Origin of the sequence: Marinobacter sp. F4216, assembly GCF_019931195.1 — a bacterium.
Classification (GTDB): domain Bacteria; phylum Pseudomonadota; class Gammaproteobacteria; order Pseudomonadales; family Oleiphilaceae; genus Marinobacter; species Marinobacter suaedae.
On record NZ_JAIOUO010000003.1, the window covers coordinates 57,672 to 173,014 of the forward strand.

101 protein-coding genes (2 of these 101 cut by a window edge) are annotated in these 115,343 nt (G+C 57.3%); 40 read left to right on the forward strand and 61 right to left on the reverse strand.

Annotated features, from left to right (window positions below; genetic code table 11):
- Positions 1–87 carry the 5' portion of a WS/DGAT/MGAT family O-acyltransferase gene (locus K8I84_RS05755; protein ID WP_223793786.1) on the reverse strand. It extends 1,275 nt beyond the left edge of the window, so only the first 87 of its 1,362 coding nucleotides appear in the window; it begins with the start codon at positions 85–87; the stop codon falls past the left edge of the window.
- 400 nt (positions 88–487) lie between these two features.
- Positions 488–874: a DUF302 domain-containing protein gene (locus K8I84_RS05760; protein WP_223793787.1), complete on the reverse strand. Its 387-nt coding sequence runs from the start codon at positions 872–874 to the stop codon at positions 488–490.
- A 134-nt stretch (positions 875–1,008) separates the two neighbouring features.
- Between K8I84_RS05760 and K8I84_RS05765 the strand changes: the two genes are divergently transcribed.
- From K8I84_RS05765 to K8I84_RS05775, 3 genes are all read left to right on the forward strand, one after another.
- On the forward strand, positions 1,009–2,289 hold the full coding sequence (locus K8I84_RS05765; RefSeq protein WP_223793788.1) for an MFS transporter: 1,281 nt from the start codon (positions 1,009–1,011) through the stop codon (positions 2,287–2,289).
- Between the two features lie 113 nt (positions 2,290–2,402).
- Positions 2,403–4,112, forward strand: coding sequence for a DUF3592 domain-containing protein (locus K8I84_RS05770; protein WP_223793789.1), 1,710 nt, complete (start codon positions 2,403–2,405; stop codon positions 4,110–4,112).
- A gap of 37 nt (positions 4,113–4,149) precedes the next feature.
- Entirely contained in the window at positions 4,150–5,430 is a 1,281-nt protein-coding gene (locus K8I84_RS05775) for a glycerophosphodiester phosphodiesterase family protein (RefSeq protein ID WP_223793790.1), read from the forward strand.
- A 51-nt stretch (positions 5,431–5,481) separates the two neighbouring features.
- On the opposite strand, the gene K8I84_RS05780 is transcribed toward K8I84_RS05775, so the two are convergent.
- The 4 genes from K8I84_RS05780 to K8I84_RS05795 form a co-directional block, all read right to left on the reverse strand.
- On the reverse strand, positions 5,482–5,919 hold the full coding sequence (locus K8I84_RS05780) for an OsmC family protein (RefSeq protein WP_223793791.1): 438 nt from the start codon (positions 5,917–5,919) through the stop codon (positions 5,482–5,484).
- A 29-nt stretch (positions 5,920–5,948) separates the two neighbouring features.
- The gene (locus K8I84_RS05785) at positions 5,949–6,692 is read right to left on the reverse strand and encodes an ElyC/SanA/YdcF family protein (protein ID WP_223793792.1); all 744 of its coding nucleotides are present in this window, start codon (positions 6,690–6,692) and stop codon (positions 5,949–5,951) included.
- Between the two features lie 121 nt (positions 6,693–6,813).
- Entirely contained in the window at positions 6,814–9,813 is a 3,000-nt protein-coding gene (locus K8I84_RS05790) for an ATP-binding protein (protein WP_223793793.1), read from the reverse strand.
- Positions 9,814–9,830: 17 nt separating this feature from the next.
- Positions 9,831–10,079, reverse strand: a complete 249-nt coding sequence (locus tag K8I84_RS05795; RefSeq protein WP_223793794.1) for a nickel-binding protein — start codon at positions 10,077–10,079, stop codon at positions 9,831–9,833.
- Between the two features lie 229 nt (positions 10,080–10,308).
- Here K8I84_RS05795 and K8I84_RS05800 point away from each other — a divergent pair, with 229 nt between their 5' ends.
- From K8I84_RS05800 to phaC, 5 genes are all read left to right on the forward strand, one after another.
- Positions 10,309–10,680 (forward strand): DsrE family protein, encoded by a 372-nt coding sequence (locus K8I84_RS05800; RefSeq protein ID WP_223793795.1) that lies wholly within the window; start codon positions 10,309–10,311, stop codon positions 10,678–10,680.
- Between the two features lie 78 nt (positions 10,681–10,758).
- Positions 10,759–11,931 carry a cysteine desulfurase family protein gene (locus K8I84_RS05805; RefSeq protein ID WP_223793796.1) on the forward strand — a complete coding sequence of 391 codons (1,173 nt, stop codon included), beginning with the start codon at positions 10,759–10,761 and terminating at the stop codon, positions 11,929–11,931.
- Positions 11,932–12,106: 175 nt separating this feature from the next.
- Positions 12,107–12,865, forward strand: a complete 759-nt coding sequence (gene phbB, locus K8I84_RS05810; RefSeq protein ID WP_223793797.1) for an acetoacetyl-CoA reductase — start codon at positions 12,107–12,109, stop codon at positions 12,863–12,865.
- A 73-nt stretch (positions 12,866–12,938) separates the two neighbouring features.
- Positions 12,939–13,328, forward strand: coding sequence for a phasin family protein (locus tag K8I84_RS05815; protein WP_223793798.1), 390 nt, complete (start codon positions 12,939–12,941; stop codon positions 13,326–13,328).
- A 74-nt stretch (positions 13,329–13,402) separates the two neighbouring features.
- Positions 13,403–15,178 (forward strand): class I poly(R)-hydroxyalkanoic acid synthase, encoded by a 1,776-nt coding sequence (gene phaC / locus K8I84_RS05820; protein WP_223793799.1) that lies wholly within the window; start codon positions 13,403–13,405, stop codon positions 15,176–15,178.
- A 63-nt stretch (positions 15,179–15,241) separates the two neighbouring features.
- Here the strand turns inward: phaC and K8I84_RS05825 are convergent, their stop codons facing one another.
- Entirely contained in the window at positions 15,242–16,258 is a 1,017-nt protein-coding gene (locus K8I84_RS05825; RefSeq protein ID WP_223793800.1) for a GlxA family transcriptional regulator, read from the reverse strand.
- A 121-nt stretch (positions 16,259–16,379) separates the two neighbouring features.
- Between K8I84_RS05825 and K8I84_RS05830 the strand changes: the two genes are divergently transcribed.
- Positions 16,380–17,279 (forward strand): alpha/beta fold hydrolase, encoded by a 900-nt coding sequence (locus K8I84_RS05830; protein WP_223793801.1) that lies wholly within the window; start codon positions 16,380–16,382, stop codon positions 17,277–17,279.
- 63 nt (positions 17,280–17,342) lie between these two features.
- Here K8I84_RS05830 and K8I84_RS05835 read toward each other — a convergent pair whose 3' ends face one another.
- Both K8I84_RS05835 and K8I84_RS16990 read right to left on the reverse strand, forming a co-directional pair.
- A complete protein-coding gene (locus tag K8I84_RS05835; protein ID WP_223793802.1) occupies positions 17,343–18,407 on the reverse strand; it encodes an NAD-dependent epimerase/dehydratase family protein in 1,065 nt (354 codons plus the stop codon).
- Between the two features lie 107 nt (positions 18,408–18,514).
- The gene (locus tag K8I84_RS16990; protein ID WP_223793803.1) at positions 18,515–19,333 is read right to left on the reverse strand and encodes a helix-turn-helix domain-containing protein; all 819 of its coding nucleotides are present in this window, start codon (positions 19,331–19,333) and stop codon (positions 18,515–18,517) included.
- Positions 19,334–19,685: 352 nt separating this feature from the next.
- On the opposite strand from K8I84_RS16990, the gene K8I84_RS05845 reads away from it, so the two are divergent.
- Together K8I84_RS05845 and K8I84_RS05850 are read left to right on the forward strand one after the other, a co-directional pair.
- A complete protein-coding gene (locus K8I84_RS05845; protein WP_223793804.1) occupies positions 19,686–20,648 on the forward strand; it encodes a lipase family alpha/beta hydrolase in 963 nt (320 codons plus the stop codon).
- A gap of 51 nt (positions 20,649–20,699) precedes the next feature.
- A complete protein-coding gene (locus tag K8I84_RS05850) occupies positions 20,700–21,725 on the forward strand; it encodes a lipase secretion chaperone (RefSeq protein WP_223793805.1) in 1,026 nt (341 codons plus the stop codon).
- A gap of 26 nt (positions 21,726–21,751) precedes the next feature.
- Here the strand turns inward: K8I84_RS05850 and K8I84_RS05855 are convergent, their stop codons facing one another.
- Entirely contained in the window at positions 21,752–23,785 is a 2,034-nt protein-coding gene (locus tag K8I84_RS05855) for an alkyl/aryl-sulfatase (RefSeq protein ID WP_223793806.1), read from the reverse strand.
- A gap of 178 nt (positions 23,786–23,963) precedes the next feature.
- Between K8I84_RS05855 and K8I84_RS05860 the strand changes: the two genes are divergently transcribed.
- Positions 23,964–24,707: a class I SAM-dependent DNA methyltransferase gene (locus K8I84_RS05860; protein WP_223793807.1), complete on the forward strand. Its 744-nt coding sequence runs from the start codon at positions 23,964–23,966 to the stop codon at positions 24,705–24,707.
- 54 nt (positions 24,708–24,761) lie between these two features.
- On the opposite strand, the gene K8I84_RS05865 is transcribed toward K8I84_RS05860, so the two are convergent.
- Positions 24,762–25,118 (reverse strand): alpha/beta fold hydrolase, encoded by a 357-nt coding sequence (locus tag K8I84_RS05865; protein WP_223793808.1) that lies wholly within the window; start codon positions 25,116–25,118, stop codon positions 24,762–24,764.
- Between the two features lie 590 nt (positions 25,119–25,708).
- On the opposite strand from K8I84_RS05865, the gene K8I84_RS05870 reads away from it, so the two are divergent.
- Complete coding sequence (locus K8I84_RS05870) at positions 25,709–27,697, forward strand: PA domain-containing protein (RefSeq protein WP_223793809.1); 1,989 nt, start codon at positions 25,709–25,711, stop codon at positions 27,695–27,697.
- A gap of 71 nt (positions 27,698–27,768) precedes the next feature.
- Here the strand turns inward: K8I84_RS05870 and K8I84_RS05875 are convergent, their stop codons facing one another.
- The 7 genes from K8I84_RS05875 to K8I84_RS05905 all read right to left on the reverse strand — a co-directional run bounded on the left by K8I84_RS05875 (position 27,769) and on the right by K8I84_RS05905 (position 35,783).
- Positions 27,769–28,359, reverse strand: a complete 591-nt coding sequence (locus tag K8I84_RS05875) for an AAA family ATPase (RefSeq protein WP_223793810.1) — start codon at positions 28,357–28,359, stop codon at positions 27,769–27,771.
- Positions 28,337–28,741 (reverse strand): ParD-like family protein, encoded by a 405-nt coding sequence (locus K8I84_RS05880; RefSeq protein ID WP_223793811.1) that lies wholly within the window; start codon positions 28,739–28,741, stop codon positions 28,337–28,339. The genes K8I84_RS05875 and K8I84_RS05880 overlap by 23 nt, the downstream gene beginning before the upstream one ends.
- 75 nt (positions 28,742–28,816) lie before the next feature.
- Positions 28,817–29,443 carry a condensin complex protein MksE gene (locus tag K8I84_RS05885; RefSeq protein ID WP_223793812.1) on the reverse strand — a complete coding sequence of 209 codons (627 nt, stop codon included), beginning with the start codon at positions 29,441–29,443 and terminating at the stop codon, positions 28,817–28,819.
- A complete protein-coding gene (locus K8I84_RS05890) occupies positions 29,436–30,878 on the reverse strand; it encodes a hypothetical protein (protein ID WP_223793813.1) in 1,443 nt (480 codons plus the stop codon). Before K8I84_RS05890 ends, K8I84_RS05885 begins: the two co-directional genes overlap by 8 nt.
- Entirely contained in the window at positions 30,871–33,813 is a 2,943-nt protein-coding gene (locus K8I84_RS05895) for a hypothetical protein (protein WP_223793814.1), read from the reverse strand. The genes K8I84_RS05890 and K8I84_RS05895 overlap by 8 nt, the downstream gene beginning before the upstream one ends.
- 260 nt (positions 33,814–34,073) lie before the next feature.
- Positions 34,074–35,396, reverse strand: a complete 1,323-nt coding sequence (locus K8I84_RS05900) for an NADH:flavin oxidoreductase/NADH oxidase family protein (RefSeq protein WP_223793815.1) — start codon at positions 35,394–35,396, stop codon at positions 34,074–34,076.
- Positions 35,397–35,492: 96 nt separating this feature from the next.
- Entirely contained in the window at positions 35,493–35,783 is a 291-nt protein-coding gene (locus tag K8I84_RS05905; RefSeq protein ID WP_223794494.1) for a DUF3427 domain-containing protein, read from the reverse strand.
- A 342-nt stretch (positions 35,784–36,125) separates the two neighbouring features.
- On the opposite strand from K8I84_RS05905, the gene dcm reads away from it, so the two are divergent.
- Together dcm and K8I84_RS05915 are read left to right on the forward strand one after the other, a co-directional pair.
- Entirely contained in the window at positions 36,126–37,475 is a 1,350-nt protein-coding gene (gene dcm / locus K8I84_RS05910) for a DNA (cytosine-5-)-methyltransferase (RefSeq protein WP_317848204.1), read from the forward strand.
- 2 nt (positions 37,476–37,477) lie between these two features.
- On the forward strand, positions 37,478–39,196 hold the full coding sequence (locus K8I84_RS05915) for a type II restriction endonuclease (RefSeq protein WP_223793816.1): 1,719 nt from the start codon (positions 37,478–37,480) through the stop codon (positions 39,194–39,196).
- Positions 39,197–39,363: 167 nt separating this feature from the next.
- Here K8I84_RS05915 and K8I84_RS05920 read toward each other — a convergent pair whose 3' ends face one another.
- The 5 genes from K8I84_RS05920 to K8I84_RS05940 are packed head-to-tail and all read right to left on the reverse strand — an operon-like array spanning position 39,364 to position 43,048.
- A complete protein-coding gene (locus tag K8I84_RS05920) occupies positions 39,364–40,086 on the reverse strand; it encodes a hypothetical protein (RefSeq protein ID WP_223793817.1) in 723 nt (240 codons plus the stop codon).
- On the reverse strand, positions 40,077–40,835 hold the full coding sequence (locus K8I84_RS05925) for a hypothetical protein (protein ID WP_223793818.1): 759 nt from the start codon (positions 40,833–40,835) through the stop codon (positions 40,077–40,079). The genes K8I84_RS05920 and K8I84_RS05925 overlap by 10 nt, the downstream gene beginning before the upstream one ends.
- On the reverse strand, positions 40,822–41,928 hold the full coding sequence (locus K8I84_RS05930; RefSeq protein WP_223793819.1) for a hypothetical protein: 1,107 nt from the start codon (positions 41,926–41,928) through the stop codon (positions 40,822–40,824). Before K8I84_RS05930 ends, K8I84_RS05925 begins: the two co-directional genes overlap by 14 nt.
- Positions 41,925–42,773 (reverse strand): hypothetical protein, encoded by an 849-nt coding sequence (locus tag K8I84_RS05935; RefSeq protein ID WP_223793820.1) that lies wholly within the window; start codon positions 42,771–42,773, stop codon positions 41,925–41,927. Before K8I84_RS05935 ends, K8I84_RS05930 begins: the two co-directional genes overlap by 4 nt.
- 47 nt (positions 42,774–42,820) lie before the next feature.
- A complete protein-coding gene (locus K8I84_RS05940; protein WP_223793821.1) occupies positions 42,821–43,048 on the reverse strand; it encodes a hypothetical protein in 228 nt (75 codons plus the stop codon).
- Between the two features lie 537 nt (positions 43,049–43,585).
- On the opposite strand from K8I84_RS05940, the gene dusA reads away from it, so the two are divergent.
- From dusA to K8I84_RS05965, 5 genes are all read left to right on the forward strand, one after another.
- Positions 43,586–44,644, forward strand: coding sequence for a tRNA dihydrouridine(20/20a) synthase DusA (gene dusA / locus K8I84_RS05945; protein ID WP_223793822.1), 1,059 nt, complete (start codon positions 43,586–43,588; stop codon positions 44,642–44,644).
- A 115-nt stretch (positions 44,645–44,759) separates the two neighbouring features.
- A complete protein-coding gene (tal, locus tag K8I84_RS05950) occupies positions 44,760–45,722 on the forward strand; it encodes a transaldolase (protein ID WP_223793823.1) in 963 nt (320 codons plus the stop codon).
- 31 nt (positions 45,723–45,753) lie between these two features.
- A complete protein-coding gene (locus K8I84_RS05955; RefSeq protein WP_223793824.1) occupies positions 45,754–46,212 on the forward strand; it encodes a TerB family tellurite resistance protein in 459 nt (152 codons plus the stop codon).
- 14 nt (positions 46,213–46,226) lie between these two features.
- On the forward strand, positions 46,227–47,357 hold the full coding sequence (locus K8I84_RS05960; RefSeq protein WP_223793825.1) for a 3-deoxy-7-phosphoheptulonate synthase: 1,131 nt from the start codon (positions 46,227–46,229) through the stop codon (positions 47,355–47,357).
- Entirely contained in the window at positions 47,354–48,148 is a 795-nt protein-coding gene (locus K8I84_RS05965; RefSeq protein WP_223793826.1) for a glycerophosphodiester phosphodiesterase, read from the forward strand. The genes K8I84_RS05960 and K8I84_RS05965 overlap by 4 nt, the downstream gene beginning before the upstream one ends.
- Before the next feature lie 6 nt (positions 48,149–48,154).
- On the opposite strand, the gene sthA is transcribed toward K8I84_RS05965, so the two are convergent.
- The 10 genes from sthA to K8I84_RS06015 all read right to left on the reverse strand — a co-directional run bounded on the left by sthA (position 48,155) and on the right by K8I84_RS06015 (position 58,578).
- On the reverse strand, positions 48,155–49,546 hold the full coding sequence (gene sthA / locus K8I84_RS05970; RefSeq protein ID WP_223793827.1) for a Si-specific NAD(P)(+) transhydrogenase: 1,392 nt from the start codon (positions 49,544–49,546) through the stop codon (positions 48,155–48,157).
- A 55-nt stretch (positions 49,547–49,601) separates the two neighbouring features.
- On the reverse strand, positions 49,602–49,850 hold the full coding sequence (gene nqrM, locus K8I84_RS05975) for a (Na+)-NQR maturation NqrM (RefSeq protein ID WP_223793828.1): 249 nt from the start codon (positions 49,848–49,850) through the stop codon (positions 49,602–49,604).
- Between the two features lie 11 nt (positions 49,851–49,861).
- Positions 49,862–50,911 (reverse strand): FAD:protein FMN transferase, encoded by a 1,050-nt coding sequence (locus tag K8I84_RS05980; protein WP_223793829.1) that lies wholly within the window; start codon positions 50,909–50,911, stop codon positions 49,862–49,864.
- Positions 50,912–50,920: 9 nt separating this feature from the next.
- A complete protein-coding gene (nqrF, locus tag K8I84_RS05985; protein WP_223793830.1) occupies positions 50,921–52,147 on the reverse strand; it encodes an NADH:ubiquinone reductase (Na(+)-transporting) subunit F in 1,227 nt (408 codons plus the stop codon).
- 37 nt (positions 52,148–52,184) lie between these two features.
- Positions 52,185–52,793 carry an NADH:ubiquinone reductase (Na(+)-transporting) subunit E gene (gene nqrE / locus K8I84_RS05990; RefSeq protein ID WP_223793831.1) on the reverse strand — a complete coding sequence of 203 codons (609 nt, stop codon included), beginning with the start codon at positions 52,791–52,793 and terminating at the stop codon, positions 52,185–52,187.
- Positions 52,793–53,458, reverse strand: coding sequence for an NADH:ubiquinone reductase (Na(+)-transporting) subunit D (locus K8I84_RS05995; RefSeq protein WP_223793832.1), 666 nt, complete (start codon positions 53,456–53,458; stop codon positions 52,793–52,795). Before K8I84_RS05995 ends, nqrE begins: the two co-directional genes overlap by 1 nt.
- Before the next feature lie 2 nt (positions 53,459–53,460).
- Positions 53,461–54,264 carry a Na(+)-translocating NADH-quinone reductase subunit C gene (locus K8I84_RS06000; RefSeq protein ID WP_223793833.1) on the reverse strand — a complete coding sequence of 268 codons (804 nt, stop codon included), beginning with the start codon at positions 54,262–54,264 and terminating at the stop codon, positions 53,461–53,463.
- Entirely contained in the window at positions 54,257–55,465 is a 1,209-nt protein-coding gene (locus K8I84_RS06005; protein WP_223793834.1) for an NADH:ubiquinone reductase (Na(+)-transporting) subunit B, read from the reverse strand. Before K8I84_RS06005 ends, K8I84_RS06000 begins: the two co-directional genes overlap by 8 nt.
- A gap of 4 nt (positions 55,466–55,469) precedes the next feature.
- Positions 55,470–56,816, reverse strand: a complete 1,347-nt coding sequence (locus tag K8I84_RS06010) for a Na(+)-translocating NADH-quinone reductase subunit A (RefSeq protein ID WP_223793835.1) — start codon at positions 56,814–56,816, stop codon at positions 55,470–55,472.
- Positions 56,817–57,168: 352 nt separating this feature from the next.
- Positions 57,169–58,578 (reverse strand): glyceraldehyde-3-phosphate dehydrogenase, encoded by a 1,410-nt coding sequence (locus K8I84_RS06015; RefSeq protein WP_411722663.1) that lies wholly within the window; start codon positions 58,576–58,578, stop codon positions 57,169–57,171.
- A gap of 308 nt (positions 58,579–58,886) precedes the next feature.
- On the opposite strand from K8I84_RS06015, the gene mfd reads away from it, so the two are divergent.
- Entirely contained in the window at positions 58,887–62,402 is a 3,516-nt protein-coding gene (gene mfd / locus K8I84_RS06020) for a transcription-repair coupling factor (protein ID WP_223793837.1), read from the forward strand.
- Positions 62,403–62,430: 28 nt separating this feature from the next.
- On the forward strand, positions 62,431–63,294 hold the full coding sequence (locus K8I84_RS06025) for a CsiV family protein (RefSeq protein WP_223793838.1): 864 nt from the start codon (positions 62,431–62,433) through the stop codon (positions 63,292–63,294).
- On the opposite strand, the gene K8I84_RS06030 is transcribed toward K8I84_RS06025, so the two are convergent.
- The 4 genes from K8I84_RS06030 to K8I84_RS06045 are packed head-to-tail and all read right to left on the reverse strand — an operon-like array spanning position 63,269 to position 66,524.
- Positions 63,269–64,057, reverse strand: a complete 789-nt coding sequence (locus K8I84_RS06030) for an S-methyl-5'-thioinosine phosphorylase (RefSeq protein WP_223793839.1) — start codon at positions 64,055–64,057, stop codon at positions 63,269–63,271. The two genes, K8I84_RS06025 and K8I84_RS06030, sit on opposite strands and share 26 nt — an antisense overlap.
- A gap of 17 nt (positions 64,058–64,074) precedes the next feature.
- Complete coding sequence (locus K8I84_RS06035; RefSeq protein ID WP_223793840.1) at positions 64,075–65,265, reverse strand: mechanosensitive ion channel family protein; 1,191 nt, start codon at positions 65,263–65,265, stop codon at positions 64,075–64,077.
- Positions 65,266–65,288: 23 nt separating this feature from the next.
- Entirely contained in the window at positions 65,289–65,786 is a 498-nt protein-coding gene (locus K8I84_RS06040; protein WP_223793841.1) for a L,D-transpeptidase, read from the reverse strand.
- Between the two features lie 60 nt (positions 65,787–65,846).
- On the reverse strand, positions 65,847–66,524 hold the full coding sequence (locus tag K8I84_RS06045; RefSeq protein ID WP_223793842.1) for a TetR/AcrR family transcriptional regulator: 678 nt from the start codon (positions 66,522–66,524) through the stop codon (positions 65,847–65,849).
- A 311-nt stretch (positions 66,525–66,835) separates the two neighbouring features.
- Between K8I84_RS06045 and K8I84_RS06050 the strand changes: the two genes are divergently transcribed.
- Positions 66,836–67,456 (forward strand): riboflavin synthase subunit alpha, encoded by a 621-nt coding sequence (locus K8I84_RS06050; protein ID WP_223793843.1) that lies wholly within the window; start codon positions 66,836–66,838, stop codon positions 67,454–67,456.
- A gap of 3 nt (positions 67,457–67,459) precedes the next feature.
- Here the strand turns inward: K8I84_RS06050 and K8I84_RS06055 are convergent, their stop codons facing one another.
- On the reverse strand, positions 67,460–68,599 hold the full coding sequence (locus K8I84_RS06055; RefSeq protein WP_223793844.1) for a class I SAM-dependent methyltransferase: 1,140 nt from the start codon (positions 68,597–68,599) through the stop codon (positions 67,460–67,462).
- Between the two features lie 317 nt (positions 68,600–68,916).
- Between K8I84_RS06055 and K8I84_RS06060 the strand changes: the two genes are divergently transcribed.
- Positions 68,917–70,221, forward strand: coding sequence for a ferric reductase-like transmembrane domain-containing protein (locus tag K8I84_RS06060; protein ID WP_223793845.1), 1,305 nt, complete (start codon positions 68,917–68,919; stop codon positions 70,219–70,221).
- A gap of 196 nt (positions 70,222–70,417) precedes the next feature.
- Here the strand turns inward: K8I84_RS06060 and K8I84_RS06065 are convergent, their stop codons facing one another.
- From K8I84_RS06065 to K8I84_RS06075, 3 genes are all read right to left on the reverse strand, one after another.
- Positions 70,418–71,344, reverse strand: coding sequence for a M14 family metallocarboxypeptidase (locus tag K8I84_RS06065; RefSeq protein ID WP_223793846.1), 927 nt, complete (start codon positions 71,342–71,344; stop codon positions 70,418–70,420).
- A 118-nt stretch (positions 71,345–71,462) separates the two neighbouring features.
- The gene (locus K8I84_RS06070; protein ID WP_223793847.1) at positions 71,463–72,512 is read right to left on the reverse strand and encodes a class I SAM-dependent methyltransferase; all 1,050 of its coding nucleotides are present in this window, start codon (positions 72,510–72,512) and stop codon (positions 71,463–71,465) included.
- 275 nt (positions 72,513–72,787) lie between these two features.
- Entirely contained in the window at positions 72,788–77,674 is a 4,887-nt protein-coding gene (locus K8I84_RS06075; protein ID WP_223793848.1) for an NAD-glutamate dehydrogenase, read from the reverse strand.
- 165 nt (positions 77,675–77,839) lie between these two features.
- On the opposite strand from K8I84_RS06075, the gene K8I84_RS06080 reads away from it, so the two are divergent.
- Genes K8I84_RS06080 through K8I84_RS06105 form a run of 6 tightly spaced genes read left to right on the forward strand, consistent with a single transcriptional unit; the run spans position 77,840 to position 84,810 of the window.
- On the forward strand, positions 77,840–78,802 hold the full coding sequence (locus K8I84_RS06080; RefSeq protein ID WP_223793849.1) for an AAA family ATPase: 963 nt from the start codon (positions 77,840–77,842) through the stop codon (positions 78,800–78,802).
- A gap of 34 nt (positions 78,803–78,836) precedes the next feature.
- Positions 78,837–79,781 carry a DUF58 domain-containing protein gene (locus K8I84_RS06085; protein WP_223793850.1) on the forward strand — a complete coding sequence of 315 codons (945 nt, stop codon included), beginning with the start codon at positions 78,837–78,839 and terminating at the stop codon, positions 79,779–79,781.
- Positions 79,778–80,245, forward strand: coding sequence for a DUF4381 domain-containing protein (locus tag K8I84_RS06090; protein ID WP_223793851.1), 468 nt, complete (start codon positions 79,778–79,780; stop codon positions 80,243–80,245). Before K8I84_RS06085 ends, K8I84_RS06090 begins: the two co-directional genes overlap by 4 nt.
- Entirely contained in the window at positions 80,242–81,267 is a 1,026-nt protein-coding gene (locus tag K8I84_RS06095) for a VWA domain-containing protein (RefSeq protein ID WP_223793852.1), read from the forward strand. The genes K8I84_RS06090 and K8I84_RS06095 overlap by 4 nt, the downstream gene beginning before the upstream one ends.
- Positions 81,260–83,080, forward strand: coding sequence for a VWA domain-containing protein (locus tag K8I84_RS06100; RefSeq protein ID WP_223793853.1), 1,821 nt, complete (start codon positions 81,260–81,262; stop codon positions 83,078–83,080). The genes K8I84_RS06095 and K8I84_RS06100 overlap by 8 nt, the downstream gene beginning before the upstream one ends.
- The gene (locus K8I84_RS06105) at positions 83,074–84,810 is read left to right on the forward strand and encodes a BatD family protein (RefSeq protein WP_223793854.1); all 1,737 of its coding nucleotides are present in this window, start codon (positions 83,074–83,076) and stop codon (positions 84,808–84,810) included. The genes K8I84_RS06100 and K8I84_RS06105 overlap by 7 nt, the downstream gene beginning before the upstream one ends.
- Before the next feature lie 76 nt (positions 84,811–84,886).
- On the opposite strand, the gene ccmI is transcribed toward K8I84_RS06105, so the two are convergent.
- The 10 genes from ccmI to K8I84_RS06155 form a co-directional block, all read right to left on the reverse strand.
- Positions 84,887–86,155: a c-type cytochrome biogenesis protein CcmI gene (gene ccmI, locus K8I84_RS06110; protein ID WP_223793855.1), complete on the reverse strand. Its 1,269-nt coding sequence runs from the start codon at positions 86,153–86,155 to the stop codon at positions 84,887–84,889.
- 49 nt (positions 86,156–86,204) lie between these two features.
- Positions 86,205–86,681 carry a cytochrome c-type biogenesis protein gene (locus K8I84_RS06115; RefSeq protein ID WP_223793856.1) on the reverse strand — a complete coding sequence of 159 codons (477 nt, stop codon included), beginning with the start codon at positions 86,679–86,681 and terminating at the stop codon, positions 86,205–86,207.
- The gene (locus K8I84_RS06120) at positions 86,681–87,217 is read right to left on the reverse strand and encodes a DsbE family thiol:disulfide interchange protein (protein WP_223793857.1); all 537 of its coding nucleotides are present in this window, start codon (positions 87,215–87,217) and stop codon (positions 86,681–86,683) included. The genes K8I84_RS06115 and K8I84_RS06120 overlap by 1 nt, the downstream gene beginning before the upstream one ends.
- Positions 87,214–89,214 carry a heme lyase CcmF/NrfE family subunit gene (locus K8I84_RS06125; protein WP_223793858.1) on the reverse strand — a complete coding sequence of 667 codons (2,001 nt, stop codon included), beginning with the start codon at positions 89,212–89,214 and terminating at the stop codon, positions 87,214–87,216. Before K8I84_RS06125 ends, K8I84_RS06120 begins: the two co-directional genes overlap by 4 nt.
- 32 nt (positions 89,215–89,246) lie before the next feature.
- Entirely contained in the window at positions 89,247–89,717 is a 471-nt protein-coding gene (gene ccmE / locus K8I84_RS06130; RefSeq protein ID WP_223793859.1) for a cytochrome c maturation protein CcmE, read from the reverse strand.
- Between the two features lie 11 nt (positions 89,718–89,728).
- Positions 89,729–89,965, reverse strand: a complete 237-nt coding sequence (ccmD, locus tag K8I84_RS06135) for a heme exporter protein CcmD (RefSeq protein ID WP_223793860.1) — start codon at positions 89,963–89,965, stop codon at positions 89,729–89,731.
- A 1-nt stretch (position 89,966) separates the two neighbouring features.
- Complete coding sequence (gene ccmC, locus K8I84_RS06140) at positions 89,967–90,710, reverse strand: heme ABC transporter permease CcmC (RefSeq protein ID WP_223793861.1); 744 nt, start codon at positions 90,708–90,710, stop codon at positions 89,967–89,969.
- A 34-nt stretch (positions 90,711–90,744) separates the two neighbouring features.
- Positions 90,745–91,470 carry a heme exporter protein CcmB gene (gene ccmB, locus K8I84_RS06145; RefSeq protein WP_223793862.1) on the reverse strand — a complete coding sequence of 242 codons (726 nt, stop codon included), beginning with the start codon at positions 91,468–91,470 and terminating at the stop codon, positions 90,745–90,747.
- The gene (ccmA, locus tag K8I84_RS06150; protein ID WP_223793863.1) at positions 91,470–92,096 is read right to left on the reverse strand and encodes a cytochrome c biogenesis heme-transporting ATPase CcmA; all 627 of its coding nucleotides are present in this window, start codon (positions 92,094–92,096) and stop codon (positions 91,470–91,472) included. Before ccmA ends, ccmB begins: the two co-directional genes overlap by 1 nt.
- 337 nt (positions 92,097–92,433) lie before the next feature.
- A complete protein-coding gene (locus K8I84_RS06155) occupies positions 92,434–93,246 on the reverse strand; it encodes a MinD/ParA family protein (RefSeq protein ID WP_223793864.1) in 813 nt (270 codons plus the stop codon).
- Positions 93,247–93,740: 494 nt separating this feature from the next.
- On the opposite strand from K8I84_RS06155, the gene upp reads away from it, so the two are divergent.
- From upp to K8I84_RS06170, 3 genes are read left to right on the forward strand one after another with little or no spacing between them, the layout of a single operon-like run.
- Positions 93,741–94,379, forward strand: coding sequence for a uracil phosphoribosyltransferase (upp, locus tag K8I84_RS06160; RefSeq protein ID WP_223793865.1), 639 nt, complete (start codon positions 93,741–93,743; stop codon positions 94,377–94,379).
- Between the two features lie 3 nt (positions 94,380–94,382).
- Entirely contained in the window at positions 94,383–95,639 is a 1,257-nt protein-coding gene (locus tag K8I84_RS06165; RefSeq protein WP_223793866.1) for a uracil-xanthine permease family protein, read from the forward strand.
- On the forward strand, positions 95,620–96,471 hold the full coding sequence (locus tag K8I84_RS06170; RefSeq protein WP_223793867.1) for a class I SAM-dependent methyltransferase: 852 nt from the start codon (positions 95,620–95,622) through the stop codon (positions 96,469–96,471). Before K8I84_RS06165 ends, K8I84_RS06170 begins: the two co-directional genes overlap by 20 nt.
- Positions 96,472–96,484: 13 nt before the next feature.
- On the opposite strand, the gene K8I84_RS06175 is transcribed toward K8I84_RS06170, so the two are convergent.
- From K8I84_RS06175 to K8I84_RS06200, 6 genes are all read right to left on the reverse strand, one after another.
- Positions 96,485–96,835, reverse strand: a complete 351-nt coding sequence (locus K8I84_RS06175; protein ID WP_223793868.1) for an Hpt domain-containing protein — start codon at positions 96,833–96,835, stop codon at positions 96,485–96,487.
- A gap of 24 nt (positions 96,836–96,859) precedes the next feature.
- Positions 96,860–98,641 carry a SpoIIE family protein phosphatase gene (locus tag K8I84_RS06180; RefSeq protein ID WP_223793869.1) on the reverse strand — a complete coding sequence of 594 codons (1,782 nt, stop codon included), beginning with the start codon at positions 98,639–98,641 and terminating at the stop codon, positions 96,860–96,862.
- A gap of 22 nt (positions 98,642–98,663) precedes the next feature.
- Positions 98,664–98,969, reverse strand: coding sequence for an STAS domain-containing protein (locus K8I84_RS06185; protein ID WP_223793870.1), 306 nt, complete (start codon positions 98,967–98,969; stop codon positions 98,664–98,666).
- A 497-nt stretch (positions 98,970–99,466) separates the two neighbouring features.
- Positions 99,467–100,921: a sigma-54 dependent transcriptional regulator gene (locus K8I84_RS06190; protein WP_223793871.1), complete on the reverse strand. Its 1,455-nt coding sequence runs from the start codon at positions 100,919–100,921 to the stop codon at positions 99,467–99,469.
- A 71-nt stretch (positions 100,922–100,992) separates the two neighbouring features.
- Positions 100,993–101,322 carry an SOS cell division inhibitor gene (locus K8I84_RS06195; RefSeq protein WP_223793872.1) on the reverse strand — a complete coding sequence of 110 codons (330 nt, stop codon included), beginning with the start codon at positions 101,320–101,322 and terminating at the stop codon, positions 100,993–100,995.
- 97 nt (positions 101,323–101,419) lie between these two features.
- Positions 101,420–102,778, reverse strand: coding sequence for a DUF1329 domain-containing protein (locus tag K8I84_RS06200; protein ID WP_223793873.1), 1,359 nt, complete (start codon positions 102,776–102,778; stop codon positions 101,420–101,422).
- A gap of 247 nt (positions 102,779–103,025) precedes the next feature.
- On the opposite strand from K8I84_RS06200, the gene K8I84_RS06205 reads away from it, so the two are divergent.
- Together K8I84_RS06205 and K8I84_RS06210 are read left to right on the forward strand one after the other, a co-directional pair.
- The gene (locus K8I84_RS06205) at positions 103,026–103,538 is read left to right on the forward strand and encodes a DUF6586 family protein (RefSeq protein WP_223793874.1); all 513 of its coding nucleotides are present in this window, start codon (positions 103,026–103,028) and stop codon (positions 103,536–103,538) included.
- Positions 103,539–103,579: 41 nt separating this feature from the next.
- On the forward strand, positions 103,580–103,840 hold the full coding sequence (locus K8I84_RS06210) for a hypothetical protein (protein WP_223793875.1): 261 nt from the start codon (positions 103,580–103,582) through the stop codon (positions 103,838–103,840).
- An 80-nt stretch (positions 103,841–103,920) separates the two neighbouring features.
- Here the strand turns inward: K8I84_RS06210 and K8I84_RS06215 are convergent, their stop codons facing one another.
- Together K8I84_RS06215 and lexA are read right to left on the reverse strand one after the other, a co-directional pair.
- Complete coding sequence (locus K8I84_RS06215; protein ID WP_223793876.1) at positions 103,921–104,412, reverse strand: cell division inhibitor SulA; 492 nt, start codon at positions 104,410–104,412, stop codon at positions 103,921–103,923.
- A gap of 40 nt (positions 104,413–104,452) precedes the next feature.
- Positions 104,453–105,064 carry a transcriptional repressor LexA gene (gene lexA / locus K8I84_RS06220; protein ID WP_223793877.1) on the reverse strand — a complete coding sequence of 204 codons (612 nt, stop codon included), beginning with the start codon at positions 105,062–105,064 and terminating at the stop codon, positions 104,453–104,455.
- 204 nt (positions 105,065–105,268) lie between these two features.
- Between lexA and K8I84_RS06225 the strand changes: the two genes are divergently transcribed.
- Genes K8I84_RS06225 through K8I84_RS06235 form a run of 3 tightly spaced genes read left to right on the forward strand, consistent with a single transcriptional unit; the run spans position 105,269 to position 107,707 of the window.
- On the forward strand, positions 105,269–106,270 hold the full coding sequence (locus tag K8I84_RS06225; protein WP_223793878.1) for an amidoligase family protein: 1,002 nt from the start codon (positions 105,269–105,271) through the stop codon (positions 106,268–106,270).
- Complete coding sequence (locus K8I84_RS06230) at positions 106,263–107,027, forward strand: gamma-glutamyl-gamma-aminobutyrate hydrolase family protein (RefSeq protein WP_223793879.1); 765 nt, start codon at positions 106,263–106,265, stop codon at positions 107,025–107,027. Before K8I84_RS06225 ends, K8I84_RS06230 begins: the two co-directional genes overlap by 8 nt.
- Complete coding sequence (locus K8I84_RS06235) at positions 107,024–107,707, forward strand: SIMPL domain-containing protein (protein WP_223793880.1); 684 nt, start codon at positions 107,024–107,026, stop codon at positions 107,705–107,707. Before K8I84_RS06230 ends, K8I84_RS06235 begins: the two co-directional genes overlap by 4 nt.
- Positions 107,708–107,709: 2 nt before the next feature.
- Here K8I84_RS06235 and K8I84_RS06240 read toward each other — a convergent pair whose 3' ends face one another.
- Positions 107,710–111,459 (reverse strand): translocation/assembly module TamB domain-containing protein, encoded by a 3,750-nt coding sequence (locus K8I84_RS06240; RefSeq protein WP_223793881.1) that lies wholly within the window; start codon positions 111,457–111,459, stop codon positions 107,710–107,712.
- Positions 111,460–111,473: 14 nt separating this feature from the next.
- Positions 111,474–113,243: an autotransporter assembly complex protein TamA gene (locus K8I84_RS06245; protein ID WP_223793882.1), complete on the reverse strand. Its 1,770-nt coding sequence runs from the start codon at positions 113,241–113,243 to the stop codon at positions 111,474–111,476.
- A 162-nt stretch (positions 113,244–113,405) separates the two neighbouring features.
- Here K8I84_RS06245 and K8I84_RS06250 point away from each other — a divergent pair, with 162 nt between their 5' ends.
- Together K8I84_RS06250 and K8I84_RS06255 are read left to right on the forward strand one after the other, a co-directional pair.
- A complete protein-coding gene (locus tag K8I84_RS06250; RefSeq protein ID WP_223793883.1) occupies positions 113,406–114,413 on the forward strand; it encodes a hypothetical protein in 1,008 nt (335 codons plus the stop codon).
- 38 nt (positions 114,414–114,451) lie between these two features.
- Positions 114,452–115,343, forward strand: the 5' portion of a protein-coding gene (locus K8I84_RS06255; RefSeq protein ID WP_223793884.1) for an amidase. Its footprint extends 584 nt past the window's final position; the window shows 892 of its 1,476 coding nt (coding positions 1–892); it begins with the start codon at positions 114,452–114,454; the stop codon falls past the right edge of the window.

A 115,343-nucleotide genomic window follows, 5' to 3' on the forward strand; every position in this document is an offset into this window, starting at 1 on the left:
CATCAACGCCGCAACATGCATCGGGGTTCGAGGGGTCTCAAGCTGAATGAATGCCGAGTCCATCGGGGAAAGTTTGGAAGAGTTCATATCCCTGTATCTCCAGTGCAGCTTGGCTCGCCCATCAGCTCGCGAATAAATACGATGATGTCTTCCCGTGCCTGTCTGGCCTCAGGAAACCAATCTTCCAGTAACGGAAAGGCATGGGGTAATTCAGTCCAGAGCATGAGCTCCTTTACCACTTCTGCCCTGGTAAGGCGTCGCGGCGGCTACAACCGCGGGCGCCATTATGGGTACCAATACGACATATTGTAGCTCTCTCTGTCAGGTTTTTTTGAAGTTACCCAATGTCCGCTTTTCCACGCGTGATTTCTTGCTCGTACAAGGCGCTCTTGACTCTGACGGTTGAGATAAGCGCCGGTAAGCTGGGCGGTGTACCTGATTCGCAAACTCACACCAAATTAAACGACAAGCAGTGGGCCATAGTGCCTCAAACCGCTTTCACCACCTCCGACAGCATATCCCGCACCTGTCCCGCGATTTCCTTTAGCTCGTCGTTGTCGATGGCACTCATGGAAGACACCGGATCTATCGCACTTACCTCAATGCCTTCCGTTACCTCACGAAGAATCACGTTGCAGGGCAGCATGGCCCCTACCCTGGGCTCCACACCGATGGCTTCCCACGCCATGTTGGGGTTACAGGCCCCGAGAATCCGGTAAGCGTCCATGTCCTTGTCGAGCTTCTTCTTCATCGTGGCTTTGACGTCAATTTCCGTCAGCACACCGAAGCCGCGGTCAGCCAGTGCCTTGCGGGTACGTTCATCGACTTGGTCAAATCCGGCGCCCTGAATGAGTCGGTTGATGGTGTAAGACATAGAGGCTCCTTATTCAATTGCGATTGAGATTGCTATAGGTTTAGCACCTCAAGCGAGGTTTTGTCGGTATTATCGAGTTGGCCAGTAGATTGGCAGGACAGCAAGCCCCCCGTAAACCAACGGCAATAGACACGATGGATCGCCCACACTCCGCCTACCCACTACCCATGACGCTCGTCACCCTGAGCGCACTGTATCTGGCGCAGGGTTTGCCTTCGGGACTGTTTGCCCATGCCCTGCCCGTGTTCTGGCGGGAAGCCGGTGTGAGCCTGGCGTGGATCGGGGCACTGAAGCTGCTTGCCCTGCCCTGGGTGCTCAAAGCACTGTGGGCGCCGAAAATCGATCAGAGCCTGCAACGGGGCATTCCGCCAGCGCGTTGGCTGACACGCCTGCAATTACCCGCCGCCATGCTCCTTTTTGCTCTGGGTTGGATTGGACTCGCGCCGGGAGGTTCCACCCTCGCACTTGTCACAGCGTTGGTGCTGGCCATCAATCTGCTGATGGCGACCCAGGACATTGTGACCGATGGACTATCTGTTCGCTGGATTCCCGCCCGGTGGCGTGGTCACGTCAATACCATTCAGGTTGCCGGGTACAAAGTGGGCATGCTGGCTGGTGGCGCATTGCTACTGATGCTTGCCCAGCATATGCCGCACGTCGCGGCGATTGGCATTCCCGCCGGTTTGCTGGTCGTTCTGTACCTGTTTGTACGCACCTACGCGCCAATGCGGGCGCCTCTGGCTGAAGAGGCCATTGATCCCAATCATGTTCGCGCCACCGGGGAAGAAAGCCACCAGCCATTTAGGGAGGGTTTGATTGGCTTTCTGAAACGCCCGGGTATGGCCTTCTGGGTTGCCATACTCGCCTGCTACAAGATCGCGGATGCCATGGGCTCTGGCATGATTCGCCCGATGTTGACGGATGGCGGCTGGACCTCTGGCGACATAGGCACTTTCACACTGATCACCACGGTGGCAGGTCTGCTCGGGGCCGCACTCGGCGGCTGGCTGTATCAGAAACTGGGTAGCCGCCGAAGCCTGATATACGCGGGCTTGGCCCAGGCTTCAACGATGGCCGCCTGGGCACTGGTGGCCCTGCAAGGCATTAATACGACTCTGGTATACACGATCGGTCTGTTGGAGCAACTGGCCGACGGCTGTTCAACCGTTGCCCTGTTCGCGGTGATGATGAGCCTGTGCCGGAAAGACTGGGCGGGTACCGACTTTACCCTGCAGGCGTCAATTCAGGTTGTTACGGCCGGTTTGTTCGGGCTGGTGGGCGGAGTCATCGCACAGGTGACCAGCTACGCCTTTATGCTCCTGTTCGCCGGTGGACTCGGCGTCCTTGTTCTTCTGGTGTTCGCGCTGAGGACACGCAAACATCATAATCACCTGTTTCGCGGACAGCCAACCTGATCGTCTAATAATCAGTACGTTGCATAGTCGCCGCCTTTTGCTGAGGCCTTTTCGGTGTATTATTTAGCGACACGTCCAGCATTCGCCGATACGGCAGGGAACAGGAGTTTGTCGTGACCACCCTCGTACAGAACAAAAAATCAGGGCTTGGTGTTAACCTCTTTGGGCTTATCTTTCTCCTGGTGGGTCTTGGAGTCTTTATCGGAGGGCCGGTTCATACCGTCTATGAGCATATCGGCACCGGTGACTGGCGGCAGGTACCCGCCAACCTCGACTCCATTGAAGTCAAAACCCACCGGGGCTCTGACTCCACTACCTACTCCATTCGAGCGTCTTACCGTTACGAATACAACGGGAGAACCTTCTCCGCGTCCCGGGTCGGCTACGATCGGGGCAGCGATAACCTCAGCGACTACCACTATGAGGTTGTGAGCCGGCTCAGGCACATCAGCAATCGGGGAGGTTTAACGGCGTGGATTAATCCGGAAGCCCCTTCAGAAAGTTACCTTGTACGGGAGTTACGCTGGGAAAAGCTGGCGTTCGGTTCCATTTTCGGCATCGTCTTTGCCGGAGGGGGATTGTTTGTCATGTTCCTGGCTCGCCGGCAAACAGCTTCAGGTGTGCCAGGCACAAACGGTCAGCTTATTTACTCATCCGAGAAACAGGGTTTCTGGATGTTTGCCTTCATGTCCTTCCTATTTATTGGCGTCAGCCTGCCGGTTACCCTCAAATTACCGGAGGAAATCGGCAAAGGTAATTGGGCAATTTTGCTGGCACTGGCGTTTCCCGCTATCGGAATCTGGCTGGGTTTTAAAGCCAGGGAAGCGCGCAAAAACTGGCGCTTTTACGGCCCGACTCCGTTGATGCTTAATCCGACTCCGGGGCAGGTGGGAGGCGATATTGGAGGATCAATCGCCCTCCCCGGCCGACTGCCACCGGGAACCTGGAAAGTGACGTTGCAATGCGTGCGAGTCAGGATCAGCGGAGGCAAAAACAGCCGTCGAAGTGAATCGGTGGCGTGGCAAGAAGATCAGGTACCTGAGATCTCCCGGGAGTCATCGGGTTCCGTCGCCCGTTTTGTCTTCACCCCGCCGACCAGCCTGCCCGAGACGGACAATCAGGGAAATCGCATGGTGAAATGGCGGGTTTTGCTGGATGGCCCAAAAGAACCGGTACCGATGGAACGCACCTTCGAGATCCCGGTCATGAAGGGCACCCAGACCTCTTCCATCAAAATCACCGAGGCACACCTCGAAAAGACCGAGCGTCAGACCCAAACACAGTCCATCGCCTCTGCTGCCGAGCAGATTGACGTTGCCCCCTCCGGCTCGGGCTGGCTGATTACCAGCCGACATGGCCGGCATACCGGGATGACTCTGGGCGTTATGTTCGTCGGCCTGCTCTTCAGCGCAGCGAGCATTGGACTGGGCTATATGGCCGCGAAAGAGGGCTTCATGCTCTACGTGATGGCCGGCGCCTTCGGCCTGTTCGGTTTCCCGATGCTCATTGGTGGCCTGTTCATGGCCGGTAGAAGCCTGAAAGCACACATCAGTGGCCCCCAGGTGGAAGTCGTCCGCTACTGGTTTGGCAAGGCTTTGTGGAAACGACAGGGCACCCTGACCAGTACCCACCAACTCACGCTAAAATCCAGTGGCAGCATGAGTTCCGGTCGGAAAACAACGGAATTCTTCTCGCTGGCCTTCAAGGATGCCAGGGACGGCAAGGACATTCGCATCGCCGAGGGCATCGCCGAGGGCATTTCCGGTCGCAGGCCCGCCGAAGCGTTGCAGGAGCAGCTATCGAAACTGATCGGACTAAAATAGTGAGGGTTCCGGCCTGCCGATTCAGAAGGAGCCGAAGATGAATCTCACCAAAGGCATTAAAGCATCCGTTGTCCTGACCACGTTGTTGGCATCCCATGCCTTTGCCGGAAGTGACGACGGTCATAACAGGGATGATCACGCCAGGACATCCGTTGAGCTGGGCCCCAGACCTTTCTATCTGGTGGACAACATGGAAGACAGCCCGCTCAAACACCAACTGCAGTCCTGCGAAACCAGAGTTTTCAAACCCAGCGATTTCTCCATTGGTCACCGGGGAGCCCCCCTGCAGTTCCCCGAACACACCCGGGAATCGTACATGGCCGCTGCTGCCATGGGTGCCGGCATTCTCGAGTGCGACGTGGCGTTCACCAGGGACCGACAGCTGGTATGCCGCCACGCCCAGAACGACCTGCACAGCACCACCAACATCGTGACCGTGCCGGAACTGAACGCCAAATGCACCCAGCCGTTCGTTCCCGCGGACCCGTCATCGGGTAAACCGGCCCAGGCAGAATGCCGCACCAGTGACATCACACTCACCGAGTTCAAAACCCTCCGGGGCAAAATGGATGGCTACAATCCCGATGCCACCACGCCCGAAGAGTACCTCGACGGCACCGCCGAGTGGCGAACCGACCTTTACGCCACCAGTGGCACCCTGCTGAGCCACCGCGAAAGCATCGAACTGTTCAAGAAACTGGGCGTCAAGTTTACCCCGGAGCTGAAACGTCCCGTGGTGGAAATGCCGTATGAGGGCGACTACAGCCAGCAGGATTACGCCCGCCAGATGATCAACGACTACGTCCACGCAGGCGTTGCGCCTGAGGACGTGTGGCCACAGTCGTTTTATCCCGATGATGTGCTGTTCTGGATTAATGAGATGCCCGCATTCGGTCGGCAGGCAGTCTTTCTCGATCAGGACGCCATAACGCCTGACAACAGTTCGCCGGCCTACATGAAGAGTCTCAAAGCTCAGGGGTTAAACATCATAGGGCCTGCACTCTGGAAGATGCTGACGCTGGATGCCCGTGGTGACATCGTCGCGTCCGACTACGCAAAAAATGCCCGCGCCGCCGGGCTGGACATGGTTGCCTGGACCGTCGAGCGCAGCGGCCCTCTGGCAAACGGGGGTGGCTGGTACCACCAGACCATCTCGGAGGCCATCGACCGGGATGGCGACACCTTCGAAGTGATTGATGCCCTGGCCCGCAAAGTTGGCGTGATCGGCATATTTTCCGACTGGCCTGCGACCACCACCTACTACGCCAACTGCATGACCCTGATCCCCAGCCACACCTCTTACGATCGACGCCACTGATGCCCTGCCCCGTCCAAAGGCCGGGGTTTACTGCTACCTCACCGGCTACCCTCAGGAAGCAAAGGCTACGGAAACCTCAAGACGCTTTTCAGCCGATAATGAATTGGTGATCAGGCAATTATGCTCGGCCTTCTCGAGCATCCGCCTGGCCTTGGCTTCATCGACCCCCTCTGGGACCGTCAAGCTGGCGCGAACCACAAACTGAGTGAATCTGGTTACCCGCTCCACACGTTCCAGCGTGCCTTCCACGTCGCAGGTGAGCGACGTCCAATCGAGCTTCGAAGCACGAGCGATGGCCCGAAACGTCAAAATGAAACAGTCGGCGACAGAGGCTACCAACAAACTCTCTGGCGACCATTTGTCGCCGGGGCCGCCAAACTCGGGTGGCGGTGCGGATGGAATATCCTGCACGCCATCGCTGGACAGGTTCACATCGCCTTCTGGCTGTGCCACTGCAGCAGCCCGGTAGTGATGAGGCAATTCTTGCATCGGATCGTCTCTCCTGATTCGGTAATCTATTAACCTAGTATCGCCACCAGCCGCTGCCAAAGCATTCCCAACACCTCGTAGAACGCTCGTTCCGACTTCAGCTGGTTGCTCGCCTGCACGCTCAGATCCGGCGTCTCGCTACCCAATCGGATGGCGGGCGCAGGAATTGGTTCCAGCCCTTGCCGCTCAAAAAACCATACAGCCCTGACGAGGTGCGAGGCTTCCGTGACCAGGGCGAAGCGCCTGTCCATCAGCCAGGGTTTCATATGCTCGGCCTCCTCACCGGTATCCTTCGGTTCCGGGAATCGGCGAATCCGGCCCTCATCAACGCCCATGTTCCGGGCAATTGACGCCATCATGTCGGCGTGGGGGACCGGGTCATGCCGGGCATACCCAGAGACAAACAGCTGAGCCTCGGGGTTGGCACCCAGTATCCGCAGACCTTCCACCAGCCGGTAAAGCGACGACGAGCACAGCTGCGCTGCAGGTGGAACCCTGTCATCACTGCTGTGGCAACCGCCCAACACCACAACCACATCCACCGGCCGGGACAGATCAAAAGCCGCATAGTCGCTCTCGACCATGCTCACCAACCGATTGGAGACCGGCGCCCAACTGGTCAGGAACAGCAGTAAGGCGCCGCTCACCAGTGCCACCCTCGCCATGCGCGGCCAGACCCTGAGCATCAGAATCCCGGCCATTAATAGCATCAGGGTAAGAGGAATCGGCATCAGCATCTGGCCGATGAATTTCTTAAGTTCAAACGCAAACATTCTTATCGTCTTTCATGGGGAGGCATCATCCGCAAATCAGGGCGGCATTATGCCAACAATTGATGATTTTTATCGCATCTACAAGGGGTTGTGGAAAGAAACGAGTATCAGGCCGGCAGGATTACGCGGACGCTACGCTCTCGCAGTCTGATGCAACCTGTGCCCATTGGCTCGCGTACCAGGACCGGTGCGTAGCTGACTCCGCCCCGGGAGCATCACCGTCCTCCCGAGCATCTGCGCCATCCTTCTGAGCGCACATCCGAAGAATATGGTTGGCAATGGCGATCTCGGATTCGCGGCCAATGGCCATGGCACAGTCCAGGGCCTCTTGTGCGGAACTGGCGGCAGCCGGCCACAGCCCCTGCTTCCACTGATGGCCCGCCAGCCGGCTGAGCAGATACGCAACGTGATATTTGTCATCAAGCGCCCGCAACGCCTCGAGTCCTGACTTGAACGCGTCGAGCGCCCCCTCTTCGCCGTTCATATACCGAACCAGGGCCGAAAGCGTTTCGCTCACCGGGAGCTCCACGCCAGCCCTTACCCGCTGCCCCAGATCCAGCAACTGATCGATCAACACATCGCACGCTGACAGATTGCCCCGATCCACATGCAGCATGATCAGTTGTTCGGTGGCGGCAAATTCCTCAAGCCTTTCTCCGGCCTCCAGGGCGGTATCAATGGCCTTCTGGAATGCCCTTTCAGCATCCTTGTAATGGCCCCGGTAACCCGCCAGCATGCCTTCCGCGAGATAAGCGGTGCTGATGGGACCGATGCCATGATTGAACAGGCTCTTTACCTCCAGGATAAAGGCCTCGGCCTGGTTGAGATTGCGCTCCAGCAACAGGAAACACTTGGCCGCCTGTGCCAGCGCCTCCGCTCTCTCTTCCGGTTTCTCACGGCGGCTGATCCGCTCGGCCTGCAGGATATTGGAATGGGCTGACGCCATGGAGGCATTTTCCCAGCGCAGGAAGGACAGCATCTGGAAACCGAGACGGGCCTCGTGGGTCAGACCTGCGGCCAAGGCCTGTTCAGCCAGATCCCGCAACTGGATACTGGCGGTTTCGGTGTCCGGCTTCTGGGCTGAATACAGAATATGGAGCAGCTTCAGCATCCACCCGATCCGCTCATTCCCCTGCAACTGTTCTGCCATTTGCAGCCCCTGCCGGGCCAGAGACTCCGCCACGCCATTGGCGAACACCCGCAATGCCTGTTCGCCGGCGAGCACGCAGGCTCGGGCGCCTTCCAGCGCTTCACCGGCCCGTTCGGCGTGGTAGGCGATTTCGGTAGCCACCTCCAGATTGTCGATTTCCGGTAACAGCAACTCGACCACCTTCTTGTGCATCAGGCGTCGCCTTGGCAGGGACAGATCGCTGTATACCGCCTGACGAACCACATCATGACTGAACCGATAGCGCTGGGAGGAGTGGGTGGCATCGATCTGGAACAGCGCATGGGTTTCCAGGCATTCCAGTCCTTCCACCAGGACCTCCGGCTCAAGGGAACACAGCCGTTCCAGCCGAGGGATGCTGATGGAACGGCCCAGTACCGCACCCCACCGAACCAGATCAATGGCCTGCTCCGGCAGGTGTTCGATGCGATCACGTACCAGATTCACCAGCGGGCGGTACGGGTCACTCAGTTCCGGATGGCGCGCCATCTCGATGGCGTAGAGAGGATTCCCGGAACTGGCCCGGTATATCCGATTGGCATCCACCGATCCCTGGCCCGACAGGAGCTGGCCGATATCACTCTCGCCCAATGGCGCCAGATCAAACACCCTTGCACCGAAGTCCTGTTGCAGGCTGAGAATGACTCGCTGTGCCGGTGCGTTATCACGCAGCTCCCCCGCACGAGCAAAAAGCCCGAACATCAATGGACAGGAGCGAAAACTCCGTGCCACATAATGCAGCAACTGCAACGAGGCCCGATCAAACCACTGGAGATCGTCCAGAATCAGCAGCAGCCCTTTACCGCGGGCCTGCTGCTGAAGCTCGTCGCGGACCAGAGAGAACCATCGTTCCTGATCAATTTCGCTGTCAGCCTGGTCGGGTTGAACGAGATCCGACAGGGCCAGCCCGAGCGCATCCAGCCAGGGTTTGTAAGGGCTTTTCTGTTCCACCTCGTACGCCCTTCCGGCTCTGACAGCAAAGCCGGCGCTTTCAGCCTTGCTCATCAGCCGCTCCGCCAGTCGGCTCTTACCAATCCCCGGTTCCCCCTGAAACAGAAAAGCGCTCACGGCTTCCCCGGCTGCCAGCCGGCCCATTTCATCCTCAATAAACATCAGTTCCTTCGACCGCCCGATAAACGGCAACGCAGCGCCCATGCCGGCCGGCGGCGATACCGTTCTGGCCGCGGCGTTCGGTGCAGGCATGGCCTGACGGGACTGCTCCCGGCACACGATCCAGGCACGATGCAGCTCGGTTTCACCGGCAGCTCCCAGGTCCTTGAACAGGCGGCGGGAATGTTCATATCGCTTCTGGGCTTCGTCCCTGCGCCCCAGCTTGAATAACAACTCAAACAACGTGGATAGGTTGGTTACATCAAACGGGTCCAGCTCTGAAAGCCTGACAGCGTAGCCAAGGGCGAGATCCGGCTCTCCCATCTGACGATCGCGCAGCGCTGTCAGCAACTGACACCAAAGACCCCGGAAACGCTCACGCTGGCCGACACACCAGGCGTTGAACTGGAAAATATCCTGCAGTTCCAGCTCCTCCAGAAAGCTTCCTCTCGGCACATCCGCCAGCGCGACTAAAGCCTCCAAAGGCAGCGACTCAAATCCCTGGCCTTCCAGTGCAGCCAGCTCCCAGGCGTCCACAAACGCCCCCGCCCGGTCGAACGAAAGCTCCTGTCGGCTGGCGTGCAGGCGCTCCCTGTCCCACTGAATTTCGCGCCGCAACCGAGACAGGCTCCAGCGCAGGGAACCCTTGGGGTCTTCGGTGATGTCCCAGAACAGCTCACCGAGCTTGTCCCGGCGCAGAGACCGGTCCGACATGATGAGATAGGCAAGCAGAGCGCGGGTTTTCTTGGAGCGAGGCAAATTCAGCGGATGACCATCAGCCTCGATACTCATTGGCCCAAGCAGATTGATCCGCAGGGAGGGAGCACTAGCAGAACGGTTCACATGAAAGCACTCTGGCGTCAGAACGCGTGCCCGGCTACCCAGAGATGCTGGTAATCCATGCCGGCGGAATCCAGAGAACGTTTGACGGCCTGTAAATCCCTGGCCTCGAAAATACACACGAAGCGTTTGCCATCAGACGAGACATAGGTGCCCTTTCGGGTGACGTCGTTCACCTCAAAGCAGGCTTCCGCCTTGGCTCGCATGGCGTTGAGGTATTCCTCGGTGGCCGGTTCTTCTTGTTGGCGCTCCAAAACAATCGTTTCCATGTTTCTTCCCCGTGCTGAAGGATGCCAATCGCACATCGGCCGAGCGTGAGAACGCTAACTTATTGTTATTTATGTATTCAGAAGATCTGCAAGATCGAAACAAAAAGATTGTGCGTTTTTTGATCAAATTTCAACGCTTATTCACACGTTTCTGCACATGGTGCTTCGCGATACTGAACTCGCAAACAAACAACGCCCCACCGGGGCACTCGCACGAAGGAGCACTATCATGAACACCACAACCCCAAAACTGGTTATCGTCAATTCCCGCGGCCTGGACGACGAGCGCGCCACCGTGGCCTTCACCATCGCCAATGCCGGCATTGCATCCGGTCAGGAAGTCACCATGTTCCTGGTCAGTTCAGGCGTCGACCTGGTGAGAAAAGGCGCCGTGGATTTTGTTCGCATGAACCCGCTGGATCCCCCGCTGAAAGAGCTGATGGAAGATTTCATGTCCCGTGGCGGCCAGATCTGGGCTTGTCCTCCCTGTGCCAAGGTACGGGGCTATGATCCGGACAGCCTGATTGATGGTGTTGAGATCACCGGTTCACCGTCATTGCACGCCAAGATTCTGGAGGGGGCCAACACCCTTTGCTTCTGATCCCGGCCTGGCTATCAGGGTGGTGTCCCTTGGCCGCCACCCTGAGCCTCCGGAAACCAACGAACGAGGAGAGTCACCATGCTCGATAACCTGGTCTATCTCGATTACAACGCCTCAACTCCGGTGGATGAACGGGTGCTGCAAGGCATGATGCCTTTTTTTACCCAGCGGTATGGTAATGCCTCCAGCAAATCCCATTGCATGGGCTGGGACGCCAGTTCGGCGGTTGAACAGGCACGCCTGCAGGTGCTGACACTCATTGGTGCCAAAAGCCCGGACGAAATCATCTTTACCTCCGGCGCCACGGAGTCCAACAACCTCGCTATTCGAGGTGTATTGGAGGCGGTCAATGGAAAGCATGTGATCACCTCCGCCATTGAGCACCCCTGCGTTCTGAATTTGTGCCAGTCCCTCAAGCCTATGGGTGTGCAGCACACATCCATCCGACCGGACAAAAGCGGCGTTATCTCACCGGCGGCGGTCGAAGCGGCAATACGGCCCGATACGGCGCTGATCTCGGTCATGGCCGTGAACCATGAAATCGGCACCATCCAACCCATCCGAGAAATCGCCGAGGTTGCCAAACGTCACGGCATTCTCTTTCACGTGGATGCAGCACAAGGGGCAGGAAAAGTTCCCCTGAACGTCCATAAAGACGGAATCGACCTGTTGTCGATCTCCGCCCACAAAATCTATGGACCCAAAGGTGTCGGCGCACTGTACCGCCGGAAAACACCGAAAGAGACGCCCATCAATCCGCAAATGATTGGCGGTGGCCAGGAACGCGGGATTCGTTCCGGGACACTGAATGTTCCAGGCATCGTCGGGCTTGGTCTGGCCTGCCACTACGCAGGCGCCGAGATGGCGCACAACCAGGCCATCATTCACGGGCTTCGTGAGCGATTCCTGAACAGGGTCCGTACAGAAACAGACCAGTTTCATATTCATGGCAGCATGGAGCGCCGTGTAGCGGGCAATCTGAACATAGCCTTTGGCGAAGTCCCCGCAGAGAAACTGATCAACGCACTGAAAACCATTGCCGTTTCCGGCGGTTCTGCCTGCTCATCCGGCCAGAGCCAAGGATCCCCTGTCCTAAGAGCCATGGGTTACGACCAAACCGAGGCAACCCGGGCCGTACGCATGAGCTTCAGCCACCTGACCACCGAAAAAGAAGTCGATATCGCCAGCCGCATCATATTGGACAATGCCTTCCGGCTGGGACTTGAGCAATCGCGTGCACACTGTGCGTGAGGGACAAGGGCCTTCGCCATGACCGTTGCACCTCCCCGCTAAATTGACCTAGCTCAACTCAAGTGAAGACTTTACGGGAAAGCCTCCTTTCCCGTTACCCAATGTGACTTGTGACAATTTTTAACATTTATGTTTGGCGTTCAATAACCGGCGATAAAAACAAGGAGGCAACATCATGACGAACAAGGACACCTCACGCGTCGCGCTTGTTACCGGAGGGACCCGGGGTATTGGCGAAGCTATTTGCATGGTTCTTCGGGAAGCCGGCTATCAGGTCGTAACCACCTATCGGAATCCGGAACGCAAACCTCAGGCGCAGGAGTGGCAGCAGAGACAGGCCGCCGCTGGCATCGAGATTGACCTGATCCAGATGGATGTTTCCAGCCCGAAAAGTTGTGAACAGGGCGCCCGGGAACTTCTTGAGCGCTATGGCCGGCTGGACGTTCTGGTCAATAACGCCGGAATTACCCGCGATGCCGTCATGAAGAAAATGTCGCTGGACGCCTGGCAGGATGTCATCCACACCAACCTGGACAGTGTTTTCAACGTCACCCGCTGTTTCCTGGAAACCTTGCTGGACCAGAAGTACGGACGCATCGTGAACATCTCGTCCATCAACGGCCAGAAGGGACAATTCGGTCAGGTGAACTATTCCGCCGCCAAGGCCGGTGTGCATGGATTCACTATGGCGCTGGCCCAGGAAACTGCACGCAAGGGCATCACGGTGAATACGGTCTCCCCGGGCTATGTGAATACCGACATGGTCATGGCCATCGACGAAGGCGTCCGGGAAAAACTACAGGCCCAGATTCCGGTCGGTCGATTCGGTGAGCCCCGGGAAATTGCCCGACTGGTCGAATTCCTGGCGGATGAACAGTCGTCGTTTATCACCGGCGCCAACTTTCCCATTAACGGTGGCATGTTCATGCACTGAACGAACCCCGCCGGTTATGAATGGAACCCGGCCAGCCCGGGTTCCCGATCCCCCCAACAGAAGGACTTGAATTATGTTTGCCGACACATTCAAATTTTCCGCCGAGCCGGTCACTCGCCTGAACAAGCTGGTGATGGATACCTGTGAAAACCTGGTCGATGCCCAGATTGCCAGCCTGCGCGGCTACATGGGGTTGATGGAGGACCAGGCCAGATCCGCCACGGCGATCCGCGACTTTGACGGCGTAAAGGGCTTCGTTGAAGAGCAGCCCCAGCGTTTCAGCCAGCTGGTAGAACGGCTGACTGAAGACTTCAAACAGCTGTCCGTGGTCGCTGAAGACTTCCGCAAAGAAGCAGGCCAGTTGTTCCAGCCTGACGAGAAACCTGAAGCCGGCGGCACGCCCGCCACCCCGGCCAAGCAGGCGCCCGCCAGCACAAAGAAATCTGCGGCTTCCGGCCACTGATGTGATTCTCCGGGTCTGACCGGTGGCCAACGGACTGCCGCCGGTCGGACGGAACCCGAATACTGAGGACAACCATGGAATTCCTGATCCGGTTCGCGAAAGACTACGTGAGGCACGCCTCCGCTCTGATGAAACAGTCACAGGAGATGGTCGCCAGGGGACTCAACCCGGCGAAGACGCTCACCCCGGACAATTCGTTTGTGATGGACGTGACCTCCAGCCTGACCGCAGCCTTTCGCGAAGCCGTCATTGACCCCAGCAAAGTGATGCAGGACAACAGCCAGCTGGCATTTCGCTACTGGCAACTGACGCAAAATGTCGCTCTGAATCTGCTGCGCCAACCGGTTGATCCGGTGATTGCGCCAGAGCGCAGCGACCATCGTTTTGATGACGAAGCCTGGACCCGTAACCCCCTGTATTACGCCATTGCCCAGATGTATCTGGTCAATTCCGAATACCTGGAAAAACTGACAGACGATCTGGACGGCCTGACCGACGACAACCGTCGGCAACTCAACTTCATGATGCGGCAGTTCATCAACGCGTTGGCCCCCACCAACTTTTTCATCACCAACCCGGAGGCGGTGCGAAAGTGCCGGGAGACCTGGGGCCTGAGTGTGGTGAAAGGCCTTGAGAACTTCTATCGGGATATCATGCGAAGCCGGCAGTTGCTGAACGTTTCCATGACCGACGACCAGGCGTTCGAAGTGGGCACTAACATCGCCACGACACCAGGCGACGTGGTGTATGAGAACCGGCTGTTCCAGTTGATCCAGTATCAGCCGACCACGGAGAAGGTGCACCAGACACCCTTGCTGATCGTGCCGCCATTCATCAACAAGTACTACATTCTGGATCTGACGCCCGAGAATTCGCTGGTACGCTGGCTGGTAAGCCAGGGCCACACGGTATTCATCATGTCCTGGGTAAACCCGGACGAAAGCTATCGGGAAACCACCTTCGAGGACTATGTTCAGGAAGGTGTTCTGGACGCCATGGGCGCCGTGAAAGCGGCGACCGGAGAGCGCGAACTGAACACCATTGGCTACTGCGTGGGTGGCACCTTGCTGGCCACCGCTCTTGCCCACCTGAAAAAAACCGGCGACAACCGGGTCAAATCCTCTACCTTCTTCGCCACCCTGCTGGATTTCGAAGACCCGGGCGAAATCGGTGTTTACCTGAACAGCGCGACCGTAAAGGCGCTGGAGAACTACATTGAAAAGATCGGCTACTACGATGGCCGGTTTATCGCGCTCAGTTTCTCCTCCCTCAAGGAAAACAACCTGATCTGGTCGTACTTCGTGAACAACTACCTGAAGGGAGAGCCTCCACTGCCCTTCGACCTGCTGTACTGGAATTCCGATTCCACCAACCTCCCCGCAGCCATGTACAAGTACTACCTGCGGGAAATGTACGTGAATAACAAACTCCGGGAACCCAACGCGCTGACCATTGCGGATACGCCGATTGATCTGTCCAGTATCGACACGCCGGCCATGTTTATCTCAGCGCAGCAGGATCACATCGCACTCTGGAAATCCACCTATGCCGGCTACCAATTGTTTTCCGGTGAGAAGCGGTTCCTGCTCGGCCAGTCCGGGCACATTGCAGGCATCGTCAACCCGCCGGAGCCGGGCAAGTACGGTTACTACATGAATGACACCGAGGCGGACACCCCGGAGAACTGGTTTAACGGAACCAGCCACCACGAAGGCTCCTGGTGGCCAAACTGGCAGGACTGGGTAAGTAAATTCCAGGGCAAGGAAGTGGAGGCGAGAATTCCCGGTGACCAGGAACTGGATGTGATTGAATCCGCACCCGGGCGCTATGTGAAAAAGCGCATCTTCTGACCCGCAATGGATTGTCACAACAGAGCCCGATTCACACATGCGCAGTGAATCGGGCTCTTTCGGTCAGGCTCGGGCCTGGATGCCCTCCGACGCCACATAGCCAAAACGTTTTCGATACTGCTCCATCGTGCATCCGGCCGTACGTTTGAACAGCCGCCGAAAGGAGCTGGCATCTTCGTAGCCAACCTGCCAGATAATCTGAGACGTCTGTTCGCGACTGGATTCGAGCAGGTGTTTCGCTGCCTCAACCCGAAGATGCTGCAGATAGTTCAGCGGCGTTTCCCCCGTCGCCTCCTTGAAGCGGCGCTTGAACGTCCGCGCACCCAGTGCAGCGACCTCAGCGACATGGTCGATCACGACCGGCTCGGCATAATGCTCCTCAAGCCAGTGCTGTGCCTTCACAACCGCCGGATCATTGTGTGCCTTGCTGCCGTAGAAACTCATATAAGGCGTTTGTTCGATCCGGCGGCCGTCGAGCACCAGCAGCTTGCTGCAGGCCAGTGCAATGGCTGGCGACGCCAGGCGCTCCACCAGGTAGAGGCACAGATCGATAAAGGCCGATGCACCACCGGCACACACCACCTGACCGTTATCGACCAGTATCTGTTCCTCTTCCAGCCGTAGATCGGGATAACGCGCTCTGAACACGGGCGCCACTCGCCAGTGGGTCGTGGCCACCTGACCATCCAGCAAACCCGCTTCTGCCAGAACAAAGCTGCCGGTACAGACACTGGCCAGCAAGGCGCCACGCTCTGCAGCCCCCCTGAGCCAGGAATTCAACGGGCGGACTGTCTCCAGATAGCTGTCAATCCGGGCTGATGCGCCAATAGCCTCAACTCCCGAGCCAATGACGACGACATCCGGCTCGAACGATTCCCGATCCATGGTGGGCACCACCAAAGCACCATTAAAGCCGCGCACTGGCTTGTCATCCAGAGTGACGATCTGGCAGTCAAACAGAGGGTCACCACCGGCCCGAAAGGATCCATCACAGAAACTCGCGGTGGCAAAAAAATCCATCACGCCATGAATCCCGGACGCATGGCAGCGAGGCAGTGCAACAACGGCAACTTTCTTCATGGCCATGTCCTTTTTCGCACCTTATATGTCAAATATGACACTACTGAATCCCTGCGGCAAGGAATAATCTGATTCTGTCATCTCAGACGGCCACACGGCCTAATTGACGGAGGCTACAACCATGACCATTCAAATCAGCAACCAGCCGGACGTGACTACCAGAGCCGCCCGGCACTCCCCCAAATCACGGGGTTTCCAGCACGACGCGTTGGCCCTCGGGCTTCAGTTGTACGCCAAAATCTCCACGCAGGGCGCGGAGCACCTCATCGACAGCATGGCATTTACGCCACATCGCCTGCCGCTGCCCATCCGATACGAGGACCTGTTGGATCAGGCAGACAGCCACACACAGCTGCACCATGGCACCAACATCCTGCCCATATACAGCTGGGGAGACGGACCGACAATCCTCGGCGTGCACGGCTGGTCCGGTTCTGGCATCCAATTTGGCGCCTATGTAGAACCGTTGGTTCAAGCGGGCTACCGCGTTGTGCTGTATGACGCCCCGGCACATGGCCGGGCTCAGGGCGAGCGGACAGACGTGTACGAAATGACCGAGGTATTGACTAAAGTAGGCCACCATTTTGGCCCTGTTTCAGGCATCATCGCCCACTCGATAGGCTGCCTTGCCACTGGTCGGGCTCTGGCCGATGGCCTGGAGGCTGAGCGAGTGGTGATGCTTGCGCCACCCGCCACACTTTCCGAGGTTGTGGATCAGTTTGGCGCCCAGATGGGCCTGACAGACAGCGCCCTTGCCAGTCACCGTCGGCGCATGGAAATGAGATTTGGCGACGATGTGTGGAGCAGGCTGGCACTGGAGGATCTGGCAGCCGACCTGGAACAACCCGGACTGGTGGTTATCGACGAAGACGACCAGTCAGTGCCCGCATCCCAGAGTCACAGGGTTCACCAAAACTGGGAGGGGGCCGAACTTCTGAAAACCAACGGGCTGGGCCACAACGATCTGCTATGGAACCCGAACGTGGTAGAGGCGGTGACCAGTCACCTGACCAGGCAATGACGGCGCAGGCCGGAAACGATCACCAACCCCTTGCCGCGGCCAAAAACCGCGGCTTTTTTTGTATCAGCCCTTACGCAACTGGCCGCTGTCTATCATCTGCTGGAACATTTCTTCCATAGATTCCTTCATGGAGCGGTAAGACAACCCCAGTTCACGAACGCCCTTGCTGTTATCTGCTTTCCAGGGTAAATCCACGTTACGGGAAATCATCCGCCGGCTGGTGCCTTTGGTAACCAGCGGGCCAACCAGCCAGACCAGCCACTTGGGCAGGGCCTTGCGGGGGATTGGATAACGGTCACCGTATTTCTCCAGCAGAGTGCTGGCCAACTCCACCAGATCGGTGTTGTGGCCCGATACGATATACCGCCCGCAGGCTTCTGGGGTGAAGCCTGCCAGGAAGTGAGCTTCGGCCACATCTCTTACGTCAACGACGCCCAAGCCAAGGCGCGGTGCCCCCGGCTTGGTAGAGCCATCGCCCATCTGTTTCACGATATTGAAGCTCTCTGAGGTCGCCCGGGGGTTAATGCCCGGACCAATGACCAAAGCAGGGTTGATGGTGACAAGGTCCCAGCGATCCTGCCCCTCGGCAATACGCCAGGCTTCTTTCTCGGCAACGGTTTTCGAATAGGCGTAGGGCTGGTGGTTCACCGACGAGCTGGTGTTCCAGACCGATTCGGTCAGTATTCCTCCAGGCAACGACTGCAAATCCGAGTTATCCCCGAAGATGGCGACAACGCTGCTGGTAACGATCACGCGTTTCACACTGTCGACTCGATTCGCTTCCTCCAGCACATTGCGGGTTCCCTGCAGAGCCGGATCCACCAGATCCTTTTGTGGGTCCTTCACATCCAGGGTAAATGGCGATGCGGTGTGGTACACCAGCTCACAGCCCTGCATGGCTTCCGCGTAGCTGCCCTCTTCCAACAGATCGGCCTTGAAATACCGGATGGTTCCCGGAGCCTCCTCCGCCAGCTGGTTCAGATACTGGAGTTTGTCCGAAGCACCGGGATCACGCACCGCCGCGTGAACAGTTAAGCCTTCGTCAAGCAGACGCTTTACCAGCCAACCGGCCACATAGCCTGTGGCGCCGGTAACCAGGACGGGAGCACTTCGGTCAATCGTTGTCATTCTTGTGTTCCTTTCATAGACGTTGAGCAAATGATTGCAGTGTACCGGATGCAGCGACAGAAAATCCCTTCGGGTCACCGTTTTAACATTCTGCCACCCTGCCCTTTTTACTCAGCAATCGCCTGACCGGTTGCCCTGTTCAGAGCATTCGGAACCACCATTCGGGTGTTGACCAGTGCACCGAGAACGTCCGACGGGCGAAGCCCGAGTGTCGTCCGAAACGTGTGAGAGAAATGAGCGGAGTCAGTAAATCCGGCCTGGATTGCCGCCTCGGTGAGAGAACAACCGCCAGCGACATTGATGGCCGTGACAAATAACCGATGCCACTGACGATACCGCCGAATCGGTACCCCAACCTGTTGACGGAACAGCTGCACCAAGCGGGGCACCGACAGGTTAACGGCCTGGGCAAGCTCCTCCACCGACCGATTTTCAGCGACGGATTCACGAATCAAGTCGACGACGATGGCCACACGGGAATCCACTTCCGGATAGTTCTCATCCTTGAGGTTGATCACAGACTCAAGTCGTTGATAACTAATGACCTCATCCGGTTCCTCCTCCAGCATGCGGATCAGAAGCTCGCGAAGCTGCCGCTCCCTGCGGAAACCACAATAGTAGCCCGACTGGCATGCCGTCATCTGCGGTAACAAAAGGCCATAATCCTGACCCAGCGCATCCAGGTAGCAGGTACCAACCCGACCATCCCCCGGGTCTATATCGGCTGTTTCGCCGGGGCGAAGAAGCAGGCTGGTGCACTCAACCACAGACGCCATATCGGGTTTACTGATACGAAAGGGACTATCAAGGCTGACCATCAGGGACGCGGACGCCTGACTGAACTGAACCGGCTGTTCCAGCCGCCCAACATGGACTGTTCGGCGGGGCCAGAGATACAACACAGCTTTTGGTACTGTTTTTTCCACGGAGCGCCCCGGTCATACAAAACCCGGATCACGCCAAGAAGTGGAGCATCAGGTGGCGGTATGTCCAGACCTGGACAGCGGCCGGGCATTTTTGTTGTTTTGATCAGGGTGATCGATTCTACGGAAAGATGGCCTGATCGCCACCTGCCACCAAGGCCATTTCGTGTCCCGGAGCGCGTTTTGGGACAAAGGTATCAATTCTTACAAGTCCCCGGAAAAGACCTCCCCTAAGGTATGGCCTGAAGATGGATTCTGGGCCTTCCCAACCCCGCTGTAGCCATCCTGCATTAATAAGAACAATCGCAGTAAGTTGCATCAGCAGCCATAACAACATCAATAACAAGGGAAAGATATGAGAACGCTCTTCGTCGCGGCCCTGGCGGCCGTCTGTCTCTGTACCACCGTGCCGGCGCAGGCCGGTTTCTTCAGTTCATGGTTCGACCGGAACGAGGCGAAAACCAAGCACCCCATCGTTCTGATCCCCGGTATTTTCGCTTTCGACACCATTGCCGGTATTGATTACTGGTATCGGATTCCCGCCGTTCTTGAATCCGAAGGTGCCACGGTATTCGTGCCCAAGGTTAACGCCTTCGACAGTTCCGCCATGCGGGGTGAAAGCCTGATTGAACAGCTTGACGAAATCCGTGCGGCATCGGGCGGACGCATCAGCAAGTTCAACCTGATAGGCCACAGTCAGGGCGGCGTGACTGCACGTTATGTGATGAATGTGAGGCCGGATCTGGTTGCCTCAGTAACCACTCTGCACTCCCCCCACAAGGGCTCTCCCGTTGCTGACCTGGTCACCGGTGTCGTGCCCGAGAGCACCCTCCGCGGTGTGGCGTTTGAGGTGTTTGCCAATGCGGTGGGGGACCTCGTCAATCTGTTGTCCAACAACAAACGGGACGACTCAGACATCTACGCCATGCTGGGCGAATTCAACAAGGCAGGGTCGGCTGCATTCAACCGCCAATTCCCCGCCGGTGTTCCCACCACCGAATGCGGCGAAGGCCCCTCCCGAGTCACGATCAATGGTCGGACCATCCGCCTGTATTCATGGAGCGGAACCTCGCCGTTCACCACCGGAATTGACCTGTCCGATGCACTGTTCACCACCACCAGCCTGGCGGTTCCCGGACCCAGTGACGGCATTACTCCCCGATGCTCAAGCCACTTCGGTAAGGTCATCAAGGACAATTACCGCATGAACCATATCGACGTGAACAACCACCTGTTTGGTATCGTGCCCCTGTTTGAAACGCGCCCTGAAGCACTGTTCAAAAATCACGCAAAACGACTCAAGAAAGCCGGTCTTTAAGGTTATTGACCCCGTGCGTTCGTTCAGAACGCGCGGGGCAGAGGTTTAACCATGAACAAACAGATTGCTCCGCTCGTATCGCTGTTTGCCCTGACCCTGTTCATTGTCGGCTGGCTGGCCCTGCCGACAGCCACAGCGGACAATGAGCTGACAAACCCCGAACAGCAAAGCCCTGAAGGGCACGACACCGTGTCCACGGCCCCGATTGCTGCGCCAGAAATACCTTCTCGGGAGCCGACTTCATTACCGGCCGAATTGGCAGAAACCCTGAGTTTCGTCAACCTGGTCGTTGATAGTGATGGCAACCTGGTACCCAACCCGGATGTTCGACAGGTTTTCGACATGTACCTGTCCGCTTTGAGCGAGCACCCCCAAGAACAAGTGCTGGGTTGGCTGGAGCAGGCACTGTCCACTCAATTGGCAGGCAATGGGCGAGCGCTGGAGCAGGCTCGCGACCTGCTGGATCGATATATTCAATATCGGCTTGCCGTCGGTGAACTGGCTGAAAACAGTCAGCCGTCGCTGACTCAGGCAGGCTTTAACCTGGAAGTCCTGCGTTACCGGCAACAACAGCTTCTGGCATTGAGAAACAACCACTTTGAGCCGGCTGAATCCGAGGCATTCTTCAAGCTGGAAGAAGTCCAGGACCAATACACGCTCGAATACCTGTCGGTTTCCCAAAACGAGAGCCTCAGTCATGAAGCAAAACAGCAAGCACTCGCTGCTCTCGATCAAACATTACCGGAAGAAATACGGGAACTCCGCCAGCGCACCACCAGGCATGCAGAAGTGTACGAGCAGGTGAAATCACTGCGACAGGAAGGAGCGAGCGCGGCAGAAGTCTATCAGGCACGGGCACAGGCGCTGGGTGATGACGCCGCTGCCAACCTGGCGGAACTGGATAAGCAACGAGCAGACTGGAAAAGACGCTTGCAAGAATTCTCCGAAGAAAAGGCACAAATCCTGAATCGGGGACTGCCGGAAAAAGCTGAGGCGAGAGCCATCGCCCAGATTATCGAGCGAGACTTTTCCAGCACTGAACGACTTCGTATCCAGGCACTGGCTCCCGAGCTGTAGCAAACGGGCACAGTGCCTCTAATGGTTCACGGTGTGACGATATTGAATCGTCCCTCCGGCTTGTCCAGCAGGCTAAAGAACCGCATCAGGTCCAATTTGCTTCCCTCAAAATTGATCTCATCGCTGAATAACAGCTCCTTCAGTCCTGCGTTGCCAACCAGTATGTCGACAAACATCGGTCGCGTGACGCTCAAACCGGCATCCGCCGGTGTGCTGGAATCCACTGGTTGGTTGTGCAACACCGAATTCTGGAGGGTTAGCAAGTAGCTCTCCTCTAGATCGGTGAAGGTCACCTTGATCGTTAAATGTTCACCTTCCGCCGCTTCTGCATTCAGGTTCACAGCCATGCTTTCAAAGAAATTGGACACCGGGGTGTGAATCAGGACTTCCCTCATCATCGCCGGTTTAATACCTTCTTCGGGAGCACCATGGCGCAGCTCGAAAGCTCCAGAGAGATAAAAGTCCCGCCAGGGCGCGGACTCAGCCTGATAGCCTAACTGGTCATACACCTTCGCCAGGAGCTCCCTGGCCTCACCGTTATCCGGAGCAGCAAACACCAGGTGATTGAGCAGCTCCGCCAGCCAGCGGTATGTGTCCCGGCCGTCGGCCGCGTCCAGCTCAGCCGCTGAAGCAAACTGTTGCTTGGATTTTTTCAGAACAGCCTCAGCCCCGCCCATCATTTCGATGTAACGCCTGGCCACATCTGGCTCGGGCAATGGATTGAGACGGGCCGGGTTGGCGGTGAACCAGCCCATGTAGTTCTGGTACACCGCTTTTGCGTTGTGGGACACCGTGCCGTAGTAGCCCTGGTTGTGGAAGTCCTTATTCAACGAGGTAGGTAAACGCAGTTGTTCGGCAATCTCGTTGGGCGTCTTGCCCTGATTCATCAACCGGACCGTCTGATCATGAATGAATTTGTAGGTATCCCGCTGCGTAATCAGGAAATCGTCAATTTTTTCTGAACCCCAAAGTGGCCAGTGGTGGCTGCCAAAGTACACTTCCGCCCCGGAAAACCGGGTTCGGGCATCCTCGATAAACCCACTCCAGATCCGGGCATCCCGAACCTTGGCGCCTCGCAGGGTATACAGGTTGTGCATATTCCGACTGACCAGCTCGGCACCACAAAAGGCCTTCTGTTCAGGCAGGTAGAACGTAAATTCAGCAGGCGCCTCGGAGCCGGAAACCACCTGGAACTCCATGGGGACACCATCAACGGTCAGCTCCGTACCCGTCTCCCGAATCAAGTCCGTCGGTGCGGCGAATCCGAAAGTACCAAATGCCGGAGACTTGCCCAGCCCTGTGCCAACATGACCACGCTCACCACGCTCAAGACGTTTACCATACATGAACATGGCGCGGCGGCTCATGGATGGTCCCGCGATGATGTTCTCGCTGGTCGCTTCCTCTTCAAACCCGGCAGGCGCAATGATCCTGAGCTTAGCTAACTCATCTTCCGACAGATGCTGGAGAATGCCCTGAACGCCACCAAAGTGGTCAATGTGGCTGTGTGTGAACAGAATGGCACGAACCGGCTTTTCGCCCAGGTGCTCACGGACGAATCGAAAGGCTCTGTCGGCGGTTTCTTTTGCAGTTAACGGGTCTACCAGAATCCAGCCAGTCTCACCCTCAATAACGGACATATTGGCCAGGTCGTATCCCCGGATCTGATAAATCCCGTCAGTGACCTCAAAGAGCCCATGAATGTTGTTCAATGCCGCCTGGCGCCAAAGGCTTGGATTCACCGAAGCGGGCGCGTTCTCACCGTCACTATCCACAAAGGCATAGTCGGACATGTTCCAGACTTCACCACCATTCTGGTGGCGAATCAGAAGCTCTGGCTCCTGCGCGATTAAACCCCGGCGGGCATTCTCAAAATCATCGCGATTACCAAATGGGCGCAGGTCAAGAACCTGCTCGTTTGCCTTGCGAGTCGAAGCTGTAGGCGGAGTGTGCCCTGATGCGCTGACTTCGGTGGCGTTATCAGGGCTGGAATCGCAACCTGATATTGCCAATGTGATGCTTAAAACAGGGATGACGAAAAAACGGTGAAATTGGCGCATGGAAGTTCCAACTCGCTTGTTTTTATTAGCAATAAGCCGAACAGTCTACCGATCCTCACGGGGCGGCGAAAGGCGATGAAACAGATAGCAGAATTGCGTATGCCAGCTTCCCGCGACCGATCCGTTGCTATACGATACGCCACCTTCACAATTTGCCCGCTTGTCGCGCCAGGTACCCATGTCTACGAATGCCTTATACACCGACTTGTCGGGCTACTACGACCTGATGTGTGCGGATATCGATTACCAGGCGCAAAGCATCAGCGTAAACAGACTCAACAAGCTGTTCGGTAACGCAGGCACCCGCCACCTTGATCTTGCCTGCGGAACTGGCCCTCATATTCGCCGCTTTATCGATTTGGGCTATACCTGTCATGGATTGGACATCAACCAGCCCATGCTGGATCTGGCCCTTCAGCGCTGTCCGGAAGCCCTGTTTGCCCGACAGGACATGAGCAACTTTCACTTCGATCAGCCGTTCGACCTGATTACCTGTTTCCTGTACTCGGTCCATTACAGTGATGGATTGGAAGGGCTAAAAGCCTGTATTCGAAGCGTCCAGAACGCGCTGAGCCGAGACGGTGTTTTCTGCTTCAATGCGGTCGACAAAACCAGGATCGACAACACCCGCTTTGTCGGCCACAGCACCACCCATGACAACAGCACATTTGTCTTCCGGTCTGGTTGGCATTACGAGGGCTCAGGCGACCGGCAATCGCTGAAACTCAGTATCCAAAAAACGACAGGCGGAGTGACTCAATCGTGGCAGGACGAACACGCCATGGTTGCCTTGAGTTTCGGGGATTTCAGAGAGCTGCTGGCTCCCTACTTCGAGGTGCATGTCTTCGAACATGACTATGAGCGGATCGTTCCGTGGGATGGGAATTCTGGCAATGCGCTGTTTGTTTGCGTGAAAACCTGAGTGGATGCTCTTTCAAGTTCCGACGACCAATAAGGCCGCCGGCCGACATCCGAATCAGTCCAAAAATCCCTTAATAATGGCCGTCGTCCGCAACGGCTGTTTTTCAGGGAAGAAATGGCCGGCCAGCGGTACAACTTTGAGGCTGGCGCCAGGGATCGCGTTCATGACATCCAACGTGTGGGCAAAACTGATGATCTCGTTCTCTCCCACAACAACAAGCGTAGGCGAATTGATGCTGCCAAGCGGTTCCAGGCAGTTCTCTGGATTCATGCTTACCAGATAGCAAGGCGTGGTCCACAGGTCGTACATTTTGTCCTGAAAGACTGTCCATTGAGGTTCTGGATTTTTAGCCTCGTATGGAGCCCGGTAGGTCAGATCAATGAAATCCTTAAACAGATGCTCGCTGTTCAACAGAGACTGAACGCACTCGCCAGCATAGCGACTATTAAAACAACCATTCTGAGCTTGTGTTGTTGCTTCACGTCTGTATTTCCCCTTCGTTGAACGATTTATTTTTTATTGATTATCCGAACACAACGTTAATACCCGCCAACCGCCAGACTCTGGAACAGGTATCAGAGATCGAATGTCAGAAGGCCGAAAAAGCGGGGCTTTCCGATTAATGCAAGGGATAAAGAGATACTGCGGAATAAAGGAATCAACGCCAGGGCCAATTCCCTTATCTCTAGAAAAGCAGCATGGCCGGGGAATGCAACAGAGAAACCTGAAAACTGGTGACTGTTCGGCATAAAACGATGGAATGCCAGAGCCATCGAGAAGCCTTTTGAGCCCCCGTTCACGGCCCGGCTATTCCAGCCTCTCCAAGCACTTATTTAATTATTGCGTGCTGGCATCCCTGCTATCTTTATCTCAGGTATTGAAGTCAGGAGTAATACCGAATGCTTGGCCAAACAATTACAACAACGGAACTGTCATTGCACTGATTCCAAAGAAGGCTGCACTAAGTCAGGGATGACAGCTCCAACAAAAGGAATTGCTACATGCTTAAAACGTATGTCTGGCGCTCACTACCTGTGATCGCCCTATCCGCAACATTAACGACCCATGCGCTAGCCGACGAGCAGCACGTTGCCGACGGTGATAAAGCAGACAATAAGCACTTGCTTCACGATACCCCCCTGCCCGACGGGCATGTGCCTGCCAACGTCAATTACGGTTTCACCGTAATCGGCCGCGACACACTCGCCGGGATTTCCAGCGGGCTTTATACCGATGTCTGGGCCCATGACGGATACGCTTACGTCGGTACATTCGAGGAGCCGACGTGCGACCGTTCCGGCGTGTTTATTTCAGACATCCGCAATCCGTCCAACCCGGTGAAGATCGGCATGATCAAGTCACCACCACAAACCCGGGTGAACGACGTCAAAGTCACGCCAGTGGGCGACCGGGATGTGCTGATCTTTACCCTCGAGCCCTGCGGCCCTCTCAACGGCAACAGCAGCAAACAACTAGGCCAGTCGGGCATCTCTCTCTGGGATGTCACCGACCCAACCAACCCCCACGCTCTCAAGCAGAATTTTCTGGATTTTCCGGTTCACAACACCTTCCCGTGGACCACAGCCAACGGCGAGACCTACCTGCTGGTTGTTGACGATGTCAACGTAAACGACCTGCATATCGTTGACATGACCAAGCCCCAGTCGCCCAAGCTGATCACCACTACCGGCATCGGGACCTGGCTCGCCACCAATCCGGAAGTTGCCGCCGATGGACAGTTATTCATGGGCACTTTCGCCGCGCCACTGCTCCACGATGTCTGGGTCAACGACATGGACCCGGGCCCCGGCGAAAACTGGCAGGCGGTGCTGCCATACTGGGATGCGGGTTTTATCACACTGGACGTAAATGACCCTTACAACCCGGTATTTCTCGGCGATTCCACCTATCCCGACCCTGATCCCGTGCACGGAATCTCGCCACCGGAGGGAAATGCTCATGCGGCCGTCTTTGGTGGCCCGAACTTTGACAAGATTTTTGCCGGCGACGAAGACTTTGATTCACTTTTCACCGCAGTCATTACCGGTTCTGACTCATACCCAGCCAGCCAGGGCAGCGATGTACCGCAGATCGGCCCTGGTGCCGACATTGAGGTTCTGGAAGCTCAGACAGCATTTGTAGGCCAGGCCTGTGGTGGGTCGCTGACACCCGCTGCGGACGTGGGTGCGGGCATTGCTCTCGTTGAACGGGGCGGATGTACCTTTAGCCTGAAAGCCCAAACCGCAGAGGCTGCGGGATACGACGCAGTCGTCGTCTTTAACTCTGACGCGCCCGGCAACTGTGACGCCTCAGTTTCTATGCTGGTTGAAGCCGGCATCCCTGCGTTGTTCGTGCCACGCTCCTCGGGCTTTGCGATCCTTGGCATCGACGGTTACGATCCTGAACAGTGCCCCGGAGGCACGAATCCGGATCTGCCGGCCGCCGATACGCTGGGTCAGTTCGCCACTCTGGGCGCCGTGTTTGATGGCTGGGGTTATCTCCATACCCTGAATAACACCTCAACCCAGGTGACAGTACCCCTCGGCATGGGCGGCGACACGGTGACCGTGGATTACCTGGGGGAAATGGGCTACTACGCTCCGGCGGAAGTCACCAACCCGGCACTGGCTACCGGCGCTGGCGACTTGACCATGCACAACCTGGAGATTGACCCAACCAACCCGGATCGTACGTTCATCAGCTGGTACTCCCTGGGCATGCGCGCGGTCGAATGGCGCCCGGGCCACCTGCACAGCAACAGCAATGGCGAAGGCGTGGTTTCCTGGAACATGCATGAAGTCGGACGTTTCATCGCTGGCGAGGAATACGGCGAGGCCGCGGGCTCCAACTTCTGGGGTATTCACGTAACCGAGATTGATGGTGAGCAGTACATCCTCGGCACTGACCGCAATACCGGGCTTTGGATCTTCCAGTGGTCCTGTGAAGACGCCACCGATGTCCTCTACTGCAATGGGCCAGTAACGCCTTAAATTGTGACGATACCCGGGTAGCGAATGCTGCCCGGGTTATTCCCACCTGACAGCAACCCTCACTCTCGGCCCTATTCCTGGCTCTCGATAATTGGCCTCGCCCACGCCGGCACCGCCGACACCTCCCGATCCCAACGATGCTCCCGATACGCCGCCACCAACTGATAGGGGCGTTCAGCGCTGGAGTTGTCGAACAGGAAAAGCTCGTCGCACAAGGGGACGACTTTCTGAATATGACTAAGCGTGCGGGGAATGCGGGTACGAACCTTATCTTCGGGAACCGAATGGCCCCCTTCGCGGATTCGCTGGCTGATGCGGGCCAGGTTCAGTTCGGTGCCCGAAACATGGAAGGCAAACACTTTGATCATGTAGCCAAGGGCTTTTGCCCTGGCGATGAAGTCGATCTTCGAGGGATGGGAGAACACGGTTTCGTAGCAGAAGGACTGGCCACTGGCGAGCACCCGATCCCGTTCCCGCGCAGCGAGCAAGGCCGCCTGATAGCTGTTCGCCTCCGGACTGTCCGGGAAGAAATGGGCAGCAATCAGATCAGCATTGATCAGAGGGAGGCCGTGCTTGGCGAGAAACGATCGGTAGAACGTGGACTTACCCGAGCCATTCCCGCCAACCAGCACCCAGAGTTCAGGCGGCGTCGTCCTTTGCAACAAAGACTCCATTCTCAAAGTAGCCAACGACTACGTGCCCATTGGGTTGCACCTGCTCCAGATAGCCGGGATGGCTGGCAGAAGCCTGGTAAACAGGGCCCGAAGCCGTCAGTTGCCGGGTCAGCGCACCGGATTCGCTAAGCTGTGCCACATCCGCCAGCACCGTATCGGTGGACGGTGGCTGAACGTCCTTGCGCTCCAGCTTCACCGTCAGCAAGCCCTGACTGAGGGCTACCAGATCTTCCTGGGACAGCGAATCAGCCACCATCTGCCCGATTTCCGCCCAATACTGGATTTGCTGCGGCGTGGACCGGCGCGCCACTTTGCCAACGGCTGCTGCATCCTGCAAAAGCTTCGGGTCGAGTCGGATGGGAGAGGACATGGCCGATACCTCAGTTTATGGGAACATCATCCAGTGTAGTAAATTGCATCAAATGTAGCAAAATGCAGCAACCAACTACCCCTTCTCATACTCCCGCACCAGTTCATTCAAGAAATACAGCCCTGCGGAACTGAGGAACCAGCGGTTCGGGCCGGAACGGAACAGCAGGTTGCGCTTGTCCAGGTAGTCCAGGGCTTCCGATAGGCCTTTTTCGAAACGGGCAGCCCTGAGAATGTCCTGGTACTCCTCATCACCGGCCATGACGTTGAAGTCCTGTTCGTTCAGCCCCGCATCAGAGCGCCCCAGATAATCCAGATCCCGGCCACTGCGGGCGAAGTAGCGGCCGATCAACAGCAACACCACCTGAACACGGAAGGCGTTCTCATCGTGCTCCTCCCCTTCCTCGTCGCTGCTTTCTTTGAGGAAGAAGAAATTGCCGGCTTCGTTAAACACCAGCTCGCTTCCAAGGTGCTCGTAAAAGGTTCGGAAGTGCGATAAGTGGTTAAACAGCATGTTGTAGAGCGGATTGGCCCTCAGCTCGGAACGATTCTTGTCCCACACATCTCTCACGATCACACGGCCCGCCTGAAACTCCCGGTAAATGGCGGCGCTTTGGGCCGGAAGGATCTGGTCGAAGTGGCTGTCGGGCCCGGTGTTTTGAACGGCTTCGTTGGTTTCCGTCACGTCAGAAAAATCAGGCATGGCGTTTCTCTTGTTCTAAATCCGAATGTTCAGCATCCCGGGTATCGTTTTCCAGGCGGCGTTTGCGATACACAAACTGTTCATTGCTCTCGGGCTGTTCCAAAGCTCTGAAGCGGTTGCTGGTCATCACCCGCATCCCCTCCGGTGGTGAATTGACCAGCCGGTTCAGGGCGGAGAGCAGATCCGGGAATCGATAGCCCGGAATAAATCCATCCAGGCGACCATGCAGTTCCCGAACCAGATCGTTGGTAGGCCGGAGATCCAGGGAGTCCAGCCACTGATAAAGCTGGTTGATGCGCTTCACATCGATACGGGCGTGGCGGCCACTGCCCTCCACTTCCTGCAATACCGGTGCTTCGGACTTGCGGCGAAGGTCGCTCAGGCGCAATTCCAGTTCGCTGAAGATCAGCTGGTAGTAGCTGGACGAGTTGCCAAAAGCATAATTCTTGGGCCGCTGCTGGGCGCGCAGACCCACCAGAAATCCGGTGCTGCGGGCAAACTCTCCACCTTCCAGCCACTTGCGGCGCAGGCTGAGGGTTTCGGTTTCTCCTTTGAGTTCCCGTAGTTTGCCGTAGAAATGCTCCATGGCGTTGTACTGGGCCATGCCCCGGCGGGTTTTGCGAAGGAAATGTTCGACTTCCTGGGCCACCGCCTGAATGGGTTTGTACAGGGCGTTCAGGCTGATGGCCGAGCGGAACAGTTGATCTGCCAGCCCGTGGTCGTCGTGGCTTTCCAGCAGCCGCACCATGGCCTCCAGGGTTTCGAACAGGTTGCTGCCATCCGGCAGGCGTGTGTCCGGGTTCAGGAACACCAGAGTCGGTTTGATATGGCGTTCGTACAGGGTGACGATCTGCTCAAACAGGTTGTGCCGGAACTCCAGGTATTTCTCGGGTTCCCGGCTGGCATCGCCGGACAGGTCCGCTAGCTGGGCACTGATGGTCTGCATGCGCAGCACATTCTGGCGCAACAGGCCGATAAGCTGACTAACCCGCTCGTTCAGGTCGTCCCTCAGTTCGGTGTAGTCCAGATCAACATCACTGAAGCTGCTGACTTCCAGCCGATCCCGAACGTCTCGAAGGGTGACCAAGTGGCCCCGCAGGCGGGCATCGGTCAGTTCCTGGTACAGCGAGGCATTACAGGCCCTCATCAGGTTGATCAGGGCGTCCTGAAACACCAGCCGACGCTCGCCTTCGGCCTTGATGATGTCGATAATCAGGCCGCTGCGGAACAGGTTCTCGGTATTCATGGCCAGCCGCACCCGATCCCGGTCGGCCTTGCCGAGGCTTCGGGTGTAGTCCATTACCTCGGCAACCAGATCGCTTTCAAGAATGTATCTGGCCTCATTGCGGTCCATGCGCTCGATCAGCCGAAACAGCATCTTCGGGTGATCGAACAGCAGGCGCGTGGTGTCCAGCGTACTGAAGCGCTTACTCATCCACCGGCTCCAGCAGGCTGTTCTGAGTCTGGTCTGCCCAGTGGCTCAGGGGTTCGCCGCTGGTAAAGCCTTCCGCACCTCCCCAGAACACCAGGGTACGTTGCGGGCTGTAGGGACGACCGGTGCGCATCTGCCCCACCTCAAGGTGGCGACCGATCAGGTAAATCACTTCCGCACTGGCACTGTGGGTGGCCGCAGAGAACAGATTGAAGCCCTGTTTTCCCAAACGCTCCAACAACGATGGCATCTGGCTGATATCCACGCTGGCCAGTTCGTCCAGCACCATGGGGAAGGACAGCTCCACGCCCGGGTACAACACCCGCTTGAGCAGCCGGTACACCAGCTCCAGGTTAATCAGTGCGGTGGTGGAGGTGGACTGGCCTTTCTTGTCCAGGCTGGTGGCGCTGGCCTTGCGGGTGCGGTAGGAAATACCGGTGATCACCTTATCCATGGTCAGGCGTTTGCTGCCCCCCTGTTCGCCAAAGAAATCCGCCACGAACACCCGCAGGCGATCGTAGAACGCGTCCGACTGAAGCTGGTTGCCATAGGGATCAATATTGTTGGCTTCTTCCACCAGATTGCGGAATTTCGGGTCGGTGTGAATGTCCACCCGGATCTCGACGAGGTCGTTGATCTGAACGCCGTCCAGCTCCCGATTGAGCTGTGCCTCAAAACGGGCGATGTGTTCGTGGTTCGATTTCAGGGCCTGTCGGTAACTGGCTACGGTTTCGTTGTGGATGGCAATCTGCTCCTCCAGCACCCGCCAGCGCTCAGCCATGCCGGCGAACAGATCTGACAGGCTTTTGAAGGATTCACGGATGACCGACGGCGCCGGGCTGTCTTTCTGCAGCTCGCCCTCGGCATCTTCGTGAACGCCCAGATACACGAACTGACGCAGGTGATCGAGGATGTTGCGACGATGCTCTTCCAGATCGTCCAACTGCTTTTGCACGTCGTCAAAGGCTGCGACGGACACCTGTTCGATCTCCAGTGACTGATCCAATTCCACCGTTTTCAGGAACGGGAACCGGTGCTCCACCGTACCAACACTCCGGCTGAGGTTGGCCAGTTCCCGCTCCCGCTCTTCGATTCGGTCCTTCTCGGCCTTCGCCCGCGCCACCTTTTGCTGCACCGCATCCTGTGCGTCGTGCTCCAGCCGGGCCTTCTCTTCCAGTTTCGCCAGTTGCTCTTCGGCGGCTTCCTTTTCCTCAGTCGCGTCCCTCAGGGTCGTCGCAGCAGCGGGGTAACGGCTCAGAGTATCCAGGTCTTTTTCGATGGCGCGGATTTCTTTCTCCGTGCGCTCGATCAGCACCGGGCGGTCGTGCTCTTTATGGGCGGTGTCCGCCAGCTCGGAACGCTCCTTCTCCAGGCCATTCAGTTCACCTTCAATGTGCCGGTACTGATCTGCAAAATTGTTCTGGCGGGCCGGCTGGCCGGGGTATTCCGCATCAAACCAGTCGAAGCCGCTATCCGTGGGCTTGAACAGGCGGGCAAAGGCTTCAATGGTGGCCTTGCTGTCGGCGTCCAGATCTTCGCCGGGGCTGGCCAGCATCAGGCGCTGGTCCACCGCCCGCAGTGGTGCGGCCGTCGCTTCGTCCAGCTGGTTCTGCAGCTGCCACTGCTGTTTGCTTTCGCGCTCTTTCAGGGAATCACGCTTTTGCTCCAGTGCCTGTTTCTTGCGCTCGATCTGCTCCAGCCGGATTTCCGCCTGCGCGGCGCTCTTCAAGGCGGCCAGATGCCCTTGCTTGCTCTCCAGCTCTTCCTTTTGTGCTTCCTTGATCTCCTGCAGCGTCATTGAGCCGTATTGAGACACCAGCAGCTCGCCGTCTTTCTGGTAGCGCTCGGCTTGCTTGAGGCGACGATCGGCCGAACGGATCTCGCCCTTCAGCGCGCTGGCCTCTCCTTCCAGTTGTTTCAGACCCTGCAATACATGCCGGAGGATTTCGTTCTGCTCGTTCCAGGCCTCTACGGCGGCTTTACGTCGCTCGCCAACATCCTGCAGCGCATTTGAAAGACCATCCCGGAAACTGGCGAAATCCTGTTGGCTGCCCAGCAGCGCCTGATAAGCGTCATAGTCCCGGCTGAGCTTGTCGAACCGGGCCCGCTCTTTCTCAATCCGGTTAAGCTGATTTTGCTGGTGCTTGAGTTGCTCGTGCCGGTTGAGAAAATCATCCACATTGAAATCGAAGGCATCGTCCACGAACTTCTTGTCCGCCTCGATGATGCTGGCCACCGCATTGGCCATGGCCTGATCATCCGCCTTCATTTCGAACAACAGCAGGATCAACGTACGCAGGGATTGCACCCGGCGCTCGTCCGACTCGCCCAGCGGCAGCACCGAATAACGAACCGCATCGGCATGCATCAGATCACTGCTGTACAGCATGGATTTAAGCTTGGCCGGATCGTTCACCAACCGGGTATCTTTAGAGAGTTTCTTCAACGCTTCGGAAAGCCGGCTGAAGGAGAGCTCCGGCACCGCCTGGCCAATGCCGTCTTCGGTGTCGCCATTCCAGAACAGAGGGCGAATCTGATCGTAGCTCACCGGCACAAAGGCCCGGCCATAACTGAGCTGGCTGGCATTGTCCCGGTAAAGGATCTGGCAGTGAGTGCCCGCCGGGTTTTCCGCCTCCATGATCAGAAAGCTGAACTGACTGGGGAAGTAATGCTGGTAGCTTTCTTCGTTGGTATAGAAACTGCCCGCACTGGCGTTGCGAAACGCGAACTTCTTGCGGCTGTTCTTGAAGTTATTTTCTGGCAACAGGAACAGGCGTAAGGAATTCAGCAGGCTGGATTTGCCCAGGTTACCGGGCCCCAGGATCAACCCATGGTTGTCGACGGGAATCTCCACGTAACAAAAACCCGCGGAATCCACCAGCACCAGGCGCCGAATGCCAAATGAAAAGGTACTCAGACCCGCCTGTTGGTCAGTCATCCAGAATCATCTCCTGTTCCATAAACTTGCCGGTGGCCCGAAATGCCATGGCCAGTGACGTAAACCCAAGATCTTCCGCCAAGGAGAGGGCTTTTGTAAACCGCTAGGTTTTGTCTGGGGTTTTGCGGAGGCGCGGCAAGACTGTTATCGATGCAGAACCGCTGAATCTTGAGCACCTGGCTTCTTTGAGCCTTTTTGTTTCCGGGCGACAGGCTGGGGAATGTCGACTGAGATTGCAGGATTGGGTTCTATTCTGAACTTCAAATGCGGCGGGCCTTCTTCACCCTTCGGGCCCGGGTCAGTTCATCCTTCACGTATGCCCTGATGGCCTTGAGGATACCGAGGTCCGGATCAGCTTCTTGGTCATCCGCCAGCCGGAAAATCTGCTGGTAGTACCACGCCTGCCCGCCCAGCACGTTAATGACTTTAAGCGGCATCAACGGACTCGCTGGCGAGAAAAAACCTCGTTGAGCAAGCTTGATGTGGTCTTCATGGCAAACGGTCTTATCGATGCGTCCTTCGAGCAGATCCTTGGGCGTATCGGGATCCGTGCAGAGTGGTCGGCCAAGGCCAATCACGTCGGTTTCACCATTGGCAACCACCTCTTCCATAAACGCGCGCGTCCGGAACCCACCGGTGACCATCAGCGGGCAATCACAAACCTCACGAATCTTCTGTGCGTAATCCAGAAAATAAGCCTCCCGCTTGCGAGTGCTTTCCCGCATGGCCGGCCCATCGCTCGCCGTATCTGCATCACCGCTGTACCCTAGCAACCGCGGCTGTTCGTAGGTGCCGCCGGACACCTCCAGCAGATCAATACCCTCTTCATTCAGCCAGCGCACCACGCGCACAGACTCCTCGAGCGTAAAGCCGCCCTTGCGAAAATCATCGGAATTCAGCTTTACCGCCACTGGAAACTCCGGCCCCACAGCATTACGAGTCGCCCGGACCACCTCAAGCAGGAAACGGGCGCGATTCTCCAGCGACCCACCCCATCGATCGGTTCGCTGGTTGGTGACTGGCGACAGAAAAGACGACAACAAATACCCATGAGCCCCATGCACCTGCACGCCGGTGAAACCCGCCTCTTTGGCGATCCGGGCCACGTTGCCAAAGCGCTGGATAAAATCAAGGATTTCCGGCTCCGTAAGCGCCCTTGGGCAGGCATAGTTGCCCATCAGCGATAGCTGCACAGCCGAAGGCCCCATGGGCCGCGAGGTAACGTAACGCGGCGACTGCCGACCGGCATGGGAGATCTGCATCCACAAATGGTTGCCATTGCGGGTACCTGCTTCTGCCCAGGCGCGCAACTGCGCCATACCCGCCGGCTCGCCTTCAGCCGGCGCAGGATCAATCGCCACGTTACCCGGCCGCTCCAGCACCCGGTGATCAATCATTACGTTGCCGGTAATCAACAGCCCGGCCCCGCCATCGGACCAACAACCATAGAGGGTTTCATGGCGGTGAGTGGCGTGGAGCTGATCGTCTGACAGCCCCTCGGTCATGGCGGCTTTCGCAATGCGGTTTGGCAGGACTGCTCCGCAAGGGAGTTTTAGAGGTTGGGCGAGGGGCGATTGGGGCATGGCATCATCCTGATGAGCTGGGTTCGTTGATTTTCAAATTATTAGCGAGCTGAGAGTTTTCTTCATTTAAAGAGCCAGACGCTCAAGCATAAAGCCTTAATCCGCCGAATTAAGTCTGAAAATCACGCTCATTGGACTGCTCCCTTCATGGCTCTTATATTCGACAGGCCCAAAGTAAGTGAAGGGTGCCGCTTTACCATTACGCAGCTTATTCTCGCGGACAAATAGATGCACTGAGAGTCCAAGCTTTTGGTGTTCGATCAGTTCCCGACCGCGCTTGCTTTCAGGCGTTGTTGAGTTCTGACTCTGCCAATGAAATGTCTGCTCATCAATCCAATGATCGACATAGCGGTGCTGGACGCCTTTGCCCTGCTTGTTTAGCGTCACCAACAAAATATGGGCATTGGCGTCTTTCAGAAAACGTGGCCGCTTTGCCAATTGCCGGGGGCAAAGGTTGCACCAAATAACTCTGGAATTCGCACCTCAATTTTTCCTGATACTGCAAGTTGATGTGACTCCAATCCCATATCAGCATGACACAGAATGGAAAATGCCCATCAATACTGTATATTTGTACAGACTCAAAGTTATAGAGTAGTGCACAACTGCACGAACCAGTGAAGTTGTTCTTAAGCCACGCTGCGGCTAGCCCTTTCAGGGCCAAGTCGATAGAATGGGAAGGCCCGGTGACCACGCATCACACATTTGACCCAGAGAAAGGAGAAGCCAGTGAAAGACGAAGAAGGCCTGAAGCTCATCAACGAATTGCTTGAAATCTATGACCAAGGCTTTATCGCTAAGACACTGAATGATCTGGGTTACGACTCCTGGTGTCGCGAGACTATAAATCGCTGGGTGAAAGGTAAGGTTGACAGAAAACTCAGTCATGGGGAATACGAGCATCTTCAAAGCCTGCTACCAAAGCCCTATCAGGAATCGGGTCATGAGTTCAGGTTTATTGACCTCTTTGCGGGGATTGGTGGAATTCGCCGCGGCTTCGATGAAATTGGCGGAAAGTGCGTGTTCACCAGCGAGTGGAACAAATATGCCGTCCGTACGTACAAAGCCAACCACTATAGCGATCCGGAGCATGTTTTTAACGCAGACATCCGTGAGGTGACACTGTCTGACAAGCCTGAAATTTCGGAAAAGGAAGCATACGATCACATTGACAGGACCATACCTGATCACGATGTGTTGCTTGCCGGCTTTCCCTGTCAGCCATTTTCAATCGCCGGCGTTTCGAAGAAAAATTCACTCGGTCGCGCACATGGATTTGAATGCAACACTCAAGGAACGCTGTTTTTTGATGTAGCCAGAATTATTCAGGCCAAGCAGCCTGCAGCCTTTCTGCTGGAGAACGTAAAGAACCTGAAAAGCCATGACAAAGGCCGCACTTTTAAAGTGATCCTGGAAACCCTTGACGAACTGGGCTATGAGGTTGCCGATGTGAATTACGATGGCACGCAGGACCCTAAAATTATCGACGCAAAAAATTTCGTTCCTCAGCACCGGGAGCGTATTGTGCTGGTAGGTTTCCGCCGGGATCTGGAAGTTCACAAGGGCTTTACTCTCAAGGACATCAAAAAATACTTCCCTGAGCACGTGCCCAGCTTCGGTGAGATTCTTGAGGAGGAGGTTGATGACAAGTACATCCTGACGCCGAAACTCTGGAAGTATCTCTACGACTATGCTGCCAAACATAAAGCCAAGGGGAACGGTTTTGGCTTCGGCTTGACAGGACATAATGACGTGGCCCGTACACTCTCTGCACGCTATTACAAAGACGGCTCTGAGATCCTTGTAGACCGAGGCTGGAACATGGATACCGGATTTGACGACATGATTAATCAGGGGAACCGCCCTCGCCGACTGACACCAAAAGAATGTGCGAGGCTAATGGGCTTCGATGAACCGGGCGAGTCTAATTTTAAGGTGCCAGTTTCCGATACGCAGGCCTACAAGCAGTTTGGCAACTCCGTAGCCGTCCCGGTCTTTCGGGCTGTCGCAGAAATGATGAAGCCCCGGATTCTTGAGGCCAGCGCAAAGACTGAAAAACAGGGTTCAAAAGCAGCCTGATCATGGCTGACGTCCACAACAGCAAGACACGAAGCCGCAATATGGCGGCGATCAAGGGAAAAAATACGAAACCGGAAGTATGGCTCAGAAAGAAGCTCTTCAAGCGAGGCTTCCGATTTCGTCTGCACCGAAAAGACCTGCCCGGCAAACCCGATATTGTCCTGCCGAAATACGGCGCTGTGATACTCGTGCAGGGCTGTTTCTGGCACGGGCACTACAACTGCCCTATGTTCCGGATTCCGTCGTCGCGCACAGAGTTCTGGGAAGACAAGATTTCTTCGAATAGAAAACGGGATTCACGTAACATCGACGAGCTTCTCAAGCTGGGCTGGAGAGTGCTTGAAGTATGGGAGTGCTCATTAAAAGGAAAGCTCCGGCTTAGCGAGGAAACCCTCCTCGGATCCGTATGCGCATGGATAACAGGTTCTGAAGCAAAAGCGGAGATCCGAGGAATCTGCAATTCAGCAAAATCCTCACTGAAACTACCAATCACAGGAAGCAGTAGTCGAATGTCAGATTTTGGATCAATCAGCGATTATCTTTCGGGAGCAGCAGTCAAAAGGCTTACAGCAGTTGAATGTGACCCGACACGCTCAAACGGACACGAAATCAATGCAACCAGCATGAAAAGTTTTATGGGTACTGAAGCCCGCTCAGATATCCCCACAACTTTTGTTCGCCTCGATGACGACGAGGAAAAAATCGAGAGTGTACGTGGAACATGCTCATGGTGGTTCAGAGACCGTACTACCCTGGGAAAAGGAATAGAGTACCGGCTTTATTACCAAGATAACCCGGCAATATCAGAGGCGGAAATCAGTGATGCTCTCGCGATAGCCCTGAAACCAAATGACGAGCTCATTTTCGTTACCGCTCCGCAGGGCTCTCAGTCTGAGCTAGAGCTATTCGAACTCTTCGGGCCGGACTTCGGTAACCGTTTTAAATCCTTAGACTTTACGAACAATGATGAGAAAATCGGTCCCGTAAAACGGTTCATTCTCGAAGAACTAGGGATAGAGGTAAAAGCCAGCTTTGGTTTGAATTATCTGAGCACTATTGAAAGTCACTTCGGCCCTCTGACTTTCCCGGCGACAAGACAGTTTTCACAGCTTGCCAGAAAGCTGGGAGGTGAACTTGAGGAATTTGACAGCGCCGACAACGCCCTCGTCGCTTGGTGGGAAACGGAAGAAGCAATGTTTCGTCAGCTTGAGGGCGCGATCATCGAAGAGCGACTCGTAAAAGGTTTCGCCGACGCGGAGGATTTCCTTTCGTTTTCTCAGTCAATCCGTCAGCGCAGATCATCGCGCGCAGGCAGTGCCCTAGAGAACCATTTAGAGCAAATCTTCTTGGAAAGGAATATTCGGTTCTCAAGAGAGAAGAAAACAGAGAAAAACAAAAAGCCGGACTTCCTTTTCCCCTCAGTTGAGGACTACAGAAACAACGACTTCCCCACAGAGCGCCTTACCATGCTTGGAGTTAAAACCACATGCAAAGATAGGTGGCGACAGGTTCTGTCCGAAGCGGGTAGGATCGAGTGCAAGCACCTCTTCACACTGCAACCTAAAATCTCAAGCAACCAGACTGATGAGATGATTGATTCGAAACTGCAACTGGTAGTTCCACGGTCAATTCATGACACGTACAGCGAAGCACAGAAAAGCTGGCTCTGGGATCTGGAGCAGTTTTTAGAAAAAATTAAAAAAAATGAAGCCTCTGATTAGGAATGAGTCTGTCGCGCTCATTTGCAGGCCCACATAATTCCACTTCAACGTGACTTTTAAAGATTCCTAACCGCCCTAGCTCCAAGCAAATGGTCGGTGAAAAACGGTTTTCCGGACTCCCGCCAAGAAGTCCGGAAAACCGGGAGTTAGTCATCCTTCAGTTCAAGTTAGGCGCTAAGTTCCTTAAATCTGTCAAATTCACGGGGCAGCAGGCGTACCAAGTCTTCGGGGTGCATCGCATAGAAATCATAGGTGCGCTCAAACTGTTTCAAGACCTGACTAAGTCGTCTGGCACCGGCACCACCGGACCCGCGTTTCCGCTCATTCTTCTGCTTGTCCCAGAACAGATGAAAAACAGCGCCGATCATGGAGCGGTTTGTAATGAGCTTCTGGTTTGCGGCCACCTGTGCCCAGAGCTCTCCGGGGGTATTCACAGGACCGTTCAGGAGGACAACCAGCTGGTCTTCCAGATCCCTATGGGCGGCGTAAACCCGCCAGATTGCGGCCAGATAATGGCGGTAATAGCGTTGCCAGTTGTCAGGCTCAGCTACCCAGATTGCCAGCTCGCCCGGACTGTAACGCCCTCCATTGCGCTTGCATAAGCGGTCGAAAAGATAAGCAGAACACCAAGTCCAGAACCCCTTATCCCGTTCAGCTGACAGCAGACCTAGATTCCGAACCACCTCGTCGAGACCCTTCGCACTTTCCAACCGATCGCTCAGATCCAAAGCATCAAGCCATGCCGTATCGCCGCCGATCTCATCTGCAAATTCCGAAGAGCCCAGAAGCTCACGGGGAAATTCCCCGGGCTGATCAGTTTTCAGGCTGTCGAGATACTGGATGAACCGTTCGATGCCACGTCCGTTTAAACGACAGATCTTCATTTCCATACCCCCGAGTCAAACTCCCCGATGACCTGATGACGGACACCAATCCGGCCGCCGATCAGCCGTACAGTTTCGTCGAGCCAGTCCTCATGGTCATCTGCATTTTGATCGGGGACGCCGGCCCCGATCTGCCTCGCAAACAGGAGCCAGCGCGTGGAAAGCTCATCCGGATCACTCAGCTCAGGATCCCAATCGCTGTAGACAATTCTGGCCAGAATCTGACGCATCGCCGCCGGCAGAATAAACCCCCGGAACAGGAGCGACCGGACTACCTGGTCCTTGCCGCCGAGTTCCTGTTCAATCTGAAGCGTTGCCTGCTGATCCGTGTATTCCACCCGCCAGAGGGCGCCGTAGCCCGAGAGGTCCGCGCTTGCAACCGGAAGAATGCTCTTATGGTTCTGATCAGGCTGGTCGTCTTTATCATGCGGTCTGATGTTTTCCGCAATGGCCTCGAGACGCCCCCGGGTCTGGTCAACCACCTTTATCCGGAAAGAAAGGCCCTCTGCGTCATCGAACTCCTCAAGGACAATGTCATTTTTTCTGACGCTGCGGGAGACCCTTCCCAGTGCTTCACGGGAGAAACGCGTCTTCCACTGCGCCTCAAGAAACACGGTGCTGTCTGGAGACAGATCGTATTCAGCCAGATCGACCGAAACATCCACTCGGGGCTTTTCGTCAGCCTTTCCACGCAACCGGATGCTGATGTCATCACGGAGGATTTTCTTGCGGCCGGTAAAGTTAAATCGTTTCATCGGTTTCCAGCGCCTCCGATTTCACGTCTACAACGATGTCGCGGTCAGGATCGAAACCTTCCACCCTTACTTCAAAGTCGTTTGCGCTCGCAGAGAACGCGATCGTGTTGCCGCCCAGTTCTAAGTTCTCTGTATTGTGGGCCTGAGGCGGATCAACGTACCTAGCCGTATCCAGCGCGAAATCGTTTCGGTGATATTTTTTTAACGCGCTCGCTTTCGAGGCGCCCGCGAAGTCGTACGCCACAGTGATCGTATAAGAACGCGGTGATTTGAGTGGCTCACTCGGCCCTCTCAGAACGAAACCTTTTTCTACTTTTGAGAGCCTGTAGTGCCTAGGCCTCGGCTCAGGCGGTTGCGGAGGAGACGGCTCTGGCTGCTCACCGTCGTCTTTTTTCTTCTTTTTCCGTCTCTGATCCGGGACTTCGTCGTCATCTTCCGGGTGTTCGAGGTAAAAGATATCCGAAAGCACCGTAAAATCCTCTTCCTCGTCCCCCTGACTCATCAGATTTAGAGCCTTGCCGACGCTGAGCCTGACGAAATCAATCGTTGACGGGCCCCACTGATACTTGCCTTTAAATCTCGTGGCGTTTTTCTCCCACTCTGTGTGGGCAGGGTTTTCGGAATCTCCGAGAAGGGTGGCCAGCGGCCCGCTTTCGATGACCACGAGACTGATGAATCCCCGGACCTTCGGCACACGGTCCTCAGGAATGGTAATGCCCTCTCGGATAAAACGTGGTTTGAGGGACAGGTCTGACACATCTTTGGCGAGATAAATGTCGAAGCAGGATGCCGAGGCTGCCCCTCCGCCCCGTTTGTTATTAATCCACAGAGGGCATCTGAGATGGAGGATAGTGTCGGGTTCCAAGAGTATCTTCTGGCATTCCGCGGCCCGAACGGACGTCATGTAGTTCTTATCCCAAGAGGGTTTTGACGGTTCCTCAGGGAGATTTAACCGGACTGTCCGGACATTGCGTCCTGCAACCACCTGAGAGGCCAACTTCACCAGCGGTTTAATTTCCGGAATGCGTGCTGGGGGGAGAAGTTCATCAAGGTTCTTATGTATGGAATCAGCATTAATAACCTGGCCCTTCATACCTCTTCTACCTCCACCAGAAGCTGACCATTCAGAATGGGCCAGAAATATTCATTCACCACGTATTTAGAAAGCGTCTCTACCGAAATATCCTCCTGAACATAGGGCATGATCAGTGACAGCCCGGTATCTGTGGACGTTCTGGCCAGCCCGAAATCTCTGGTGAGCCGGTCAAACAACTCAGCATCTTCGACGGGCATTGGAAAATAGTCATCACCCCCTTCATCCATATCAAATACGCCCCACCAGGCATCGGGGGTATGCGCAATTCCGTCGACATGATGGGACTTCAGCACACTCTGTCCTGCTATCAGGCATCGCTGGTCTGAACTTCTTACGGTAGCTGCAATGAACATCCGGATTCCGCTGGTTTTGGGTACGACGTATTTGCCGATACCATGCCGCCCCCTGACGCCATCTTCCTTGCCGGACTGCCCTTCAGCACGCATGAAGTAATAGAACGAGTTACCGGGCTGCTCATCGTACGTCATCTCATCGCCCACCAAGCCACAGGTATTGAAGTCCTCATACACAAGGAACCGGCAGGGGTCGCCTGCCTGCGGAGGCGAGGCGAGGCCATTATCCGGAGCATTGAAATGCTTCCACGCATGCTCCGAGATGTAACGATCCATGACCCCGCTTTCAGGGTGGTGGGTGCCGATACGCAGGCGAATCCTGACCGGCTCCCCTGAGGCCGGATTGACCTTGGCATCCAGAGAATTCTGAATAAGCTCCCGGATCAGGGCCTGTGCGTCTTCATCAATGCTTGCATTGGTAAAAAAGCTGGCCTGCATCGGGTCTCTGGACTTCTGACTGCGGCGCTTGCGCTCGAACTTCCACTCCACTTCCATCACCGTACACCCCCTCACCTTTTTTTAATTTTTCCCGGCGACTACAGCTTGAAAATTTCCTCTTCTGAAGCCCCTTTACTGTCGAACTTGGTTTTCATGTCGTCTATTGCACGCCTCAGCGCTTGGTAGATTTTCTTTGCATCCTGCTCTGTGTACGAATAATTACTCCGGTTCGAAAGGTTTCCGATCAGCTTAATATCTTTCAGCGCCTTAGTGACCCTAGCTTCGGCCAGTCTTACGAACTTTTCTCTGTCAGTATCGGATGCCATATTTCCTATCCAAGATAAAAAATTTACCTCGCCAATATAGTACATTTAAAATTTATATTACAAATGTACGATATTTTTTTTGTCATCTCAGCGTGCGAGATTGTTGGGAAACACAAAAATAGGCGTGGAGGAGCGGCATTTCCACTGGCAGCGACAGCGGGGGAGGTATGCCTCTGCATTGGGTTTGAAAAGAGCCTGAAAAGCCCGGGTTCCGGACCTGAAGCTTCATTCTAAGCAAGGGCAAAAGTGGCGTGGCAATAGGCACATTGCACTCCACTGTGCGCTTATCCGTTACCGTACTTTAAGAATTGTTCATTTACTCACAAAACTACTACGGGATAGGCAGGTGCCAACTGAGCCGTCAGCTACCGCACCTCAAATGTAAGACTTTCCTGTTAGAATAAGGGACTAGAAAGGGTGCATCGCATCCAATGAAGACCGAAGAAAACACTGCTCTAAAGGGCATCCCTACAGCGTTGGTCAAACACCACCTCGTGGCGAACCGCTATCGAAAAACTGGCAAAAAACGGGCATTTAATGAGCAAAATCGATCTCCTCAACACTCCTGAGAATTCAGCCGAAAGCCCCGTTGTTTCTGGTCTGGGGCCTTCTCGCCGCTTTTGCGTCGCCCCGATGATGGATTGGACCACCTCCCATTATCGCTACCTGGCCCGTTTGCTCAGTCGCAATACCCTGCTCTATACCGAGATGGTCACTACCGGCGCGTTGATTCATGGCGATACCGAACGTTTCCTGCGTCACGAGGAATCAGAGTACCCGCTTGCACTTCAACTGGGTGGCAGTGATGCGAAGGAGCTGGCGCACTGTGCGGCGCTGGCCGAGAAGTTCGGGTTTGATGAGGTCAACCTGAACGTGGGCTGCCCCAGTGACCGGGTGCAGAACAATATGATCGGTGCCTGCCTGATGAGCCACCCCAAGAAGGTGGCCGAAGGCGTTCAGGCGATGATTGAGGCAACAAATCTGCCGGTTACGGTGAAGCACCGGATCGGTATCGATGGCCGGGAATCCTGGGACGATCTGTGTGAATTTGTGGAAACGGTGGCCGAGGCTGGCTGTAAAACCTTCATCGTGCACGCCCGGATTGCGATCCTGGATGGCCTGAGCCCTAAGGAAAACCGGGAAATCCCGCCGCTGAAGTACGACTGGGTGTACCGCCTGAAGCAAAAGTATCCGCACCTGGAAATCATCATCAACGGTGGCATCAAGACGTTCGATGAATGCCACGAGCACCTTCGCCACACGGATGGCGTGATGCTGGGCCGTGAGGCTTACCACAACCCCTGGTTGCTGGCCGGCGTGGACCCGGAATTCTTCGGCGAAAGCGCGCCTGTGCAAACCCGTCACGACGCCCTGCGCGCCATGCTGCCATTCATTGAGTCAGAGCTGGCCCGGGGCGTGTACCTTGGGCATATGACCCGCCACTTGCTGGGCCTGTTCCACGGCCAGCCCGGTGGCCGTCAGTTCCGTCGCCACATCAGTGAGAACGCGCACAAACCCGGAGCGAACCTGGAGGTTCTGGAGGCTGCTCTGGCCAAGGTTCGGGAGCCGGAACCGGCCACTATTGCGGAAGCGTAATCAGGCTCTGAACACCGCTGTCTTGTTCCTGTCAGACAGGCCCGTTATTGTAGGCGTTAAAGCCACATTCTGGAGACGAATGTGACAATAACGATCAACCGGGATGACACGCAGAATGAACAAGCTCGAGCAGTTGAAAGCCATGACCACGGTGGTCGCCGATACAGGTGACATTGACGCCATTGCAAAATGGCGACCGGAGGATGCCACCACCAACCCTTCTCTGCTTCTGAAGGCAGCCGCGTCTGAGGCTTACCGCCCGATGTTGGATAAGGCCGTGGCCGAAGCCCACAGTTTCGGCGGGTCGGATGCCGAGCAACTGACCATGGCCACCGATACCCTGGCGGTGCTGGCTGGTAAGGAAATTCTTGGCCTGATCCCTGGCGTCGTTTCCACCGAGGTAGATGCCCGCCTGTCCTTCGATACCAACGCCACCGTGGACCGGGCACGCCGCCTGATCGAGCTTTATGACCGCCACGGCGTGGATAGCAGTCGTGTACTGATCAAAATTGCCTCCACCTGGGAAGGCATCCGCGCGGCCGAACAGCTGGAAAAGGAAGGTATCCGCTGTAATCTTACGCTGCTGTTCTCGTTCATTCAGGCCGCAGCCTGCGCCCAGGCCGGCGCTTTCCTGATTTCCCCGTTCGTCGGTCGAATCCTCGACTGGCACCTGGCCAACAGTGGCCGTGATGCTTTCGCTCCGGCGGAAGACCCGGGCGTGCTGTCCGTCTCCCGCATCTACAATTACTACAAGGCTCACGGTTACAACACGGTAGTCATGGGCGCCAGCTTCCGTAACACCGGCGAAATTGAAATGCTGGCTGGCTGTGATCGCCTGACCATCAGCCCTGCCCTGCTTCAGGAACTGCAGGATGACGAAGGTTCACTCACCCGCCAATTGATGGCCGATGGTGCCACCTCCCAGGATCGGCTGGGGGCTATCGATGAATCCCTGTTCCGCTGGGAGTCCAACGAAGACGCCATGGCAACGGAAAAACTGGCCGACGGCATCCGCCGCTTTACCGTTGACCAGATTGAACTGGAAAACCGGGTCAGGCAATTGGCGAAAGCTGCATAACGCAGCCTGATCAACACGCTGCACGAACGCTATGCTTGAGCAACTGAAAAAACTCTTTGCCGCACCAGAAAGTGCAAACGAGAAGCCCGATCCCCATCAACTGGCGATCGCCTCTACGGCATTAATGGTTCAGCTGGCCCGCATCGACCGGGATCAGGACGACCGCGAGCTTCAGACCATCGTCGACTGCGCGGTGAAGGCGCATCAAGTGTCTAAAGAGGAAGCACAGTCTATCCTTGAGGATGCACTTGGCCACGCCGATGACGCCACCTCCCTGTACGAATTCACTGGCCAGATCAATGAACACCTGGATCAGCAGGCCAAGCAGGCTCTGCTGGTGAATATCTGGCAGGTAGCCTTTGCCGATGGCCGCATCGACAAGTATGAAGAACACCTGATCCGCCGGATGGCCGAGCTCCTGCATCTGAACCACCGGGAATACATGCAGGCCCGGCATCAGGCAGAAGCCCGCACACAGCCGAAGACTTGAAATAAGGAGCGCCCATGTTAGCTATCCTTCATCCGGATACCGAGTTGGACAGCGAAGCCTACCGGCAGACCATGAACCATCTGGAGAACCTGCCCGGGGTGTCGGTGCGGGTGCATCAGGTTCAGGGTTCAAGTCAGCGGCTGACCGAGATTTACCTGTTAGGCGACACCAAATCCCTGAGCAAAGACGAAATTGCCGCCCTGCCGGCAGTGGAACGAGTCATCCGCATCTCTGATGAATACCGCATCCTGGGGCGCCACAAAGATGACCGTCGGCAAAGCGGCTTCAGCTACAACGGTGTCGAGTTCAGCCAGTCCAACCTGAACGTGTTCGCTGGCCTGTGCGCGGTGGACATTCCGGAGCACGTTGAGATCATGATGCAGGCTCTGGAAGAGCACGGTCAGGTGTGCACCCGTATGGGCGCTTACAAGCCCCGGACCAACCCCTATTCTTTCCAGGGGCATGGCAAAGGCTGCCTGCCGTGGGTGTTCGAAAAAGCGGGTAAGCATGGCATCAAGGTGATCGCCATGGAGATCACCCATGAGAGTCACATCGAAGAAATCGATGCGTGTCTCGAAGCACTGGGGCGGCCAACCGGCGTGATGTTGCAGGTGGGCACCCGAAATACCCAGAACTTTGAATTGTTGAAAGCCATTGGCCGCCAGAGCACCTATCCGGTGCTTCTGAAGCGTGGTTTTGGCATCACCCTGAACGAATCCCTGAATGCGGCGGAATACCTGGCCAGTGAAGGAAATGCTAATGTGGTGTTCTGCCTGCGCGGCATGAAAACCGAAGCCGGCCAGCCACACCGAAACATGGTGGATTTCGCCCATGTGCCGGCGGTGAAACGATTGACCCGCATGCCGGTGTGCGTGGATCCGTCCCACTCCGTGGGCAGCCGGGACAAATCCCCGGACGGCATTCTGGACGTCATGCACGCCACCGCTCAGGGCGTTATCGCCGGTGCCAACATGGTGCTGGTGGATTTCCACCCGAAACCGGAAAAAGCCCTGGTAGACGGCCCGCAAGCCCTGCTCATGAGCGAACTTCCCGCCTTCCTGGAAGATGTTCAGCTGTGCCACGACACCTGGAAGAAGCGCCAGGCCATTTTCGAACGCCTGAAACAGAGTGAATCAACGGAATGATCGTCTACGGACACCGTGGGGCCAAGGGAGAAGCCCCGGAAAACACCCTACCCGGCTTTATCCATGCCTACCGAAACGGCATCCGGCATTTTGAACTGGATCTGATCCTGTCTAAAGACGGCAAACCGGTGCTGATACATGACCTGACCGTCGACAGGACCACCAGCCACAAAGGCAGCGTAGCCAGCTACACGGCGGACGAACTGGCCGGCATGGATGCACGAAAAAACACCAGCTCCTGGCCAAGGCCGGTGGGTATCCCCAGCCTTGAGGGTTTGCTGGATCAGTTTGATGACCTTGAGCACCTGCAGCTTGAGGTCAAGAGCGATAAACGGCAACGCCTCAATGTGCTCTGCAACCGGCTGACCGAAATCATCCAGCGCCGGGACCTTTACCAGAAGGTGGCCATAACCTCGTCGGATACCTGGCTGCTCAAGGAAGTAAAGCGCCGAAACAAACACATCCGTACTGGTTTGGTCGCTGAGCGGAAATTCCCCAAGCCCCTGAGCATGGCACTGAAATTCGACTGCGATTACCTGTGCCTGAACTGGAAGCTCTGTTCAAAGAGCCTGGTGGAAAGCGCAAACCGAAGGGGGATGCATGTGTCCGTGTGGACGGTAAACCGGATTCACGACATGCTGGTGATGGAAACAATGGGCGTCGACAGCATCATTACCGATTACCCGACCAGCACCCGGATGTTTTTTGATAACCGGGCTAAATCCCAGCTAACCCTGCCCAATACAACCAATGAAATGATTGCGGCCAGTGAGGTACTGACCGCACGCTGAACCGGATCAGAAGATCCGGTTCAGGCCATTCAGAGCCGCGACCCGGTAGGCTTCCGCCATGGTCGGGTAATTGAAGGTGGTGTTGATGAAGTAGTTCAGGGAGTTAGCCTCGCCTTCCTGGTTCATGATCGCCTGGCCGATATGAACGATCTCGGCTGCCTGGTCCCCGAAGCAGTGGATACCCAGAATCTCACGGGTCTCCCGGTGGAACAGGATTTTCAGCATGCCCACCGCTTCACCGGTGATCTGCGCCCGAGCCAGATCCTTGAAGAAAGCCTGCCCCACTTCGTAAGGTACCTTGGCTTCCGTCAGCTCACGCTCGGTTCGGCCAACAGAACTGATCTCCGGAATGGTATAGATACCAGTCGGAACATCCGACACATATCTGAAATATTCATCCTCGACGATATCGGAAGACGCGGAACGCCCCTGATCGTAGGCGGCGCTGGCCAGGCTCGGCCAACCAATCACATCGCCTGCCGCGTAGATGTTTTCCACCTCAGTGCGGTAATGCTCATCCACCGCGAGCTGACCACGACCGTTGGGTACCAGCCCCACGTTCTCGAGGTTCAGCTTGTCCGTATTACCAGACCGCCCGTTACACCACAGGAACGCATCGGCCCGGATCTTCTTGCCGGACTGCAGGGACAGAACCACGCCGTGGTCATCCCCTTCCACAGATTCGTACTGCTCGTTATGACGCACCAGAACGCCGTTATTGCGCAGGTGGTAACTCAGGGCATCGGAGATCTCATCGTCCAGGAACGACAGCAACCGGCTACCCGGGTTGATCAGATCCACTTTCACACCCAGACCGGCGAAAATAGACGCATATTCGGAACCGATAACGCCCGCACCATAAATGATCAGGGTGCGGGGCGTGTGGGACAGGTTCAGAATGGTGTCAGAGTTATAAATACGGTGGTGACGGAAATCCACATCGGGCGGAAGGTAGGGGCGAGATCCCGTGGCAATAATGCACTGTTTGAAGTGCAGGGATTCAACGGACTTGTTACCCCGAATTTCCAGACGGTTCTTGTCGATGAAGGAGGCCCGCCCATTGATCAGGTCTACCCGGTTGCGGGCGTAGAACTGGGTCCGAAGCTTCACCTGCTTGCCGATCACCTTCTGGGCGCTCTGCAATACCCGCGGAAAGGAGAACCAGCGGGGATCACCGATGTCACGGAACATCTGGTTGGTGTTGAAAGTGATGATCTGCTTCACCGAGTGACGCAGTGCCTTCGACGGAATGGTACCCATGTGGGTACAGTTTCCGCCCACCATGGGCTTGTCTTCGATGATGGCGACTCGCTTGCCATGCTTGGTCGCATTCATCGCCGCCCCTTCACCGGAAGGCCCGGCGCCGATAACGACGACGTCGTAATGATGTTCTGCCATGCCTGCAGTAACTCCTTCTCTACGCCGTAAAAGTTTTTATGTTTTTAGTTTGTTTTTATCCGTTGTCGGGCTTGCTGGCGTCGTAAGCCAGTGGTTCCGCCTTGCCGGCTTCACGAGCAACCCGCTCGTTTTCTTCTTCACACTTCTGGGTATTACCACCGCAGATGTCACAGGACTGGCTGATGCCCAGGGCACCGATGCCACCACAGGTGCCTTTGATCGGCTTGCGCCCGAAAATCACACCAACCGACATGGCTGCGACCAGCAGCACAACAATGAACAGTACGAGTAAAAAGGTACCCATAATACCCTCGCTTATTGAGTCACATAGGACGAAAAGGCCGGCGTCTGATGGGTTTCGAAGCCGTCTTCCGTCCGAACGATGAAGTAAGCGGGAATGTTTTCCCGAACTGCGAGCGCCTCGGCCCGCTCATACCCCATCACATTGAATCCAGTGGCCAGCGCATCGGCGGTCATGCAGTCATCGGCGATCACCGTAACCGACGCCAGATTATGCGTAATAGGCCTACCCGTTGAAGGATCTATTGTATGAGAGTACCGGCGGCCTTCCGATTCGTAATAGTTACGATAATCTCCGGACGTTGCCATTGCTTTACTGTCCAATGCCACGACCCGGTTCACCTGTCGTTCGCCCGAGGTCGGCGTTTCTATCGCCAGTCGCCAGGCATCGCCGCCGGGTTTCCGACCCTGCACCCTGACCTCGCCGCCAATCTCCACGAGATAAGCACCAATACCTTCACTCTCTAGGTATCTCGCAACCGCGTCAACCCCGTAGCCCTTGGCAATCGCTGACAAATCAATGTACTGACTCGTATCCGCACGCAGACCTGGTGTGAGCGACCTCAGCTCCAGGTGTTCGTATCCCGTTTCAGACAGCGCTGAGGCCAGCTCATCTTCGGAGGGGACCACCTCAGGCCGGGCCTCGGGCCCAAAGCCCCAGAGATTCACCACCGGACCAATGGTTACGTCGAACGCACCACCGGTAAGTTCTGAGATCTCTTGCGACCGCTTGAGTACTTCAAACAAAGGTTCGGACAGAGGAATCCACTCGGACTGGTCTTCAGTGCGATTCAGCACCGACAGTTCGGAATCCTGCCGCCAGGTGGACATGGACGCGTCAACGGCCTCCAGCTCGGCTTTTATGCCCTCGGCCAGTTGCTGCAACCGCGCCTCGTCCTCCGGCAAAACCACACTGATGTGGTAGCGGGTGCCGAACACCGGGCCGGAGATCTCCCAGATCTTTTCTTCCGGCTCAAACGAACAACCCGCCAGAGCGGTCATGGCCAGCGCGAAAAACACGCTGACCAATCCCCCCCTGACGGGTCGGAACATGCGGGATGTCATCAGGACTGATTAACCTCCGAAGTCATCCAGCATGATGTTCTCGTCCTCAACACCAAGATCCTTCAGCATCTTGATCACAGAGGCGTTCATGATGGGGGGCCCACACATGTAGAACTCACAGTCCTCAGGTGCCGGGTGATCCTTCAGGTAGTTCTCGTAGAGAACGTTGTGGATGAACCCGGTGTAGCCTTCCCAGTTATCGGATGGCAGCGCGTCCGACAAGGCGACGTGCCACTCGAAGTTGTCGTTCTCAGCAGCCAGACCATCGAAGTCTTCTACGTAGAACATCTCACGAACGCTTCGTGCACCGTACCAGAAGGAAATCTTCCGGTTGGAGTTCAGACGCTTGAGCTGGTCAAAGATGTGAGAGCGCATGGGCGCCATGCCCGCACCACCACCAACAAACACCATCTCCGCTTCGGTTTCCTTGGCGAAGAACTCACCAAACGGCCCCATAACGGTCACCTTGTCGCCCGGCTTCAGGTTGAACACGTAGCTGGACATGATGCCCGGCGGGTGATCAGTGCCAGGAGGCGGTGTCGCGATCCGGATGTTGAACTTCAGAACCCCCTTCTCTTCCGGGTAGTTCGCCATGGAGTAAGCCCGGATGGTCTCCTCCTTGTTGATCGCCTTGTAGCGCCAGATGTCGTGCTTGTCCCAGTCTTCGTGGAACTCTTCCTCAATGTCGAAATCCTTGAAGTCAATTTCGTACGGAGGACACTCCAGCTGAACGTAACCACCGGCACGGAAGTCCACTTCCTCGCCTTCCGGCAGCTTCAGGACCAGTTCCTTGATGAAGGTGGCGACGTTGTGGTTGGAGACAACCTCACACTCCCACTTCTTCACGCCGAAGAACTCTTCAGGAACCTCGATCTTCATGTCCTGCTTCACCGGAACCTGACAGGACAGGCGCCAGCCTTCCTTCTCTTCACGGTTGGTGAAGTGGGTCTTCTCGGTTGGCAGCATCGCACCACCACCGTCCAGAACCTTACATTTACACTGGGCGCAGGTACCACCGCCACCGCACGCGGAGGACAGGAAGATACCGCTGTTAGCCAGCGTGCCGAGCAGCTTGCCACCGGCTGCGGTGGTCAGGGTGTGCTCAGGGTCATCATTGATTTCGATAGTCACATCACCGGTGCTTACCAGTTTGGAGCGGGCCGCGAGGATGATCGCGACCAGCGCCAGAACGATAACGGTGAACATGACCACGCCGAGAATAATTTCTGTATTCATGGTCTCGCCTTTTCGTTAAACCGAATCACCGGGTGTGTTACAGGGAGATGCCGGAGAAGGACATGAAACCCAGGGACATCAAACCAACGGTGATGAAGGTGATACCCAGGCCACGCAGACCTTCCGGAACATCGCTGTACTTGAGCTTTTCACGGATACCGGCCAGAGCCACGATGGCGAGCGCCCAGCCCAAGCCGGCACCAAAGCCGTACACCACGCTCTCTCCAAAGGTGTAGTCACGCTCCACCATGAACAGAGAGGCACCGAGAATCGCACAGTTAACGGTGATCAGCGGCAGGAACACACCCAGGGCCGCGTAAAGCGCCGGGATGTATTTATCCAGCACCATTTCCATGATCTGAACAATTGCTGCGATTACACCGATGTACGACAGCAAGCCCAAAAAGCTCAGGTCCACATTCGGCAGGCCGGCCCAATCAAGGGCGCCCTCACGGAGAATGCCGTTATACAGGAGGTTGTTGACCGGTACGGTGACCGTCAGTACAACCACAACGGCGATCCCCAGACCCAGAGCAGCTTCGATCTTCTTGGAAATGGCCAGGAAGGTACACATCCCCAGGAAGAACGCCAGCGCCATGTTTTCGACGAAAACGGCCTTAAGGATGAGGCTGATATAGTGTTCCATTAAAACGCCTCCTTGGCTTTGTGACGAGACATTTTGTAGTCAGCCTCTTCCACCTGATCAGGCTTCCAGGTACGCAGGCCCCAGATCGCCAGACCGATGATGAAGAAGGCACTCGGCGGAAGCAGGAGCAGACCATTCGGGATGTACCAGCCGCCTTCGTTGACGGTCGGCATCAGAGAAATACCGAACAGAGAACCTGCGCCCAGCAGTTCACGGAAGAAGGCCACGAACAGCAGCAGTACCGAATAACCCAGACCGTTGCCGATACCATCCAGGAAGCTCAGCCAGGGGCCGTTCTTCATGGCGAAGCCTTCAGCGCGGCCCATCACGATGCAGTTGGTGATGATCAGACCAACGAATACGGACAGCTGTTTGCTGATTTCGTAAGCGTAAGCCTTGAGGATCTGGTCAACCACGATTACCAGCGAGGCAATGATGGTCATCTGCACGATGATCCGGATGCTTCCGGGAATCTGGGTCCGCACCAGCGATACCGCCAGGTTGGAGAATGCCGTTACCGCGATGACCGCAAGACACATGACGATGGTCACGTTCATGCTGGTGGTTACGGCCAGGGCCGAACAGATACCGAGGATCTGCAAGGCAATGGGGTTGTTGCTAAAAATTGGTTCGAAGAGAACCTGTTTGGCTGATGCATCTGCCATGATCAGACCTCCCCTTCACGAAGTTTTTGCAGGAACGGCGCGTAGCCCCGGTCACTCATCCAGTAGTTAACCAACTGCTCGACACCCCGGCTGGTCAACGTTGCACCAGAGAGTGCATCAACCTTGTGCTCTTTGTCCGCTGCATCCGCACTGACACCCCCCTTGACCAGACGAATCTGGGGTTCGGTCAGCTCACCGTCGTAGACCTCTTTGCCAACCCACTGCTTCTTCCAGCGCGGGTTGTCGACTTCACCACCCAGCCCCGGTGTTTCCGCGTGAGCGTAGAAACCAAGGCCTTCGACGGTGTTCAGGTCCCCTTCAAGGGAGATGAAACCGTACAGGGTGGACCAGAGGCCATAGCCGTGAATCGGCAGCACCACGCGGGTGACCTGGCCGTTCTCACTCATGGTGTAGACCTTGGCGACGTTCGGGCGACGCTTGATGCCGGCCTTGTCTTCCGAAGACGGAATATTGGTGGACATCTGAGGGTCGGAAGCCGCTTTGTACATGTCGTACTTCATCGGATCAGCAACACCCACGGCATCCGGCTCAACGAACTCACCGGTGTCCAGGTCAACCAGGCGCACATCGAACTCACCAAACATTTCTTCAATCTGGTCTGCGCTCGCACCCTGGGGCAGCATGCCTGCCGCAGACAGGATGTTGGTCTTGATATCCAGGCTCTGGTTCTTCACCTGCGCAGGCTTGAGCATTACGGCTGCCGTGGATACCACAACAGAGAACACAATACTCAATACCAGCGCAACAATGAGCGTTCTGGAGACAGTTTCTTTAGCTTTAGCCACGAGCGAGCCTCCGTTTGATGTTGGCCTGCACCACGTAATGATCCATCAGCGGCGCGAACAGGTTTGCAAACAGGATTGCCAGCATGATTCCTTCCGGGAACGCCGGGTTGATCACGCGGATCAGCACCGTCATGACCCCCACCAGGATACCGAAGCACCAGCGGCCGGTGTTGGTCATGGCAGCAGAGACCGGATCGGTCGCCATGAACATCATGCCGAAGGCGAAACCACCGATAACCAGGTGCCAGTAGGCCGGAACCGCAAACATCGGGTTGGTCTCGGAGCCAATCACATTCAACAGCAAAGACATACCGATCATGCCGATCAACACACCACCGACGATGCGATAGCTGGCGATCTTCATCATCAACAGGAGCAGGCCGCCGATCAGAACCGCCAGGGTGGAGGTCTCACCCATAGAACCCTGAATCGTGCCCATAAATGCGTTCATCCAGCCGATCTGCTCGTTCAGAGCATCCAGACCACCACTGGCAGCCCAGCTCAGGGCGGTGGCGCCACTGAAGCCGTCGACGGCCGTCCACACGGTGTCACCGGAGATCTGTGCCGGGTAGGCGAAGTACAGGAACGCACGACCGGTCAGCGCCGGGTTCAGGAAGTTTTTGCCGGTACCACCGAACACTTCCTTACCGATGACCACACCGAAGGTGATACCCAGGGCCACCTGCCACAGCGGGATGGTGGGCGGGCAGATCAGCGCGAACAGGACGGAGGTGACGAAGAAGCCTTCGTTCACTTCGTGACGACGCACGGTGGCGAACAGAACTTCCCAGAAACCACCAACCACGAAGGTCACGAGGTAAACCGGCAGGAAGTACGCCATCCCGTAAACGAAGTTATCCCAGACTCCCGCTCCCGCGCCCGTTACCGCCAGCGCCTGGATGAAGGCCGTTCTCAGGCCGCCATCCGCCACCATGGCATCCGGGTTCGCAGCCAGGAAGCTGTTGGCCTGGTAACCGATGTTCCACATGCCGAAGAACATGGCCGGGAACGTACACATCCACACTGTGATCATGATGCGTTTCAGGTCAACGCCATCACGAACGTGGGCGGTGGTGGAGGTCACCTTGCCCGGGGTGTAGAAAATAGTATCGACGGCTTCGTAGAGAGAGTACCAACGCTCCCACTTGCCACCTTTTTCAAAGTGATGCTCGATTCCATCGAGAAACTGTCTGATAGCCATCGTATTAGCCCTCGATCTCGATTCTGGTCAGGTTCTCGCGGAGAATCGGACCGTACTCGTATTTACCCGGGCACACGAACGTGCACAGCGCCAGATCTTCTTCATCCAGCTCAAGTGCACCGAGTTTCTGTGCCGTTTCGGTATCGCCAACGATCAGTGAACGCAGCAGTTGGGTCGGCAGGATATCGAGCGGCATGACCTGCTCGTAGGCGCCTACCGGTACCATGGCCCGCTCACTGCCGTTGGTCGTGGTTGTGAAGTTGAACAGCTTGCCGCCCATGAGCTTCGACAGGTAGATGTTCAGCACCGAGAACCGGTTCGGTCCCGGGGACAACCAGCCCATGAATTCACGCTTGGTGCCTTCTTCCAGCAATGAAACCTGGTTGGCAAAACGGCCAAGGTAAGCACAGGGCCCATCGCCACGGCGACCGCCGAATACGGAGCCGGAAATCGCGCGAACCTCGCAATCGGTCGCCACTTCACCTTCCAGCAGCTCTGGCAGGCTGGCACCCAGACGAGTGCGAACCAGACGCGGCTTCAGCGCCTTCGGGCCGCCCAGGGCGACAATGCGCTCAACCGGCACTTCACCGGTGGTGAACAGCTTGCCGAAATCGATCACGTCCTGGTAATTGATGGACCAGACGGTCTTGTTAACGGACACCGGATCCAGGTGATGAATGTGAGTACCGACGTTACCGGCCGGGTGCACACCGTCAAACTGATGAATCTCGATCCGATCTGACTTGGGCACGGACACGTTGGAACCGGGCTTGCCAGTCACAAACACCTTGCCGCTGGTCAGCTTGGACAGCAGCGTCAGCCCCTGCTCAAAGGCGGCACTGTTTTCGCTGATGATCACGGTCGGGGCGGCCGCCAGCGGATTGGTGTCCATCACGGAAACGAAAATGGAGTTGGGCGCAGAGTCGATTTCCGGAACCTTGCTGTACGGACGGGTTTTGAGGGCCGTCCACAGGCCGGACTCTACCAGGTTATCAACTACCTGCTGGCGCTCCAGCCCGGCGAGATCTGCCTCACCGTACTTTGCGAAGGTTTCCGCCTCATCGCCATCGATTTCGATAACGATCGACTGGAATACACGACGCTCTCCGCGGTTGATTTCTTTCACCACGCCGGCAGCGGGTGAGGTATAACGAACGCCTTCGGTCTTCTTATCCGTGAACAGCAGCGAACCGCGCTTAACACGGTCCCCTTCCTTAACAGCCATGGTCGGCTTCATGCCGTTGTAGTCAAAACCGATCAACGCAACGTGGCGAACGGGTTTGCCTTCGGTAATGGTCTGCTCGGGGGCGCCGCTGATGGGAAGATCCAGGCCTTTTTTGATCTTAATCATTAGCCTCGTCCAATCATCAGAAACTAGCTTATGGATTCATAATGCCTGATCCCTGAGGCTCAGATTTCCTTCCCGGAAAACACCGTGCCTCCGCCAAATGCGGAAAATCCAACTCCTTGGAGACGGCGATCGGTCATTTCGACACAGGAAATGATGAGAAACTGGGGGCCAGACATACCCAAAATCGCGCCAATTATAGAGATTAAGGAAACCCATTTCCACCTGAAACCCCGATGGGTTTGTGCGCAAACGTAACCTTCCAACCAACCATCCCAATAAAGAAAAACCCCGACAACTCAGGTTGCCGGGGTTTTTGTTTTCCAGGACCAAGCGCCCAGAGAGCGCTGTCTGATCAGTCCCGCGTGCGCTTCGGGAAGATCGGGTAGGTCACACCAGCCATCTGGTTAACCACTCGAATCACCTGGGCGCTGTAGCCGAACTCGTTGTCGTACCACACGTACAAGATCAGGCGCTTGCCGTTGGCAATAGTTGCCTGGGCATCAACAACACCAGCGTGACGGGAACCGACGAAGTCAGTGGAAACCACTTCCGGAGAGTTCACGAAATCAATCTGCTTCTGAAGCTCGGAGTGCAGAGCCATCTCACGCAGGTATTCGTTAACGCTTTCAACGCTAACGTCTTTTTCCAGATTCAGGTTCAGGATCGCCATGGAGACGTTCGGAGTCGGAACCCGGATGGCGTTACCGCTCAGTTTGCCCTTCAGCTCCGGCAGGGCCTTGGCAACGGCCTTGGCCGCGCCGGTTTCGGTGATAACCATGTTCAGCGGAGCTGAACGACCACGACGGCTACCCTTGTGGTAGTTGTCGATCAGGTTCTGGTCGTTGGTGTAGGAGTGAACAGTCTCAACGTGACCGTCAACAATGCCGTACTCGTCGTAAATTGCCTTCAGAACCGGCGTGATGGCATTGGTGGTGCAGGATGCCGCAGACAGGATCTTGTCGTCGTCGGTAATCCAGTCGTTGTTGATGCCGTACACAATGTTCTTGATGTCGCCCTTACCCGGGGCGGTCAGGATCACGCGGCTAACGCCCTTGGACTTCAGGTGCAGGCCCAGCCCCTCCTCGTCACGCCACTTACCAGTGTTGTCGATCACGATCGCGTTGTCGATGCCGTAGCTGGTGTAGTCCACTTTATCCGGGCCATCGGAGTAGATAACCTTGATGAAGTTGCCGTTGGCGATGATGGCGGAGTTTTCCTCGTCCACGGTGATGGTGCCGTTGAACGGGCCGTGAACGGAGTCACGACGCAGCAGGCTGGCACGCTTTTCCAGGTCGTTTTCCGCACCACCCTGACGAACCACAATGGCACGCAGGCGCAGGTTGTTACCGCCACCCGCTTTCTCGATCATGATGCGAGCCAGCAGGCGACCGATACGGCCAAAACCGTACAGAACGACGTCCTTGGTGCCGTTACCTTCGTTTTTCTTGGACTCTTCACCGTACTTGCCGACGACCGGCGCAATTTCACGCTTCAGGAAATCCTCAACAGACTCGGAGCCACCCTGGTCGCGATATTTGACGCCCAGCTTGCCGATATCGATGTGGGCAGTACCCAGTTCCAGGCGATCCAGGGCTTCCAGAATCGGCATGGTGTCGTGAACAGACAGCTCACTGTCCTCAACCTGACGAACATACCGGTGGGCACGGATAATGCCGATCACCGACTGATTGATGATGGAACGGCCGTAAACGGACGTCACCACGTTGTTCTTCCGGTAAAGACGACCGATCAGCGGAATCATAGCTTCCGCAGTGGACTCGCGTTCCGTCCAGTTAGTCAGGTGCTGATTGATCTGTTCGTGACTCACGATGTGAACCTCTGCTCTGTAGGGCACTGGTTGAAAAATTGGGGCGCACATTATCCATCGTTAAACGCCAGACAGCAAATACGGACTGCCCGCAGCATCGTAAACTGCCAGGTCGCCCCCTTTAAAAGTACGAAACCTGGCCGCCATGACAGGGCGCGACACCAGCGGTAGAATACGCCGCTCGCTATCTCCCGCTCAGTCCGACCAGGAGAAACGTCTCGCCAATGAGCCAAGGAAACCCCATGCCGCGACCACCTCATTCGCTGATCGCCCCGGAAGCCCCCCAGAAAGCCGCCGACCATCGAACGTGGGGCCAGCTGCATGGCAGCAGTGATGCCCTGGCCATTTGCGAAAGCGCACGGGCCCACAAAGGCCTGACGCTGGTCATTACACGCAGCACCGACGAGGCGATTCGACTGGAACAGGCCATGCGTTTCTTCCTGGGTCTATCAACCTCAGACGAATCCGAGACCCTGACACCTGACGGCCTGGAACTGCTTTCCCTACCGGACTGGGAAACCTTGCCCTACGACCTGTTCTCACCTCACCAGGACATCACATCCCGGCGCATCCGCACGCTCCACCGCCTGCCCTCGACCCGACACGGCGTACTGGTGGTCCCTGCGCGGACCCTGATGCACCGGCTGGCACCGGTGGATTACCTGCAGGGCAACACCCTGCTGCTGGAAGTGGGCCAGTCGCTGGATATTGATGCGTGGCGAATGCAGCTCGAAGCAGCCGGCTACCGGCACAGTGAGAATGTCTACGAGCATGGCGAATACGCGGTTCGGGGCGCCATTCTGGACATCTACCCGATGGGCTCCAACCTGCCCTACCGGATCGATCTGTTCGACGATGAGATCGAAACCCTGCGGACCTTCGATCCGGAGACCCAGCGTTCCATTGATCGCATTGAGCGCATCGAGTTGTTGCCTGCCTACGAGTTTCCGTGGCACAAGGACGCCCGTTCCGGCTTCCGCAACCGCTGGTTCGAATATTTCCCGGATGCCGACAAAGACGCGCCGATCTACAAGGACGTCACCCAGGCCATTACCTCGCCGGGCATCGAGTACTACCTGCCGCTGTTCTTCGACCATACCGCCACCCTGTTCGATTACCTGCCGGGCAACACACTGGTATTCACCGCTGACGGCCTTAACGACGCGGTGAGCCTGTTCGACGCGGAAACCCGGGCCCGCCATGAGGATCGCCGACACGACCGGCTGCGCCCGATTCTTCCGCCCACGGAACTGTTCCTGCAGCAGGACGAACTGTTCGGTCATCTGAAGAACTTCCCCCGGGTGACAACCACCACAGAGGCTGCCGAGGGAGCAGGCGCGGAGAATTGCCCAACTACCAGCCTCCCGGATGTGGCGATGGATGGGCGCGCCGCCGACCCCTCCGGTCGCCTCAAACGATTCCTCAACGAATTCACCGGTCGGGTCCTTATCTGCGCGGAATCCTCCGGTCGCCGGGAAGCCCTGATTGAGAACCTGGGCGATCACCAGCTCAAGCTCGCCACGCAGGACAGCTGGCAATCCTTCCTCAATGACCGAGACAGCACCCTCGGCATCACCATCGCCCCCATGGAGCAGGGCCTGGTCCTGCCGGAAGAGCACATCGCGCTGATCACCGAGACGGCGCTGTTTGGTGAGCGCGTCTTGCAGCGCCGTCGCCGGGAGAAACCGACACAGACCGACGACGCAGGCTACCGGGACCTGTCCGAACTCCGGATCGGCGCTCCGGTGGTTCATATCGACCACGGGGTTGGCCGCTACAAGGGGCTGGAAACCATCACCGTAGAAAGCGAATCGAACGAATTCCTGACCCTGGAATACGCCGGCGGCTCCAAGCTGTACGTGCCGGTATCCAGCCTGCACCTGATCTCCCGATACGCCGGTACCGATGAGGAGCACGCGCCTCTGCACAAGCTCGGCACCGAACGCTGGAGCAACGCCAAGCAAAAAGCGCTGGAGAAGATTCGCGACACCGCCGCTGAATTACTGGATGTCTACGCCCGCCGGGAAGCCAGGAAGGGCTTCAGCTTTGAAGACCCCAAGGAAGCCTACCGGGCTTTCGCAGCGGGCTTCCCGTTTGAGGAAACCCCGGACCAGGAAGTGGCGATCGCGTCCGTGATCGAAGACATGACCGGCGAGCGCCCGATGGATCGCCTCGTCTGCGGTGACGTGGGCTTTGGTAAAACCGAAGTGGCCATGCGGGCCGCATTCATTGCCAGCCATTCTGGCAAACAGGTTGCCGTTCTTGTGCCCACCACCCTGCTGGCACAGCAGCATTACGAGTCCTTCCGGGATCGCTTCTCCGATACCGCGGTCAACGTGGAACTGCTCAGCCGTTTCCGCAGCAGCGGCCAGACCAGCAAGGCCCTGACCGCCATCGAGGAAGGAAAGGCCGACATTGTGATCGGTACTCACAAGCTCCTGCAGGGGGACATCAAGTTCAAGAACCTGGGACTGGTAATCATTGACGAGGAACACCGCTTCGGCGTCCAGCAAAAAGAGAAGCTGAAAGCCCTGCGGGCGGAGGTCGACATGCTGACCCTGACCGCCACCCCCATCCCCCGCACACTGAACATGGCCATGGGGCACCTTCGGGATTTGTCGATCATCGCCACGCCGCCGGCACGACGGCTGTCGGTCAAGACCTTTGTGCGCCAGCGGGACGACGCCATGGTGAAAGAGGCCATCCTGCGGGAGATCCTGCGGGGCGGTCAGGTGTACTTCCTGCACAACGATGTCGCGACCATCGAGAAAACCGCCGAGGACTTGCGCCGATTGATCCCCGAAGCCCGGGTGGGTGTCGCCCACGGCCAGATGCGCGAGCGGGAACTGGAACAGATCATGTCGGATTTCTACCACAAGCGCTTCAACGTGCTGGTGTGCACCACCATCATTGAAACCGGTATCGACATTCCCAGCGCCAACACCATCATCATCGAGCGGGCCGACAAGTTCGGTCTGGCACAGCTGCATCAGTTGCGGGGCCGGGTTGGCCGATCCCACCACCAGGCCTACGCCTACCTGCTGACGCCTCCCCCGCGCTCGATCACTTCGGACGCCAAGAAGCGCCTGGACGCCATCTCGGAATCCCAGGACCTGGGCGCCGGCTTCATGCTGGCCACCCACGACCTGGAGATTCGCGGTGCCGGCGAGCTGCTGGGCGAAGAACAGAGCGGGCAGATCGAAACCATTGGCTTCACTTTGTACATGCAGCTACTGGACGAGGCCGTCAAAGCCATCAGGGAGGGACGCACCCCGAACGCTGACCTGCCCCTGAGCCACGGCACGGAAATGAACCTGCGCATACCGGCCGTGATCCCGGAGGACTACCTGCCAGACGTTCACAACCGGCTGATGCTGTACAAGCGTATCGCCAGCGTGGACAGCCGGGATGACTTGAAAGAACTGCAGGTTGAGATGATTGATCGCTTTGGCCTGCTGCCCGATCCCGCGAAAAACCTGATCCGCCAGACCGAGTTGAGACTGCTCGCAGAGAGCCTGGGTATCGTGCAGGTGGATGCCGGTCGCGAGTGGGTGCGCTTCGAGTTTGGCCCCTCCACCCCCGTGGATCCGCTGGTTCTGGTCGAGAAAGTACAGTCAGCATCCGACCAGTTCCGACTCGAAGGCGCCAACAGCTTCCGTTTTCGGCTGAAGGACACATCCACCAGTGGTAAACTCGACAGCATTTCCAAGATGCTGGGCGAGCTGACCCCTGAAAAAGCGAAGGAAGCCGCCTCCTAGATAACCGATTCAAATGTGGAGTACCCCCTTGCAAATTGACGGTCTCTCATCGCGCCGCGCTCAGGCACGGGCACTGTTCGCAGGCCTGCTGTTGTCATTGCCACTCGCAGGGCAGTCCCAGGAAACCATCCCGGTGACGGACGCGGGGCAAGGCATACCGGATGATTATTACCGGGCCGAGCTGGTCATCCTCGAACGCCGCATTGAACCTGCGGCGGTCAATGAGTTCATGAGCACCCAGACGGTGGAACCCACACCGGAAACGGAATCCACCCTGCAGGCCATCGCCCAGGACGGTACCGTGGAAACCACCCTGGAACTCGCCCCCACCTCAGAGCTTTCACTGAACAGTGCCGCCCAACGCCTGGTGAACAGCGGGCGATACCGGGTACTGGTGAATGCAGGCTGGTACCAGGCATTCCCACCAGATTATGAGGGCGAACCGCTGAAGGTTGCCGTTGGGGACTGGCTGGAGCGCGCAGGCATCCGGGAAATCGAGGGCACCATCACCATCGACCGCCAGCGTTACCTGCACGTCGATGTGCATCTGAATCATTGGCAATACGATGAATCTGCCACAACGCCAGACATGACAGCTCTTTCCACAGGGGAAGCTGGTGTGAGCTCAGGTGAAACCGCGATGGCGTCCGAAGAAGCGCCGGCTGCGGCCAACGCAAACGCGGCTATCGGCACGGGCGCTCAGGGTGAGGCCGAGGACGGAATTCAGATGACTGAACAGGGCAACATCCAGCCCGGTTTTACCGGAGCCCCCCTGGAACTGCTGACCTGGATTCGGGAAACCCGCCGCATGCGCAGCGAGGAAATCCATTTCCTGGACTCCCCCACCATCGGCGTTCTGGTGTTCTTCAAGAAGATTGAGGCAACGGAGTAAGTGCTCCCAGCCCGGCCATCGACTGCTCCAGCATGAGCTTCACATCGCTCATGCCGGTGTCGATGGCCGCTTTGATCTCTTCCATGGTAATGATGTGATCTGACTTCCCAGCCGCCCAGTTCACCACCAGCCCCAGGCAGACATACCGCATACCCAGTTCGGCCGCCAGCACAGCCTCCGGCATCCCGGTCATACCCACAATGTCACAGCCATCCCGCTCCATCCGGCGGATTTCCGCGGCCGTTTCCAGCCTGGGCCCCTGCGTTGCGCCATACACACCAAAATCGGAGCACTGGATCCCCTGCCCTGCCGCAGCGTCAAGCAATACTTTTCGGGCGTCCGAGTCATAGGGGAAGGTGAAATCAATGTGGGTGACCGCGTCGAGCTCGCCCTCAAAAAAAGTGCTGGCCCGGCCCCAGGTGTAATCGATTAGCTGGTCGGGCACGACCACGTGAGCCGGCCCCATGTCCGAATGAATCCCGCCCACGGCGTTGACACCCACAACCGTTCGAACACCGGCGTCGAACAGCGCCTGCAGGTTGGCACGATAATTCACCTGGTGCGGCGGAATTCGGTGCGGGTTGCCATGACGGGCCAGGAACACCACCGGCAGGTCTCCCAGGCTCCCTTCCACCAGAGGAGCCGAAGGCTCTCCCCACGGAGTGCTCACGGCTTGTTCGCCGGTAATTTCCAGCCCGCTAAGCGTGGTTAAACCGGTACCACCAATAATGCCCACTGGCCGGCTATCTGGCTGCGCCTTCATGGGATTCCTCGTATGGTTCAGGATTGACTGGCGGGCTCCCGTGATTCGGACTCCGTCGCCTGTGCCTGCCGCCCTTCAGCCTTGCCTTCTTGCGCCTGCTCCTGAGCGAGGCGAACGCCATCCGGCAAATGAAGCGTCCGGGTCGGGAACGCCACCTCGGCACCGTAGCCCTCGATAATGCCACTGATCTTCAGCAACACATCCTGTTTGATCTCATGGAAATGCACCCAGTCCGTCGTTTTGGTAAAGGTGTAGACCATGATATCCAGGGAGGAGGCATTGAATGCCACGAAGTTCACGATAAGAGTCTGGTTGGTGTCGATTTCCTCATGACCCTGCAGCATGGACTTGATATCCGACACGATCTGATCCATCTGGTTCACATCCGCATAGCGGATACCAATGGTTTCGCTGATGCGCCGGTTGGTCATGCGCGACGGGTTCTCGACCGCAATTGTGGTGAACGCCGCGTTGGGAACGTAGAGAGGGCGCTTATCAAAGGTGCGAATGGTGGTAATCCGCCAACCGATGTGTTCCACCACACCTTCGATACTGCGATCCGGTGAACGCACCCAGTCGCCAACCTTGAAGGGGCGGTCGAAATGGATGATGACACCACCAAAGAAGTTCGCCAGCAGATCCTTGGCGGCAAAGCCTACAGCCACACCACCAACACCACCAAAAGCAAGCACCCCGGAAATGCTGTACCCCAGCGACTGCATGGCAATCAATACGACGGTGATGATCACCGCTGCCCGGGCCAGCTTGCTGACGGCGTTTACCGTAGTGTAATCCATGGGCCGCTTCATCTTTACCGGGGACACCAGGATACTTTCACCCTGCCGGATTAGTCGAAGCAGGAACCAGCCCAGCAACCAGATGAAACCGACTTCCAGGATGGTTTGGTTGACCTTGAAAATCTCCGCTTCAGAGTGGCGATAGGCCACCTCGGCTGCCCAGTAGACACCCTGCAGCCAGACAAAAGCGACCACCGGTTTGCGCACCGCATGCAGCAACGCATCGTCCCAGTGGTTCTTGGTATTGCTGAACTTGCGCTCGAGAAACCCAATGATCCGGCTTGCCAGGAACGCAACCGTGGCGGTGCCGACCACCAGGGCAAACACGACCAGCGCCACGCGCCAACTCTGGGACAGCAGACCAAAACTGGCAATCCAGTTATCAACGGTGGAATGTGCCTTTTCGAACATCGAATCCCTCTGAACAACCTGGTTTATTGAATGATCACCGGTGTGCCCGCCTCGACCCGCTCGAACAGGTCGATCACATCGGCATTGCGCATGCGCACGCAGCCATGGGACATGGGAATGCCCATGGGCTCGGTGTCTGGTGTGCCGTGAATGTATATGAAGCGGCGGAAAGTATCGACCCCGGCCCCCCGGTTTCGGCCGGATTCCAGGCCGCAAAGCCACAGAATGCGACTGAGTATCCAATCCCGCTCCGGGTGGTTGCTGGCCAGTTCGTCACTGTAGATTTCACCGGTTGGCCGGCGCCCGCGGAACACGGTGCCCAATGGCTGGTCGGCGCCAATCATTGCACGCACGTAGTGCTCGCCCTGCGGCGTACGGCCACTGCCGTCTTGCTCACCAACCCCGTTCAGGCCAGTGGAAACCGGGTATTCGGCCACCACACCACCGTCCGGCCCCGTCAGGGTCAGCGATTGGCGTGCGATACTGATGTTGATCTGGAGGGGGATGGAGGTATCACTCAAACCGGTCTGGCTCCCAACTGGCGGATGTATCCAGAGGAAGCCTAACCGAGAGGTGGGAAATCAGGCAACCGAGACCTTTTCCGATTGCGGGGGAACCAGCATGGCATCTTCCGCCTGCATACCCGCGGCAAGGAACGGTACCAGGCGGCTGGCGATCTCCTGTACCGTGGTTTCTACCCCCAGTTTGTTCTGCAGGATATCCCGGAGTGCATCGCTGCTGGACATGGTGAAGGCGGTTGCGCCCAGCATGAACTGGATGCGCCAGTAACGATCTACAGCAGACAGCTGCGGCGTTGCTTCCTTGAGCAGACGCATGAACCGGCCAAAGGGCTCGCTGTATTCCTGCTCGAGGAATTTGCGGAGATGGCCCTGGGACTGGGTATAGGCCAGGCCAAGCAAACGCATAAAGATGGAAATGCCCTTCTCGTTGCGCTGGGGCATGCGCACTGCGCTTTCGGTCAACGCCCAGAGTGTCTGATTGAGGGTTGGCGGCTTGCCTTCGCAACGGGCCTCGAGCGCATCAAATGCTGTTTCGAGGGTTGCGGAAAAAGGCGTCAGAAAGCGGGCGAACACGGCGTGGATCAGCGCATTCTTCGAACCAAAGTGATAATTGACCGCGGCCAGATTTACATTGGCCTTGCTGGTAATCATGCGCAGAGAGGTTTCCGAAAAGCCCCGCTCAGCGAACAGCTCCTCCGCTGCGTCCAGTATTTTATCTACAGTGTCTGACTGCGCCATTTTATTGTCGAACCTCTAGCAAACGTCTGTTTGAAACATACGTTTGACGCCGTTTTATGTCAAGTTCGTGTCTCTGGCTCTGCAGCGACCTCCGGCCAGCCACGGTCAATGGCGGTCTGATCACCTCTGAAAAATACCTTATTGCCCACGGCTGCAGGCCTTTTCTGCCTCCAACATATACATAAGGTATAGACGAACATGCTTACGACGGCTCAGAAAGTGGGGCAACCGGCGCCTTGGCAAGCAAAGCCCGGATCGCTATTCTGTGCCTCCCCCAGCAAACCACGCAGGAATCCCAGGAGGCACTTGTTATGTTCACAGGCATTGTTCAGGGCATCGCAACCATTGAGAACGTAACCGAAGCGCCCGGGCTCAGCACGTTTGCTATTCGCCTTCCTGACGACAAAGTCGATGGTGTGGCAATTGGCGCCTCGGTGGCCATCAACGGCACCTGCCTGACGGTGACCCGACAGGAAAACGAGACCCTCTACTTCGATGCCATGCAGGAAACCCTGCGCCTGACCACCCTGGGCGATCTCAGCGCCGGCGACGCGGTTAATTTTGAGCGGGCCGCCCGAATCGGTGATGAAATCGGCGGTCACCTGCTGTCAGGACATGTTCACACCACCGCTGACATCGTCGAAATTGTACGAACGGAAAACAACGTGACCATCTGGTTTGAAGTGCCACAGGAATGGACTCGCTACATTTTCCCAAAGGGTTACATTGCCATCAACGGTGCCAGCCTGACCATCGGTGAGGTGCGCGATAACCGTTTCAATGTCTACCTGATTCCCGAAACCCTGCGGGCAACCACGTTTGGCACGGTCAGCCAGGGCAACCGGGTGAACATCGAGATCGACAGTCAGACCCAGACCATTGTGGATACCCTGGCGCGCATGGGCTACGACCGCCCCGCTCCCACCCTGTAGGCACTACCGGAAGGCCGCCTCAAGCACCACAAACTTGGGGTTCGCATCCAGTTGGCGAACCACCGGGAAGAACGTACGCAGGCTGCGGTGATACCCCAGATGACGATTGCCCACCATCAGCAACCGTCCGGTTGGCGATAAATGCTTTTTGGCCTGCGCGAACAGCCGCAGGGCAATGTGATCACCCACGACGCCACCTTCGTGGAACGGCGGGTTCAACAGAATCCGCTCGAATTGGCCGGCGCCAGCATCAATGCCATCGGCATGAAGGCATTGAACGCGTGCCGACGGAAACGCCTCTGAGAGATTGCGCTGCGCGCTGGCCACCGCCTGACTGGAGACATCGCTGAAGGTCAGCTCCAGATCCTCCCGCTCCGTCAGCGCCGCCAGGCCAACCACCCCGTTACCGCAGGCAAGGTCAAGCACGCGGTCGCCCGCTGAGAGCACCGAGACCGATTCTCGAACATGAGGAAGAAAAAGGCGGGTTCCGATATCGAGTTTCTCCCGCGCAAACACCGCCGGAAGGGCCTGAACAGTGAGCTCGCTCTGATCCAGCGCATACCCTTTCCAGGCCCCGCTCCAATCCGCCAGACTGGCCGTTCCCGGCCGACATACAATCACTCGCGCTTTCTTGCGGGCCGGGCACACCTCTTCGGTTTGAACCGCCTGGGCAAAGACATCCACGCTGCGGTCCGGCAAGTGCTTGATCATGCCGCCCGCCAGCAGCAGGCCGTCATCCGCCAAAACACCATTCACCCAGCGCAGAAGCCACGCCAGGTAATCGCTGTGTCTCGGGATACGAAGCACAATCGCATGGTAGGGGCCTTCTGGTGGATTCAGCCAGCTTCGAACCGCGACCGGTGGCGGTAGCTCAGGATTGCGACGAGCGTTATCAACAAGGGCTACGGGAAGTACCGCGCTGTCGGCGACCGCGTCTGGTCCAAATGCCGACAAACCGAGTGTTAACGCGCCGAACTGATCATCCACTACCAGAACACGCTGCATTTCCGAAGGTGTGATCCGGGCCACTGCCTCGGTCAGCAACAGCCCATCCGCAGCATCCCAGGCACGCAACGAAGCGGCCTTGCCGGGGCGGGAAAGCGAGAGATTTCCACCGGAGAAATCAAGTGTAGAAGCGGGCATTTCAGGGCACTCAACCGGAACTGGGTCACAGGAGGGGTATTCTAGGCTGATTATTCTAGAAATAAATCTTAACGTTGGAATCGTACAGGCAGTATCCCTTTTCCGGTTGGCTCCTATGTTCAAGGACGCGAACCTTCTTGCCCCTTACCCCAGGGGCTTTTTTCGTTTTGGCCACACGGAAATTGGTAACACAGAAGCCCATCAATGCTCGACGCGAGAACACAACAGCCGCCGGACTCATGAACCGTTCCCGCGTTGCCAAGGCCGCATTCACCGACTAAATTGCAAGGCCACAGGAGGTGAAACGGACCCGCCGGATGAAAGCGCTCTTTTTGATTGTTATCTACCTTGTCGCTGTCGCCCTTCCGTTGGTCCTGTCCGCCTGGGTGGGAGGCCCGCCTCGCCCGTTTCACCAGGAGCTGGCATCCGGCCTTGGCATTCTTGCCTTCTCGATGATCCTTGCGGAATTTATCCTGTCCGGCCGCTTCAAGAGCATTTCAAATGGCGTAGGCATGGATGTAACCATGCGTTTCCACCAGATCATGGCTCGCACGGCTCTGGCCTTTGCACTCCTGCACCCGTTTCTTTACCAGGGGACGCCTTCGGGTGGTCTGCGCCCCTGGGACCCGACCCGGGAATTGACGATCACGACGGAATTTTCAGCACTGTCGACAGGCATTGCGGCCTACCTTCTTCTCCCGAGCCTTGTTGTGCTGGCGATCGGACGCAAGCAACTGGGTTACAAATATGAGACATGGCGCCTTTTGCATGGCATTGGCGCATTCCTGATCGCCATTCTTCTGCTCCACCACACCGTTTCGGCAGGCCGCTACGGGTCGCAGCCCCTGATGACCTGGGTGTGGCTGGTACTGACGGGTGTGGCCGCCGGGTCCCTGTTGAGCGTTTACCTGCTGGTTCCGTTTCTGCAGAAGAAGCACCCCTGGCGGGTGACCTCAGTCGTCCAGTTAACGCCAAAACAATGGGAACTGATTGTACAGCCAGAGGGTCATCCCGGCCTTGACTACCGGGCCGGGCAGTTCGTCTGGCTCAATGTGGGTCATAGCCCCTTTTCGATGAAGGAGAATCCCTTTTCCGTTAGCTCAGCGCCGGCGGCCGGGCCGGCAATCTCCTTCATGATCAAGGAACTTGGCGACTTTACGCGAACCGTGGGCCAGATCAGACCTGGAACGCTCGCCTATCTGGATGGCCCCTACGGAAATCTGTCTGTCGATGATCGCACCGAACCCGGGGTCGCCCTCATTGCCGGCGGCGTCGGCCTTGCTCCGCTGCGGGGCATACTCAGGCAATTGCGCCTGACGGGCGATTCGCGCAAGGTGAAATTAGTCTACGGCAATCGGAGGTTCGACCAGATTGCCTATCGCGAGGAGCTGGATGCGGAGGGCGCAGTCTTTGTGCTGTCGGAACCGCCCGACACCTGGAATGGCGAGAAAGGCTTCATCGACGGTTCCTTGATGGATCGCGTGTTTTCAGAAGATGAGTTCAGAGAGTGGGTCTTTGTGATGTGCGGACCCGCGATCATGATGGATATCGTTGAAAACCACCTGATTGAGAGGGGCACGCCCTCTGATCGTATCCTTTCGGAGCGATTCGATTATGACTAATCCAATCAAGCGTGTGAGTCAGAGCCAGCGGGTTTCCTTGATCACCTGGACTCTGACGATCACCTTATGCCTGATACTGCTCGCTTTCGTGTTGCGCTAGCTGGTGCTCGCCTCTCAATCACATTCTGATCACAGCTAACGGCGGTTCTTCTGTCGAACCACGCTGGACAGGGGGCTAGCTTGCCCCCCATTGCGCTTACTGCCGATGCGCCAGCGCGTAGTCGATCGCGGCGCACACTGCGACGGCCTGCGCAGTATTGCATTGCTCGGGTGTTGCCCGCGGGCTATCCGGGTACACTTCGGTGGTGGTCCGGTAGCGGGCATCCGTCATACCGGCGCACAGGCCAAGCTTCTGGAGCGGGTACTGGATTACACCCCGGGCGACCATCGGTGAGCCGAACAATTCGCCTTTGTCATCGGCCGGCGCAATATGAGTGACCGGCTCCACCGCCTCGATCAGTGCCTGCTGGAATTCAGGCTGCGGGTTCTCGCTGTCATCCACCAGATAGAAACCATCGGGAATACCGCCCGGTTCAAAGGGCTTGCCATCGCGGGCAGCCAACGCGGGACGAAACTCGGTTTCATCGGTATCGGTGGTCTCGTGCAGGTCAATGTGCAGCAGCACCCGATCACGCAAGGGAGCCACCAGTCGCATGAGTGCTGCCGCTTCTTCAGCCGGACTGTCGTCGTGGAACGAGCGGTTCGGGTCGATGGCGTTGGCATTCCAGCGGTGGATACGCTCGTATCCCCAGGGGCTTACGCACGGCGCCACCAGTACGTTGACGCGGCCCGCGTAATCCGCCCCGTGCTGATCGATGAACTGCAGCGCTCCGTGCACACCACTGGTTTCATAGCCGTGTACTCCGCCCGTAACCAGCACAACCGGCAAATCCTCTTGCCATTCCCGGCTGCGGATCGCCATCAAAGGATACACATCGGAGCCATACTCCAGACGGCCATACTCCTGGACGTCAAAACGTGGGCTCAGGCGACCGATGGCGCTCAGCACCTCGGATTCGTAACTCCGGTGGCGGGTCTGTCGTGACAACCATTCGGCGCGTTCTTCTTCACTCCAGGGGGTGCCGGGCGTGCCGATTGGATAGGTGGCGGGAGCCGTGTTCATGTCGCTTTTCTCCAGTGATTGGCGATGCAGGCGGGCATTCTAGCATTCGCAGCGCCCTGCTCAACCTGGGACTTTCCACTGGACTCATAAATCACTGTGTAACGATACAAGGGGGCGTTTAGCGCTTCCGGAATGCCCGATAGACCGTGAACTTGCGATCTTCGTGCAGCCGCTCTGCCGGCCCGATGAAACGCTCGATGAGTGATTTGTAGGGAAGGAAGGTATTGGCCACCAGCCGCAACTCGCCCCGGGGGGCAAGATGTCGGGAAACGCTCTGGAGAAAACGCTCGGTCATTGAGGTATCGGTCTTTACCCCGGCGTGGAATGGCGGATTGGTGACAATGGCGTTCCAGGAACCTTCCACATCCTCAAGACCATCGGAGGCGATAATATTTCCGTGCGCACCTGCACGCTCATAGGTCGCCCTGGCAGAGATAACTGCCTGAGACTGCACATCAATGCCATCCACCTGGCTCACAGGCAGCCCGTTCTTCTGTTGCCACCCCTGCAGCCAGGCACCAATCACCCCGGCGCCACACGCAAAATCCAGGACACGCTCACCAGCGACGGGAGCCTGATTCAAGGTATCCAGCAAAGCAGCCGTGCCTTCGTCCAATTCACCCCGACTGAAAATTCCCGGCAATCCGCAAACCTCCACGGTCACGCCTTGCCGGCTGATCGAGTGCCAGGTCATCCAGGCCGTCAGATCAAAGCGATCCAGGGGCTCCACAGCCTCAGCACTCCAGATCTGACAATGCCGGGCACTATCCAGCTTGATGGCATCTGGGGCGACGGCTTTAAGCTGCTTTACCGCACCGGCAATGCCTTCCTTTTTCTCCCCCAGGACCAGCAGTCGCGCGCCTGGGGCGATGATCTTTCGTGCTACCGCCAGCCGGAGATCCAGCTCGGCCCGAGCCTTGGGGAGAAACACAACAACTGTGTCAGCCTGGGCCGCATTCAGCTGCGGGTGGTCGTAGCCAAACCACACCTGCCAGCCGGTGTGGCCGGCCAGTTGATTGGCGTAGCCAACGTGATCGGTCATCACCAAGCCACCCTGTGGCAGCTTGGCCAGCAGTTCCGGCGCAGTGACGCCAAACAGGGCAAGCCGACCGGAGAGCACATGGTTTACTCGAAGCAGGGCCTGATGGGAGTTGGGCAAAGCGGACATGGCTGCAGTATTCCCGAACATGGGTAGGTTTTGAGGCGAGATACTCTAACCGGAAATGCCCTCCAAGTCTCGCCCGAGGCGAAGCCCCGGAGGGTGCGGTTTAAACAGTGGAATGAGGGGCAGGTACGGTACTTACTTGTAGCGCGATACCGTGCCCACTCGATTGGAAAATAAGGCCAACATCGTCCGTGAACGCGCCACCCCATCCTGAGTGACGCAGACCACGAAGCATTCGACGCTATTTTATATTTTCGCAATACAGAGTTTTGACCATCCTATTCCACCGGCTCAATCGATTCCGGCTGATTGGCATGAATGGTGGTTTGCGCCAGATCCAACAGCTCACGCAAGGCCACCGAGAACATGGCGTACTCCGGTTCACGCACCGCCTTGAGTTCTGACAACATGGATTTCCAGCGGCGAACCAGCGCGCTATGGCGCTTGAGCCAGGCATCCACACTCTGAGGCACATCCTCTGGCGTGCCAGCCAGCTTGAGCACACCCACGGTGAGCGAGCGCTGCTGCCATTCCAGATCCTCACGGAAGCTTTCACGCGCCAGCGCCTGCCAGTGAGAGGTCGGCGAGAGCGTGGCAATGGCACGGGCGAACCAGTTCAGGTCCAACCGATCCCCCAGCTCATAGTAGAGGTTAGCCACAGTCTTGAGCGGCATGCCGGTGGCTTCCTGGGCCTCAATAATGCCGAGGGAGGAATACAGGTAATCGGTGCCCGACACCACGGAGGCCAACTCTTTGCCGAGCCCGGCGTCAACCAGCTCCTTGTGTCGCTTCTCCCAGGCCGTGCGGGCATGATTACCAAGGTATTCCGGCAGGCTTGCCGTGATCTGCCAGACGCTGTCAGCAAACCGCTCTATATGGGCCTGGATATTCAGCTCGGCACGGCGATTACGCAGTAACCAGCGAACAGAGCGGCGCATCAACCGCATCAGATCCTGCATAAGATCCATCTGCAGCTGGGCCGGCACGTTGAAATCCTGATCCTCGATCCTATCCCACCAGTTATCGATCCGGAATACATCCCGGGCGATAATCCAGGCCAGCGCGATCGACGGCGCATCCGCTCCGGTGGACTGGCTCAGACGTTCCACAAAGGTGATGCCCATGTGGTTGACCATGTCGTTGGCGATCTGGGTCGCGATAATTTCACGCCGCAGTTGGTGCTCGCCTAACTCACTGGAGAACTTCTGGGTCAGTTTACGGGGGAAGACTTTGTACATCTCACTGGCCAGAAGCGGTTCATCCGGCAGTGAAGAGTCAGTCAGTGTTTGCTTGAGCCCCGCCTTCACGTAGGAAATCAGGACCGACAGTTCCGGGCGGGTCAGGCCCTTCTTCTCAAACTTGCGCTCGGACAGGGTTTCGTCGTTCGGCAGGAACTCCAGCTCCCGGTTCAGCTTGCCCTCGTTCTCCAGGGTATTCATCAGTCGCCGGTATTCTTCGAGGCGCTGGGCCGCATCCTCGCTGGCGATGCTGATGGCCTGGGTCTGGCGGTAATTGTTCTTCAGAACCAGAGCAGCGACATCATCGGTCATTTCCTCCAGCATGATATTGCGCTGCTTCCCGGTAAGGTCCCCCATGGCAACCGTCTGGTTCAGGAGAATTTTCATGTTGACTTCGTGGTCCGAACAATCGACGCCGCCAGCATTATCGATGAAGTCCGTATTCAGGCGACCGCCGCGCAACGCATACTCAATCCGGCCAAGTTGGGTAAGGCCCAGGTTACCGCCCTCACCCACGACCTTGCAGCGCAGATCGGATCCGTTGATCCGAAGCCCGTCATTTGCCTTGTCACCCACATCCGAATGAGTCTCGCTCGCCGCCTTCACGTAGGTACCAATACCCCCCACCCACAGAAGGTCAGCTTCTGCCTTGAGGATATGACTGATCAACATGTTGGGCGGCATTTTGTCCGCTTTGATGCCGAGCAGCTTCTTCATTTCAGGGCTGATCGGAATGGACTTGGCGCTCCGACTGAACACGCCACCGCCCTTGGAAATCAGCTTGGTGTCGTAATCGGTCCACGCGGAACGGGGCATCTCGAACAGACGCTTGCGCTCCTTGTAACTCATTTCCGGGTTCGGATCCGGGTCGACAAAAATGTGGATATGGTTGAATGCGGCTACCAGTTTGGTTTTTTCGGAGCACAACATGCCGTTACCAAACACATCGCCGCCCATGTCACCAATGCCGATAGCGGTGAACTCGTCCAATGCCGGGTTTAGGCCCATTTCACGGAAATGGCGTTCGACCGATACCCAGGCACCCCGGGCGGTAATACCCATTTTCTTGTGGTCGTAACCGTTGCTTCCGCCAGAGGCAAAGGCATCCCCCATCCAGAAGCCGTATTCTTCCGACAAGCCATTGGCGATGTCGGAGAAGGTAGCGGTACCCTTGTCTGCAGCCACAACCAGGTAATGATCGTCCTCATCATGCCGCACCACCCGCTCGGGTGGCTTGATACCGGTTTCCACCAGGTTATCCGTGATGTCCAGCAAGCCACGGATAAAGGTCTTGTAGGCCTCGATACCTTCAGCCTGGAACGCCTCCCGATTCGAAGGACTCGGCAGCCGCTTGGCCACGAAACCACCCTTGGCGCCAACGGGCACGATCACCGCATTCTTCACCTGCTGGGCTTTGACCAGCCCCAGAATCTCGGTGCGGTAATCCTCAAATCGATCCGACCAGCGCAGACCGCCCCGAGCCACCTTGCCACCTCGAAGGTGCACACCTTCCACCCTCGGGGAATAGACGAAGATTTCGAACATCGGCAGCGGCAGTGGCATGTCCGGAATCTTCGAAGGATCCAGCTTTACGCTGATGTACGTCTTGTGCCCACCGTTTGCATCCGGCTGGTAGTAGTTGGTCCGCAGGGTGGCCTGCATCAATTCCAGATACAACCGAAGCACCCGGTCCTCGCTCAGGTTCGCAACCTGATCCAGACCGGCGTTAAACTCGATTTCCAGTTTCTGCTGGGCCGCCTGAATCTGCGCTTCGCTATGGAAGCGGTCCGGATTGAAGCGAACCTCGAAGTAATCCAGCAGGGTCCGGGTCAGGTCAACGTGGTTAACCAGCGTGTTGGAGATAAACCTCTGGCTGTTGGAGATGCGGATCTGCCGCATATACCGGGCGTAAGCCCTCAACAGCGCAATCTCCCGCCAGCTCATGTAGGAAGAGAGCAGCAGGCGGTTGAAAGAATCGTTTTCCGCCTCACCGTGCCACACCTTGCGGAACAGGTCCTCGAAGATCGGCCGGATGCGATGGATATCCACCACCCGCCCCGATGCGGCCTGAAGCGTGAAGTCATGAATCCAGACGGATTTGTCGTTGCGATCCACCACCTCGAACGGATGCTCGCCCAGTACCCGGAAGCCAAGATGGTCGAAAATTGGCATCACATCTGACAACGGCAGGGGCTCGTCCGGATAGAACAGCTTGAAGTGAAGCGTGCTCTCATCCTCTTCCAGCGCCCGGTAGAAACTCATGGCCAGATCGCCATTCTTAACCGATTCGGTAATGTGCTCCAGATCAATGGCCGCCCGGCGGGGAGAAAACATATCGATGTAACTGGACGGGAAACCAACGGACCAAAGCCGATACAGCTCGTTGCCCTGCTCTTCTCCGTAGGATTCGCTCAAGGCCTCGTTCAGGCCATCGCGCCAGGACTGGGCCAGTTCGATAACCTTGTCCCGGATTTCAGCCAGAGGAAGCTGACGGTTTTCAACCTGAGCCACCCGGATGGTGAACTGAACCCGGGCGAGTGGCGACTCGGAGAAGTGGGTAACAAACTCGATATCCTCGGCATCCAGGCGATCCAGCAGCACCTGCTCAACTCGAATGCGAAGTTCGGTGTTGTAGATATCCCTCGGGAAAAACGCCAGACAGGTAACAAACTGACCGTACACATCCTCGCGCATGAACAGCTCAATACGACGACGCTCCTGGATGTAGAGGATATCCTTGGCGACCTCTAAAAGCTCATCCGCTTCGATCTGGAACATTTCGTCCCGTGGGTAGGTTGTCAGAATCTGCTCCAGTTCCTTGCCCGCGTAGTCGTCACGCATAAAGCCGGACTGTTCCATCACACTCTCAACCTTCCGGCGAAGCAGCGGAATCTCGTCCGGCCGCTCGTTGTAGACCCGTGATGTATAGAGGCCAAGGAAGCGGCGTTCACCCACCACTTCGCCCTTGCTGTTGAATTTCTTGACCGCGATGTAATCGGGGTAAGCAGGACGGTGCACCCGGGAGCGCTGGGCTGACTTGGCGAAAATAAAGATGTCGTCCGTCCGGGTCATTTCGTGCCGGGTACGCTGAGGCAGCTCGTTCAGGCGCACACGATCCGGGCGCTCATTGTTGACACGCAGGATACCCAACTCCGAGTTTTCAACCCGGCGCACCGCCATCCCGCTTTTGTCCTTGGCAAAGTCGTACTCGTCGTAGCCCAGGAAAGTGAAGTGATCCTCGACCAGCCAGTTCAGGAAGGCTCGGGCCTCGTCTTTTTCCTCATCACTGATGCCCGCCTTGGTCTCATTCAGCTCGTCCAAGATCTCGCAGACCTTGTTGGTGACCACCGGGAAGTCACCCACCGCAATGCGGACTTCCTCCAGGACCCCCTGCAGGACATCCTCAAGGACTTTCAGGTCTGCCGGATCACTGTGCCGGTCAATCTCCAGCACGATGAACGCTTCGTACTGAGTCTTTTTGCTCGGCTTCTGGCCTGTCAGCAGCTTGCTCAGCTTACCATCGGTATCCCGGTCCACACGCAGGATGGAATACTGGATGGAATGGGTGCCGATCTCCCGCTGGTTGATCGCAATACGCAGAGAGTCGATCAGGAACGGAATGTTCGGATGCAGAATGAAAACGACCGTGTGGGTCGACTGCCAACCATCGCTCTCCAGGTCCGGGTTGAACACCGACACCGGGGTTTCGTCCGCCTGGCGTTTTTGCAGAAACTGCCAGGACGCCAAAACTGCCCCATAGGTATCGGAAAATCGGCGGCTGGTGAGCTCCTCCAGAGGGATATGGGCATAGTGCTGCTTGGCAAACTCACTGATTTTCTTGGCTTCTGTTTTTGCTATTTTCTGGGCGAACGCATCAGCCAACTGCTCAAAGAACTGATCCTTGCTGGCTACTGTCACTGCATTCATGTTTAACCTCGGTGACTGTGAAATAAACGTAATCGACGAAACGTCACATAAGGATAGTCAAACCCTTGATTTTTGCCGTTTAGACACCAAAACTGCGGCAACTACCTACGGACGATACACGTTGCTCGAATGAGCCAAAACACAAAGTGGGAGCATTCTTTTTCGATGTCGCTACAGCATACGTTCGGTGAGCTAAGATCGCAGTTAGCAAAACGGATAATTGGACAGGAAAAACTGGTTGACCGACTTCTGATTGCCCTTCTGGCCGACGGTCACCTGCTGGTCGAGGGAGCCCCCGGCCTCGCAAAAACCACCGCCATCAAAGCACTCGCCGATCACCTGGAAGGTGACTTTCACCGTATCCAGTTCACTCCGGACCTATTACCCTCCGACGTCACCGGTAGCGAAATCTACCGGGCGGAAACCGGCCAGTTCGAATTCCAGCGCGGGCCGATTTTCCACAACCTGGTTCTGGCCGATGAGATCAACCGTGCGCCGGCCAAAGTGCAATCCGCACTCCTGGAAGCTATGGGAGAAAGGCAGGTCAGCGTGGGACTCAAGACCTTTCCACTGCCGTCATTATTCATGGTTATGGCAACCCAGAACCCCATTGAGCAGGAAGGCACTTACCCCCTGCCGGAAGCCCAGCTCGATCGTTTCCTGATGCAAGTCATCATCGACTACCCTTCGGCCGATGCCGAGCGTGCGATCCTCCATCTGGCCCGCAACGATTACCGTCAGGGACAGCCGGATGCCAGCACTAAACTGTCAGCAGAACAGGTATTTGCCGCAAGAAACGAAGTGGCTGATCTGCACATGGCAGAACCCGTCGAACGCTATCTGCTGGCTCTGGTGCTGGCAACACGTAATGCTACGGATATCGATCCGGAACTGGCCCGCTGGACCGCCTTCGGCGCCAGTCCCCGGGGCACCATCGCACTGGATCGATGCGCCCGTGCCCTGGCCTGGCTGGACGGCCGGGACTACGTGACACCGGATGATGTGCGTGCCATGGCCTTCGACGTACTTCGCCATCGCATCCTGCTGACCTTTGAAGCCGAAGCCGAAGGCGTGACGGCCGACACGGTCATTCAGCGACTGATTGACCGGGTGCCCGTAACCGCCTGAACACGCGCCAAATGGACAGACTGATACCGCCACCATGGCTACCATTGATGCAGTAACTCACATCAGCCTGCCCGACCTGATTCGACTACAGGCGGACGCCCGGGCACTGAAACTGCCCTCGGCAAAGCCCGCCCGTGCGCGCCAGGCAGGCATGCAGCGCTCGCCACAGCGCGGCCGGGGCATGGCATTTGCGGAAGTCCGGCAATATCAGCCCGGTGACGACATTCGCAGTATCGACTGGCGGGTGACCGCCAGGCGCCAGGCTCCCCACACCAAGCTCTACGAAGAGGAACGGGAACGCCCGATCATCCTGATCTGCGATCTTGGCCCCACCCTGTTTTTTGCCAGCACGGGTGCCTACAAACAGGTGCGTGCCGCGCAGGTTACCGGCCTGCTTGCCTGGCTGGCCTTGTGGTCCGGCGATCAGGTGGGTGGCATCGTATTCAATGGCAAAACACTGAGTGTTCAGCGCCCTGCCCGCCGGAAAAAATCGGTACTTCGCCTTCTGGATACCCTCGCCGAGCAACAACACAGTCCGAACGAAGAACCGGACGAACCGACTTCCGCACGGCCTGGTAACTCCCTGAATGACGCCTTGATGGAAGCGCGCCGGGTAGCACACACCGGCAGCCGGATCTTTGTCATCAGTGATTTCCTGTCAGTGTCGCCAGACACCGCGACCCACCTGGGCGTACTGGCCCGGCACAATGCCGTCAATGCCCTGCGCATAGTCGACCCCCTGGAGCAACAGTTGCCAGACCACGGTCGCTTTGCGGTCGCTGGCCCCCAGGGGCCGGTCTGGTTCGACGCCGGCAATCATCGCTTTCAGGAGGCCTGGCACCAAAAGGTGGCCGAGCACGAGGCGACACTGCAAGACTGCTTCCGAAAATCCCAGGTGGCAACAGCCCTGTTCTCCACCGGGGACGACCCCGCCAGTATCCTGAAAACCCTGCTTGCCCCCGGAGGCCGGATCGGATGACGCCACAGGATCCCCTCAGCGAACTTCGGGACATTCACCTTCCGGAAACCGGCGGCTTCTGGCCACCGGCACCTGGTTGGTGGGCGCTGGCTCTGCTACTGGTGATTCTGGTGATCGCGGGGTTCTGGCTGGCTCGCCGTCATCGGCAAAAAAATGCCTGGCGTCGCCAGGCCAGTGCCGAGATGGCCGAACTGGAAAAGAACCAGGTGCCAGACGCCCAGTGGTTCAGCCAGCTAAACAGTCTACTCAAACGTGCCGCACGGCAGCGTTATCCGGACCTGCATCCGGAGGCCCTGTCCGGTGAAGCCTGGATTGCTTTTTTGCTGGATAAAGCTCCGGGGGAACGCATTGCTTCCCGTCCGGTGGTTGAAGCCATGGTGCACGCTACCTGGCAACCGGACACTGCCGGAGACCCTCACCAGGCGCTTGAATTTGCCCGGCGATGGCTGAGGAAACAATCATGATCAGTTTTGCCTATCCCTGGTTTCTGGTGCTTGCCCTGTTGCCGTTGTTGATGCAATGGCGCAAGCCCACCACCCAGACGGTTGATGCGCCTGTGCTACCCGTTGGCCACTGGTTATCGGACCTGCCGGGCGTCAGCCTGAGCGGGACGGCCACGCCACTCTGGCAAAGGGCATTGCTGGTACTCGCCTGGGTTCTGCTGGTGCTGGCACTGGCCCGCCCCCAGCACGTGGGTGAGCAGGTCCAGCAGCCGGTTTCCGGACGCGACCTGATGCTGGTGGTCGACATCTCCCCCAGCATGGACGAGCAGGACATGATCCTTCAGGGGCGCAGCATTAATCGTCTGCAGGCGGTCAAGCTGGTCCTGAATGACTTCGTTGCCAATCGACAGGGCGACCGTCTGGGTCTAATCCTGTTTGGCACACAACCCTACGTGCAGGCTCCGTTGACCTTTGATCTGAAAACCCTGCGCACACTGATGAGCGAAGCCGGGCTGGGCATGGCTGGCCGTGCCACTGCCATTGGTGATGCGGTTGGGCTGGCCGTGAAACGACTGCGTAATCGTCCCCAGGACCAGCGCGTTGTGATCCTGCTAACCGACGGCGCCAACACCGCCGGAGAGATCACGCCAGACAAAGCCACTGAAATTGCCGAAGCGGCCAGTGTCCGCCTGTACACCATCGGAATCGGAGCCGACACCATGGTTCAAAGGGGCCTGCTTGGTTCCCGACGGGTGAATCCCTCGAGGGATCTGGACGAAGCCCTGCTGACTCGCATGGCGGAACAGACCGGTGGGCAGTACTTCCGCGCAAGAAGCTTGCCGGAGCTGGAACTGATCTACGAGAGCATCAACCAACTGGAACCAATTGAGCTGGAGGGCAAGTTCTACCGGCCGGTGACCGACCTGTATTACTGGCCAGCTGGATTAGCTGGCCTTCTGGGCCTGGGTATGTTCCTGGTCAGGATGATGCGATCCCGGCACCTGTCCAGACAGGCTGCCACCGGAGGCAATGTTCATGGCTGATTTTCATTTCCTGCGCCCCGCCTGGTTGCTGCTGATCCTGTGCCTGCCACTGGTGGTTCTGGTGTTGCGTCAACTGAGCCTTGGCGACAGTGGCTGGAGCCGGATTATTCCCCAACGCCTGCTGGCACCAGTGATACGACATCGGGGCTCAGCCGGAAAGACAGCACGTTCGCCACTGCTTCCGGTCATGGTGGCGGTCGTGGTGCTGGCCATCGCCCTGGCAGGCCCGGCCTGGCGTCAGGCACCCACGCCGCTCAAGCAACAGGGCGACAGCCTGGTCATTGTTCTGGACCTGTCACTGTCCATGCTGGCCACCGATGTGGAACCAAACCGACTCACCCTCGCTAAGCGCAAAATCCGGGACATCCTTGCCGAACGAAAGGGCAACCTGAACGGTCTGATCGTGTACTCGGCCGATACCCATGTGGTCGCCCCATTAACCGACGACGGTAAAACCATTGAGGCCATGCTCGACGTGCTGGACCCGGTGATCATGCCAGCGCCGGGCAACCGCACGGACCTCGCCATCGCCCAGGCCCGAAACCTGCTGGATAACGGGGCACCCGGCAGAGGCCGGATCCTGCTGATTGCCGATGCGGTGGACGATCGTTATTTCTCCGCCATCGAAGAGACACTGGATGCCGGAGGCGTATCCCTGAGCACGCTGGTTGTTGGCACCAGCGAAGGGGGACCCATTCCACTGGCCAAGCGAGGCTTCATCCGGGATAACGGCAACATTGTCATCACCCGGGCCGACCCGGAGGGTATGGAGGATCTGGCGGAAAAGACCGGTGGACGCAGCCATGGGCTGACACTCGATAACACCGACATTGATGCCCTCGCCCTCGCCTCATCCAAGCAGGACGACTGGCAGGACGAGGACAGCAGCGAGTCCATCAATCAGTGGCAGGACGACGGCTACTGGCTGCTCTGGCTGGCAGTGCCGCTGTTCCTGATCGGTTGGCGCCGCGGGGCCTTCGCGGTCCTCCTGCTCGCCACCTTGCCGATGGGCCCGCAGCCCGCTCACGCAATGGAGTGGGACGAACTCTGGCAAAGGGAAGATCAGCGGGCACCGGAACTCATCAAGGATAATCCGTCAGCGGCGTCCAGACAGCTCAGGTCACCCGAATGGCGGGGATCTGCCCTGTACCGGTCTGAAAACTACGACCAGGCTGCGCGCGCCTTCGCACAATCAGACAGCGCCCGGGCCGACTATAACCGGGGCAACGCCCTGGCCCGTGCCGGTAAGCTGGAGCAAGCCATCGAGGCATACGACAGTGCGCTGTCCAAGGCGCCCGAGATGGACGATGCCCGGTTCAATCGGGATCTGGTCGAGGATCTGCTGGAGCAACAACAGCAACAGGATCAGGATCAGCAAGGCGGATCCGGCCAGCAGGATTCCGAGCAGAACCAGGACAATCGTTCAGGTGGTTCTTCCGAGAGCAATGACCAGCAATCACAGTCCGAGCAACAATCCCCCCAGGAACAGTCTGAGGGGGAAGGCTCTGGCGATCAGCCACAGCAACCGGATACCACCGACCAGGCACAGAATAACAACCAGCAACCGGGCGCCCAGGGTGAGCAAACCGAACCCGAGCCGGCTGCCGGCGCAGCGGATTCCGGGGACAGCGCCCCCCGGTCTGCCGATCAGGTGGAAGGGCCAGCCCCCATCTCGGAAACACCGCTGTCCCAGGGCCAGGAGCAGTGGCTCCGACGAATACCCGATGACCCGGGCGGCCTGTTGAAACGCAAATTCCTGCAACAATATCAGGAACGTCAGACCCCATCAGACGAGGGCGATACACCATGGTAAAGAAGCTTTTTTTACCGCTGCTTCTGCTGTTTGCCGGGCTCTTGGTGAGCCTGCCTTCCCATGCCGAGGAATTACGGGTCGAACCCGATCGGAAGCGGCTCTACGAGGGCGAGGTTCTGACCCTCACCGTCACCGGTTCGATGAAACTGGACGTCAACCTGAGCAACCTGTTTGATTTCGACCTGTCGGATCTCCCCGCTCCCGATATCGACAAGCTGAAAAATGATTTCGACATCCTCGGTCGCAATCAGCGCTACAACATCCAGACCATCAACGGTGACATGGTGGGTGAACTCACCTGGACCTATCAGGTTGCCCCCAAGCGCACCGGTGCACTGACCATTCCGTCCCTGACCTTCAAGGATTCCAAATCGAAGCCCGTTACCATTGAGGTGGTCAGCGGCAGCCCGCCCGACCAGGATAGCTCCGGCCGGGTGAGCTTCATTGAATTATCGGCGGACAAAGCCGAACTCTATGTCCAGGAGCAACTGACTTTCACGGTCCGCCTGTTTTTCAGTGGCCGGCTGATCCGGGGTGACCTGTCCGAACCCCGTCACCCCAATGCGATCATCGAACCTCTGGGTAAACAGCGGGAATATGCCCGTTACCGGGATGGCCAGCAGTACCGGGTGGTAGAACGACGTTACGCCATTTTTCCCCAGCGCCCGGGCGAGTTCTCACTGGCACCCATTCAGTTCGAAGGCCAGGCCCGCGATTCAGAAGGAAAGTTGCTGTTCCTGAGGGACAGCGAAGAGCTGTACAGCATTCCGGTGAAGGATGTCCCTGCGGAATTCACTGGCGATGTGTGGCTGCCAGCCAGTGCCCTCGCGCTGGAAGAAACCGGCCTGTCCGGCAAAGGCGAGATCTACATTGGCGACAACCTGACCCGTGAATTGGTACTGAGAGCGACGGGGCTGCCTTCCGAGGCCCTGCCCCCGCTTCCTGATGTCACGCCGGAAGGGATCAGGAGCTATCCGGAACAGCCGGAACGTTCCACCGAAGTAACACAGGAGGGGCTGGTGTCATCTCTGAAGCAGAGCTCCGCCCTGGTGCCGGTCAGGGCGGGCAAACTGACGCTGCCGGAAATCCGCATTCCCTGGTGGGATACCAGCACAGACACCCAGCGCACCGCAGTGATTCCCGCGCGTACCCTGACCATATCGGGGTCCGGAGCCGAGGCTGTTCAAGAGCCACAGAGTCCACAACAAGAGCCGTCACTTACTGATCAGGAAACCGAATCATCGGATGGCCCGGACCAGGAACCTGTCGGCTCTGCGGGCTTTTGGCCCTGGCTGAGCCTGGTGCTCGGGCTGGTCTGGCTGGGGACCCTGGCGCTGTGGTGGCGCTCACACCGTCGCCCTGATCGGGCGGACACGTCCTGCATCACACCGACGGACGGTTCAGAAAAAGCCTTATTCAGCGAGCTGACTCGGGCATCCTTGGACGGTTCCCAGCAGACTCCACAGTTGTTCATCCAGTGGATGAACCATCGTTTCCCCGGTCATGAGTTCAGGACGGTGAGCGAGGCAGTGGCGTGGAGTCAGGAAGAAACCGTAAAGATAGAACTGGGGCGTTTGCAGGAGCGACTCTTTGGTAGCGAGACACACGCAGGCGGATGGGACGGCAGTACGCTCGTGGACGCCCTGAACCGCCTGCGCCAGCGCAAACTGAATGACGCCAGAGAGACTGATTCCCTGCCGCCGCTCTACCCCGACAACCTGTCCGTATGATGGGGCACCAAGACCGGCAGGAGACCAGGACATTGCCGCCGGTGCCGGCGCCCCCTGGTCTTCCACCCTATTGAGATCAGTTCGTCAGCTGCTGGTTGATCACCAGTTCAACCGGCTGGCTCTCGCCATCCAGCACGTCAACCGGAGCATCCAGACGACCTTGCCAGTCACCGGGTTGTGGCATGGCACTGCCGGAGCGGCTCAGACGGGCAACCACCATAACCTGCTCAGCACTGGAGATGGTCGCATCCGGTGACATGGCGCTGCTGTCATCCAGACGGATCTCGGCCGGCAATGCGCCAGCGGTTAACCGCTTGATCGCCAGTGGCGGACCACCGGCACCGTCAACACGCCGGGCAAACACAAACAATGTGGTGTCGTCCGGCACTTGTTGCGCAAACGTATCCGCCAGCGATACCCGAACCGTCACTGACGGTCCTGCTGCCGAGTCCGCCACCTGCGGCGCCGGCGGCTCTTCACCAAGACGATTATAGGCCTCGCGAATACCGCCCTGAATGGACTCAAGCTGGGGATGATTCGGCGCAACCGTCACGATGCGCTGCCAGTAGTCGATAGCCTCGCGGTATTTCTGCTGGCTGAACGCGTGAATACCCAGCAAGCCAAGGGAGTTCACTTCATCCGGATTCAGGGCCCGGGCGGCTTCGATGGTGCCGGTGACCTGCTCGGTCATGGCTCCCTGGCTATCAAAGAACAACGCTTGTGCCGCCAGCCCCAAGGCAACTGAACGAGAATTATCGTCTTCAGCCACGTTATCGGCCAGGTTGCGAAACGCCCAGGCGGCATCCTCGTATCGTTCCAGGCGCATGTAACTCTGTCCCAGCATCGCCCACCCATCCGGATTGTCCGGACTGGCTTCCAGTTTGGCCCGGAGCTGTTCAATCAGCCCGGCCATCTGTTCATGGCGGGCACTGTCATCGGCCCCGAGTTCCTGCATGGCAATGAACTGTTCCACCTCGTCCATCGCCCCCCACTCCTGGTAGAGCAGATAGGATGCTGCCGGCACCAGCGCAACGGCCACCAGCGCGACCGCAATGGCACTCTTTCGGCCACTGACCACCGGGCGAGTCGTGGCGTCTTCCGGAATGTCCTCCAGCATGGTGCCGGCGAGTTCTTCCCGAAGCTGACGGTAGCCTTCGTCGTCCAGGTTTCCGGCCTCGTATTCCACGTCCAGCTCCTGCAGACGTCCCTGATAGGCCATCAGGTTTTGCTGCTTGATATCCCCGCTGTCCTTGCCCTTCGGGCGATGGAACAACACCGGATACAGGACAAAGGCCAGCGCCAGGATGATGAGGATGGAGGCGGCAATCCAGAAGGTTTGAGTCATGGAGTTTTCATCACAGATTCAGTATTGGGTACAACGAACAGGGCTGGAATCAGGCGTTCCGATTCTGTTCCAGCTCTGCCAGAATTTTTTCAGCCCTGGCTTTTTCTTCGGCCGACATGGGTTCCTCCTTGCCCGCATTCCTGCGGGAGCGGATCACCACACCGGCAACCACCAGCAGGCCGCCCAGAACGGCCACGGCCGGGGTGGCCCAGAGCAGGATGGTGCGCTGATCAACTTCAGGCTTGTAGCGAACAAACTCGCCAAATCGGGCCACCAGCGCATCGACGATTTCCTGATCGGAAGCACCGTCGCTCATCATCCGGTAAACCTCGGCCCGCATGTCTTTGGAAATGGGTGCGTTGGAATCCGCAATATTCTGGTTCTGGCACTTGGGGCAACGGAGTTCCGAGGTCAGATCCTGGAACCGCTGCTCCTCCTGCTGGGATTCAAACTGGTAGACGTCCGCATTCGCGGCCGCAGGACCGGCCAGCACCATCAGCAAAAACGAGAGGAAAACATGGCGCATTACCCGTTCCCCCTGGCTTCGTTGATCACCGGCAGCAGTACGTCTTTCCAGACGTTCTGGTCAACAACGCCCACATGACGGTAGCGAACAACCCCGGCTGCATCGATAACGAAGGTTTCCGGTGCACCGTAAACGCCGAGGTCAAAACCCAGGGTGCCCTTGGGGTCATAGATGCTGGCGCTGTAGGGGTCGCCCAACCGCTCCAGCCAGGCCAGCGCCTCGGTGCGGGTGTCCTTGTAGTTAAGGCCAATGATGGAGACACCTTTTTCCCGGGCCAGCCAGATCAGGTCGTCATGTTCATCGCGACAGGCCGGGCACCAGGTGCCCCACACATTCAACAGCTGAACCTTGCCTTTGAAAAGCGACTCGTCGAGCTGCTGCTGCGAATCGTGCAGATCCTGCAGGGCAAAGGTCGGTACCGGTTTTCCAACCAGGGCAGATTCAAGCTTGGTGGGATCCTTGCCAATGCCGGCAAAAAGAACCACACCAAGCACCAGCGCGATCAGCAAAGGCAGAAACAGCAAAAACCGCCTCATGAATAGACTCCTGCGGGCTTGTCAGAATCGGGTGCTGGCTTGCCAGACTCCTTGGTTGCGGCCGCCTTGTGGCGCAGTCGGTACCGGCGATCAGAAATGGCCAGGAAGCCGCCAGCCGCCATAAAAATAGAGCCAAGCCACAACCAGCGGACCAGCGGCTTGTACTGGAGACGGATGGCCCAGGCCTGATCGGAGATGCGCTCGCCAATGGCCACGAATATATCCCGGAACAGACCCGCGTCGATATCGGCCTCAGTCATCACACTCATTCCAACCGAATATTGGCGCTTTTCCGGATACAGAGTGGCTACCCGTTCACCGTCCAGTATCACATCAAACCCGGCGTACTGGGCAGTGAAGTTCGGTCCCTGCCGTTCTCCCACATCCCGGAACACAAACTGATAATCCCCGACGGATGCCACATCCCCGGGCACCATCCGTACATCCCGGGCGATGCCGTAGTTGGACACAATGGTTGCACCGGCCATGGTGATGGCCAGACCAAGGTGGCCGAGAATCATGCCGTAATAGCTGCGGGACTGACGCTTCAGACCATGAAGCCGGCCTTTGCGGGACGAGGATTTATCCCACAGATCCCAGAACGTCGCCAGGGCCACCCAGGTGGAGGTAAACACGCCCACGAAGGCCCAGGGCTTGAAACCGCCATAGGCCATCAGCGTTGCTGCCGTCACCAGCACGCTCACGCTCAGTGGCCAGAGCAGCTTGCGCCCCAGCCAACCGCCATCCGTTCTTTTCCACCGAGAAAATACTCCGGCACCCAGAAGCAAGCCTGCAGCCACCGCCAGCGGGCTGAAGGTGAGATTGAAGAACGGTTCGCCGATGGACAGCTTGCCCAGTTCCAGGTAATCGAGCACCAGCGGATACAGGGTTCCGATCGCCACCAGCAGGGTGGCGGAAACCAGCAACACGTTGTTGAGTAGCAGGAAGACCTCCCGGGACAAGCCGCCGTATCGGGCACGCACGTGAACTACCGGGGCCCGGAAGGCATAGAGCGTCAGACTGGCAATGACGGTAATGGCCAGCAAACCGAGCAGGAAAACGCCCCGCTCCGGGTCCGACGCAAAGGCATGAACGGATGTCAGAACACCGGAGCGGACCAGGAAGGTGCCCAGCAGGCTCAGGGAGAAGGTGACGATGGCCAGCAGAACCGTCCAGCTCTTGAACACACCCCGCTTCTCGGTCACCGCCAGGGAGTGCATCAGTGCTGTGCCTGACAGCCAGGGCAAAAGCGAGGCATTCTCCACCGGATCCCAGAACCACCAGCCACCCCAGCCAAGCTCGTAGTATGCCCACCAGCTTCCAAGCGCGATCCCGATCGACAGGAAGGCCCAGGCGACGGTCGTCCAGGGTCGGGACCAGCGCGCCCAGGCAGCATCCAGCCGACCGTTGATCAAAGCGGCGATGGCAAAGGCAAAGGCGACGGAAAAGCCCACATACCCCATGTAGAGCATGGGCGGGTGAATAATCAGGCCAACGTCCTGCAGCAATGGGTTCAGGTCGGCGCCATCGGCAGGCACATTCGGCAGGATACGGTCAAATGGATTGGACGTGATGATGATGAACAGCAGAAAACCAACGGTGATCATCCCCAGAACCGACAGCACCTGGGAGATCATCACCGGCGGCAAGCGGCGGCTGAAGATAGCGACCGCCAGGGTCCAGCCCGCCAGCATCAGTATCCACAGCAGCAACGACCCTTCGTGACCACCCCAGACCGCACTGAACTTGAAGTACCAGGGCAGCAGGCTGTTGCTGTTATTGGCCACGTAGGCGACCGAGAAGTCATCCGTCAGGAAGGCGTAGGTGAGCACCGCGAAGGCCAGGCCGACAAACACAAACACACCGGACGCCAGCGGCCGGGCGAACGCCTGAAGGGTATCCCGTCCGGTGACGGCACCTACCAGAGGCACGACTGACAGAAGCCCTGCCAGCAACAGTGACAGAATCAGTGCGAGCTGTCCGAGTTCCGGGTACATCAGTGCCCTCCAGTCAGGGTAAATACATTAAATCAGTAAGTTGTGGCCGAGCCTTCCGGTCCGGTATTGGTGGCGGATTTGCCGGCCTTTTTTAAAGCCTCAGCCACTTCCGGCGGCATGTAGTTCTCATCGTGCTTGGCGAGCACCTGGTCCGCCACGAAACGACCGTTTCCGTCCAGCCGGCCCATGGCAACCACGCCCTGCCCCTCGGCGAACAGATCCGGCAAAATGCCTTCGTACTCAACTGGCACGGAAGCGTTGAAGTCGGTTACCCGAAACATCACTTTGAGGGTTTCGGTATCACGCTCGACAGAACCCTCCTCGACCATACCACCGGCACGTATACGAACGTCCACCGGTGCTTCACCCGCCGCAATCTGGGACGGATCGTAGAACAGGTTGATGTTCTGGCGCAGGGCGTAGGTGATCAGCCCCACCGCAATGGACAGTCCTGCCAACAGGAACAGAACGATGGTCAGCCTTTTTTTACGAATCGGATGCATTAACTACCTGCTCATTGCTCTTGGGAAATATTGACGCGCGAAAACGTCGCGGCGGGCTTATGATCCCGGGTTTGCTTGCCGCCCTCTGATTCATAGGACCGACGACAGGATTGGATCACCGTATTGTGCTTACGGACAGACAACACCACCAGGGACACCATCACCAGAAGAAACACACCATAGCAGGTCCAGACATAGGGCCCGTGCCCCTCCATGTGAATCAGGGCTGTCAGCGAATCAAACGCCATGTCATGCCCTCCCCGCGCTGATGTATTCGCGAACCCAGCGGGTACGCTGTTCCCGCACCAGAATCTCAGTTTTCATACGTAAACAGGCCAGCCAGCCAAACAACAGGTACAGCCCCAGGACGGACAGCAACAGGGGCACCCACATTTCCGCCGGCATGGACGGCTTTTCCGTCAATTTGAAGGTGGCCGGCTGATGCAGGGTATTCCACCACTCCACGGAGTATTTGATGATAGGGATATTCACCACCCCGACCAGAACCAGCACCGCGACCGCACGGGCTGCCGATTTTTCGTCGCTGATCGACCGGTCCAGAGCGATGACTCCGCCATACAGGAACAGCAGGATCAGCATGGAGGTCAGTCTGGCGTCCCAGATCCACCAGGTACCCCAGGTCGGCTTGCCCCAGACCGCCCCGGTAAACAGGGCAAGGAAGGTCAGCAGCAGGCCCACCGGCGCCACTGCCTTGACAAAGACATCCGCCAGTTTCATACGCCACACCAGTGTGACCACCGCCGCCACCGCCATCATGATGTAGACGGACTGGGCGAGGAATGCCGACGGCACGTGGATAAAAATGATCCGGTAACTGTTGCCCTGCAGGTAATCCTTGGGCGCAAAGAACAAGCCCCAGACCAGTCCCGCAGCTAACAACAGCAACGCTGCAGCCAGCAACCACGGCATCAGACGGTTGGCGATACCGAAAAACCATTTGGGCGAGCCCAGCTTATGGAAAAACTGCCACATCAGATGGATACCCTGTTACTCATAAACGTTTTACCTATGCGTTCGACAAGCTGATTCTAAGAGCCGCCGACGCAGCGAACGGCGCCAATGTCAGTGCCAACACCAGGAAAGCCCCCAGCAGCGCCAGATATCCGCCCACGGCAGCCCCGTCCGCGGCAGCCGCAACTGTGCCGGTACCGAATATAAGCACTGGAATGTACAGCGGAATAATCAGCAGGGACAAGAGCACCCCCGCCGAACGCAAACCAAGCGTCAACGCCGCACCGATAGACCCGATCAGACTAAGTACCGGGGTTCCCACCAGCAGCGTCAGACACAACACCCAGATGGTGCTCCCCTCCAGGTGCACCATCACGCCCAGAACCGGTGCCAGCAGCACCAGCGGCAGCCCGGTGAGCACCCAATGCGCCAGGGTTTTCGCCAGTACCAGCAAAAACAGAGGCTGTGGTTGCAGCACGAGTTGCTCCAGGGTGCCATCGTCAAAATCGTGCCGGAATAAATGATCAAGAGACAACAGTACCGACAACAGAGCCGCCACCCAGAGAATACCTGCACCAGCTTCCCTGAGGAAGGCAACCTCCGGGCTTACGCCCAGTGGAAACAGGGTGACCACCATAACGAAGAACAGCAACGGATTCAGAAGATCCTGACGCTGCCGGAAAGCCACACGCAAATCACGGGCAAACACCGCTTTCATGGCCGAAGCACCGCTGACCAGTTCGCTCTGTGGCCGGATGACCGGACGAACCTCTGCATTCATCAGGCTGCCCCTCCCAAACGGATGCTCTGCAGACCCGGAAGTTCAAGGTGATGGTGCGTGGTCACCACCACGGCTCCGCCTTCCTTCGCCCGCTGTGCCAGCAGCGACTCGATGGCGTTCACGCCATCGGCGTCAATGGCGGTAAACACTTCATCCAGCAGCCAGAGCGGTTCGTCTGCGATGAGCAGCCTGGCCAGAGCAACGCGGCGCTGCTGCCCGGCCGAGAGCTTGCGGCAAGGGACATCTTCGTAGCCATGCAGACCGGTGCCAGCCAGGGCCTGACGCAAGACATCGTCCGGCAGCGGGCGGCGCCCGGCGGTCAGGGCACGCAGGTTTTCCAGTGGCGACAGTAACCCTTTGATGCCGGGCCGGTGACCCAGATACAGCATGTTCCGGTGGTAGTCTTCCCGGCAGTGGTTGCGTGATTGCCCGCGCCAAAGCAGGTCACCGGACCACGCATCATTCAGGCCGGCCAGAATTCTCAGCAAGGTGGTTTTTCCCGAGCCGTTGTCACCCTCGACACGGGTTACGGTCCCGGGCAGTATGGAAAAGGACAAGTCACGGAACAGCGTCCGCTCATCTCTTTCACACTGCAGATTGACAGCCTGTAGTAACGGCTCAGACATCAGGGCCCCGTAGACAAAACGATGCGCGGACAGGTGGCATCGGATTCATTCAAGGCTGACACACCATGGGTGCAGCCCTTATTCACAGCATTATTTGCCGGCGCGGCGTATTATAACGAAACCGCATGCGTATTACCCATGCTCACTACAAATCGACAACAATGCCCCCCCTGCCCAGCGCGCTTTCATGTCGTTGGGGCAAAATCCCTTCATGCGGCCGACCAGGGTTCACCAGTGACGACCGAGAAAAATGAGACACTGCCGATGCGGTGCAGGTAACGGCAGTAACTCGAAGGGTCTTTATCGACTTACCCGTCCTCCGGTTGCCTGAATCAAATCAGGCTTCTATTAACCGTTCAACGAAAAACTCACAGTGCCCACGTGGCTCGGAGGGAAGTGGCCATTTGTCGACTTTGTCGGCGAGGGCCTTGATCGCAATGGCGGCTTTCGATCTTGGGTAAGCATCCAGAACCGCACGCTGACGCTGAACAGCCTTTCTGACAGCCTCATCGAAAGGCACCATGCCGACATATTCCAGAGCCACATCCAGAAAACGCTCAGTTACACGGCTGAGTTTCTCGTATAAGTGACGACCTTCCTCTTCGCTACGAACCTGATTGGCGAGAATACGGAAACGGTTGGTTCCGCATTCGCGATTCATCAGCTTGATCAGCGCATAGGCATCGGTGATTGAGGCTGGCTCGTCACAAACCACAAAGAGGAGTTCCTGGGAGGCCCGCATGAAGCTGACGACTAAATCAGATATGCCGGCGGCGACATCAACAATAAGTACATCAAGGTCGTCGGCCAGCTCACTAAACGCCTTGATCAGGCCTACATGCTCCATCGCTGGAAGCTGAGCCATTCGTTGATTACCGGAGGCGGCGGGAACAACCCGCACGCCCCAGGGGCCCTCGACCAGAATCTCTTTCAGCTCACACTCGCCGGAAAGCACATCAGCCAGGTTTCGGTTCGCGGTAATTCCCAGCAAAACATCGACGTTAGCCAACCCCAGGTCGGCATCCAGAATCGCTACCCGACGCCCTTTCTGTGAAAGCGCAATACCCAGATTGACGGAAATGTTGCTTTTTCCCACCCCGCCTTTTCCGCCAGACACCGCAATTACCTGAACCGGTTTAGCTTTATTCATGTTCGCCATTGTCTCTCGCCAGTTAATACAAGACCGTTTTTAATAGACGACCACTAACCTGACCGCATCGCTCAAATCAGCGTTTTTTTAACGTAAAGGCACAAAACACCGGATTTCTGAGAAAAACGCTTCGCCCACACCCTGCTGGTTTCGTCACTTTATCAGCCGCGTTAGAAGGAGCGCTCATAGGGGACGCAGATTGCCCCACCAGGGGCAAGCCAACAGCCGCCAGCCGACCACTCCCCCCCTTGAAAGTCTTAGCCAGTGCAGACCAGGACTTCACGTCATCAGCAGCCTCGCGTGAATTCCTCAACCATACTTCAAGCCCATGGCTCACGCCAGACTGGCGGAGGGCAAGATCCGTACCAGTCCTTACGCTAAATAGATCACTTGCACCGGGATGCCGCCTGACTCAACAGGCCAGATACGGTATCCTTGCGCGGTTCCATAGCGCTGCTAAATCATCACAGAAAAACCCACAGATAGGTGATCCCATGCCAATCCACGAGGTTAAACACCCCCTGATCCAACACAAGCTGGGCCTGATGCGCCGGGCTGACATCAGCACCAAGAATTTTCGTGAACTGGCACAGGAAGTCGGTGCCCTGCTCACCTACGAAGCCACCAAGGACTTCAGCCTGCAGGAATACACCATTGACGGCTGGGCCGGACCGGTTCAGGTAGAACAGATTCAGGGCAAGAAGATCACCATCGTACCGATCCTTCGTGCAGGCCTTGGCATGCTGGACGGCGTTCTGAGCCTGATCCCGGTTGCCCGCGTGAGCGTGGTCGGCCAGATCCGCGACGAGGAAACCCTGGAAGCCAGCACCTACCTGGAAAAGCTGGTGGGCGAACTTGACCAGCGTATGGCCCTGATCGTTGATCCGATGCTGGCTACCGGTGGCTCCCTGATTTCCACCATCGACCTGCTCAAGAAAGCCGGCAGCACCGAAATCCGGGCGCTGGTACTGGTGGCTGCACCGGAAGGTGTCGAGAAAGTGCTGGAAGCTCATCCGGACGTGTCCATTTACACCGCCTCGGTGGATGAACGCCTGAATGAAAAAGGCTATATCCTGCCCGGCCTCGGTGACGCCGGCGACAAAATCTTCGGAACCAAGCAAAAGGACGTATAACGAATGCAAGACCACAGTCACGACCCGACTTGGAAACAGGCCCTCGCCGGCTCCCAGATGCTTCTGGTGGCCTTCGGCGCACTGGTGCTGATGCCTCTGATCACTGGCATGGACCCGAGCGTTGCCCTGTTTACCGCCGGCCTCGGCACCATCATTTTCCATATTGTCACCGGTGGCCAGATCCCGATTTTCCTGGCCTCTTCCTTTGCCTTCATCGCCCCGATCATTGCCTCAAAGGGCAAGTTCGGCATGGAAGAAACCCTCGGTGGCCTGATGGCCGCGGGCATCCTGTACATCGCGCTCAGCGCCCTGGTACGCATGCGCGGCACGGGGTTTGTGCGTTCACTTCTGCCACCGGTGGTCATCGGCCCCGTCATCATGACCATCGGCCTGGGCTTGGCACCGGTTGCCGTGCACATGGCCTCGGGCCGTACCGGTGACGGGTCGGCCGAGCTGGTGCCCTACGACACCGCCATCTGGATTGCCATGACTTCCCTGGCCGTCACCATCATTATGTCCATCTGGGCCAAGGGCATTTTCCGCCTGATCCCGATCATGTTCGGTGTGGTTGTCGGTTACATCCTTTCCGCCTTCGCCGGTATCGTGGACACCACTCCAGTGCAGGAAGCCGCCTGGCTGGCAGTACCAAACTTTGTCAGCCCCGCATTCAGCTGGGGCGCGATTCTGTTCATGATCCCGGTCGCCATTGCACCGGCCATCGAGCACATCGGCGACGTGCTGGCCATTGGCAATGTGACTCGCAAAAACTACCTGGAAAAGCCGGGCCTCCATCGCACCCTGCTGGGTGACGGACTGGCCACCAGCGCCGCCTCCATGCTCGGCGGGCCACCCAACACCACCTACTCCGAGGTGACTGGTGCGGTCATGCTGACCAAGAACTTCAACCCGAAGGTCATGTGGTGGGCGGCCCTGACGGCCATCATCCTGGCATTCGTGGGCAAGTTCGGCGCGGCCTTGCAGACCATTCCTGCTCCGGTTATGGGAGGCATCCTGTGCCTGCTGTTCGGCTCCATCGCAGTGGTTGGCCTGAACACCCTGATCCGCCATCAGGTAGACCTGTCACAGCCTCGCAACCTGGTGATTGTCGGTGTTACACTGGTGTTCGGTATTGGCGGCATGGTTCTGGGCCATCTGGAAGGTATTGCCCTCTGCGCTGTCGCAGCAATTATCCTCAACCTGGTTCTGCCGGGTCGCAGTGACGCGTGGGGTAAAGCCATCTATGAGCAAAACGCCAGCTGACAGCTCCGGCATCAGCTTTACGGCCTTGTATACCGGTGCCGTCTGGCACCGGTATGGCCTGTCCGACGACGCCCTGGCAACCCGCCAGGGCCAGTGGCTATACCATCTCCTGTCGCCCTTCGAGGCAGCCAGCAAGGCTGCAATCGGGGGCAACCTGCAAACCTTCCTGCTCCAGCGCCACCTGATCATCGATCACCTTATTGACCAGGCTGTTGAAAATAACGGCGTGGGTCAGGTGCTGGAAATCGCCTGCGGGATGTCCCCCCGCGGTATCCGGCTCCGCCAGCGCCACCCTCACCTGCACATGGTGGAAGCCGATCTGCCCGACATGGCCGCAAAAAAGGCGCTGCGCCTGATGGCCGCCGGTCGCCTTGGCGAGCATCATCAAGTAACGCCCATCGACATTCTGGCCGAGCACGGTGAATACACCCTGGAAGCGGTTCTACAACGGGTCTTTGACAATCGCGATCCGGTCATCGTCGTTACCGAAGGGCTGACCAGCTACTTTTCGCTCGAGGTGATCAGTGGCTTCTGGCAGCGCCTCTCCGACGCCCTGGCCCGGCGGCCAGGCTCGATCTATCTGTCTGAGAGTTATTACCAGCCCAAGCACGCCGCTCTGCGCGGCACCCTCAATACATTAGGCCGGGCATTGGGCGGCATCACCCGAAGCCAGGTGTCTTTCCACTTTGATTCCGATGAGCAAGCCCGGGGTCACTTTCTGTCTTGCGGCTTCGGCGCGGCCACCATTCACGATCCCCGCGACTGGTACGCCAGGCTCCAGATTCCCCAAAGCCGTGGCGAACCTCTGATCAGATTGATTGAGGCCCGATAACAAACGCTGGCGCTCAGTTGTTAGCGACAAAAATTTCGAGCATACCCGACACTTCTCGAAACTCGGCTCCGATGGCGTCCACTGTGGCAGGCACATCATCAAGCCGCCGCTCCTTGCCGGCCTTTTCGACAATCTGGCACAGCGCGCCAAGCCGCGGAGCCCCCATATTGATGCAACTGCCCTTGAAGCTATGAGCCATCTGCGCCAGCGCTTCCGGGTCCTGACCTTCCAGCGCCTGCCGAAGGCCTTCAATCCGTTCGCGGGAGTCGTTCAGGAAAGTTTCGATCAGCACGCCAAACTCATCATCCATAACGTCCTGGAGCTCAGCCAAGGCTTCCTGATCAAGGTGCGGTGTTTCGTTCATAGCCAACCTCTGCCGGGAAACCGGTCAATGCCGGTCGTTTTTGTTGTGATCCAACGGAGCGTCGGAATAGTCCCAGTCGTAAACAATCTCAATCCGATTGCCCCGTCCATGAAAACTGAGGGATTCTGACAGCTGCCGTAACAGCATCAAACCACGGCCTGCGTAGCTGGTGCCTATCACCGGGTTATCCGACAGAGGACCAGCTGGTGTGTTTTTGGCTGTCGAAACCGGATGATTTTTGAAGTCGAAGCCAGAACCACTGTCTTCACATACTACACGTAGGCGCCCTCCGTAGGGTTTCATGGAGTGAGACAGACTAAAGCGTATGAAGTGCCCATCGACCCTACCCAAGCGAACCTGACGCTCCCGGTAGTACTTGCCAAATCCTTCGGGCGAATGCTTCCAGTCCGAGGGTAACTCGAGTATCCCGTGTTCCAGGGCGTTGTTATAGAGCTCCGCCAGCACGGTGTAGATCTCACCACTTCTGGAGCGAAGTCCCGGCACCTCCATGCAGATGTGCAAGAGCAGCGGCAAGGGATTGAAATCCCCCAGCGTCCTTTCACGAAGTTCGTATTCACAGTGCCACTCCGCTGGCCCCGGCAAGGTTGTCCGATCGGGCAACGGTGTTATGGCAGCGTCATCCACCATATCCACGCAAAATAAAGTAATGTCGTCACTGTCCTGATGGGATCCGGTAAACTCCCGCAAACTGCCAATGACCGCATCGAAGGGATGCAGCCCCTGCTTCCGGGTTTCCAGCGCCCGGGCCACCCCGGCATCGCCAAACACCTCGCCAGCACGGTTGCTGGATTCCAGAACACCATCGGTCATCAGCATCAGGCTGTCACCGGGTTCGGTCGTCACCCGCTCCAGGTCAGCATTGAACTGATCCGGCGACAGGATACCCAGTGGCAAGTGGCGGGACGGCAGGGCTACATTGTCCCCGTTGGCTCGAATGAGCTGCGCATCCGGAAGGCCACCGTTCCAGAACCATAACTGATTCTCGTGAAATACCGCCTCAATCATCGCACCGCAACAGAACATGCCTGTGGGGAGAATTTGCTTGAGCTTCCGGTTAATCTCCCGCAAGACATCTTTGGCACTGAACCCCTTGGCAGCCATCCCGTAGAAAATCTCGGCCAATGGCATGGCGCCAATCGCTGCCGGCAGCCCATGACCAGTAAAGTCGCCCACGAAAATCAGCATCCCCCCGGCTGGCCTGGGAGACGCAAAAAGGACATCACCATTGAAGACGCTCAGGGGCGAGGCCAGATAACGAATATTAAACGCGTCCAGGCACCCGGTGTGAGCCACGTTATCAAACACCCGCTTGGCAATTTCCTGCTCTCTGAGCAGTTGCTGATTCAGTTCACGGATGTGGTCCCTTTGACCCGAAAGAGTGTCGTGCATGCGCCGCATACGATTGAAGGCATTGATCTTGGCCTCAAGCAGAACGCGATTGTAGGGCTTACTCAGGAAATCATCGCCCCCGGCATCGAGGCATCGGGCCAAATCTCCGGCTTCCGACAACGACGTCAGGAAAATCAGGGGCACCAGGCGCTCCCCGGCGAGGGCTTTGATCCGACGCGCCGCTTCCATGCCGTCCATCACCGGCATCAGGGCATCCAACAAGACGATGTCGGGCTGCGCTTCTTCAAACAGGCGCACCGCCTCCTCACCGTCACGAGCATCAAACACGTCGTGACCCAGGCGCTTCACCAGGGTTTTAAGAATCAGCCGGTCAGAATCGCTGTCGTCCGCAATCAGTATTCTAAGCGGCCGCTGGTCGGCAATGGATGGGTCCACTCAGCCTCCGGCGGTTCACCCCTTAGCGGATGGCGAACAACTGCTCAAAATTGGAAATCGCCAGAATTCGACGAACGTCACTGTTGCAGTTCTCGATGGAAATGCGTGCGCTGTCACCGCCAGCGTAGTCTCGCAGGAGCAGGAGCATGCCCAGGGCCGAACTGTCCAGGTAGGTGGTTTCTGACAAATCTATGACGTAATACTCGACTGGGTTGTCGGAATGCTCGTAAGCATCTCGAAACGCTTGGTGTGTACTGAAATCAAAGCGCCCTTCGACGCTGATAACCAACGTCTGGCTGTCCTCCAGATGACGCGTCTCAATCGGCATTCCCAACCTCCATGAACTTCTTGTGCAGCAAACACATAACCTGTGGGCACCCCTTTCAGGACTAAGAATAGTCCAAGCCAATCGAATTGCATGCAAGGGCTATTACATCGCAGAAAAATTTAACGCCATGGGATCGGAAAGAGTCAACCAGCCCCAGCCTTAGAGAAACAAAATGGCAAAAAAAAGGCACCCACCAGGGTGCCGAACAACGAAGGAGCCGTGATTTAAGAGACTTTCGGGTGCCAGTTCAGATGTAAACAGCACCCCCGGTCTGCTTCAAAAATTCTGGAGATCGCCGTCAGGAGAAAAATTGCTGTCTATCGAGTCTCGCCGTATAGCACATTCGCACAGGCATTAAACTCCTTTTCGCCTGTAGTGCGAATGTTAACATTTTGAGTATCTACGAAAGACTGACCGCACTGGATCATCAGATTCTAAAAAGGGACAAAACCGTCTCAACGACAACCGGCGCTTGTACAGACGGCTACGGCGAACCTTCAGGACTCTTCGCCCGCTTCTTCCCGCAAGCCGTATTTACGAATCTTCTCGACCAGAGTAGTACGCCGGATACGCAGTTTTTCAGCAGCCCGGGCGACCACACCATTAGCCTCATTTAACGCCTGCTCGATCAGCCGCTTTTCAAGATTGGATAGATAATCCTTAAGGTCGATACCATTGACAGGCAATAAAGCCGGGGCATCCAACCCCATCAAACCGGGAACACCTGACGGCATGCTGTCGTGCTCGACAACACGGTTTTCATCGAAGTCATCTACATAGCGGAACTTCTTGGGCAGCTCCTGCACACCAACCACACCGTAAGGGAACATGATCGCCAGGCGCTCCATAAGGCTGGCCAACTCGCGAACGTTACCCGGCCAGTTGTGACTACACAGGCTCATCAGGGCCGCCGAATTAAGCCGTATCGATCCCCTCTTTTCTCTTTCCATCCGCGCGATCAATTCGTTAATCAGAAGCGGGATGTCCTCAGAGCGATCGCGAAGTGCCGGCATTTCGATCGGAAAAACGTTCAGTCGGTAGTATAGGTCTTCGCGAAACTCGCCCTTTTCGACCAACTCTTCCAGCGATTTGTGGGTCGCTGCAATAACGCGGACATTGGCATTCTGGGCGTGATTGCTGCCGATTCGTTCAAAAGAACGCTCCTGAAGCACTCGCAATATCTTACCTTGAGTGCTCAACGGCATATCGCTGATTTCATCGAGGAAAATAGTGCCGCCCTCAGCCAACTGAAAACGACCGACCCATTCGGTTATCGCACCCGTTACCGCTCCCTTTTCGCACCCAAACAACTCACTTTCCAGCAATTCCGCAGGGATTGCTCCGCAGTTGACCGGCACAAAGGGCTTTTCGCGACGCTCGGAATGGTAATGCAGGTTGCGCGCAACCACTTCCTTACCGGTACCGGACTCACCTGTAATAAGAACGCTCACGTCCTTGTCCGCCACCTGCTGCATCAACTGGCGAACCTGCTGAATCTTGCGTGATGTACCGACCAGGCTGCGGAACAATTGAAGATTGCGCTGCTGGCCCCGCTCCCGGGACTGAACCTGAAACTGATCGCGGTAGACCTGGGACCGATAGAGAGAGTCCACAAACTTGGTATAGTTCAGCGGCCATTCGAGCCGGGCAATAATGCGGGAGCGGCTGTCGTCTGGCAGCCCCTCCAGTACCGGATCGCCAATCAGCAGAATGGGAACGCCCTTGGCAGCCTGACAGAACGAATCGATGACCTCTTCGGCATTGGGATCCTGGCCATCAATCAGCGCGACACCAATGTCCGACAAACGCTCGGAGTCCCGGGAATTCAGCAAGTTTTTTGCCTCGTCCCCATGCACGACAGGCTCTTCGCCCATGAACTCCAGAATGGTGACTATATCCCGGCGTTTCGACTCATCGTCACTCAGCACCAGTACTTTATTGTTCTCGGACATCACAACCAATCTCTTGAAGTGAGTGATCGGTATTTATGACGCAAACCCTCTAAAGAGTCAATTTTATGACGCTATTTAAGACAGACTGATGAAATATTCTGATACGCCCTGGCAACATCGCGGTTTCGATTGACGGAATTCAACGCATCTTGTGTCTCTTTTCTGGCTCTCTGGGCACTTTCCTCAATGGCACCAACCAACTGCTGAAGTTCCTCCAGGCGCAATTGAACATCTGCAACGCTCAGTGCCCCGGACTCCATGGCCGTCATCATCGGACCCACTGACGGTTTGATATCAGCGTTCAGTGTACCCAACCGTTCCCAGTTTCCCTCACCCAGCGCTCCTGACAAATCTGCCAACAAACGGTCCACGGTATCCAGCAATTCTTGCGGGGATAACATACATATTCTCCTGTCTGAATCGGGCATTTAGGGAGCCGACAAAGGCGATGACGAATAAAAAGGGCCGGACAAGCCGGCCCCTCTCACTTTGCCCGAATCACCGGCGTGCGTCCCGCCGTGCTGCCGAGGCGGTAAACTCGCTGCTCCGGAATCCGGGGCTGAAGTCGTAGGGCTTGTAACCATCGTCCAAGCCATCAACATAGTAACGCTCGGCCTTCAGGTCATAGGTCATTTCCATGGTGGTCCAGAACACCGGCTCACTGTAGAAACTGATGTTGTGAGCCTCGGACACCCGCCACAAATTACCGTCTTCGTCGTACTCCTCGGACGCCAGGATCTGCCAGCTATCCTCATCGATATAGAACACACGACGATCGTAAATGTGGCTGATTCCAACCCGTCGCCTGGCTTCGACCACCCACACCCGGTGCAGCTCGTAACGGGCCAGCGACTGATTGATGTGGCGCGGACGAATCACATCATCCGGACGGACTTCTTCATCGTGCAGCATGTAGGCGTTGTACGGTACGTACAGCTCGCGCTTGCCCTTGAGCTCCCACTCGTACTGGTTCGGTGCCCCATTGTACATGTCCTTCTGGTCCACCGAGCGGAGTGAAGAGGAATTCGGCAGGTCTGTCTCGTAGGCCAGATTCGGCGAACGACGCAGACGACGGGAACCGCTGTCATAGCGCCATGCCAGGCGGGGAGAACGAATCTGGTCGAGGGTTTCGTGTACCAGCGTGATCGTGCCTGCCAGTGTAGCCGGTGAAACCGTATTGGTTTTCAGATAGAAGATCTTGTTGTCGATTTCCTCAAGCTTCGCGCCCTTCTTGCTGTAGGCGATAAAGTACTGGTAGTCGTTCACGACCGGGTTATACGAACCATCCCGCTGAGGCGTTGCAGAGGCACTTCGGAACTCAATTTCGGTGCCACGGTACCGCAGGATATGATTCCAGATGGCCTCCAGACCATTCTTGGGGATCGGGAAGGGGCTGGTCATGATCGCATCGCGCACGCCGTTGCCGTTATCGAGCAATTCGGCCGACAGTGCGTTCTCTTTCAGCTTTTCATAAACATGCTGGGGATAGGCTGCGGTTCGACGGCTTTCATAAACCGGAAGAAAAAAGTCCGGCCCATACTGGTCAAGCATTTTCAGATGACCCTCTGACAGCTTGTCCTTGTACAGATGAGCATTAGCCTTGGTAATAATGAACAGCGGCTCATCGTCGGGAAAGGGATTGGTCTCGATGTCCCCTTTTTTCCAGGAAGCCGGGGGTGTGTTCAGACCACCTGTCCACTCTGGAATCGTTCCGGAGGCGTTTGCCGCCCGTTCCGCACCGACGGGAGTCAACTCACCGCCCAGCTTTGCAGCTTCTTCCGGTGCGACCTTCGCCAGCGCCATTCCGGACAAACCAAGCAAAGCTACCGTAATACCGGCAACAATAGGATTCCGCATTCCTTACACCTCCAGAAAAAACATGCATTCCCGATTAAGCCATTGGCCCACCGTCGGGTATCAGCACAAGAATCAGCCGCTTTTGGGCAGCATCTTTGTGCCAAATTCAAACGGTCGTTTCAAGCGATTGTTTGTAGATTCTTGTGAAACAACAACAGGACATACCGATGCAGAAATTTACGCGGAAAAATGTTAATATTGGCGGCTTACTTTCGATTTGAACCGTTCTTCAGCTGCGGGATTCTCCATGGCGTCACCCTGGTACTCACTGGTTTCGCAAAAACTTTTTTTGGCCAGCTGCTTGCTGGACCAGATCACCACTCGGGTCGACGGTGAAGAGGCAGACCGTACGACGGACACGGAACGGACACTGAAGAGCGAGGCCGCCAGGCAAGGGGCGGTAGAACTGATGCTCCGGGCAAGACAACTGTTACTGACCATGATAGCCCGGCATCATCAGTTCCGAAACGAACAGCCCGCCAGCCTTGAAGAGCTGGCAACGCTGGTTGGAGAACATTCGTACGAGGCAATAAAACTTCTGGAACTCAGCCGCACTTCAGGCAGTTGGTGGCAACATCTGAATCAACTCGAACGAGCCCAGAGCAATCCACCCGTGAGCCGCAAGACGGTCAGTTCAGACAACATTATCGCCATTTCTGCGGAAACCGGCCCAGACCGATCCGAAGGTGCCCTGAAGAAATCCCTGGGCGCACTGAAGCAATTTGCCGACGATCTGGAAGAGCAGCACAGCGAGTGGTAGCTCAGCGCTCAACCCGATCCATCAACATAAAGGTTTAGGATATGTCACCCTCATTTTTTGAAATCGTTCAATTGAGCAACGGCGATTACGCACTGCGCCGCATTGATGATGAGAGTGCGCCGCTGGTAAAAATCTCCTTTTCGGAGGAAGCTCGCGAGATGATGGCAGACAAGGATATGAATGTGGCGAAAGCCATGATTGCCGCGGGCATTGAGGCCGTGGGCAGCGTTGCCCATGACATTGACTGGGAAGAAGACGACCAGGAAACCGCCGAGATAGCGCCCTCCTACACGCTGCACTGATCCCAGTACCGCCTTACATCAGGCCTGACCGAATCACCGGGGTAATCCATTGCGGGGCATTCCGCCCCGCACCGTCCTTATCAGCGCTGACGAAGCACAACCCCGTGACTATTGCCTCGCGCCGAAGCTTCCTGAAGCTCACGAAATGCAGACTTACTCAGCTTCTGCGTCCACATCACGACCGCGTGGCAGGTACCTGCACTCAAAGCACGCTCGGCCAATTCTTGCGCGGAGTATTCCGGCGTGGAACGCAGCACCAGCAACTGGCCTGTAACGATCCCGTGCATTTTTTGCCACTTGCTCACCAGAGCTTGGGGTGGGTCAATCCACGCAAGCCAGCGTTTTTCCTGATTGAGCTGGGTCAGCATCGGTAGCAGCAACTGGAAGTTTTCAACCTGCTCCTGAGGCATGATGATCTCGGTCACATTGCCAACACTGGGAGCCGTCCGGGACTCTGACTTGGGACGCGTACTGATGATCGCCCGCTTTTCGGTTCCAACAGATGAGGATAGCGGATAGGGCATCGCGCCCTGATGAAAAGCGGTGTTCTGACTGAAGCTCAATTGTTCCATAACCTAGCTGCTCCCAGACTGTCCGGATTACCTGACCTGATTAGTGGAGATCCGACCGGCGGATAACTCCAACCCCCAGACCTTCGATAAACAAATGCTCCTCGGCGAGATCCACCTCGATGGGGTCGAACTCTTCGTTCTCCGCAATCAGGAAGACCTTGCTGCCTTCTTTGCGGTAACGCTTGACGGTTACCTCGTCCTCGCCAACCCGTGCCACGACAACCTGACCATTGTGGACATCCTGTGTGCGATGGACCGCCAGCAAGTCGCCATCCAGAATACCGATGTCTTTCATACTCATTCCGCGCACCCGCAGCAGGTAATCGGCCGAGGGGGAGAAAAATTCCGGCTGCAGGGTGACATGATCCTCAATGTGCTCCTGCGCCAGAATCGGGCTACCAGCAGCAACCTGACCAATGACCGGCAAGCCCAGATCTTCCTCCGCTTCCGGCAAACGGATGCCCCGGCTTGCGCCAGGCACCATCTCGATGGCGCCTTTACGGGCCAGCGCACGAAGATGCTCTTCGGCGGCATTTGCGGAACGGAAACCAAGTTCCGCGGCAATTTCCGCGCGGGTAGGCGGATAACCGGTCTCATCCAGATACCGTCGGATGATATCCAGCACCTGAGATTGCCTTGCGGTCAGTTTCATGGGAGCTCTCCGTCAACTCATTTCCGAGACAGCCCTTGCATTTAAGCGCTCTGGGCATGCCCTGTTTTTATATACAGTAAACAAACTATATACAGTGTTTTATCCAGTGTAAAGCCCACTATGAATTTCTGGTGCAGACCGGCGGGCAGCGACGAGGATTGTGATAAGGTTCTGGAAAGGCAGTCGTTAAGGACACTGAGCGTTATGGATAATCGCACCCCATGCCAAATGCCGGACATCATGCGCACCAGCGATAAAAAGGAACGCCGCGTTGGTGTTGAACTTGAATTGTCCGGACTCAGCTACGATCAGCTTGTGTTTAACGTGTCCGATTTCCTGGGCGCCAAACCCCGGCTTGAATCCCGCTATGTCACCAAGATCGATTCCGAGTTTGGCGAATATACGGTGGAGCTGGATTCGGAACTGGTGAAAGATCTCGACTTGAGCGATTCCCAGCTTCCCGATTCCATCAGGGAACTCGGTGGCCAGGCGCTGGAAGTAATCGATGCGGCAGCCGAGCGGATTGTGCCCCTTGAGATCATCACCCCCCCCCTGCCATTCAGCGAAGTAGGACAAATCGAAGCACTGGTCAGCGCACTGAGACAACAGGGGGCACTCGGCAGCCGGGAGTCGATTTATTACGCCTTCGGTTTGCAGCTGAATCCGGAATTGCCCGATTTGGAACCTGCTACCCTGGTTCGCTACCTTCAGGCCTTCGCCGCCCTGTACGATTGGCTCAAGTCACGCCATCAGCTGGATATCAGCCGCAAGATGACCACGTATATCGAGCCCTGGAGCAGTCGCTTCACCGACCGGCTGATGACGGACGATTACGCACCGGATCAGTCTGAGCTGATGCTCGACTACCTTGAATCCAACCCGACCCGCAACCGCGCCCTGGACCTGCTTCCCTTGTTTGCCTACCTGGACCACTCGCTGCTGAACGAGTACGTCCAGGACACGCGGATCAAGAGCCGCCCTACCCTGCACTACCGGTTACCCGATTGCGACATCGCCAACCCAAACTGGCAGTTCTCCGACGTCTGGAACGACTGGGTCGTCCTCGAGCAGATTGCCAACAACGCAGAGCAGCTGGCCGAACTCCGCTCGCGGTTTCGCGAGGCCCACAAACTCAGCCTGCGCAATCTCACCCAAAGCTGGCTGGACAGCTCCACCCATTGGCTGCAGAGTCTGGGGTATGCGTGATCCTTCAATTCCTGAAATTGAGCTGCCGGGACTGACCATCGGGATCAGCGGTCCCTCCCGGCGTGGCACCGCCCACCGGCTGATCAGCATGGGGCTCAGACTGTACGGAGCACACACCCACTATATTCGCCCCGGGTCCCACACCAATGTGGAACTGCTGGATGGGCTGGTGCTTTCCGGCGGCACCCACGTTCATCCGGAGCGCTACGGGCAAAAGCCCGAGGTTTCCGCGCGTTATGACCAGCGACGGGACGCCACTGACTACCGCCTGCTGGAGCAGGCGGAACGCACAGGCATACCGGTCCTCGGCATCTGCAGGGGCGCCCAGTTCATCAATGTTTTCCACGGTGGTTCGCTGTGCCAGAACGTCACTCCGATTCGGGTCCATACCCGGCACCGCCCCCTTCTCTTGCCCATGCAGACGGTGCGACTGGTGAAGGACAGCCGACTGGCGAAAGCCATGCAGGGCCTCACCATAGGCGCCAATCGCATTCACAGTCAGGCCATCAAGCGGTTGGGGCAAAACCTCCGGGTCGTTGCCGTGGATAACGACCTGTTCGTGCAGGCCATCGAGAACCAGAGCGGACAATGGATGCTCGGGCTGCAATGGCATCCGGAATATCTGCTATACCATGGGGGACATCGCCAGATCTTCCGGCAGTTCGTCCATGCCGCCCTGAATTTCAAGAGGGGCCGGTTAGAGCCGGATTCCGATTCATCCTTTTTTGAACAAGCTCCAGGGAGGAGTGACCCATGAATACTGGAAGCCGACTTGCACAGATTGGTCTGCCCCTTGCGCTTCTGCCCGTCATCGCCATGGCTGGTGAAGTGTCACTGAGTGGCGAAGGCAGTGTGCGTTATCAGCCAGACAGCGTGCGCCTGTATTTCACCGCGACAGTCGAGAACGAAGTGCCCCAGCAGGCGACCGAAGCAGTGGCATCCATGATGGCCCAATGGCGGGAAGCCATCGAAGATTACGAAGATGAGCTGGATGAATACACGGATGCCAACGTGCACCTGTATTCCCGAACCCTGCCCCCGGCTCAACCGGGGAGCGAGCCAACCCAAAAGGCGGTCGCGTCCCAAACTGTGACCTTCCAGCTTGATGACCTGACCCTGCTCAATCCGATCCTGGAACAGGCCCAGGCCATCGGTATGCGCTACAGCCTTGGGCCCGGCCAGTTTTTCCATTCAAACGAGAAGGAACTGAAGCAGGAAGCACTGGCTCTGGCCATTGCCGATGCCAGGGCGCGGTGTGAGTTCGTCGCGGATCAACTGGACCAGTCCTGCGGTGATGTCATCAGCATGCAGGTAGATGGCGGAATGCCACCAATGCCCCGAATGATGGCCGAAGCCCGTACGGCAGCTGACCCGGTCCAGAGTGTTGGCACACGGGAAGTGACGGCTTCGGTCACCGCGACCTTCGAGCTGGATTGACGCTAGAAATCACGGGTATAGAAGATATCCAGTGAGGCGGCCAGACCACTGGCCGCCTCAACGTAGAAGTATTTTCCGAGGTCGTAGCGCAACGCCACTGTTGTGATGGGCTCAAATATTCCAACGCCGTACCGAATACTGAGCTCATCCGTCAGGTAACCACTGGCAACCACGGATGTTTCATCACCAGCGCCCTCGGCTTCAAGAGCAAACTGCTCGATGCCCAGCTCTTCACCAATCTTGCCCGTCAGTTCAGCAGTCTGGTTTAACCCCAGAGACAGGGCGGCGGTGCTCATCTGCCCTTCTTCACCCCGGGTTTCCGGCGCCCGCCCCAGAATCAGGTAAGACAGGGCAACCCCCTCGGGCATTTCCGGCACTGAGAACACCTCCGTTGACGGCGACTGGGCGGGTCCGGTCAAGCGAATACCGGCCACCACGGCATCGACGGTTCTGATGGCCTCGATATCCAGATAGGGCTGGGCAATCGCGCCAACGAACAGCACCCGGGCGGTGCGTAGCTCCAGTTCCTGCCCGAACGCTTCGTATCGGCCATCAACAAGGCTCAGGGTCCCACGGGTATCCATGTTATTGCCGATCCGCAGGGTCCCTTCCAGGTTGCCCTCCACGCCGAATGCGACAAACGAGACTTCATCTTCGCCGACCACCACCCGAACATCCATTTCCAGATCCTGGACCAGCGGCTTTTCCTTCTCGACGCCGACAATCACTTCATCCTTGGATACCGATACGGCCTGGGGCGGCAGCCCCTGGATTTCGATGGCGCCACGGGGCACAGCCAGAATCCCGGCCACTTTCAGCCGCCCCTGCCGGAAGTCGATATTGAGATCCGGGGCCAGATCCAGCTGCGCATAGGGTTCCAGATTGACGGCAACCCGTTCACCACGAAGGGTGATATCCACTTCAGGGTCATCACGCCAGTCCAGATCACCCTCAAGGCCCAGGAAGCCGCCACCCCCGGTATCAACTCGACCGTCGAGGCTGGCGCTGTAGCCGTTCAGATCCACCGTTACCTCAATCAACTCCATCAGCAACGGCAGCCGGGAGTCCACCAGACGGCCATCGGCCAGCCGCAACTCTCCATTGACCGCAGGCCGCATCAGTGGCCCCGAGATTCGGCCACCACCCTCGATGACCCCCTTGACTTCTTGCAGGCCAGCCAGCACCCCGGCCAGCTCTACGTCCAGCTTCTCCAGGCTAAACTCGCCTTCGATCGACCGTTCGGATGCACGCGGATCAACGGCGGCATCCAGAGACAATTCACCAATACGCGGACCAGCCAGAGCCAGCTCAACCTCAGCCATTTCGGGTCGGAGATTCAAGGCCACCGAAAACTGGTCATACCGGAACGCTTCCCACTCATCGTCCACCAACAGGCTGACATCTGCCGTGCCGGCATCCACTTCGACACGCCCGGATGGCCCCGCATCGGTCATCGTCAGCTTCAGGTTGGCGTTAAGAAGAGCTTCCCAGCGAATGTTTTCCGGCAACAGGGACGCCAATGCAGTGGTCGGAAAATCAACCAGGCGATAATCCAGCTCCGGAGCTGGCGCGAGGACCTGATCACCGGCGCAGAGCTGGCTTTTCTGCCAGGCCCAGCAGTGGGCGCCAAAGGTCAGGCGGCCTGTTTCCGAGTACGCCAGTGAGGCTGGAGCCTGCAGGGTCCACCGCTGTTTCTGTTTCGGCAGGGCCACAACCCCCTCAGAGAAAAGCCCGTTCCACGCCTTCCAGCTGTCTCCAGCGAAACCACCCGCAAACGTCAGGTCGACGTCCGTCTGAGGGTGGGATGCGGTCACCGCCAGCGTGTGACGGGTTCGGTCACCGTCTATATCGAGTCCGAGGGCGTTGATGGTTTGCCCGGCCGCATCAATCCCACTCGCCCGCACCTGACCATCCAGCCGGAAACCAGCCTGAATACCGGCCTCAATCGCCAGCTGCTCGATCGCGAAGGTATCCCGCCACGCCAATCCATCGGCCTCCAGCGTCACATTCCCCTCCGGCTGCTCGGGTGTGCCGGACAGCCGGATATCGGCGACCAGCTCTCCGGCCAGCCCCTCCAGCAGTTGCCGGGGTTCGGGCAGCTGAACCTGCAGGGCACCTTCCAAGGTTTCGCCCCAGGTACCACTCCCTCTGACCCGATTGGCGCCAACGTCCAGAGCCAGCCCGGACACCTCCCAGCTACCGGACGCGGTATCAATCCCCCCTTTGACGCGGGCAGGCTGATCCTGCCATTGCCCGGACAGATCCCAGTTTGCCCGCAGGTCGGGGATCTGTCCTTCCCGTAACCGGCCATCGGTTGTCAATTGACCACTCAGGCTGGCAGAGAGGGCCGGCACCCAGTAGCCGGGGTTGAAATTATCCAGCGCCAGGGAACCCTCCCACGCCAGCACATCCCTGGTGCGCACCGTCGCCTGACCGTTGAGGGATCCAGCCTCGGTAGACACGTTCAGGTCGGTCAGACGAATGGTCTCCGTATCGCCATCCACTTTCGATGAGACACTGGCATCCCCCTGTGGGCCGGCGATGTCGGCGCTCAGGGCCGCCTGATAGCGCCCGTCGGTCCAGCTGACTGTGCCGTCCAGTTTCTGAACCTCAACCGGAGGTTCGGCCATGTCGGGCAGAAGGGAATACCAGGGAAAGCTCCGAAGGGACAGATCGGCTTCAGCATCCAGTCCGCCCTGCCAGCCGACGCGGCCGTCGACGGCAACCACACCCGGCTCCTCACCCTCCCCGGATTGAAGTACCAGCGAAATCCCGCTCGCCTCCGATGTGGTGACATCCCCTTTCAGGCTGAGCAAGATAGGACCACGGGTGCCCGGCAAGGTGGCCTCACCCCGCGTATCAAACCCTGCCGTCAGACTGCCATCGGCCTCCACAAACCAGTCCTTGAGTGTCAGGGTTTCCGGCAGGGATCCATGAGCCAGAAAGCTCCTGGAATCAATCCGTAACCTGACGGGCAAATCGGGATCCAGCGGCTCCACCTCACCATCGAGTTCGGCGTCCAGATAGCCCTCGCTGTTGCCTGCCAGCCGCAGGTCCCGAACACTCCCGCCCAGATCAACGGCGATACGCCACCGGTCGCCGGCCGGTGGCGGAAGCTCCGCCAGCACACTCAGATCAATTGGCCAGTCCCGACGGGTTTCCAGCCGACCGGACAACGAGACGGAGTAATCCCCCCATTTATAGAACAGCTCGTTCACCTGCCAATCGGCGCCCGCCCCTTCAGCAGTGAGCGTCAACTGGTTCCAGACCGTGGCGTCGTTCAGCAGGAACGGGCCCAGACGCACATCTCCGACACGAACGCCGAAAGGCAAATCGACCTCTGGCAGAACAATGTCCCTGGGTTCTGATACTGGCTTATCTTCCGGGGGGGCCACCTGCACATGGATCTGGTCCGCCACCATGGTATCCAGACACACCTGTTTTCGGATCAGACACGATGGTGACCAATCCAGCTGAGGCGCCGCCAGATCAACCTGTACGCCATGCCCTTGCCAGACCAGACGCTCGGCCTGCCAGAGGCCGAGGACCGAGCCCCGGCCACCGGTCAGTTCCAGGCCGGGTATCTGCTCCAGCACCCAGGCCGTGCCGGCATCGGATCGCAGCGCCAGCAAAACTGCCCCGACCAAGAGCACCGGCAACAAGAGCAGGATCAGCAGAATACAGAGTAGCCAGAACCAGACTGACCGGCGGCCGGAAGGCGATTCATGTTGCTGTTCCGGTTGTTTGCTCACCGCGTTCGCTCCGCTCAAAGCTCTGGACCCATTGAAAAGTGTATACGCCAGTCACCGCCGAACTCACGATCCAGCCCCTTGGCGATGTCCAGCCGCAAAGGTCCCACCGGGCTGATCCACCGAACACCCGCTCCGACACCGGTCGCCAGCGGATCGTTAAAGTCATTGATGGCATTGCCATGGTCAACAAACACGGCGGCGCGCCAGCGGTCGGTAATGCCATACTGGTATTCACCGCTTCCGACCAGCAAGAAACGACCACCCACGGCCACACCGTTTTCGTTCTCTGGTGACAGGGTTTCGTAAGCGTAGCCCCGCACACTCTGGTCGCCACCAGCAAAAAAGCGCAGCGACGGCGGCACATCCGAGAAGTCGTTGGTGGCCACGCCCCCCAACTGGAAACGCCCCACAAACCGATGCCTATCGAATACCGTGTAAAGCCCCTTGGCCAGCATACTCCCGTGCAGGATATCAGCCTTCGACAGCAGCGCCCGATGGGAGCCGGTCACATCGAACTGCAAACGGTAACCTCGGGAGGGATCAAGCGGCGAATCAGCATGGATTTTCGAATAACCGGCACCGGGCAGGAACAGACTACTGGTGCCACTTTCTTCATCACGGATATTAAAGCGCTCCCCTTCCCAGCGAATGGACAACACCTGCAGCCAGCCGTTGTCCAGCTCGTGTTGCCACTGCTGGCCAACGGTAATCAACTCGGATTCCACCCCCTCGATATCCTCCCGCTGATAACCGGCAGTCAGTCGGATGAGATCTGTCATGGGCGGGTCCAGGGGCAGTTCGTAGTAGGCACTCAGGTTCTGCCGTGGTTCCGACAGTTCGGTTTCGGCTCCGCGCCGGTGCCCCATCGGATTGATCCAGTGTTCACGCCAGTTGCCTTTGAAGCGAGGACCAACGTCCGTGGAAAAGCCAATACCCATAGCCACCGATCTCGGCTCCCGGCGAGTAACGGCCACGCTCACCGGAATCATGCCGTTGTCCGCCTGTTCCGGGGGCGCGTCAATCTCAATACCCGTGAAGTAACCGCTGCTGGACAGATCCCGGTTGAGCTGGGCGATCTCGTCCGCGTGATAGGGAATGCCTGGATCGAAGGTCACAAAGTCCTCCAGCAACCCCAGCTCGAACCAGTGTCCCTCCTCGAACGACACCTCCCCCAGCGAATACCGCTCACCGCTCTCGAAAATGAGCGTGATCTCGGCGGTGCCAGCCTCCGGATTCACAGCCAGGCGGCTCTCGGTAAACTGACCGTCGAAGTAGCCACGTTGCCGCGCCCTGAACTCTATGGTGCCTCTCAGTGAGGCGTACTGGCCGTGGTTAAGGACGTCACCTTCAGCGGGCTGTTTCGGCAAGTCCCTGACAAATTCCTCATCGGAGGCGGCGGGACCATTGATTTGAACGGTCCGGGAAACCACACGCACCGGCTCGCCGGGCACCACGGTGATCATCAGGCTGGCGCGCTTTTTATCATCGGTTTCCTCGTCATCTTCTTTCAGCTGCCAGTCGATGTCGGGGTTGTAATACCCAAGTGCACGCAAGGCCCGGGACACTTTTCGAACCGCCGTCGGGGCAAAGCGCCTCAATTCTCGCGGGGTTCGTCCCTTGACCTCACCGAGGAATGCTTCGGCATTGTCCTTCAGCCCTGGAAATTCACCCTCCACCTCGACCCTTACCTGCTGGGCCTGTAGCAATCCTGACAGCAGACAACAAATCACCAGCCCGGCCAGGCGGCGGAAGTAAGAAGTACGAGCGGTGCGAACTGAGAGCATCCTGCTGTGTCCGTGGTGAAAAGCGTAACTGGAATGCCCGCTGCCTTGGGGGGAGCATCCCTTCCCTGAGCGACTGGCCGTCGACGCCAAGTCGCCGCCCTGGATGAAATAATGCTAACCTGTCAGAAGGTTGTAATTCCCTGATGAATAACCGGATTCTGAATGCTGCATATCAATCGACAGAACCTGAAGTCCAGCCACCAGCTCATCTGGTTCATCATCGATTTCGTGATGCTGGGACTGCTGTTCATCAATCTGGCCTTCATCATCTGGGATGCCATCTACAACTTCGTTGCCGTCCAGAACCTTCTCAAAGAATATACTCCCGGCCTGCAGTCTCTGTATCACCCCATTCACGAGAACTTTCTATTTTATGACATGATTTTCGTTTCCCTATTCCTTGGGGAGTTCTTCCTCAGATGGGGATACGCTGTGAAGGCCCGCATCTATGACCGCTGGTATTTCTACCCGTTCATCCACTGGTACGATCTGGTCGGATGTATACCGGTGGGCAGCTTCCGTTTCCTGCGTATTCTGCGGGTGATTTCCATCATATACCGTCTGCACCAGTACAAGATAATAGACGTCACCAGCACCAAGGCTTACAAGTTCGTCAACTTCTACTACGAAGCGTTTATGGAGGAATTGTCTGACCGCATTGTGATCAAAGTCCTCAGCGGGATGCAACAGGAGGTGCGGCGAGGCACCCCCCTGTTTGACCGGATCCGGGAAGACATTCTCTTCCCCCGCCGGGAAATGCTGTCGGACTGGATTTCCGAGCGGATTGCCGAAGCGGCGCGGGAGGGCTACGTTCCCAATCGTGGCGCCTTGAGAACCTATCTGGAAGATCGGGTAGACAACGCCCTCAAACAGAATCACGAACTGTCCCGCCTGAAGTACCTGCCCGTCGTCGGCCCGACGATCCAGGAAACACTGGAAGAGGCCGTGGGCGACATTGTCGCCAATGTCGTGCACCAGGTTCTGGAGGATCTGGCGTCATCCTCCAATCATGCGTTCATTGAAGATATCGTGAATGTCTTTCTCCCCGCTCCGGGCCAAAAAGAAATCTCCGACGCCGACAGCCAGGCCCTGATTAACCTGATCATTGAGATTATCGACGCCATCAAGTCCCAGGTCCGGGTCAAGTACTGGCGTGAAGACCTGCCTTGAAATCGCTCTCTAACTGACAACAAGAAGCCACACGATCCATGGACGACATACACTACCTTCCCGCCCACCGACTGCTGGACAAACTGCAGTCCGGGGAACTCACCAGCGAACGCCTCACTCGCCTGTTTCTGGACCGAATCCAGCAACGCAATCCAGCCATTAATGCTGTGGTGCATCTGGACACCGAACGAGCCCTGAAGGAAGCAGCGGAAGCCGACCGGAAGCGAGCCGCTGGCGAGCCCCTGGGCCCGTTGCACGGTCTGCCACTGACCCTGAAAGACACCTGGGAGGTCGCGGGCCTGATCACAACGGCTGGGGCCCCCGCGCTCAGGGAGTACACGCCACATCAAAATGCGGATGTCGCCCAGCGACTTCAGGATGCGGGCGCGATCATCCTTGGCAAAACCAACGTACCGCTGTTTGCCTCAGACCTTCAGACCTACAACAAGGTGTATGGATTCACCCGCAACCCCTACAACCCGGACCGGACGCCCGGAGGCTCCTCAGGCGGCGGTGCCGCCGCACTCGCCAGCGGACTGACACCACTGGAGGTAGGCAGCGATGTGGGCGGCTCAATTCGCACACCAGCCCATTTTTGCGGCGTGTTCGGCCACAAACCCACCCGGGACATTGTTTCCATGCGGGGGCACATTCCCGGACCTCCCGGCAGCCAGACACGACCGGACCTGGCCGAAGGCGGCCCTATGGCGCGTTGCAGCCAGGACCTGGAACTGCTTCTGAGAGTCGTGGCCGGGCCAAGAGCAAGCGATGGCCGGAGCTGGCGCCTCGACCTGGAGCCGACCAGCCTGTCCAACCTTAGTGAGGCACGAGTCGCCCACTGGTTTGAGGACCCGCTGTGCCCCATCGACACGGAGTTGAAAAGCGGATACCAGCACCTTGCCAGCGAACTCGAACGTCGGGGTGCACTGG

What these genes read in the sequence shown, in the direction of transcription:
- K8I84_RS05760 (WP_223793787.1), bottom strand. Translation starts at nt 874, where the DNA reads ATGTCTTACACCATCAACCGACTCATTCAGGGCGCCGGATTTGACCAA.
- K8I84_RS05765 (WP_223793788.1), top strand. Translation starts at nt 1,009, where the DNA reads ATGGATCGCCCACACTCCGCCTACCCACTACCCATGACGCTCGTCACC.
- K8I84_RS05775 (WP_223793790.1), top strand. Translation starts at nt 4,150, where the DNA reads ATGAATCTCACCAAAGGCATTAAAGCATCCGTTGTCCTGACCACGTTG.
- K8I84_RS05780 (WP_223793791.1), bottom strand. Translation starts at nt 5,919, where the DNA reads ATGCAAGAATTGCCTCATCACTACCGGGCTGCTGCAGTGGCACAGCCA.
- K8I84_RS05785 (WP_223793792.1), bottom strand. Translation starts at nt 6,692, where the DNA reads ATGTTTGCGTTTGAACTTAAGAAATTCATCGGCCAGATGCTGATGCCG.
- K8I84_RS05795 (WP_223793794.1), bottom strand. Translation starts at nt 10,079, where the DNA reads ATGGAAACGATTGTTTTGGAGCGCCAACAAGAAGAACCGGCCACCGAG.
- K8I84_RS05800 (WP_223793795.1), top strand. Translation starts at nt 10,309, where the DNA reads ATGAACACCACAACCCCAAAACTGGTTATCGTCAATTCCCGCGGCCTG.
- K8I84_RS05805 (WP_223793796.1), top strand. Translation starts at nt 10,759, where the DNA reads ATGCTCGATAACCTGGTCTATCTCGATTACAACGCCTCAACTCCGGTG.
- phbB (WP_223793797.1), top strand. Translation starts at nt 12,107, where the DNA reads ATGACGAACAAGGACACCTCACGCGTCGCGCTTGTTACCGGAGGGACC.
- K8I84_RS05815 (WP_223793798.1), top strand. Translation starts at nt 12,939, where the DNA reads ATGTTTGCCGACACATTCAAATTTTCCGCCGAGCCGGTCACTCGCCTG.
- phaC (WP_223793799.1), top strand. Translation starts at nt 13,403, where the DNA reads ATGGAATTCCTGATCCGGTTCGCGAAAGACTACGTGAGGCACGCCTCC.
- K8I84_RS05825 (WP_223793800.1), bottom strand. Translation starts at nt 16,258, where the DNA reads ATGAAGAAAGTTGCCGTTGTTGCACTGCCTCGCTGCCATGCGTCCGGG.
- K8I84_RS05830 (WP_223793801.1), top strand. Translation starts at nt 16,380, where the DNA reads ATGACCATTCAAATCAGCAACCAGCCGGACGTGACTACCAGAGCCGCC.
- K8I84_RS05835 (WP_223793802.1), bottom strand. Translation starts at nt 18,407, where the DNA reads ATGACAACGATTGACCGAAGTGCTCCCGTCCTGGTTACCGGCGCCACA.
- K8I84_RS05845 (WP_223793804.1), top strand. Translation starts at nt 19,686, where the DNA reads ATGAGAACGCTCTTCGTCGCGGCCCTGGCGGCCGTCTGTCTCTGTACC.
- K8I84_RS05850 (WP_223793805.1), top strand. Translation starts at nt 20,700, where the DNA reads ATGAACAAACAGATTGCTCCGCTCGTATCGCTGTTTGCCCTGACCCTG.
- K8I84_RS05855 (WP_223793806.1), bottom strand. Translation starts at nt 23,785, where the DNA reads ATGCGCCAATTTCACCGTTTTTTCGTCATCCCTGTTTTAAGCATCACA.
- K8I84_RS05860 (WP_223793807.1), top strand. Translation starts at nt 23,964, where the DNA reads ATGTCTACGAATGCCTTATACACCGACTTGTCGGGCTACTACGACCTG.
- K8I84_RS05870 (WP_223793809.1), top strand. Translation starts at nt 25,709, where the DNA reads ATGCTTAAAACGTATGTCTGGCGCTCACTACCTGTGATCGCCCTATCC.
- K8I84_RS05880 (WP_223793811.1), bottom strand. Translation starts at nt 28,741, where the DNA reads ATGTCCTCTCCCATCCGACTCGACCCGAAGCTTTTGCAGGATGCAGCA.
- K8I84_RS05885 (WP_223793812.1), bottom strand. Translation starts at nt 29,443, where the DNA reads ATGCCTGATTTTTCTGACGTGACGGAAACCAACGAAGCCGTTCAAAAC.
- K8I84_RS05890 (WP_223793813.1), bottom strand. Translation starts at nt 30,878, where the DNA reads ATGAGTAAGCGCTTCAGTACGCTGGACACCACGCGCCTGCTGTTCGAT.
- K8I84_RS05895 (WP_223793814.1), bottom strand. Translation starts at nt 33,813, where the DNA reads ATGACTGACCAACAGGCGGGTCTGAGTACCTTTTCATTTGGCATTCGG.
- K8I84_RS05900 (WP_223793815.1), bottom strand. Translation starts at nt 35,396, where the DNA reads ATGCCCCAATCGCCCCTCGCCCAACCTCTAAAACTCCCTTGCGGAGCA.
- K8I84_RS05915 (WP_223793816.1), top strand. Translation starts at nt 37,478, where the DNA reads ATGGCTGACGTCCACAACAGCAAGACACGAAGCCGCAATATGGCGGCG.
- K8I84_RS05920 (WP_223793817.1), bottom strand. Translation starts at nt 40,086, where the DNA reads ATGGAAATGAAGATCTGTCGTTTAAACGGACGTGGCATCGAACGGTTC.
- K8I84_RS05925 (WP_223793818.1), bottom strand. Translation starts at nt 40,835, where the DNA reads ATGAAACGATTTAACTTTACCGGCCGCAAGAAAATCCTCCGTGATGAC.
- K8I84_RS05930 (WP_223793819.1), bottom strand. Translation starts at nt 41,928, where the DNA reads ATGAAGGGCCAGGTTATTAATGCTGATTCCATACATAAGAACCTTGAT.
- K8I84_RS05940 (WP_223793821.1), bottom strand. Translation starts at nt 43,048, where the DNA reads ATGGCATCCGATACTGACAGAGAAAAGTTCGTAAGACTGGCCGAAGCT.
- dusA (WP_223793822.1), top strand. Translation starts at nt 43,586, where the DNA reads ATGAGCAAAATCGATCTCCTCAACACTCCTGAGAATTCAGCCGAAAGC.
- tal (WP_223793823.1), top strand. Translation starts at nt 44,760, where the DNA reads ATGAACAAGCTCGAGCAGTTGAAAGCCATGACCACGGTGGTCGCCGAT.
- K8I84_RS05955 (WP_223793824.1), top strand. Translation starts at nt 45,754, where the DNA reads ATGCTTGAGCAACTGAAAAAACTCTTTGCCGCACCAGAAAGTGCAAAC.
- K8I84_RS05960 (WP_223793825.1), top strand. Translation starts at nt 46,227, where the DNA reads ATGTTAGCTATCCTTCATCCGGATACCGAGTTGGACAGCGAAGCCTAC.
- K8I84_RS05965 (WP_223793826.1), top strand. Translation starts at nt 47,354, where the DNA reads ATGATCGTCTACGGACACCGTGGGGCCAAGGGAGAAGCCCCGGAAAAC.
- sthA (WP_223793827.1), bottom strand. Translation starts at nt 49,546, where the DNA reads ATGGCAGAACATCATTACGACGTCGTCGTTATCGGCGCCGGGCCTTCC.
- nqrM (WP_223793828.1), bottom strand. Translation starts at nt 49,850, where the DNA reads ATGGGTACCTTTTTACTCGTACTGTTCATTGTTGTGCTGCTGGTCGCA.
- K8I84_RS05980 (WP_223793829.1), bottom strand. Translation starts at nt 50,911, where the DNA reads ATGACATCCCGCATGTTCCGACCCGTCAGGGGGGGATTGGTCAGCGTG.
- nqrF (WP_223793830.1), bottom strand. Translation starts at nt 52,147, where the DNA reads ATGAATACAGAAATTATTCTCGGCGTGGTCATGTTCACCGTTATCGTT.
- nqrE (WP_223793831.1), bottom strand. Translation starts at nt 52,793, where the DNA reads ATGGAACACTATATCAGCCTCATCCTTAAGGCCGTTTTCGTCGAAAAC.
- K8I84_RS05995 (WP_223793832.1), bottom strand. Translation starts at nt 53,458, where the DNA reads ATGGCAGATGCATCAGCCAAACAGGTTCTCTTCGAACCAATTTTTAGC.
- K8I84_RS06005 (WP_223793834.1), bottom strand. Translation starts at nt 55,465, where the DNA reads ATGGCTATCAGACAGTTTCTCGATGGAATCGAGCATCACTTTGAAAAA.
- K8I84_RS06010 (WP_223793835.1), bottom strand. Translation starts at nt 56,816, where the DNA reads ATGATTAAGATCAAAAAAGGCCTGGATCTTCCCATCAGCGGCGCCCCC.
- K8I84_RS06015 (WP_411722663.1), bottom strand. Translation starts at nt 58,578, where the DNA reads ATGATTCCGCTGATCGGTCGTCTTTACCGGAAGAACAACGTGGTGACG.
- mfd (WP_223793837.1), top strand. Translation starts at nt 58,887, where the DNA reads ATGCCGCGACCACCTCATTCGCTGATCGCCCCGGAAGCCCCCCAGAAA.
- K8I84_RS06030 (WP_223793839.1), bottom strand. Translation starts at nt 64,057, where the DNA reads ATGAAGGCGCAGCCAGATAGCCGGCCAGTGGGCATTATTGGTGGTACC.
- K8I84_RS06035 (WP_223793840.1), bottom strand. Translation starts at nt 65,265, where the DNA reads ATGTTCGAAAAGGCACATTCCACCGTTGATAACTGGATTGCCAGTTTT.
- K8I84_RS06045 (WP_223793842.1), bottom strand. Translation starts at nt 66,524, where the DNA reads ATGGCGCAGTCAGACACTGTAGATAAAATACTGGACGCAGCGGAGGAG.
- K8I84_RS06050 (WP_223793843.1), top strand. Translation starts at nt 66,836, where the DNA reads ATGTTCACAGGCATTGTTCAGGGCATCGCAACCATTGAGAACGTAACC.
- K8I84_RS06055 (WP_223793844.1), bottom strand. Translation starts at nt 68,599, where the DNA reads ATGCCCGCTTCTACACTTGATTTCTCCGGTGGAAATCTCTCGCTTTCC.
- K8I84_RS06060 (WP_223793845.1), top strand. Translation starts at nt 68,917, where the DNA reads ATGAAAGCGCTCTTTTTGATTGTTATCTACCTTGTCGCTGTCGCCCTT.
- K8I84_RS06065 (WP_223793846.1), bottom strand. Translation starts at nt 71,344, where the DNA reads ATGAACACGGCTCCCGCCACCTATCCAATCGGCACGCCCGGCACCCCC.
- K8I84_RS06070 (WP_223793847.1), bottom strand. Translation starts at nt 72,512, where the DNA reads ATGTCCGCTTTGCCCAACTCCCATCAGGCCCTGCTTCGAGTAAACCAT.
- K8I84_RS06075 (WP_223793848.1), bottom strand. Translation starts at nt 77,674, where the DNA reads ATGAATGCAGTGACAGTAGCCAGCAAGGATCAGTTCTTTGAGCAGTTG.
- K8I84_RS06080 (WP_223793849.1), top strand. Translation starts at nt 77,840, where the DNA reads ATGTCGCTACAGCATACGTTCGGTGAGCTAAGATCGCAGTTAGCAAAA.
- K8I84_RS06085 (WP_223793850.1), top strand. Translation starts at nt 78,837, where the DNA reads ATGGCTACCATTGATGCAGTAACTCACATCAGCCTGCCCGACCTGATT.
- K8I84_RS06090 (WP_223793851.1), top strand. Translation starts at nt 79,778, where the DNA reads ATGACGCCACAGGATCCCCTCAGCGAACTTCGGGACATTCACCTTCCG.
- K8I84_RS06095 (WP_223793852.1), top strand. Translation starts at nt 80,242, where the DNA reads ATGATCAGTTTTGCCTATCCCTGGTTTCTGGTGCTTGCCCTGTTGCCG.
- K8I84_RS06100 (WP_223793853.1), top strand. Translation starts at nt 81,260, where the DNA reads ATGGCTGATTTTCATTTCCTGCGCCCCGCCTGGTTGCTGCTGATCCTG.
- K8I84_RS06105 (WP_223793854.1), top strand. Translation starts at nt 83,074, where the DNA reads ATGGTAAAGAAGCTTTTTTTACCGCTGCTTCTGCTGTTTGCCGGGCTC.
- ccmI (WP_223793855.1), bottom strand. Translation starts at nt 86,155, where the DNA reads ATGACTCAAACCTTCTGGATTGCCGCCTCCATCCTCATCATCCTGGCG.
- K8I84_RS06115 (WP_223793856.1), bottom strand. Translation starts at nt 86,681, where the DNA reads ATGCGCCATGTTTTCCTCTCGTTTTTGCTGATGGTGCTGGCCGGTCCT.
- K8I84_RS06120 (WP_223793857.1), bottom strand. Translation starts at nt 87,217, where the DNA reads ATGAGGCGGTTTTTGCTGTTTCTGCCTTTGCTGATCGCGCTGGTGCTT.
- K8I84_RS06125 (WP_223793858.1), bottom strand. Translation starts at nt 89,214, where the DNA reads ATGTACCCGGAACTCGGACAGCTCGCACTGATTCTGTCACTGTTGCTG.
- ccmE (WP_223793859.1), bottom strand. Translation starts at nt 89,717, where the DNA reads ATGCATCCGATTCGTAAAAAAAGGCTGACCATCGTTCTGTTCCTGTTG.
- ccmD (WP_223793860.1), bottom strand. Translation starts at nt 89,965, where the DNA reads ATGGCGTTTGATTCGCTGACAGCCCTGATTCACATGGAGGGGCACGGG.
- ccmC (WP_223793861.1), bottom strand. Translation starts at nt 90,710, where the DNA reads ATGTGGCAGTTTTTCCATAAGCTGGGCTCGCCCAAATGGTTTTTCGGT.
- ccmB (WP_223793862.1), bottom strand. Translation starts at nt 91,470, where the DNA reads ATGAATGCAGAGGTTCGTCCGGTCATCCGGCCACAGAGCGAACTGGTC.
- ccmA (WP_223793863.1), bottom strand. Translation starts at nt 92,096, where the DNA reads ATGTCTGAGCCGTTACTACAGGCTGTCAATCTGCAGTGTGAAAGAGAT.
- K8I84_RS06155 (WP_223793864.1), bottom strand. Translation starts at nt 93,246, where the DNA reads ATGAATAAAGCTAAACCGGTTCAGGTAATTGCGGTGTCTGGCGGAAAA.
- upp (WP_223793865.1), top strand. Translation starts at nt 93,741, where the DNA reads ATGCCAATCCACGAGGTTAAACACCCCCTGATCCAACACAAGCTGGGC.
- K8I84_RS06165 (WP_223793866.1), top strand. Translation starts at nt 94,383, where the DNA reads ATGCAAGACCACAGTCACGACCCGACTTGGAAACAGGCCCTCGCCGGC.
- K8I84_RS06170 (WP_223793867.1), top strand. Translation starts at nt 95,620, where the DNA reads ATGAGCAAAACGCCAGCTGACAGCTCCGGCATCAGCTTTACGGCCTTG.
- K8I84_RS06175 (WP_223793868.1), bottom strand. Translation starts at nt 96,835, where the DNA reads ATGAACGAAACACCGCACCTTGATCAGGAAGCCTTGGCTGAGCTCCAG.
- K8I84_RS06185 (WP_223793870.1), bottom strand. Translation starts at nt 98,969, where the DNA reads ATGCCGATTGAGACGCGTCATCTGGAGGACAGCCAGACGTTGGTTATC.
- K8I84_RS06190 (WP_223793871.1), bottom strand. Translation starts at nt 100,921, where the DNA reads ATGTCCGAGAACAATAAAGTACTGGTGCTGAGTGACGATGAGTCGAAA.
- K8I84_RS06195 (WP_223793872.1), bottom strand. Translation starts at nt 101,322, where the DNA reads ATGTTATCCCCGCAAGAATTGCTGGATACCGTGGACCGTTTGTTGGCA.
- K8I84_RS06200 (WP_223793873.1), bottom strand. Translation starts at nt 102,778, where the DNA reads ATGCGGAATCCTATTGTTGCCGGTATTACGGTAGCTTTGCTTGGTTTG.
- K8I84_RS06205 (WP_223793874.1), top strand. Translation starts at nt 103,026, where the DNA reads ATGGCGTCACCCTGGTACTCACTGGTTTCGCAAAAACTTTTTTTGGCC.
- K8I84_RS06210 (WP_223793875.1), top strand. Translation starts at nt 103,580, where the DNA reads ATGTCACCCTCATTTTTTGAAATCGTTCAATTGAGCAACGGCGATTAC.
- K8I84_RS06215 (WP_223793876.1), bottom strand. Translation starts at nt 104,412, where the DNA reads ATGGAACAATTGAGCTTCAGTCAGAACACCGCTTTTCATCAGGGCGCG.
- lexA (WP_223793877.1), bottom strand. Translation starts at nt 105,064, where the DNA reads ATGAAACTGACCGCAAGGCAATCTCAGGTGCTGGATATCATCCGACGG.
- K8I84_RS06225 (WP_223793878.1), top strand. Translation starts at nt 105,269, where the DNA reads ATGGATAATCGCACCCCATGCCAAATGCCGGACATCATGCGCACCAGC.
- K8I84_RS06230 (WP_223793879.1), top strand. Translation starts at nt 106,263, where the DNA reads ATGCGTGATCCTTCAATTCCTGAAATTGAGCTGCCGGGACTGACCATC.
- K8I84_RS06235 (WP_223793880.1), top strand. Translation starts at nt 107,024, where the DNA reads ATGAATACTGGAAGCCGACTTGCACAGATTGGTCTGCCCCTTGCGCTT.
- K8I84_RS06245 (WP_223793882.1), bottom strand. Translation starts at nt 113,243, where the DNA reads ATGCTCTCAGTTCGCACCGCTCGTACTTCTTACTTCCGCCGCCTGGCC.
- K8I84_RS06250 (WP_223793883.1), top strand. Translation starts at nt 113,406, where the DNA reads ATGCTGCATATCAATCGACAGAACCTGAAGTCCAGCCACCAGCTCATC.